109 protein-coding genes, 3 tRNA genes and 1 pseudogene (1 of these 113 running past the window's edge) are annotated in these 112181 nt (G+C 62.3%); 75 read left to right on the top strand and 38 right to left on the bottom strand.

From position 1 onward, the window contains the following. The 4 genes from ACIQUF_RS09035 to ACIQUF_RS09020 all read left to right on the top strand — a co-directional run. Positions 1 to 81: the 3' end of a hypothetical protein gene (locus ACIQUF_RS09035; RefSeq protein WP_403130718.1), read on the top strand. The gene continues 468 nt to the left of window position 1, outside the view; only the last 81 of its 549 coding nucleotides appear in the window; its start codon lies off the left edge, out of view; its stop codon occupies positions 79 to 81. Between the two features lie 117 nt (positions 82 to 198). Continuing rightward, positions 199 to 1476 carry a flavohemoglobin expression-modulating QEGLA motif protein gene (locus ACIQUF_RS09030; protein ID WP_400802968.1) on the top strand — a complete coding sequence of 426 codons (1278 nt, stop codon included), beginning with the start codon at positions 199 to 201 and terminating at the stop codon, positions 1474 to 1476. After that, positions 1448 to 2371: an alpha/beta hydrolase gene (locus ACIQUF_RS09025; RefSeq protein ID WP_403130715.1), complete on the top strand. Its 924-nt coding sequence runs from the start codon at positions 1448 to 1450 to the stop codon at positions 2369 to 2371. The genes ACIQUF_RS09030 and ACIQUF_RS09025 overlap by 29 nt, the downstream gene beginning before the upstream one ends. Continuing rightward, positions 2368 to 2694, top strand: a complete 327-nt coding sequence (locus ACIQUF_RS09020) for a hypothetical protein (protein WP_125857655.1) — start codon at positions 2368 to 2370, stop codon at positions 2692 to 2694. The genes ACIQUF_RS09025 and ACIQUF_RS09020 overlap by 4 nt, the downstream gene beginning before the upstream one ends. A 13-nt stretch (positions 2695 to 2707) precedes the next feature. Here ACIQUF_RS09020 and ACIQUF_RS09015 read toward each other — a convergent pair whose 3' ends face one another. The 5 genes from ACIQUF_RS09015 to ACIQUF_RS08995 all read right to left on the bottom strand — a co-directional run bounded on the left by ACIQUF_RS09015 (position 2708) and on the right by ACIQUF_RS08995 (position 5272). Further along, positions 2708 to 3025: a type II toxin-antitoxin system RelE/ParE family toxin gene (locus ACIQUF_RS09015; RefSeq protein ID WP_403130712.1), complete on the bottom strand. Its 318-nt coding sequence runs from the start codon at positions 3023 to 3025 to the stop codon at positions 2708 to 2710. Next, positions 2979 to 3263 (bottom strand): type II toxin-antitoxin system Phd/YefM family antitoxin, encoded by a 285-nt coding sequence (locus ACIQUF_RS09010; protein ID WP_403130709.1) that lies wholly within the window; start codon positions 3261 to 3263, stop codon positions 2979 to 2981. Before ACIQUF_RS09010 ends, ACIQUF_RS09015 begins: the two co-directional genes overlap by 47 nt. A gap of 141 nt (positions 3264 to 3404) precedes the next feature. Next, positions 3405 to 4196 (bottom strand): OmpA family protein, encoded by a 792-nt coding sequence (locus ACIQUF_RS09005; RefSeq protein WP_403130707.1) that lies wholly within the window; start codon positions 4194 to 4196, stop codon positions 3405 to 3407. Positions 4197 to 4246: 50 nt separating this feature from the next. Then, positions 4247 to 4660, bottom strand: a complete 414-nt coding sequence (locus ACIQUF_RS09000) for a DUF4398 domain-containing protein (RefSeq protein WP_400802979.1) — start codon at positions 4658 to 4660, stop codon at positions 4247 to 4249. 267 nt (positions 4661 to 4927) lie between these two features. Beyond that, positions 4928 to 5272 (bottom strand): pilin assembly protein, encoded by a 345-nt coding sequence (locus ACIQUF_RS08995; RefSeq protein ID WP_403130703.1) that lies wholly within the window; start codon positions 5270 to 5272, stop codon positions 4928 to 4930. A gap of 169 nt (positions 5273 to 5441) precedes the next feature. On the opposite strand from ACIQUF_RS08995, the gene ppc reads away from it, so the two are divergent. The 7 genes from ppc (at position 5442) to ACIQUF_RS08960 (ending at position 12583) form a co-directional block, all read left to right on the top strand. After that, entirely contained in the window at positions 5442 to 8069 is a 2628-nt protein-coding gene (ppc, locus tag ACIQUF_RS08990) for a phosphoenolpyruvate carboxylase (RefSeq protein ID WP_403130701.1), read from the top strand. Between the two features lie 257 nt (positions 8070 to 8326). Beyond that, positions 8327 to 8977 (top strand): adenylate kinase, encoded by a 651-nt coding sequence (gene adk / locus ACIQUF_RS08985; protein ID WP_403130698.1) that lies wholly within the window; start codon positions 8327 to 8329, stop codon positions 8975 to 8977. A gap of 87 nt (positions 8978 to 9064) precedes the next feature. Continuing rightward, positions 9065 to 9739 (top strand): tRNA (adenosine(37)-N6)-threonylcarbamoyltransferase complex dimerization subunit type 1 TsaB, encoded by a 675-nt coding sequence (tsaB, locus tag ACIQUF_RS08980; protein ID WP_403130696.1) that lies wholly within the window; start codon positions 9065 to 9067, stop codon positions 9737 to 9739. A 129-nt stretch (positions 9740 to 9868) separates the two neighbouring features. Beyond that, positions 9869 to 10156: a hypothetical protein gene (locus tag ACIQUF_RS08975; protein ID WP_403130693.1), complete on the top strand. Its 288-nt coding sequence runs from the start codon at positions 9869 to 9871 to the stop codon at positions 10154 to 10156. 3 nt (positions 10157 to 10159) lie between these two features. Continuing rightward, positions 10160 to 11029, top strand: coding sequence for a DUF72 domain-containing protein (locus ACIQUF_RS08970; protein ID WP_403130691.1), 870 nt, complete (start codon positions 10160 to 10162; stop codon positions 11027 to 11029). A 30-nt stretch (positions 11030 to 11059) separates the two neighbouring features. Continuing rightward, positions 11060 to 11890 (top strand): oxaloacetate decarboxylase, encoded by an 831-nt coding sequence (locus tag ACIQUF_RS08965; protein ID WP_403130689.1) that lies wholly within the window; start codon positions 11060 to 11062, stop codon positions 11888 to 11890. A 6-nt stretch (positions 11891 to 11896) separates the two neighbouring features. Further along, positions 11897 to 12583 carry an extensin family protein gene (locus ACIQUF_RS08960; RefSeq protein WP_403130686.1) on the top strand — a complete coding sequence of 229 codons (687 nt, stop codon included), beginning with the start codon at positions 11897 to 11899 and terminating at the stop codon, positions 12581 to 12583. A 2-nt stretch (positions 12584 to 12585) separates the two neighbouring features. On the opposite strand, the gene ACIQUF_RS08955 is transcribed toward ACIQUF_RS08960, so the two are convergent. Next, a complete protein-coding gene (locus ACIQUF_RS08955; protein ID WP_403130683.1) occupies positions 12586 to 13206 on the bottom strand; it encodes an energy transducer TonB in 621 nt (206 codons plus the stop codon). A 107-nt stretch (positions 13207 to 13313) separates the two neighbouring features. On the opposite strand from ACIQUF_RS08955, the gene ACIQUF_RS08950 reads away from it, so the two are divergent. Next, positions 13314 to 14096: a class I SAM-dependent methyltransferase gene (locus ACIQUF_RS08950; RefSeq protein WP_403131387.1), complete on the top strand. Its 783-nt coding sequence runs from the start codon at positions 13314 to 13316 to the stop codon at positions 14094 to 14096. A 106-nt stretch (positions 14097 to 14202) separates the two neighbouring features. Here the strand turns inward: ACIQUF_RS08950 and ACIQUF_RS08945 are convergent, their stop codons facing one another. Beyond that, positions 14203 to 14844 (bottom strand): TetR/AcrR family transcriptional regulator, encoded by a 642-nt coding sequence (locus ACIQUF_RS08945; RefSeq protein ID WP_403131386.1) that lies wholly within the window; start codon positions 14842 to 14844, stop codon positions 14203 to 14205. A gap of 169 nt (positions 14845 to 15013) precedes the next feature. Here ACIQUF_RS08945 and ACIQUF_RS08940 point away from each other — a divergent pair, with 169 nt between their 5' ends. Then, positions 15014 to 16114: an efflux RND transporter periplasmic adaptor subunit gene (locus tag ACIQUF_RS08940; RefSeq protein ID WP_400803007.1), complete on the top strand. Its 1101-nt coding sequence runs from the start codon at positions 15014 to 15016 to the stop codon at positions 16112 to 16114. A 6-nt stretch (positions 16115 to 16120) separates the two neighbouring features. Then, positions 16121 to 19186, top strand: coding sequence for an efflux RND transporter permease subunit (locus ACIQUF_RS08935; RefSeq protein ID WP_403130681.1), 3066 nt, complete (start codon positions 16121 to 16123; stop codon positions 19184 to 19186). Positions 19187 to 19325: 139 nt separating this feature from the next. Here ACIQUF_RS08935 and ACIQUF_RS08930 read toward each other — a convergent pair whose 3' ends face one another. The 4 genes from ACIQUF_RS08930 to plsB all read right to left on the bottom strand — a co-directional run bounded on the left by ACIQUF_RS08930 (position 19326) and on the right by plsB (position 23843). After that, positions 19326 to 20015: a DUF4197 domain-containing protein gene (locus ACIQUF_RS08930; RefSeq protein ID WP_403130679.1), complete on the bottom strand. Its 690-nt coding sequence runs from the start codon at positions 20013 to 20015 to the stop codon at positions 19326 to 19328. Positions 20016 to 20048: 33 nt separating this feature from the next. Further along, on the bottom strand, positions 20049 to 20447 hold the full coding sequence (locus ACIQUF_RS08925; RefSeq protein ID WP_403130677.1) for a YbaY family lipoprotein: 399 nt from the start codon (positions 20445 to 20447) through the stop codon (positions 20049 to 20051). A gap of 73 nt (positions 20448 to 20520) precedes the next feature. After that, positions 20521 to 21276, bottom strand: coding sequence for a hypothetical protein (locus ACIQUF_RS08920; RefSeq protein WP_403130675.1), 756 nt, complete (start codon positions 21274 to 21276; stop codon positions 20521 to 20523). Positions 21277 to 21356: 80 nt separating this feature from the next. Next, positions 21357 to 23843, bottom strand: coding sequence for a glycerol-3-phosphate 1-O-acyltransferase PlsB (gene plsB, locus ACIQUF_RS08915; RefSeq protein ID WP_403130673.1), 2487 nt, complete (start codon positions 23841 to 23843; stop codon positions 21357 to 21359). Between the two features lie 231 nt (positions 23844 to 24074). Between plsB and ACIQUF_RS08910 the strand changes: the two genes are divergently transcribed. Continuing rightward, positions 24075 to 24284, top strand: a complete 210-nt coding sequence (locus ACIQUF_RS08910) for a cold-shock protein (RefSeq protein WP_403130671.1) — start codon at positions 24075 to 24077, stop codon at positions 24282 to 24284. 65 nt (positions 24285 to 24349) lie between these two features. Here the strand turns inward: ACIQUF_RS08910 and ACIQUF_RS08905 are convergent, their stop codons facing one another. From ACIQUF_RS08905 to ACIQUF_RS08890, 4 genes are all read right to left on the bottom strand, one after another. Next, positions 24350 to 24727 (bottom strand): hypothetical protein, encoded by a 378-nt coding sequence (locus ACIQUF_RS08905; protein WP_403130669.1) that lies wholly within the window; start codon positions 24725 to 24727, stop codon positions 24350 to 24352. Positions 24728 to 24744: 17 nt separating this feature from the next. Further along, positions 24745 to 25557, bottom strand: a complete 813-nt coding sequence (locus tag ACIQUF_RS08900) for a putative RNA methyltransferase (protein WP_403130667.1) — start codon at positions 25555 to 25557, stop codon at positions 24745 to 24747. Continuing rightward, positions 25557 to 26708 (bottom strand): succinyl-diaminopimelate desuccinylase, encoded by a 1152-nt coding sequence (gene dapE, locus ACIQUF_RS08895; RefSeq protein ID WP_403130665.1) that lies wholly within the window; start codon positions 26706 to 26708, stop codon positions 25557 to 25559. The genes ACIQUF_RS08900 and dapE overlap by 1 nt, the downstream gene beginning before the upstream one ends. A gap of 85 nt (positions 26709 to 26793) precedes the next feature. Next, positions 26794 to 29385: a glycosyltransferase gene (locus ACIQUF_RS08890; protein WP_403130663.1), complete on the bottom strand. Its 2592-nt coding sequence runs from the start codon at positions 29383 to 29385 to the stop codon at positions 26794 to 26796. 118 nt (positions 29386 to 29503) lie between these two features. Between ACIQUF_RS08890 and tcdA the strand changes: the two genes are divergently transcribed. Continuing rightward, entirely contained in the window at positions 29504 to 30313 is an 810-nt protein-coding gene (tcdA, locus tag ACIQUF_RS08885; RefSeq protein WP_403130661.1) for a tRNA cyclic N6-threonylcarbamoyladenosine(37) synthase TcdA, read from the top strand. Positions 30314 to 30433: 120 nt separating this feature from the next. Here the strand turns inward: tcdA and ACIQUF_RS08880 are convergent, their stop codons facing one another. The 4 genes from ACIQUF_RS08880 to ACIQUF_RS08865 form a co-directional block, all read right to left on the bottom strand. Continuing rightward, on the bottom strand, positions 30434 to 30844 hold the full coding sequence (locus ACIQUF_RS08880) for a SufE family protein (protein WP_403130660.1): 411 nt from the start codon (positions 30842 to 30844) through the stop codon (positions 30434 to 30436). Next, positions 30841 to 32046: a cysteine desulfurase gene (locus ACIQUF_RS08875; protein WP_403130657.1), complete on the bottom strand. Its 1206-nt coding sequence runs from the start codon at positions 32044 to 32046 to the stop codon at positions 30841 to 30843. The genes ACIQUF_RS08880 and ACIQUF_RS08875 overlap by 4 nt, the downstream gene beginning before the upstream one ends. 82 nt (positions 32047 to 32128) lie before the next feature. Then, positions 32129 to 33163, bottom strand: coding sequence for a 2,3,4,5-tetrahydropyridine-2,6-dicarboxylate N-succinyltransferase (dapD, locus tag ACIQUF_RS08870; RefSeq protein ID WP_403130655.1), 1035 nt, complete (start codon positions 33161 to 33163; stop codon positions 32129 to 32131). A gap of 31 nt (positions 33164 to 33194) precedes the next feature. Continuing rightward, positions 33195 to 33542 (bottom strand): ArsC family reductase, encoded by a 348-nt coding sequence (locus ACIQUF_RS08865; protein WP_403131385.1) that lies wholly within the window; start codon positions 33540 to 33542, stop codon positions 33195 to 33197. 497 nt (positions 33543 to 34039) lie between these two features. Here ACIQUF_RS08865 and ACIQUF_RS08860 point away from each other — a divergent pair, with 497 nt between their 5' ends. After that, positions 34040 to 35686, top strand: a complete 1647-nt coding sequence (locus ACIQUF_RS08860) for a Na+/H+ antiporter (RefSeq protein WP_403130652.1) — start codon at positions 34040 to 34042, stop codon at positions 35684 to 35686. A gap of 63 nt (positions 35687 to 35749) precedes the next feature. Here ACIQUF_RS08860 and dapC read toward each other — a convergent pair whose 3' ends face one another. The 3 genes from dapC to map are packed head-to-tail and all read right to left on the bottom strand — an operon-like array spanning position 35750 to position 40498. Then, the gene (gene dapC, locus ACIQUF_RS08855; protein ID WP_403130649.1) at positions 35750 to 36946 is read right to left on the bottom strand and encodes a succinyldiaminopimelate transaminase; all 1197 of its coding nucleotides are present in this window, start codon (positions 36944 to 36946) and stop codon (positions 35750 to 35752) included. Positions 36947 to 36976: 30 nt separating this feature from the next. Then, the gene (locus ACIQUF_RS08850) at positions 36977 to 39679 is read right to left on the bottom strand and encodes a [protein-PII] uridylyltransferase (protein ID WP_403130648.1); all 2703 of its coding nucleotides are present in this window, start codon (positions 39677 to 39679) and stop codon (positions 36977 to 36979) included. Between the two features lie 36 nt (positions 39680 to 39715). Next, positions 39716 to 40498: a type I methionyl aminopeptidase gene (map, locus tag ACIQUF_RS08845; RefSeq protein ID WP_403130647.1), complete on the bottom strand. Its 783-nt coding sequence runs from the start codon at positions 40496 to 40498 to the stop codon at positions 39716 to 39718. Positions 40499 to 40842: 344 nt separating this feature from the next. Between map and rpsB the strand changes: the two genes are divergently transcribed. The 22 genes from rpsB to ispD all read left to right on the top strand — a co-directional run bounded on the left by rpsB (position 40843) and on the right by ispD (position 65950). Further along, on the top strand, positions 40843 to 41580 hold the full coding sequence (rpsB, locus tag ACIQUF_RS08840) for a 30S ribosomal protein S2 (RefSeq protein ID WP_027595792.1): 738 nt from the start codon (positions 40843 to 40845) through the stop codon (positions 41578 to 41580). Between the two features lie 185 nt (positions 41581 to 41765). Then, entirely contained in the window at positions 41766 to 42629 is an 864-nt protein-coding gene (gene tsf, locus ACIQUF_RS08835) for a translation elongation factor Ts (protein WP_403130643.1), read from the top strand. 178 nt (positions 42630 to 42807) lie between these two features. After that, positions 42808 to 43551, top strand: a complete 744-nt coding sequence (gene pyrH, locus ACIQUF_RS08830; RefSeq protein WP_274906957.1) for a UMP kinase — start codon at positions 42808 to 42810, stop codon at positions 43549 to 43551. Beyond that, complete coding sequence (gene frr, locus ACIQUF_RS08825) at positions 43548 to 44105, top strand: ribosome recycling factor (RefSeq protein ID WP_403130640.1); 558 nt, start codon at positions 43548 to 43550, stop codon at positions 44103 to 44105. Before pyrH ends, frr begins: the two co-directional genes overlap by 4 nt. 15 nt (positions 44106 to 44120) lie before the next feature. After that, positions 44121 to 44876 (top strand): polyprenyl diphosphate synthase, encoded by a 756-nt coding sequence (gene uppS, locus ACIQUF_RS08820; protein ID WP_403130638.1) that lies wholly within the window; start codon positions 44121 to 44123, stop codon positions 44874 to 44876. Continuing rightward, positions 44876 to 45691 (top strand): phosphatidate cytidylyltransferase, encoded by an 816-nt coding sequence (locus ACIQUF_RS08815; protein ID WP_400803062.1) that lies wholly within the window; start codon positions 44876 to 44878, stop codon positions 45689 to 45691. The genes uppS and ACIQUF_RS08815 overlap by 1 nt, the downstream gene beginning before the upstream one ends. Continuing rightward, complete coding sequence (ispC, locus tag ACIQUF_RS08810) at positions 45688 to 46878, top strand: 1-deoxy-D-xylulose-5-phosphate reductoisomerase (protein WP_403130632.1); 1191 nt, start codon at positions 45688 to 45690, stop codon at positions 46876 to 46878. Before ACIQUF_RS08815 ends, ispC begins: the two co-directional genes overlap by 4 nt. Positions 46879 to 46939: 61 nt before the next feature. Continuing rightward, positions 46940 to 48292 (top strand): RIP metalloprotease RseP, encoded by a 1353-nt coding sequence (gene rseP, locus ACIQUF_RS08805; protein ID WP_403130629.1) that lies wholly within the window; start codon positions 46940 to 46942, stop codon positions 48290 to 48292. Positions 48293 to 48363: 71 nt separating this feature from the next. Then, positions 48364 to 50727, top strand: coding sequence for an outer membrane protein assembly factor BamA (gene bamA / locus ACIQUF_RS08800; protein WP_403130627.1), 2364 nt, complete (start codon positions 48364 to 48366; stop codon positions 50725 to 50727). 44 nt (positions 50728 to 50771) lie between these two features. After that, positions 50772 to 51275, top strand: coding sequence for an OmpH family outer membrane protein (locus ACIQUF_RS08795; protein ID WP_403130624.1), 504 nt, complete (start codon positions 50772 to 50774; stop codon positions 51273 to 51275). 1 nt (position 51276) lies between these two features. Further along, positions 51277 to 52332 carry a UDP-3-O-(3-hydroxymyristoyl)glucosamine N-acyltransferase gene (lpxD, locus tag ACIQUF_RS08790; RefSeq protein ID WP_403130622.1) on the top strand — a complete coding sequence of 352 codons (1056 nt, stop codon included), beginning with the start codon at positions 51277 to 51279 and terminating at the stop codon, positions 52330 to 52332. 113 nt (positions 52333 to 52445) lie between these two features. Then, positions 52446 to 52886, top strand: coding sequence for a 3-hydroxyacyl-ACP dehydratase FabZ (gene fabZ / locus ACIQUF_RS08785; protein WP_346611787.1), 441 nt, complete (start codon positions 52446 to 52448; stop codon positions 52884 to 52886). Continuing rightward, positions 52883 to 53659: an acyl-ACP--UDP-N-acetylglucosamine O-acyltransferase gene (gene lpxA / locus ACIQUF_RS08780; protein WP_403130620.1), complete on the top strand. Its 777-nt coding sequence runs from the start codon at positions 52883 to 52885 to the stop codon at positions 53657 to 53659. Before fabZ ends, lpxA begins: the two co-directional genes overlap by 4 nt. 1 nt (position 53660) lies before the next feature. Further along, positions 53661 to 54788 (top strand): lipid-A-disaccharide synthase, encoded by a 1128-nt coding sequence (gene lpxB / locus ACIQUF_RS08775; protein ID WP_403130617.1) that lies wholly within the window; start codon positions 53661 to 53663, stop codon positions 54786 to 54788. A gap of 1 nt (position 54789) precedes the next feature. Beyond that, positions 54790 to 55413 carry a ribonuclease HII gene (gene rnhB / locus ACIQUF_RS08770; RefSeq protein WP_403130615.1) on the top strand — a complete coding sequence of 208 codons (624 nt, stop codon included), beginning with the start codon at positions 54790 to 54792 and terminating at the stop codon, positions 55411 to 55413. Between the two features lie 90 nt (positions 55414 to 55503). Then, positions 55504 to 59028: a DNA polymerase III subunit alpha gene (gene dnaE / locus ACIQUF_RS08765; RefSeq protein ID WP_403130613.1), complete on the top strand. Its 3525-nt coding sequence runs from the start codon at positions 55504 to 55506 to the stop codon at positions 59026 to 59028. A gap of 105 nt (positions 59029 to 59133) precedes the next feature. After that, a complete protein-coding gene (accA, locus tag ACIQUF_RS08760; RefSeq protein WP_186679193.1) occupies positions 59134 to 60081 on the top strand; it encodes an acetyl-CoA carboxylase carboxyl transferase subunit alpha in 948 nt (315 codons plus the stop codon). 56 nt (positions 60082 to 60137) lie between these two features. Next, a complete protein-coding gene (gene tilS, locus ACIQUF_RS08755; RefSeq protein WP_403130610.1) occupies positions 60138 to 61418 on the top strand; it encodes a tRNA lysidine(34) synthetase TilS in 1281 nt (426 codons plus the stop codon). 269 nt (positions 61419 to 61687) lie between these two features. Next, positions 61688 to 63316, top strand: a complete 1629-nt coding sequence (locus tag ACIQUF_RS08750; protein WP_403130608.1) for a CTP synthase — start codon at positions 61688 to 61690, stop codon at positions 63314 to 63316. Positions 63317 to 63512: 196 nt separating this feature from the next. Next, positions 63513 to 64802 (top strand): phosphopyruvate hydratase, encoded by a 1290-nt coding sequence (gene eno / locus ACIQUF_RS08745; protein ID WP_201203040.1) that lies wholly within the window; start codon positions 63513 to 63515, stop codon positions 64800 to 64802. A 162-nt stretch (positions 64803 to 64964) separates the two neighbouring features. Then, a complete protein-coding gene (ftsB, locus tag ACIQUF_RS08740; RefSeq protein ID WP_023534037.1) occupies positions 64965 to 65246 on the top strand; it encodes a cell division protein FtsB in 282 nt (93 codons plus the stop codon). Further along, the gene (ispD, locus tag ACIQUF_RS08735; RefSeq protein ID WP_403130605.1) at positions 65243 to 65950 is read left to right on the top strand and encodes a 2-C-methyl-D-erythritol 4-phosphate cytidylyltransferase; all 708 of its coding nucleotides are present in this window, start codon (positions 65243 to 65245) and stop codon (positions 65948 to 65950) included. Before ftsB ends, ispD begins: the two co-directional genes overlap by 4 nt. A 38-nt stretch (positions 65951 to 65988) precedes the next feature. Here ispD and ACIQUF_RS08730 read toward each other — a convergent pair whose 3' ends face one another. Next, the gene (locus ACIQUF_RS08730; RefSeq protein ID WP_403130603.1) at positions 65989 to 66885 is read right to left on the bottom strand and encodes a LysR substrate-binding domain-containing protein; all 897 of its coding nucleotides are present in this window, start codon (positions 66883 to 66885) and stop codon (positions 65989 to 65991) included. A gap of 106 nt (positions 66886 to 66991) precedes the next feature. Here ACIQUF_RS08730 and ACIQUF_RS08725 point away from each other — a divergent pair, with 106 nt between their 5' ends. From ACIQUF_RS08725 to rpoS, 8 genes are all read left to right on the top strand, one after another. After that, the gene (locus ACIQUF_RS08725) at positions 66992 to 68104 is read left to right on the top strand and encodes an S-(hydroxymethyl)glutathione dehydrogenase/class III alcohol dehydrogenase (RefSeq protein WP_403130600.1); all 1113 of its coding nucleotides are present in this window, start codon (positions 66992 to 66994) and stop codon (positions 68102 to 68104) included. Between the two features lie 8 nt (positions 68105 to 68112). After that, positions 68113 to 68967, top strand: coding sequence for an S-formylglutathione hydrolase (fghA, locus tag ACIQUF_RS08720; RefSeq protein ID WP_403130598.1), 855 nt, complete (start codon positions 68113 to 68115; stop codon positions 68965 to 68967). 76 nt (positions 68968 to 69043) lie between these two features. After that, complete coding sequence (gene ispF / locus ACIQUF_RS08715) at positions 69044 to 69517, top strand: 2-C-methyl-D-erythritol 2,4-cyclodiphosphate synthase (RefSeq protein WP_403130596.1); 474 nt, start codon at positions 69044 to 69046, stop codon at positions 69515 to 69517. After that, on the top strand, positions 69514 to 70572 hold the full coding sequence (gene truD / locus ACIQUF_RS08710) for a tRNA pseudouridine(13) synthase TruD (protein WP_403130593.1): 1059 nt from the start codon (positions 69514 to 69516) through the stop codon (positions 70570 to 70572). Before ispF ends, truD begins: the two co-directional genes overlap by 4 nt. Then, positions 70560 to 71309, top strand: coding sequence for a 5'/3'-nucleotidase SurE (gene surE, locus ACIQUF_RS08705; protein ID WP_317661507.1), 750 nt, complete (start codon positions 70560 to 70562; stop codon positions 71307 to 71309). The genes truD and surE overlap by 13 nt, the downstream gene beginning before the upstream one ends. Before the next feature lie 38 nt (positions 71310 to 71347). Further along, positions 71348 to 71986: a protein-L-isoaspartate(D-aspartate) O-methyltransferase gene (locus ACIQUF_RS08700; protein ID WP_403131384.1), complete on the top strand. Its 639-nt coding sequence runs from the start codon at positions 71348 to 71350 to the stop codon at positions 71984 to 71986. Between the two features lie 185 nt (positions 71987 to 72171). Next, positions 72172 to 73029 (top strand): peptidoglycan DD-metalloendopeptidase family protein, encoded by an 858-nt coding sequence (locus ACIQUF_RS08695; protein WP_403130590.1) that lies wholly within the window; start codon positions 72172 to 72174, stop codon positions 73027 to 73029. Positions 73030 to 73137: 108 nt separating this feature from the next. Next, complete coding sequence (rpoS, locus tag ACIQUF_RS08690) at positions 73138 to 74145, top strand: RNA polymerase sigma factor RpoS (protein WP_008099655.1); 1008 nt, start codon at positions 73138 to 73140, stop codon at positions 74143 to 74145. Between the two features lie 488 nt (positions 74146 to 74633). On the opposite strand, the gene fdxA is transcribed toward rpoS, so the two are convergent. Then, on the bottom strand, positions 74634 to 74957 hold the full coding sequence (gene fdxA, locus ACIQUF_RS08685) for a ferredoxin FdxA (protein WP_060510084.1): 324 nt from the start codon (positions 74955 to 74957) through the stop codon (positions 74634 to 74636). 140 nt (positions 74958 to 75097) lie between these two features. After that, positions 75098 to 77671, bottom strand: coding sequence for a DNA mismatch repair protein MutS (gene mutS / locus ACIQUF_RS08680; RefSeq protein ID WP_403130586.1), 2574 nt, complete (start codon positions 77669 to 77671; stop codon positions 75098 to 75100). A gap of 138 nt (positions 77672 to 77809) precedes the next feature. Between mutS and ACIQUF_RS08675 the strand changes: the two genes are divergently transcribed. The 22 genes and pseudogenes from ACIQUF_RS08675 to recX all read left to right on the top strand — a co-directional run bounded on the left by ACIQUF_RS08675 (position 77810) and on the right by recX (position 95428). Further along, a complete protein-coding gene (locus tag ACIQUF_RS08675) occupies positions 77810 to 78556 on the top strand; it encodes a helix-turn-helix transcriptional regulator (protein WP_403130584.1) in 747 nt (248 codons plus the stop codon). Positions 78557 to 79019: 463 nt separating this feature from the next. Continuing rightward, positions 79020 to 79358 carry a phage holin family protein gene (locus ACIQUF_RS08670; RefSeq protein WP_403130581.1) on the top strand — a complete coding sequence of 113 codons (339 nt, stop codon included), beginning with the start codon at positions 79020 to 79022 and terminating at the stop codon, positions 79356 to 79358. Positions 79359 to 79369: 11 nt separating this feature from the next. Then, positions 79370 to 79867, top strand: a complete 498-nt coding sequence (locus ACIQUF_RS08665; RefSeq protein ID WP_403130580.1) for a hypothetical protein — start codon at positions 79370 to 79372, stop codon at positions 79865 to 79867. Continuing rightward, on the top strand, positions 79864 to 80424 hold the full coding sequence (locus tag ACIQUF_RS08660; RefSeq protein WP_403130577.1) for a phage baseplate assembly protein V: 561 nt from the start codon (positions 79864 to 79866) through the stop codon (positions 80422 to 80424). Before ACIQUF_RS08665 ends, ACIQUF_RS08660 begins: the two co-directional genes overlap by 4 nt. 87 nt (positions 80425 to 80511) lie before the next feature. Further along, complete coding sequence (locus tag ACIQUF_RS08655) at positions 80512 to 80838, top strand: GPW/gp25 family protein (protein ID WP_403130574.1); 327 nt, start codon at positions 80512 to 80514, stop codon at positions 80836 to 80838. After that, entirely contained in the window at positions 80835 to 81716 is an 882-nt protein-coding gene (locus ACIQUF_RS08650; protein ID WP_403130571.1) for a baseplate J/gp47 family protein, read from the top strand. Before ACIQUF_RS08655 ends, ACIQUF_RS08650 begins: the two co-directional genes overlap by 4 nt. A 1-nt stretch (position 81717) precedes the next feature. After that, entirely contained in the window at positions 81718 to 82326 is a 609-nt protein-coding gene (locus ACIQUF_RS08645) for a phage tail protein I (RefSeq protein ID WP_403130569.1), read from the top strand. Beyond that, a pseudogene (locus ACIQUF_RS08640) lies at positions 82319 to 83116 on the top strand (phage tail protein); the annotation flags it as partial. The gene ACIQUF_RS08645 and the pseudogene ACIQUF_RS08640, both read left to right, overlap by 8 nt. Next, positions 83117 to 85246 carry a phage tail protein gene (locus ACIQUF_RS08635; RefSeq protein WP_403131382.1) on the top strand — a complete coding sequence of 710 codons (2130 nt, stop codon included), beginning with the start codon at positions 83117 to 83119 and terminating at the stop codon, positions 85244 to 85246. 10 nt (positions 85247 to 85256) lie between these two features. Continuing rightward, positions 85257 to 85967 (top strand): tail fiber assembly protein, encoded by a 711-nt coding sequence (locus ACIQUF_RS08630; RefSeq protein WP_403130566.1) that lies wholly within the window; start codon positions 85257 to 85259, stop codon positions 85965 to 85967. Between the two features lie 71 nt (positions 85968 to 86038). After that, positions 86039 to 87205, top strand: a complete 1167-nt coding sequence (locus ACIQUF_RS08625; protein ID WP_403130564.1) for a phage tail sheath subtilisin-like domain-containing protein — start codon at positions 86039 to 86041, stop codon at positions 87203 to 87205. A gap of 13 nt (positions 87206 to 87218) precedes the next feature. Beyond that, a complete protein-coding gene (locus ACIQUF_RS08620; RefSeq protein ID WP_403130561.1) occupies positions 87219 to 87728 on the top strand; it encodes a phage major tail tube protein in 510 nt (169 codons plus the stop codon). Positions 87729 to 87738: 10 nt separating this feature from the next. Continuing rightward, positions 87739 to 88041, top strand: coding sequence for a phage tail assembly protein (locus ACIQUF_RS08615; RefSeq protein ID WP_403130559.1), 303 nt, complete (start codon positions 87739 to 87741; stop codon positions 88039 to 88041). Positions 88042 to 88166: 125 nt separating this feature from the next. After that, on the top strand, positions 88167 to 90011 hold the full coding sequence (locus tag ACIQUF_RS08610) for a hypothetical protein (RefSeq protein WP_403130557.1): 1845 nt from the start codon (positions 88167 to 88169) through the stop codon (positions 90009 to 90011). Between the two features lie 10 nt (positions 90012 to 90021). After that, positions 90022 to 90867, top strand: a complete 846-nt coding sequence (locus ACIQUF_RS08605) for a phage tail protein (protein ID WP_403130555.1) — start codon at positions 90022 to 90024, stop codon at positions 90865 to 90867. Then, positions 90842 to 91048 carry a tail protein X gene (locus ACIQUF_RS08600; RefSeq protein WP_403130552.1) on the top strand — a complete coding sequence of 69 codons (207 nt, stop codon included), beginning with the start codon at positions 90842 to 90844 and terminating at the stop codon, positions 91046 to 91048. Before ACIQUF_RS08605 ends, ACIQUF_RS08600 begins: the two co-directional genes overlap by 26 nt. A gap of 4 nt (positions 91049 to 91052) precedes the next feature. Then, a complete protein-coding gene (locus tag ACIQUF_RS08595; RefSeq protein ID WP_403130550.1) occupies positions 91053 to 92087 on the top strand; it encodes a phage late control D family protein in 1035 nt (344 codons plus the stop codon). A 37-nt stretch (positions 92088 to 92124) separates the two neighbouring features. Then, positions 92125 to 92673 (top strand): glycoside hydrolase family 19 protein, encoded by a 549-nt coding sequence (locus ACIQUF_RS08590; protein ID WP_403130549.1) that lies wholly within the window; start codon positions 92125 to 92127, stop codon positions 92671 to 92673. Further along, the gene (locus tag ACIQUF_RS08585) at positions 92667 to 93149 is read left to right on the top strand and encodes a lysis system i-spanin subunit Rz (RefSeq protein ID WP_403130546.1); all 483 of its coding nucleotides are present in this window, start codon (positions 92667 to 92669) and stop codon (positions 93147 to 93149) included. The genes ACIQUF_RS08590 and ACIQUF_RS08585 overlap by 7 nt, the downstream gene beginning before the upstream one ends. Before the next feature lie 140 nt (positions 93150 to 93289). Next, positions 93290 to 93772 carry a CinA family protein gene (locus ACIQUF_RS08580; RefSeq protein ID WP_403130544.1) on the top strand — a complete coding sequence of 161 codons (483 nt, stop codon included), beginning with the start codon at positions 93290 to 93292 and terminating at the stop codon, positions 93770 to 93772. A gap of 103 nt (positions 93773 to 93875) precedes the next feature. Next, the gene (gene recA / locus ACIQUF_RS08575; protein WP_400795960.1) at positions 93876 to 94943 is read left to right on the top strand and encodes a recombinase RecA; all 1068 of its coding nucleotides are present in this window, start codon (positions 93876 to 93878) and stop codon (positions 94941 to 94943) included. A 17-nt stretch (positions 94944 to 94960) separates the two neighbouring features. After that, positions 94961 to 95428, top strand: a complete 468-nt coding sequence (recX, locus tag ACIQUF_RS08570; RefSeq protein ID WP_403130543.1) for a recombination regulator RecX — start codon at positions 94961 to 94963, stop codon at positions 95426 to 95428. Positions 95429 to 95434: 6 nt separating this feature from the next. On the opposite strand, the gene ACIQUF_RS08565 is transcribed toward recX, so the two are convergent. Then, positions 95435 to 96553 carry an LOG family protein gene (locus tag ACIQUF_RS08565; protein WP_403130541.1) on the bottom strand — a complete coding sequence of 373 codons (1119 nt, stop codon included), beginning with the start codon at positions 96551 to 96553 and terminating at the stop codon, positions 95435 to 95437. A gap of 289 nt (positions 96554 to 96842) precedes the next feature. Here ACIQUF_RS08565 and ACIQUF_RS08560 point away from each other — a divergent pair, with 289 nt between their 5' ends. After that, positions 96843 to 97046 (top strand): hypothetical protein, encoded by a 204-nt coding sequence (locus ACIQUF_RS08560; protein WP_403130538.1) that lies wholly within the window; start codon positions 96843 to 96845, stop codon positions 97044 to 97046. On the opposite strand, the gene ACIQUF_RS08555 is transcribed toward ACIQUF_RS08560, so the two are convergent. Further along, on the bottom strand, positions 97047 to 97466 hold the full coding sequence (locus tag ACIQUF_RS08555; RefSeq protein WP_403130535.1) for a quorum-sensing-regulated virulence factor family protein: 420 nt from the start codon (positions 97464 to 97466) through the stop codon (positions 97047 to 97049). 200 nt (positions 97467 to 97666) lie between these two features. Here ACIQUF_RS08555 and ACIQUF_RS08550 point away from each other — a divergent pair, with 200 nt between their 5' ends. The 3 genes from ACIQUF_RS08550 to ACIQUF_RS08540 all read left to right on the top strand — a co-directional run bounded on the left by ACIQUF_RS08550 (position 97667) and on the right by ACIQUF_RS08540 (position 99532). Then, a complete protein-coding gene (locus tag ACIQUF_RS08550; protein ID WP_403130533.1) occupies positions 97667 to 98377 on the top strand; it encodes a tRNA-uridine aminocarboxypropyltransferase in 711 nt (236 codons plus the stop codon). Between the two features lie 68 nt (positions 98378 to 98445). Next, a complete protein-coding gene (gene erdR / locus ACIQUF_RS08545; RefSeq protein WP_400795944.1) occupies positions 98446 to 99096 on the top strand; it encodes a response regulator transcription factor ErdR in 651 nt (216 codons plus the stop codon). Between the two features lie 73 nt (positions 99097 to 99169). Then, complete coding sequence (locus tag ACIQUF_RS08540) at positions 99170 to 99532, top strand: diacylglycerol kinase (RefSeq protein WP_008094698.1); 363 nt, start codon at positions 99170 to 99172, stop codon at positions 99530 to 99532. On the opposite strand, the gene finR is transcribed toward ACIQUF_RS08540, so the two are convergent. Next, complete coding sequence (finR, locus tag ACIQUF_RS08535; protein WP_400795941.1) at positions 99529 to 100455, bottom strand: LysR family transcriptional regulator FinR; 927 nt, start codon at positions 100453 to 100455, stop codon at positions 99529 to 99531. The two genes, ACIQUF_RS08540 and finR, sit on opposite strands and share 4 nt — an antisense overlap. 117 nt (positions 100456 to 100572) lie before the next feature. Between finR and fpr the strand changes: the two genes are divergently transcribed. Next, positions 100573 to 101352, top strand: a complete 780-nt coding sequence (gene fpr, locus ACIQUF_RS08530) for a ferredoxin-NADP reductase (protein ID WP_274906921.1) — start codon at positions 100573 to 100575, stop codon at positions 101350 to 101352. Positions 101353 to 101419: 67 nt separating this feature from the next. On the opposite strand, the gene tsaA is transcribed toward fpr, so the two are convergent. The 5 genes from tsaA to rimO all read right to left on the bottom strand — a co-directional run bounded on the left by tsaA (position 101420) and on the right by rimO (position 105316). Then, positions 101420 to 102112, bottom strand: coding sequence for a tRNA (N6-threonylcarbamoyladenosine(37)-N6)-methyltransferase TrmO (gene tsaA, locus ACIQUF_RS08525; RefSeq protein WP_403130530.1), 693 nt, complete (start codon positions 102110 to 102112; stop codon positions 101420 to 101422). A gap of 6 nt (positions 102113 to 102118) precedes the next feature. Beyond that, positions 102119 to 102580 carry a DUF1456 family protein gene (locus ACIQUF_RS08520; protein WP_403130529.1) on the bottom strand — a complete coding sequence of 154 codons (462 nt, stop codon included), beginning with the start codon at positions 102578 to 102580 and terminating at the stop codon, positions 102119 to 102121. A 47-nt stretch (positions 102581 to 102627) separates the two neighbouring features. Continuing rightward, a complete protein-coding gene (locus ACIQUF_RS08515; RefSeq protein WP_403130527.1) occupies positions 102628 to 103341 on the bottom strand; it encodes an rRNA pseudouridine synthase in 714 nt (237 codons plus the stop codon). 98 nt (positions 103342 to 103439) lie between these two features. Beyond that, a complete protein-coding gene (locus tag ACIQUF_RS08510) occupies positions 103440 to 103895 on the bottom strand; it encodes a GNAT family N-acetyltransferase (RefSeq protein WP_403130526.1) in 456 nt (151 codons plus the stop codon). Positions 103896 to 103984: 89 nt separating this feature from the next. After that, positions 103985 to 105316 carry a 30S ribosomal protein S12 methylthiotransferase RimO gene (gene rimO, locus ACIQUF_RS08505; protein ID WP_046787966.1) on the bottom strand — a complete coding sequence of 444 codons (1332 nt, stop codon included), beginning with the start codon at positions 105314 to 105316 and terminating at the stop codon, positions 103985 to 103987. 236 nt (positions 105317 to 105552) lie between these two features. Between rimO and ACIQUF_RS08500 the strand changes: the two genes are divergently transcribed. Then, positions 105553 to 107463, top strand: coding sequence for a potassium transporter Kup (locus ACIQUF_RS08500; protein WP_403130524.1), 1911 nt, complete (start codon positions 105553 to 105555; stop codon positions 107461 to 107463). A 37-nt stretch (positions 107464 to 107500) separates the two neighbouring features. Here ACIQUF_RS08500 and ACIQUF_RS08495 read toward each other — a convergent pair whose 3' ends face one another. The 5 genes from ACIQUF_RS08495 to ACIQUF_RS08475 form a co-directional block, all read right to left on the bottom strand. Continuing rightward, complete coding sequence (locus ACIQUF_RS08495) at positions 107501 to 108793, bottom strand: virulence factor family protein (RefSeq protein ID WP_403130523.1); 1293 nt, start codon at positions 108791 to 108793, stop codon at positions 107501 to 107503. Further along, positions 108793 to 111435, bottom strand: coding sequence for a bifunctional lysylphosphatidylglycerol flippase/synthetase MprF (mprF, locus tag ACIQUF_RS08490; protein WP_403130522.1), 2643 nt, complete (start codon positions 111433 to 111435; stop codon positions 108793 to 108795). Before mprF ends, ACIQUF_RS08495 begins: the two co-directional genes overlap by 1 nt. 247 nt (positions 111436 to 111682) lie before the next feature. Further along, positions 111683 to 111759: transfer RNA gene (locus ACIQUF_RS08485), tRNA-Met, on the bottom strand. Between the two features lie 136 nt (positions 111760 to 111895). Then, positions 111896 to 111972 (bottom strand) — tRNA-Met (locus tag ACIQUF_RS08480). Between the two features lie 135 nt (positions 111973 to 112107). Further along, positions 112108 to 112181 (bottom strand) — tRNA-Met (locus ACIQUF_RS08475).

The raw sequence follows: 112181 nt of genomic DNA, 5'->3' as shown, positions 1-112181 counted from the left end.
CGGGTGCTGGCCTACCTGGATGATCCGGCCAACTCTGATCTGTTCGTCGAGGTGGCGCGCTTCCAGCGTTCCGGCAAATGACCGTGTTGGCTTCTTCGCGGCTGAAGCCGCTCCTACAGGTACGGTGCAAAACCTGTAGGAGCGGCTTCAGCCGCGAAGGGGCCGGCACAGGCATCATGTTCTAGAAAGGAGTCCCCGGTGGACGAGTACCAGCAGACCATACGCACACTCTCCGACCGCATCGTCGCGGCGCAGACCCCGATCCGCGTGCTCGACGCGGTGAAGTGGGACGACAGCATCCGCCAGGGCTTTCTCAAGGCCAAGGGCAAGGAGCCACCCGCAGTCGACCGTGCGTATTACCAATCGCGCCCCTTGTCGTTCGACTCCAGCGCGGTCAAGGCCGAGTTCCAGAGCATCGAGCGCGACATCACCCGTCAACTGGGCCAGTTCAACCCGGTCGGGCAGATCATGCGGCGCATGTGCAAGGAATACCGCATGGTGGTGCGCATGCTCGAAGCGCGCGGCACCGAAGACTTCGGGCTGATTTCCCAGGAACTGTATGGCGCAGCGTCCGATGCCTTCCACGCCGGTGACCCGACCCTGGCCGACCTCGGCCTGATGCTGTCGGACTACCTCAACAACATCGATGGCCGTGGCGACCTCAAGGACGAGCCGAAGAACCTCACCGCCAAGGAGGCCGTGGACATCCTCCAGCGCCGCCTGAACAAGGTGTTCGGCGAGGCCGAGGAAACCATTCGCGTGTTCGAGTCCGACGGTATCGTCGCCGATGCGGCAGCGGGCGCCGACTACATCAAGGTGCGCGCCGACGCCATGTTCAACAGCCGCGACGTGCGCGCGCTGGAGGTGCATGAGGGGCTGGTGCACGTCGGCACCACGCTCAACGGCCTCAACCAGCCGATCTGCACCTTCCTGGCCAAAGGCCCGCCCTCTTCGACGGTGACCCAGGAAGGGCTGGCGATCCTCATGGAAGTGATTGCCTTCGCCTCCTACCCAAGCCGCCTGCGCAAGCTCACCAACCGTACCCGCGCCATCCACATGGTCGAAGAGGGTGCCGATTTCCTGCAGGTGTTCGAGTTCTTCCGCGCCCAGGGCTTCGAAATGGCGCAGAGCTACAGCAATGCCAGCCGGGTGTTCCGTGGCTCGGTGCCCAATGGCCTGCCCTTTACCAAGGACTTGTCCTACCTCAAGGGTTTCATCATGGTTTACAACTACATTCAGTTGGCCGTGAAGAAGGGCAAGCTCGAACAGATTCCGCTGCTGTTCTGCGGCAAGACCACCCTCGAAGACATGCGCACGTTGCGACAGTTGGTAGAAGAAGGGCTGGTTGAGCCACCCAAGTACCTGCCGGAGCAGTTCCGCGACCTTAACGCGTTGTCGGCCTGGATGTGCTTCTCCAACTTCCTCAACCACCTGAGCCTCGATCGCATTGAAGCCGATTACGCGAACATTCTCTGAGCGCTGCCGCTGGCTGGCACTGGGCTTGATGTTGTTGGGGCTGGGCGGTTGCAGCAACCTGCTGTTCTACCCGGAGCCGGGCCAACCGTTCACCCCGGAGCGGGCCAAACTGCAATACCGCGATGTCACCTTCACCACCACAGACGGCGTCCGCCTGCATGGCTGGTGGCTGCCGGCCAAGGCCGGCGTGGCGGTCAAGGGCACGGTGCTGCACTTGCATGGCAACGGCGGCAACCTGGCCGGGCACCTGGGTGGCAGCTACTGGTTGCCGGAGCAGGGCTATCAGGTGCTGATGATCGACTACCGGGGCTATGGCTTGTCCGAGGGCAAGCCCGGTTTACCAGAGGTCTACCAGGATATCGCGGCGGCCATGGACTGGCTTGACCAGGCCCCTGAGGTCAAGGGCAAACCCTTGGTGTTGCTGGGGCAGAGCCTCGGCGGGGCGATGGCCATCCACTATCTGGCGGACCATCCCGAGCAGCGCCAGCGCTTCAGTGCCCTGGTCTTCGATGGCGTGCCAGCCAGCTACCGCGATGTTGGGCGGTTCGCCTTGAGCACTTCATGGATGACCTGGCCGTTGCAGGTACCGCTGTCCTGGCTGGTACCCGACGGCGACAGCGCGATTCGTTCGGTCGAGCGCCTGAGCAGCCCGCCGAAGCTGTTCTTCCACAGTATCGACGACAACCTGGTGCCGATGAACAACGGCATCCGCCTGTACCAGCACGCACCGCCTCCGCGGGTGCTGCAGCTGACCCGAGGCGGCCATGTGCAGACCTTCGCCGACCCGGTGTGGCGCCAGGTGATGCTGCGTTTCCTCGATGACCCCAACCGTTTCAACGGCCTGCGCCGGCTGGCCGAAATTCCCAATTACCCTGACGAGAAGAACAAGCAATGAGTGAAGAACGCAACGCCATCCCGCTGATCCTGACCGGTGTCGGCAGCATCATCGTGACGGTGGGGGCTCTCTGGTATTACGGCTACCTGCATTTCGCCAAGCCGGAGGATGCGCTGCTGTTGCAGGACTTCACCATGCTCAAGACCATTCCAGGTGAAGATTACAAGGTTTCGCTGGACCCAGCACCGCAGGTGGCGCAGTGCCTGGATGGCGTGCTGGTGTTGTTCGATACCCAGCAGAAAGGGCTGACCGGGGTGCTGGTGGACAATCGCAAGCGTGCGGTGCGGTGTATGGGCGAGGAGACGCCTCAGCAGGTGCAATAAGCAGGCAAAAACATCACATCAAGCGAGACTGCGCAGCATCGTACACATCGCTGTGCTCTCGCTTGCCTACTGCGATAACGATAACCACCACACGCTCATCGATGACCTGATAGACCAGGCGATATCCCGAAGACTTCAGCTTGATCTTGTAGCAGTCGGGCATGCCGGACAGCTTGTCTTTCTCGACTCGGGGCTGCGCCAATCGCTCCTTGAGTTTCCTCGCAAACTGGATCTGCAACTGGCTATCCAGTTTTCTGTATTCCTTCTGTGCCCGAATATTGAATTCAAGGCTGTGTTTTTTTATGGCCTTCGGCGTCGGCGATGAGCTCATCGATATCTACACTCACTGTGGGCTCGCCACGTCGCTGGCGTACCAGCTCAGCCAACTGCATGTCGTCGATCAATTCCATCATCGCTTCGTAGCGCTCAGGCGGTACAGCATAAAACGCCGGCTCGTTGCGGTTAAGGATGACCACGGTTTCACCAGCAGCTTCGCGAATGGTGCCCATGGGGTCTCTTTTGAGGTCAGTGATGGATGCTGCCAGATCAGCCAGAACGGGGTAGGTCATAGTTGTATCAACCTGTGAGAGCAATGATCAATCACAGGAGTCTAGATCTTTTAAGAGTGCTTTTAAAGGTGCTTTTAAGTTTCTCGATAAAATGAAAAACCCCGCCAGTTTTGGCGGGGTTCTGGTTTCAGCCTGCCAGCCTTACTGACTAACCTGGCTCACCGAACGCGGCGCCACCGGCTGGTTGTCGTTGGAGATGGTCACCTCCACCCGGCGGTTCTGCGCACGCCCCGAGTTGCTGGAGTTTTCAGCCACCGGGTACTCCTTGCCGTAGCCCTGGGCGACGATGCGCGCAGGGTCCACGCCTGCGCGGACCAGCGCCATGCGCACGGCACCGGCGCGGCGCTCGGACAGGGTCTGGTTGTAGTTGGCCGAGCCGACGCTGTCGGTGTAACCCTCGACGATCACCTTGCGCTCAGGGTTTTCCTGAAGGAATTGCGCCAGCTTGGTGACGTTGGGCAGGGCGCTGCTCTTGAGCTCGGCCTTGTTGAAGTCGAACAGCACGTCGCCGAAGGTCACCAGCGTACCGCGGTCGGTCTGCTTGGCGTTGAGGCTGTCCTGCAGCTTGGCGATCTGCGCGTCGCGGGCGTCGAGCTTGGCTTGAGCGCGGTTGGCAGCCGCGTTTTTCAGCTCGGCTTCAGCGGTGCGCAGGGCGATGGTCTGCTTGGCCACTTCGACGCGCTGGTTGGTCAGGTAGGCCAGTTGGTCGACCTGCTTGCTGTCTTCACGCTCCATGTAGGCCTTGTCGGCCTTGTTCAGCCAGTCCTGGGCGTCCTTTGTTTCAAGGGCCGCGACCTTGCTTGCCTGCGGGTCGCTCTGCAGCGCGGAGAAGTTGGTGCGGGCCGACTCCAGGTTGGCATTCGGGTCGTGCGAGCAAGCAGCGAGACCGACGCTCAGGGCCAGCAGGGCGGGAATCATGACGTAATTGCGCATAGTGTTCATCCTTTGATCGAGTGCGAAGGCTAAGGCGGGCGGGGCAGTGCTCACTGAGCGCTGCGCAGGCCTTCCTCACGTACGTCCTGAACGCCCTGACGGGCATCCTGCACGGCCTTCTGGGCCTTGGCCGCCTGGGCCTTGCGTTCGGCGAGGCGAGCGTCCCATTCGGCCTGTTGGGCCAGGCGCTTGGCGTCGTCGTACTTTTTGTCGTGCATGGCGATTTCGGCCTGCTTGAACTTGTCCTGCGCCGCTTTCATTTCGACGGCGGCGAACTCGGTGCCGCCAGCGCTGACGGCGGAGTTCACGGCGGACTGGGTGACGGCGTACTGCTCGGTGGGCGGGTTGCCCGCACAGCCGGCCAGGACCAGGCTACTGCCCAGGGCCAGCGCGGCCAGCTTGAACCCGCGCAGGTGAGTGGATGTGAGTTTTGACGTGCGGGTCTTCATGGTGGTCAGTTCCATTGGATCACTCCTGATAACGACGATGTCCGTAGCAGTCCATCGCTCAATCCCTGGCATCGCCTCGCGTTACAGCTCAACGGTGCACCACGGCAGGTGTGCAGGGTTTTAGCGTGATGGCTATTGGCTCGGACTCTGGCGTTTTTTCAATAGTTCAGAAAAAAGTGACAAGAATTTCTGACTGATTGGTCAGCGATTTTTCGTTGAACTTCCGGGATTTGACGCGGTATTCCGGGCTGATGATCAGCCCGAAACCGGAGGAAAGGATTGTCAGTTGCCGGTGTCGTCGCCGGCGTGGCTCAGGGTCTGCAGGTGGCGCCGCGACAGGCTCAGAAAGCGCGGTGTAGAGCCAATGTCTTCGTACAGTGGGTCGCCTTCCTCATCGGTGGAAATGACCTTGTTACCCTGCACGTAAGGGAAGCTGGCCTCCAGCTCTTCGAGCGCCGCTGCGACCAGTTCACCGAGCAGTTCCTCGGCGGTGCGCTTGGGGTACATGTCGATAAGCGCCGCCAGGCGCGCCTCGGACTCCAGGTCCAGGTGCAAGGTGTGGCCGGTCGGGCTCAGGGTGCCGGCGGCGTTCTGTTCCCAGTGCTGGGCGAGTTCGCGGATTTTCATGATGACCTCTGTCAACGCCTCGAAAGGCTGCATTGCATCGGACTGCAGTGATCTAACTTTAGTTTGCTTTGACCTTCGCGGCTTGCCATCGCGTCCCGGCTGTGGGCACTCTTGGGCCAGTGCTGTTTCCTGAGCAGAGCGCGGGCGAGCCGCGCCGAAGAGAGGGCCAATGACCGATATCGATGTGCGCTTGCGTGAAGATGTCCATGTGTTGGGGGAGTTGCTCGGCGATACCATTCGCCAGCAGCACGGCGAGGCGTTCCTGCAAAAGATCGAGGACATCCGCCACAGCGCCAAGGCCGACCGTCGCAGTGCCGGCGAGCAGTTGAGTTCGACCCTGGCGGACCTCGCCGAGGACGACTTGCTACCGGTGGCGCGGGCTTTCAACCAATTCCTCAACCTGGCCAACATGGCAGAGCAGTACCAGCTGATCCGCCGTCGTGATGCCGAGCAGCCGGAACCTTTCGAGGCCCGGGTGCTGCCCGAGTTACTGGCGCGTCTGAAGCAGGCCGGGCACAAGGATGATGCATTGGCCCGGCAACTGGCCAGGCTCGATATCCAGCTGGTGCTCACGGCGCACCCGACCGAAGTGGCACGCCGCACGCTGATCCAGAAGTACGATGCGATTGCCGGCCAGCTGGCCGCCCAGGACCATCGCGACCTGACGCCTGCAGAACGCCAGGCCGTGCGCGAGCGCTTGCGCCGGCTGATTGCCGAGGCCTGGCACACCGAAGAAATCCGCCGCACTCGGCCCACGCCCGTAGACGAGGCCAAGTGGGGCTTCGCAGTGATCGAACACTCCCTCTGGCATGCCGTCCCCAGCCACTTGCGCAAGGTCGACAAGGCGCTGTTCGAGGCCACTGGCCTGCACCTGCCACTGGAAGCCGCGCCGATTCGCTTCGCTTCGTGGATGGGCGGTGACCGTGACGGCAACCCCAATGTCACGGCTGCGGTGACCCGTGAAGTGCTGTTGCTGGCGCGCTGGATGGCCGCCGACCTGTTCCTGCGTGATATCGATGCCTTGGCCGCCGAGCTGTCCATGCAGCAGGCCAGCAGCGCCGTGCGCGAGCGTGTGGGCGATAGCGCCGAGCCCTACCGTGCCGTGCTCAAGCAGTTGCGTGACCGCCTGCGGGCGACGCGCACCTGGGCCCAGGCATCGCTGGCCAGCACCCAGCCGGCCAGCGCCGAGGTGCTGGTGGACAACCGTGACCTGATCGCCCCGTTGGAGCTGTGCTATCAGTCCCTGCATGAATGCGGCATGGGGGTGATCGCCGATGGCCCACTGCTCGACACCTTGCGCCGTGCGGTGACCTTTGGCCTGTTCCTCGGACGCCTGGACGTGCGCCAGGATGCCGCCCGGCACCGCGACGCGCTGGCGGAGATCACCGACTACCTGGGCCTGGGCAGCTATGCCGAGTGGGACGAAGACAAACGCATCGACTTCCTCCAGGCCGAACTGAAAAACCGCAGGCCATTGCTGCCGGGGCACTTCAAGCCCCAGGCCGATACCGCCGAAGTGCTTGCCACCTGCCGTGAGATTGCCGCAGCGCCAGGGGCATCGCTGGGTTCCTACGTCATCTCCATGGCCGGTGCGGCGTCTGATGTGCTGGCGGTGCAATTGCTGCTCAAAGAGGCCGGCCTGACCCGGCCCATGCGGGTGGTGCCATTGTTCGAGACGCTGGCCGACCTGGACAACGCAGGGCCTGTGATGGAGCGGCTGCTGAGCCTGCCGGGCTATCGCGCCGGCTTGCGCGGGCCGCAGGAAGTGATGATCGGTTATTCCGACTCGGCCAAGGACGCCGGCACCACGGCGGCCGCCTGGGCCCAGTACCGCGCGCAGGAAAACCTGGTGCGCATCTGCCGTGAACACCAGGTCGAGCTGCTGCTGTTCCATGGGCGCGGCGGCACCGTCGGCCGTGGTGGTGGCCCCGCCCATGCGGCGATTCTGTCGCAGCCCCCGGGTTCGGTGGCGGGGCGTTTTCGGACCACCGAGCAGGGCGAGATGATTCGCTTCAAGTTCGGATTGCCGGGCATCGCCGAGCAAAATCTCAACCTTTATCTTGCAGCGGTGCTGGAAGCCACCTTGTTGCCACCGCCACCACCGGAGCCGGCCTGGCGTGCGTTGATGGACCAGCTGGCCGCCGATGGCGTCGAGGCCTACCGCAACGTGGTGCGGGAAAATCCCGATTTCGTCGAGTATTTCCGGCAGTCCACGCCCGAGCAGGAACTGGGTCGACTGCCGCTGGGCAGCCGCCCGGCCAAGCGTCGCGCGGGGGGGATTGAAAGCCTGCGGGCGATCCCGTGGATCTTCGGCTGGACCCAGACGCGCCTGATGCTGCCAGCCTGGCTGGGATGGGAAACCGCCCTTAGTAATGCCCTGGCGCGCGGCCAGGGCGAACTGCTGGCGCAGATGCGCGAGCAGTGGCCGTTCTTCCGCACGCGCATCGACATGCTGGAGATGGTCCTGGCCAAGGCCGACGCGCAAATTGCCGAGGCCTACGACGAACGTCTGGTGCAACCGCACCTGCTTCCTTTAGGTGCGCACCTGCGCGACCTATTGTCGCAGTCATGCCAAGTGGTACTGGGCCTGACCGGGCAGCCGGTGCTACTGGCGCACAGCCCGGAGACCCTGGAATTCATCAGTTTGCGCAACACCTACCTGGACCCGTTGCACCGGCTTCAGGCCGAGCTGCTGGCGCGTTCGCGCAGCCGCGAAGCCGCTCTGGACAGCCCGTTGGAGCAGGCCTTGCTGGTGACCGTGGCGGGCATAGCCGCAGGCCTGCGCAACACCGGCTGAAACCTGGGCATGCTGCCCGCGCCCAAGGGCAGCGAGCTGGCCAGGGCAGGGCAGGGAGGGTGGTTGCGCCGGGCGCAACCACCTGCGGCCGAGGTTACCAATGGCACATTCCTGTAACTTTGGGGCGCTTGTCTGGCTGACGGGCGCTGTGTATCTTGAGCAGCCTTCTGACCGATTTATGGTCATACCCGATATTCCGGACTTGGCCCAGGTTGCCGAATCCATTGAATTTCATAAAAAAATTTGAGGAGCACGAGATGCGCGTAATTCTGCTGGGAGCTCCCGGGGCCGGTAAAGGTACTCAGGCAAAGTTCATCACCGAGAAGTTCGGTATTCCACAGATCTCCACCGGTGACATGCTGCGTGCCGCCGTCAAAGCCGGCACCCCGCTGGGCCTGGAGCTCAAGAAAGTCATGGATGCCGGCCAGCTGGTGTCCGACGAGCTGATCATCAGCCTGGTCAAGGAACGCATCGCCCAACCAGACTGCGCCAACGGCTGCCTGTTCGACGGTTTCCCACGCACCATCCCGCAAGCTGAAGCCATGGTCGCCGCCGGTGTCGATATCGATGCCGTGGTCGAGATCGCCGTCGACGACGAAGAGATCGTTGGCCGCATGGCGGGCCGCCGCGTGCACCTGGCCTCGGGCCGCACCTACCACATTCAGTACAACCCGCCGAAAGTGGAAGGCAAGGACGACGTCACCGGCGAAGACCTGATCCAGCGCGAAGACGACAAGGAAGAAACCGTGCGTCATCGCCTGTCGGTCTACCACAGCCAGACCAAGCCGCTGGTGGACTTCTACCAGAAACTGTCGGCCGCCAACGCTGGCAAGCCGAAGTACAGCCACATCGAAGGTGTAGGCTCGGTCGAGTCGATCACCGCGAAGGTGCTGGCAGCCCTGAGCTGATCCGCCACCCTTTGTCACAACAGCCCGCTTGCGGGCTGTTGTCGTTTATACTGCCGCTCTTTTCATTCGCACCTGGATACCCGTTCGATGACCACCCTGCTGGCCCTGGATACCGCCACCGAAGCCTGTTCCGTCGCGCTGCTGCATGATGGCAAGGTAACCAGCCATTACGAGGTGATCCCGCGCCTGCACGCGCAGAAGCTGCTGCCAATGATCAAGCAGCTGCTGGGTGATTCGGGCGTTGCCCTAAATGCCCTCGATGCGATCGCCTTTGGCCGTGGCCCGGGTGCCTTCACCGGTGTGCGGATCGCCATTGGTGTGGTGCAGGGCCTGGGGTTTGCCCTGGAGCGCCCGGTGCTGCCGGTGTCCAACCTGGCCGCGCTGGCTCAGGGCGCGCTGCGCGAACATGGCGCCGAGCAGGTGGCTGCGGCCATCGATGCGCGCATGGACGAGGTCTACTGGGGTTGCTACAAGGCGGTGGCTGGCGAGATGCGTCTGCAAGGCCAGGAAGCCGTGCTGCCGCCAGAGCGCGTGGCGTTGCCCGACGGCAGCAGCGGCGACTGGTATGGCGCCGGTACCGGCTGGGGCTACGCCGAGCGTTTGGCGGTGCAGGCCACTGCCAGCAACCCGGCGGCGCTGCCCAACGCGCTCGACGTTCTCAGTTTGGCCAGCTTCGCCTGGGCGCGCGGTGAGGCGATCGCCGCCGAACAGGCGCAACCGGTTTACTTGCGCGATAATGTCGCTACGCCCAAAGCCCGCTGACGGCTGTTCGTCGGTTATCGCGGCTGTCGATAAAACCTTTGGTGCAAACTGTGGTCTGGTTATCACTTGCGCATTAGCGATGGAACTCTGATGCTGCTAAATTGCCATCATTGGTCCTGAGTACTCATCATGCGTATTGACGGTTTCTCATCGCAGTCCTACCCGGTCAAGCGCACACCGCGCAAAGCGGCGGTGCGCGATGAGAGTATCGATGATGCCGAGTTGATCGAAGAGGGCGAGGTCGCTCAAGAAGCGGCGCCCCGCCGTCGTCCTGGTGGTCTCCCGGCACGTCCGCAGGACATGGTTTTCCCCCGTGCTCGTGATCGGCGGACCGCAACCGCGCTGGCCAGCTACCTCAGCACTGCCGGGTTCACCGATTGGGACATGGAAGTACTGGGGCTCGACCTGTACATTTGATGGATGAGTCCATCACCCCTGCCTTATTTTCTCGGTTGCCCGTCGTGGAGTGAAAACGCCTGGCGCGACTACCTGTACCCCGCTGACGCCGTAACCCGCGAATACCTAAGGCTGTACAGCCAGGTATTCAACGCGGTCGAGGGCAACACCACCTTCTATGCGCGCCCCGCACCCAGCACCGTCGCGCGCTGGGCCCAGGTGATGCCTGCGCACTTTCGCTTCACCGCCAAATTCCCCCGTGACGTCAGCCACGAAGGCGATCTGCGCGAGCGCTTCGAAGCGGCGTGCGACTTCACGCGGTTGCTGGCGCCCCTGGGCCAGCGCGTTTCGCCCTACTGGCTGCAGCTACCAGCGCAGTTCGGCCCGTCACGCCTGGCGGAGCTGGGCCAGTTTCTGGATGAGATTGGCGTGCCGGTGGCCGTAGAAGTGCGTAACCAGGCCTTCTTCGCCAAGGGGGAGGCAGAGCGCCAGCTCAACCGGCTGCTGCGTGAACGCGGCGTGGAGCGCATTTGCCTGGACCCGCGTGCGCTGTTCAGTTGCACCTCGCGTGATGCCGCCGTGCTCGACGCTCAAGCCAAGAAACCCAAGGTGCCGCCACGCCCCGCCGCCTTCAGCCAGCATCCGCAGGTGCGGTTTATCGGCCATCCGGTGCTTGAAGCCAACGAACCCTTTGTTGCCCCCTGGGTTGAAAAAGTCGCCAGCTGGATCGAGGAAGGCCGTAGCCCCTACATCTTCTTGCACACCTCGGATAACCGCCTGGCCGCCGCCCTGGCCCAGCGCTTTCATCAGCGTCTGATGGCGCGCCTTCCAGGCCTGGCCGCTTTGCCGGAATTGCCGCGCGCCCCTGAGGTCGAACAACTGGGACTACTCTGACCCTTCCCCGACTAGCCGGAGGTTGTGACCATGGATGTACAAACCCTGCGTGCCGAAGCCTTCAAGGCGCTGCACGAGCGCGATGGCGCCTTCGTCATCCCCAACCCCTGGGATGCCGGCTCCGCCAAGCTCCTGGCCAGCCTGGGCTTCGAGGCGCTGGCCACCACCAGTGCGGGTCTGGCTTTCAGCCTCGGGCGGCCGGATGCCGAAGCGGCATTGAGCCTGGACGAGACGTTGGACAACGCCGGCGTGATCGTCGACGCCACGGCCTTGCCGGTGGCCGCCGATCTGGAAAATGGTTTCGGCGACCTGCCTGAGGACTGCGCGCAGACGATCTTGCGGGCCGCCGAGACGGGTTTGGTTGGCGGATCCATCGAAGATGCCAGTGGCCGCAGCGATGCACCCATCTACGATTTCGAGCTCGCCGTGGCGCGTGTGCGTGCTGCGGTGCAGGCTGCGCGCAGCCTGCCATTCCCCTTCATGCTCTGTGCCCGCGCGGAAAACCTGCTGCATGGACGCATGGACCTGGACGACACCATCTTGCGCCTGCAGGCCTACGCCGAGGCGGGTGCCGATGTGCTCTACGCACCGGGCTTGCGCAGTGTCGACGAGATCCGCGCGGTTGTTCAGGCAGTCGCGCCTAAACCGGTGAATGTGCTGATGGGGCTGGCCGGCGTGCCGTTGAGCGTCAACCAGTTGCAGGACCTGGGTGTGCGCCGCATCAGCGTGGGCTCGTCGCTCGCCCGTGCCGCGCTGGGGGCATTTCAGCGTGCGGCGCTGGAAATCCGCGATCAGGGCACGTTCAGCTATGGCGAGCAGGCTTTGCCGTTCGCTGAGCTCAACGACCTGTTCCGCCGCTGAGGCAGCGTGCGCGCACTGGCCCTGCTGTTCGGCCTGCTGGTCCTCGCAGGTTTGCTCTGGTATTCGGGCTGGCGTCTGCCGGATGCCTGGAATCCTTGGGCGGCGCTGGATGTGCGCCAGCCCCCAAACCTGCTGACCCCCTACAAGCTGTCGCGTCTACGTGATGACCCGCGTTTGTGCCGCGAGGCGCTGGAGGCCAGCCAATTACGTTTCAGGGCGCAAGCCGACAGCCCCGCATCGGCCAAGTGCCCATTGCAGAACGTCTGGCGCATAGAGCAGGGCGATGCGCGCTTGAGCAGCAGCTTTCTGGCCAGCTGCCCGTTGGCGGTCGCTTATGCGCTGTTCGAGAATCACGGCCTGCAACCGGTGGCGCGGCGCGTATTGGGTCAAGCCGTGGCGCAAGTCGATCACTTGGGCAGTTTCGCCTGCCGCAACGTCTATAACCGCAAGCAAGGTCGGCTCAGCCAGCACGCCACGGCCAATGCCCTGGATATCAGCGGCTTTCGTCTACAGGATGGCCAACGCATCGTGCTGGCGCGGGACTGGCAGGCCGGTGGGCAGAAGGCGCAATTCTTGCGCGAGGTGCAGCAGGCTGCGTGCGAAAGTTTCAGTACGGTGCTGGGCCCGGATTACAATGCGGCGCACCACAATCATTTTCATCTGGACATGGGGCGCTGGCAGATCTGCCGCTGACCTCAGGCGTGGACGCGGACGTTGTTCAGCACCACTGGGCGTGCCCAGTGCATGTCGAATTCCAGGTCGTTTTGCTGTTTGGCCAGGGTCGCTTCATCGAACGGCTCCGGCGCAGGGTCGAGCAGGTTCATCTCGAACTCGGCGATGGGCAGGTGCAGTGGGCGCGGAGAAGGCCCGGGGCCTGGTTCGCCGACAGGCTGGCCCTGGCTCATGACCACCGGGCGCAGCCAGGTGTTGCTGATATCGAGCTGGCGCTGTTGCTGGATCATCTCGGCGGCGCTGAAGGGCTCCGGAGCGGGCTCCAGCAGGTTGGCTTCTAGCTCGGCCTTGGGCAGGAACAATGGCTCGGGCGGTGCGACGATGGTGTCTTGCACGGGGCAGGCGCGCTGGGCGTCGATCAGCGCCAAGGCCCTGGCCCCGCCAATCGGTTCGCCGCTGTCCTGGTCGTACTGCTCCAGCGCCTGGCTGACACTGTCGGGCTCTACCGCTTGTTGCTCAGCCATGGCGCGGGCAAAGAAATCCTGCCACAGGTGGCTGACGCCCCCGAGTGCCTGGGTATTCTGCCGACCGTAGTTGCCGACGGGCGACAGGTAGGTCAAGCCGATGGGAAGAGTATCTGTCATGGCAGTCGCGCGCGTTGTGCTCTGGCAGAATAGCGGGATATTGCCTGTATCGGCCGTGGTCGATAATTCATTAAGGGCGTCATCAATATTTTCGAGTGCGGGACGTGATGGAAGAGCAAGAGCTGGGCACAGGGCTGAGAGTCGAGGCGCTGGCGCCGGAGTACGCGGAGCAGGCTGCCGCATGGGCTGAGCGGCTGAGCTTGCCGCTGAACGATGAGCGTGCCGGCTTTGCCGTGCAGATCGGCGCAGACGGCCTGCAGATCCAGCAGTTGGGGCCGCAGGCACCGGGGCCGGTGCGGGTTGATTTCGTCGAGGGCGAGGCGGCGCATCGGCGCCAGTTTGGCGGTGGCAACGGGCAGATGATAGCCAAGGCGGTCGGTATCGCTCAAGGCGTGCGCCCCCAGGTGCTGGATGCCACGGCGGGCTTGGGCAAGGACGCGTTCGTGTTGGCCAGCCTGGGTTGCCAGATGACCCTGATCGAGCGTCAGCCGCTGATTGCGGCGTTGCTGGAAGACGGCCTGGCGCGGGCCAGCGCCGATCACGAAGTGGGGCCAATCGTCGCTCGCATGCGCTTGCTCACTGGCAACGCTATCGAACGCATGCGCGCCTGGGAGGGCGAGCCGCCGCAGGTGATTTACCTTGACCCGATGTTCCCGCACCGTGACAAGAGCGCGCTGGTGAAGAAGGAGATGCGGGTGTTCCGGCCGTTGGTCGGTGATGACCTGGATGCTCCGGCGTTGCTGGAAGCAGCCCTGGCGCTGGCCAGCCACCGGGTGGTGGTGAAGCGGCCGCGCAAGGCGCCGATCATCGAGGGGCCGAAGCCCAGCCATAGCCTGGAAGGCAAGTCGAGTCGGTATGACATTTATCCGAAGAAAGCCCTGAAGGCTTGATGTTGCCAGTGCGGGCCTCATCGCGGATGAATCCGCTCCTACAGGCACACCCTCGCCGTAGGAGCGGATTCATCCGCGATGAGGCCCGCACAGTTAACCAAAAACTTCAGGCCTGGAACGCCCGAACAAACACCCCCACCACCTCACGCACATGCGCCTCTGCCTCGTCACCTTCAAGCGGCCCCGCACACCCTAGCAGCAACCGATAATCCGGCGCCCCTTTGACCAGGCAGAAGAAGTGCTCCGCCGCTCGCAGCGGATTGTCGATGCGCAGCAATCCCCTCTCAGCCACCCCGCGCAGCAGTGCTTCCATCCCCGCCAGCACGCGCTTCGGGCCAGCCTCATAGAAGAACTCGCCAAAGCCCGGATCCTGGCTCCCCAGCGCCATGATCAGACGGCTCAACTTGACCGCCTCATCACTGCTGATCAACGCCTGAAAGCCCCGGGCGATATTGAGCAGCACGTCTTCCACAGGCGCGCCCTCCGGGTACTCGAACATCAGGTCCGGCAACTGGTTCTGGCAGGTCGCCATGACCGCCGAGCCGAACAGCGTCTGCTTGTCGGTGAAGTGGCTGTACACCGTGAGTTTTGAAACACCTGCCGCCGCAGCGACCGCATCCATGCTGGTGTTGGCATAGCCAAGGCTGAGGAACAGCGTCTTGGCTGCTTCGAGGATCGCCTCGCGCTTGGCCAGGTCCTTGGGGCGACCTGGGCCGCTGGGTGCGTCGTTGGGCATGGGAGTCCGCATCTGGGTGAGGGGGCGCACATCTTACCGGGTCGGCGGCTTTCCGGCGTCAGAGAATGGCCCATGGCTAATGTTGATTTTCTTTCCGACGCTGGCTTCCCGGCTTCGGTTCCCTGACTTAATATACTCGCCAGTATAAATATTCGATGCGCTCGTCGCGAAAGGATTCATCATGTTGCGTCATGCCTTGTCCCTCGCCCTGCCTGCCGCTGCCGTGCTGTTCCTGGCAGCCTGCGGCCAGGAAGCCACCGCCCCGGCGGCGCCGCGTCCGGCGCTGGTGGTCCAGCCGCAGCCGGCCGCAGCGGCCGCCGACAGCTACCCGGGTGAGGTGCGTGCGCGCCTGGAGCCGGAGCTTGCGTTCCGCATTGCGGGCAAGGTCAGCAAGCGCCTGGTCGAGGAGGGGCAGCGGGTCAAGGCCGAGCAGCCCCTGGCCGAGCTCGACCCGCAGGACGTGCGCCTGCAATTGGAAGCCAACCGTGCTCAGCTGGCAGCCGCCGAGGCCAACCTGGCGCTGGTGCGCGCCGAGCGTGATCGCTACCAGAAGCTGCTCGACCGGCAGATGGTCAGCCACTCCCTCTACGACAATGCGGAAAACCTTTACCGCGCCGGCCTGGCGCGCCTGAAGCAGGCCAAGGCCGAATTCGACGTGGCCGGCAACCAGGCCGAATACGCCGTGCTGCGAGCACCCCAGGCCGGGGTCATCGCCAAGCGCCAGGTCGAGGTCGGCCAGGTGGTCGCCGCCGGGCAGACGGTGTTCACCCTGGCCGCCGACGGCGAGCGGGAAGTGGTCATCGGCCTGCCAGAGCAGCAGTTCGCCCGCTTCGCCGTGGGCCAGGAAGTCAGCGTCGAGCTGTGGTCGCACGGCAACGAGCGCTTCCCGGGGCGTATCCGTGAGCTGTCGCCGGCGGCCGACCCGCGCTCGCGCACGTTCGCCGCACGCATCGCCTTCACCTCGGCCAAGGTGCCAGCGGACATTGGTCAGAGCGCACGCGTGTTCATCGCCCACGATGGGCTGATCCCATTGGCCGTGCCGCTGTCGGCGGTCACTGCCGAGAACGGCCAGGCCTATGTCTGGCGAGTCAACCCGGAGCGTCGCCTTGAGCGTGTCACGGTGCGCCTGGGGGCTTATGGCACGGACAGTGTGCCGGTGCTGGAAGGGTTGAACCCTGGCGACTGGGTGGTCGCCGCTGGCGGCCATGTGCTGCGCGAAGGACAGGAGGTGCGACCTGTGGATCGCACCAACCGTGTGGTGAACCTGACGGCCAAGGAGTAAGTCCCGATGGGTTTCAACCTTTCCGCCTGGGCGCTGCGCAATCGCCAGATCGTGCTGTTCCTGATGATCCTGCTGGCTGCCATTGGCGCCATGTCTTACACCAAGCTCGGCCAGAGCGAGGACCCGCCGTTCACTTTCAAGGCCATGGTCATCCGTACCCTGTGGCCGGGCGCCACGGCCGAGGAAGTGTCGCGCCAGGTCACCGAACGCATCGAGAAGAAGCTGATGGAGACCGGCGAGTACGAGAAAATCGTCTCGTTCTCACGCCCCGGCGAATCGCAGGTGACCTTCATGGCCCGCGATTCGCTGCATTCCAAGGACATCCCCGAGTTGTGGTACCAGATCCGCAAGAAGGTCGCGGACATTCGCCACACCTTGCCCCCGGAAATCCAGGGGCCGTTCTTCAATGACGAGTTCGGTACCACCTTCGGCAATATCTATGCGCTGACCGGCGCCGGCTTCGACTACGCGGTGCTCAAGGATTACGCCGACCGCATCCAGATCCAGCTGCAGCGGGTCAAGGACGTAGGCAAGGTCGAGCTGGTCGGCCTGCAGGACGAAAAAATCTGGATCGAACTGTCCAACCTCAAGCTGGCCACCCTCGGCGTGCCGTTGCAGGCCGTGCAGCAAGCCCTGCGTGAGCAGAACGCGGTGAGCACCGCCGGGTTTTTCGAAACCCCCAGCGAGCGTTTGCAGTTGAGGGTCAGCGGGCAGTTCGACAGCGTCGAACAGATTCGCCAGTTCCCCATCCGCGTCGGTGATCGCACGTTCCGCATCGGTGACGTCGCCGACGTGCACCGTGGTTTCAACGACCCGCCCGCGCCGCGCATGCGCTTCATGGGCGAGGACGCGATTGGCCTGGCCGTGTCGATGAAGGACGGCGGTGACATCCTGGTGCTGGGCAAGGCCCTGGAGGGTGAGTTCGAGCGCCTGGCGCGCAACCTGCCGGCCGGCATGGAACTGCGCAAGGTGTCCGACCAGCCGGCGGCGGTCAAGGCGGGTGTCGGCGAGTTCGTCCAGGTGCTGGTCGAGGCGCTGATCATCGTGCTGCTGGTGAGTTTCTTCTCGCTGGGCCTGCGCACCGGCCTGGTGGTGGCCCTGGCCATTCCGCTGGTGCTGGCCATGACGTTTGCCGCCATGCATTACTTCGGCATCGGCCTGCACAAGATTTCGCTCGGTGCGCTGGTGTTGGCCTTGGGCCTGCTAGTGGACGACGCGATCATTGCCGTGGAGATGATGGCGATCAAGATGGAGCAGGGCTACGACCGGCTCAAGGCAGCCAGCTACGCCTGGACCAGCACGGCGTTCCCGATGCTCACGGGCACCTTGATCACCGCTGCCGGCTTTCTGCCGATTGCCACGGCGGCGTCGAGCACCGGCGAATACACCCGCTCGATCTTCCAGGTGGTGACCATCGCGCTGCTGACCTCGTGGGTCGCGGCAGTGGTGTTCGTTCCTTACCTGGGTGAACGGCTGCTGCCGGATCTGGCCAAATTGCCTGCCAAGCGCCACGGTAGCGACGGGCAGGCCCCAGACCCGTATGCCACACCTTTCTACCAGCGTGTGCGACGCGTGGTGGAGTGGTGCGTGCGGCGGCGCAAAACTGTCATCCTGCTGACCATCGCGGCCTTCGTCGGCAGCATCCTGTTGTTCCGCTTCGTGCCCCAGCAATTCTTCCCGGCCTCCGGGCGACCGGAGCTGATGGTCGACCTCAAGCTGGCCGAAGGGGCATCGCTGGCCAACACGGCCGAGCGGGTCAAGCAGCTGGAGGCACTGCTCAAGCAGCAGGAAGGCATCGACAACTATGTGGCCTACGTCGGCACTGGCTCGCCTCGCTTCTACCTGCCCCTCGACCAACAACTGCCCGCTGCCAGCTTCGCCCAGTTCGTCGTGCTGGCCAAGTCGATGGAGGACCGCGAGCGCTTGCGCAGCTGGCTGATTAACACGGTCGATCAGCAGTTCCCCGACCTGCGCGCACGCGTCACGCGCCTGGAGAACGGCCCGCCCGTGGGTTACCCGGTGCAGTTCAGGGTAACCGGCGAACATATCGAGAAAGCCCGCGCCCTGGCCCGTGAAGTGGCGGACAAGGTGCGTGAAAACCCGCATGTGGTGAACGTCCATCTGGACTGGGAAGAACCCAGCAAGGCAGTGTTCCTGACGATCGACCAGGACCGCGCCCGAGCGCTTGGCGTCAGCACCGCGCATTTGTCCAGCTTCCTGCAAAGCTCGCTGACCGGCACCACGGTCAGCCAATACCGCGAGGACAACGAGCTGATCGAAATCCTCCTGCGTGGCACGCAGAAAGAACGCGGCGAACTGGGCAGCCTCGGCAGCCTGGCGCTGCCCACCGACAATGGCCAGAGCGTGGCGCTGTCGCAGGTGGCGACTCTGGAATATGGCTTCGAGGAAGGCATCATCTGGCACCGCAACCGACTGCCGACGGTGACCGTGCGCGCCGACATTTACGACAAGCAGCAGCCAGCGACCCTGGTGCGGCAGATCGAGCCGACCTTGAGTGAAATCAAGGCCAGGCTGCCGGATGGCTACCTGCTGGAAGTGGGCGGCACCGTCGAGGATTCCGAGCGGGGGCAGAAGTCGGTGAATGCCGGCATGCCGCTGTTCATCGTGGTGGTGTTGAGCTTGCTGATGATCCAGTTGCGCAGTTTCTCGCGCACGGTGATGGTGTTCCTCACCGCGCCCCTGGGGCTGATCGGCGTAACGCTGTTCCTGCTGGTGTTCCGCCAGCCATTCGGCTTCGTCGCCATGCTCGGGACCATTGCTCTGGCGGGGATGATCATGCGCAACTCGGTGATCCTGGTGGACCAGATCGAACAGGACATCGCTTCGGGGCTGGACCGTTGGCAGGCCATTATTGAAGCCACGGTGCGGCGCTTCCGGCCGATCGTGCTGACCGCGCTGGCGGCGGTGCTGGCGATGATTCCGCTGTCGCGCAGCGTGTTCTACGGGCCGATGGCAGTGGCGATCATGGGCGGGTTGATCGTGGCCACGGTGTTGACGCTACTGTTCCTGCCGGCGTTGTATGCGGCGTGGTTCCGGGTCAAGAAAGGCTGAAAATTGCAGGGGAGGGCGTTGCCCTCCATTCGCGGGCGGTCCGACGTCTCGGCAAGCCCGCTCCCACAGGATTATCTGAGGCCTCTGTGGGAGCGGGCTTGCCCCGCGAATGGGGCGCAAAAGCGCCCCCCCCAGGCCATCAAAGGGTGCCGAACACCTTCTTGGCCAGGCTGGTAGCTGCCTGGGCCGGGTTCTGGCGAATGCCCTGTTCCTGCTTGGCGATCATTTCGAACAGGCCATCCAGGGCCTTTTCGGTCACATAGCTTTCGACGTTGGCGCTCTTCGCGTCACCCAACCCCAGGGCTGAGGCCTGGCCGGCAAAGTTGTTGTATTGCTGGACCACGCCCACCTTGTCGGTCGCGGCCTTGACGATCGGCAGGAATTTCGCGCGAATCTGCTCGCGGCTGCTCTTGTTCAGGTACTGCGTGGCCGAATCATCGCCCCCGCTGAGAATGCCTTTGGCGTCGGTCACGCTCATGTTCTTCACCGCATCCACCAGGATCGCCTGGGCTTGCGGTACCGCCGCCTCGGCGGCCTTGTTCATGCTGTCTTCCAGGGCCGTGACCTGGTCACCTTTGCCAAACATCTTCATGGCCTTGGCGGCCTTGCCGAGGTTACCTGGCAGTTCGATGCGCACGTCCGGGTTGTTGCTGAAACCACCTGGGGTGCTCAGTTGCTTGACGGCGACCTGGGCACCTTGGGTCAGAGCATCTTTCAGGCCGCCGGTGGCGTCCTTCTGGGTCAGGTCGCCCAGTGACAGGGCCAGGGCGCTGGCGGACAGCAGCAGGCCGGCGCACAGGGTGGTGAAGCGCAGGGAGGAGCGAATCATGAAATGTTCCCTTTCAACAGAAGTAGGCGGATGTCAGCGTACGGGATCGACTTTGATCCGTACCCGCTGTGCGTCGCTGCCATCGAGCTTGACGCCGTGGTGTTCGGTGTTGATGAACAGCAGCTTGCCGTCCAGTTCGATGCGCGCGCTGACCGCGTAGCGGTGGCCGGGCTTGACCTGGGCCGGGTCGTAGGTGAGGTGGAACGGCAGCGGCACGTTGCCTTTGACCGGGCCGGCCTGGCGCGCCAGGGTCACGGCGGGGGCGTCCATCAGCGACACGTCCTGCAGTTCCACGCTCAGGGTGGCGGCGGGCGGCAGGGCGATGCGCTGCAGGTAGAAGACTTCGCCATCCAGGCTGGCCTGGGTCGACGGGGTGTGGCTGGAGCAGGCTGCGAGCAGGGATGCGCAACACAGCATTACGAGCTTTTTCATGGAATCTCCGGTGTCCTTGGGGTTGGCTTGTGGCCAACCCCAGGGACTTTAGCGGATTTTTCCGGTCGGGTGGTTAGTGCGATTGATCGGTATCTGCGCGGAGCGTCAGTTCGATCGAGCTGAGATCCGGAGGGGACGCCAGGTCAGGGTAGTCAATGGAGCGACCGGCGCAGACCGATTCAGCGCGATGATCGTAGACAAACGCGCTGATACTCAGTATTTGTCCAGAAGGGAAAGTATTGCTGTCGAAAGCAAGCGCAAAGTTTACCGTAGGCTGGTTGGCGGCTGCTTGGTACTCGGCAATGTTGCTGGAGTATTGGTTGCTTTCGCCATCTTCCTGAACGAGATACAAGCCGACTTGCAATGTCGCATCAGCATGCTGACAGTTGGGCGGAATATTCACGCTACCGTGCAAGGTGTGCATGGACGTTGTCCCTGGCTCTTTCCCCGGGTCATTGTGGGGAAATGCGCTGGTGGGTTGCAGGATGAGTTCAAACGGGGCGTGGTCTTTGGTGTCGTTCAAATCGATGTTCGCCTGCACATTGGCGATGATCGTTTCGTCACCCGTGTAGGGCGTGCACTCTGCCATCAGCGCCAACGCCCGTGAAGCCTCCACCACTTTGCGGGGGACCGAGAGGTGAAAGGTAACAGGAGAGCCGCTGGCCTGCAGGCTAAGTGTCGAAAACACCTGCTTGTCGGACCTTGCAAACAATTTGACGTCGATGCGTGGCGCGCCGACTCCGTGGCTTTCCTGATAGTTCGGCAGCGCTGGGCTGACGACGGTGCCAACTATTTCGATGGTGTCATTTGTGCTTGGGGAATGTGCCATGTTGCGACTCCTTAAGAGGGATTCAGGGTGCAGCAGTGCTTATCCTGATCCCCCTCAAGGGCTCGCTGCAGAATGAAGGCCTACCCTTGCACGGTATCCATCGGCTCGTCGCGGTGCAGTGCGACCTGGCGGATCGACAGCCGCAACTCGGCAGACAGCACGCGCTTGGCCACGCCCTCGGCCAGTTCTCCCAGTTTGTCGTGGTAGCCCAGCCTGCCATTGCTGTCCGGGCGCAGCACGCCCTGCTCGATCAGGGTCTGGATGAAGTGGCGGAACAGGGTCTTGTCGAAGAACTCCGGGGCATTGAGACCGTGCAGGATCGAAAGTCGTTGAGCCATCATCACGCACAGGTCTTCCAGTTCTTCGGCGCTGAGGGTGTTCTGCCCACTGTTGAGCAGCAGCGAAGTGGCCATGTAGAAACGTTGCAACGTCTGGGTGATGGAGCGGGCCAGCAGGGTCAGCAGGACGAATTGGCGCGAACTCGGAGCCGGGCGTATATAGCTGTCTTGTTCCTGGCGTAGCAGCCCCTGTTCGACCAGCGCGGCCAGCCACTGGTCGATCACCTCGTCCAGCTGCTCGGGTGACCAGCGCAGGAATAGCTCGGCCTGCAGGTATGGGTAGAGTGCATGCACGTACTGGCCGAGCAGTTCACGGTTCATCCGCGAGCTGCTGTGGAAGAAGCTCGCCAACAGCGCCGGCAAGGCAAAGATGTGCAGCACATTGTTGCGGTAATAGGTCATCAATACCGCGTTTGCTTCATCCAGGTAGAGGATGCGGCCAAGTGCGTCCTTCTGCTCGGCGAGCAGGTCCATGCTCCTGACGTGTTCGATCAGCGCCTTGCCGTCACCGTCCGGCAAGGTCGTGTGTTCGGAATAGGGCACCTTGCGCAGCAACGCCAGGTACAGGTCGAGCACGCGGGTCAATGCACTTTCGTCCAGCGCCAGGCGGCTGGTGGACAGCAGCGCCAGCGCCACCAGGTTGACCGGGTTGACCGCCGCCGCTTCGTTGAGGTGGCGGGCCACGGTTTCGCCCAGGCGGGTAGTGGTTTCGTTGAGCCAGGCCGGGCGGAACTGCGGGCCCAGTTCCTGCTCGCGCCAACCGGGTTGCTGCTGATCGAGGAAGCCTGCCAGGCGGATGGGCTCGCCAAAGTTGACGTAGACCTGGCCGAAGCGCTGCTTCAGGGCACCGATGACCTTGAAGATGTCGAAGATCGACTCTTTTTTCTTGCTGGCCCCGCGCAGTTCACCCAGGTAGGTACGGCCTTCCAATACCCGCTCGTAGCCGATGTACACCGGCACGAAGACGATCGGCGTGCGCGATGAGCGAAGGAAGCTGCGCAGGGTGATCGCCAGCATCCCGGTGCGCGGCTGCAGCATGCGCCCTGTACGCGAGCGCCCGCCCTCGACGAAGTATTCGACCGGAAAGCCCTTGGTGAACAACGTGTGCAGGTATTCGTTGAACACCGCGGTGTACAGCGGGTTGCCCTTGAACGTGCGGCGCATGAAGAAAGCGCCGCCACGGCGCAGCAGGCCGCCGATCACCGGCATGTTGAGGTTGATGCCGGCGGCGATGTGCGGCGGCGTCAGGCCATTGCGGAACAGCAGGTAGGACAGCAGCAGATAGTCGATGTGGCTGCGGTGGCAGGGGACGTAGATCACTTCGTGACCCGGTGCGATGCCCTGCACTTGCTCGATGTGGTTGACCTTGATGCCGTCGTAGATCTTGTTCCAGAACCAGCTGAGCACCACTTCGAGGAAGCGGATGGCGGTGTAGGTGTAGTCCGAGGCGATCTCGTTGCCGTAGCGCAGGGCCTGAGCCTCGGCCTTGGCAAGCGGCATGTTTTCCCGCTGCGCTTCGTCACTGATGGCTTGGCGCACCATCGGCGCATGCACCAGGCCCTTGACCAGGTTGCGCCGGTGCGAAATATCAGGGCCGATCACTGCGGTCTTGAGGTTGCGGAAATGCACGCGCATCAGGCGCTGGGCCATGCGCACGGTACGTTCGTGGCCTTTGTTGTGCTGCACCAGCTCGCGTACGTGGATCGGTGCGGAAAACTGCACGCGGGTCTTGCGCCCGAGGATCAGGATGGTCAACAGCCGGCGCAGGCGCCCGGTGACTGCCCAGCTGTCGGCGAACAGCAGCTTCCACGGGCTGGATTCGCTGGCCGGGGTCTGGCCCCAGAACACGCTGACCGGGATGATCTGCGCGTCTTCTTCGGGGTGCTGGTTGACCGCGCCGATAACCCGCTCAAGGGTTGGCGGCGCGCCGCGCTTGTCGTGGCGGCCGAGCCAGTCGGGGTCGGGGGTGAGGTAGAAGAAGCCGGCAGGTTCGTGCAGCGAGCCGACCGCCACCGGCAATACCGGGCGCGGCAGCCCCGCTTTGGTGCATTCATGGTCGAGCACGGCCAGGTCGGTGAGCGACGGCGAAGGCAGGGCGTAGAACACCGGGCGGCTGCGGTCGAGCTGCAGGCGCATGGCGGACTGATTGATGGTCTCGGAGCGCACCCACAGGTACAACAGGCGACGCAAAGCGCCGAAGATCAAGCGGCGCAGGGGAGAACGGGTCATGGGGTGTGTGCCCTGAGGGTAATTATTAGTGAGTGTGCAATCAGTTAGTCTGCCGTATCTGCGTAAGTTCAGCAAAAACCTGCAAATGGCGCGGCGGTCATGAAAAATCTTTGTTCTGTGTCATATACTCGGCCTGCCCCTTGCAGGATATTTCGGCAAGCGGCGTCGGCGCAGGGAGGAAACCCTGTGTCTGCAAGGCGATCTTCACAATAAAAATCCGGAGTAGTTCAGATGTCGTCTCGTGAGACTGGGAATGTAAAGTGGTTCAACGATGCCAAAGGCTTTGGCTTCATTCAGCGCGAAGGTGGTGCGGATGTGTTCGTCCACTATCGGGCGATCCGCGGTGAGGGGCATCGTACCCTGGTCGAAGGGCAGCGGGTCGAGTACTCCTGCGTGCAGGGCCAGAAAGGCCTGCAAGCCGAGGATGTAATCGGGCTCTGAGCCTCATGTGATAAGCCTCAAGCTGCAAGTTGACCGTGTGACTTGCAGCCTGATGCATACCCGTTTCAGCTAGTGCGCCAGGTGATTTCCTCTTCACCGTCGGCGCTGATGCGGACCCAACGGTCGGCATCTTCTTCGCCATCTTCCTCGACCCAGCCACCCGGTGCGCAGCGTACCTCGACGCCCAATGCGGCGAACGCGGCGCGGGCACAGGCGATGTCATCGTCCCATGGAGTCTGGTCGCTTTCCAGGAACAGACTGTTCCATTTTCCTACAGCCTTGGGTAACCAAGTGACCGGAATGTTACCGGCCTTGCATTTGAAGGTCTGGCCTTTCTGCTGCCATTCGCTGCACGGGCCGATTGCTTCGCCCAGCCACTGGGCAATCTGCTTGTGGTCGACGTCGGCGTCCTTCAGGTAAATCTCGATATCAGGTTGGCGCATAAGGGCTCCGGGTGTGCTCAGTCTTGGCGCACGAAATAGTCATAACGCATGGATACCGTGACCTCGAACGGTTCGGGCTGGTCGATCACCTGGGCGCGCTTCTCGGCGCTGGCACGCCAGCCGTGCGGGGTCATCGCCAGCAGGTCGGCGCGGGCCTTGGGCTGGGCCAGGCTCAGGCGGAACTCGAGAATTTCGCCGTGGGCGTGGACCATGCCCTCCGGAACCAGTGCCAGGTGCTTGTCGTCGGCGTAGGGGCGTACTTCATCGTAGAGCACTTCGCGCAGTTCCATCAGGTGGCCGCTGGTCGGGCCGACCCGCATCAGGCCGCCGCCTGGGCTGAGCAGGCGCCTGGCCTCGGCCCAGTCCAGCGGGCTGAACACGCTGGCGATGAACTGGCAGCTGGCGTCGGCCAGCGGCACGCGGGCCATGCTGGCGACCATCCAGGTGACAGCAGGATCACGGCGGCAGGCACGCTTGACGGCTTCGCGCGAGATATCCAGGGCATAGCCGTCAGCCTGTGGCAGCGCCTGGGCCAGTTGCGCGGTGTAATAACCTTCGCCGCAGCCGATGTCGAGCCAGGCGCCGGGCTGGCGTTCGGCGGCCAGTTCCGCCAGGCGGCGGGCCACCGGGGCGTAGTGGCCGGCGTCGAGAAACTCGCGACGTGCTTCGACCATGGCCTGGTTGTCGCCCGGGTCGCGGCTGTTCTTGTGCTGCACCGGCAGCAGATTCAGGTAACCCTGGCGGGCACGGTCGAAGCGGTGGCCGGCCGGGCACACCACGCCGTTGTCGAGCCGCGTCAGGGCCGCCTGGCAGAGAGGGCAGGCGAGCATCAGGCGAGCAACCGGACCAGGGTCTGGTAGTAGATCTCGGTCAGCAGGTCGAGGTCGCTGGCCAGGATGCGTTCGTCGACCTGGTGAATGGTCGCATTGACCGGGCCCAGCTCGACCACCTGAGTACCCATGGTGGCGATGAAGCGGCCGTCCGAGGTGCCACCGCTGGTGGACGCTTGGGTATCGCGGCCGGTAACGCCCTTGATGCTCGCCGACACGGCATCGAGCAGTTCACCCGGTTCGGTCAGGAACGGCAGGCCCGACAGCGCCCAGTCGATCGACCAGTCCAGCTGGTGCTTGTCGAGGATGGCCGACACCCGTGCCTGCAGGCCTTCGACCGTCGACTCGGTGGAGAAGCGGAAGTTGAACAGCGCAGTCAGGTCGCCCGGCACCACGTTGGTGGCGCCGGTGCCGGAATTGAGGTTGGAGATCTGGAAGCTGGTCGGCGGGAAGAACGCGTTGCCTTCGTCCCAGTGCTCGGCGGCCAGCTCCGCCAGTGCGGGCGCGGCCAGGTGAATCGGGTTGCGCGCCAGGTGCGGGTAAGCCACGTGGCCCTGTTTGCCGCGTACGGTCAGCTTGGCGCCGAGCGAGCCACGGCGGCCGTTCTTGACCACGTCACCGAGCAAGGTGGTGCTCGACGGTTCGCCGACGATGCACCAGTCCAGGCGCTCATTGCGCGCGACCAGGCGCTCGACCACCGCCTTGGTGCCGTGATGGGCCGGGCCTTCTTCGTCGCTGGTGATCAGGAAGGCGACCTTGCCGCGGTGGTTCGGGTAGTCCTGCACGAAGCGCTCGCTGGCCACCACCATGCAGGCCAGGCTGCCTTTCATGTCGGCCGCGCCACGGCCACAGAGCATGCCGTCGGCATCGATCAGCGCCTCGAACGGCTCATGCTGCCACTGCTGCACCGGGCCGGTGGGGACCACGTCGGTGTGGCCGGCGAAACACAGCACCGGGCCTTCCTGGCTGCCATGGGTGGCCCAGAAGTTGTCGACGTCCTCGATGCGCATCGGTTCGAGCTGAAAGCCCACGGCGCCCAGGCGATTCATCATCTGCGCCTGGCAGTCGGCATCGACGGGGGTGACCGAGGGGCGACGAATCAGGTCGCAGGCCAGTTGAAGGGTAGGCGAGAGCTCGGCTGGGGCCGTCATGGGGAACTCCGGGGCAAGGCAAGGCGGAAAAACGAGGGGCGTTATCTTATATCAAAGCAAGGGGCCGCGCAGCGGCCCCTGTGTATCAGGTCGCCTGGGCTTCGACCTCGCGCTCACTTGGCTTGGGCAGTGAAGACAGAAACGCCATCACCAACGCGGCCAGGTACGGCAGCGACTGCACCAGCAGCATGACCACCCAGAAGCGCATGTCCGAGCTCGGCAGCCCTTGCACCAGATAGATGCCGGCCGCAGCGCCCCACAGCAGCAGCATGATGAACAACTCTTCCCGCGCTTCGGAAATCGCCACCAGCAAGCCGTGGCTGTCGGCATTCTTCGGTGTGCGGAAGAACGGCATGCTGCTGGTGAAGAACCCATACAGCACCGCCTTGGCGATGGTGTGCGACAGCGCCAGCCCCGCCAACGCAGCAGCGAAGGCGTCCTTGAGGTTGACCCCCACCGCCCGTCGGTAGAGGAAGATGATCTTGCCGACCTTGAAGAAGAACAGCGCCAGCGGCGGGATGGCGAAGATCATCAGCGGCGGGTCGACCCGGTGCGGCACGATGATCATCGCCGCCGACCACAGCAGTGCGCCGACGGTGAAGAAAATGTTCATGCCATCGGCGACCCACGGCAGCCAGCCGGCCAGGAAGTGATAGCGCTGGCCCCGGGTCAGCTCGCTGCCCTTGCCGCGCAGCAGAGCGGCGGCGTGGTGCTTGATGATCTGGATCGCGCCGTACGCCCAGCGGAAACGCTGCTTCTTGAAGTCGATGAAGGTGTCGGGCATCAGGCCCTTGCCATAGCTGTTGTGGGCGTAGGCGGCCGACAGGCCTTTTTCGAAGACGCGCAGGCCCAGCTCGGCATCTTCGCAGATGCACCATTCGGCCCAGCCCAGCTCTTCCAGGACCGTGCGTCGGGTCATGGTCATGGTGCCGTGCTGGATGATCGCGTCACGGTCGTTGCGGGTGACCATGCCGATATGGAAAAAGCCCTTGTACTCGCTGTAGCAGAGCTTCTTGAAAGCGCATTCGTGCTGGTCGCGGTAGTCCTGCGGCGATTGCACCACGGCGATTTTCGGGTCGGCGAAGTGCGGCACCATGTGCTTGAGCCAGTTGCGGTCGACGCAGTAGTCCGAGTCGATCACTGCGATCACTTCGGCATCCTTGGCGGTGTGCGGCAGCAGGTAGTTCAGCGCACCGCCCTTGAAGCCGGCCAGCGGCGCGACGTGGAAAAACTTGAAGCGCTCGCCGAGTTTCTCGCAGTGGGCCTTGAGCGGCTCCCACACGGCCGGGTCCTTGGTGTTGTTGTCGATCACCAGCACTTCATAATCGGGGTAGTCCAGCGCGGCGAGGGCGTCGAGGGTCTGTTTGACCATTTCTGGCGGCTCGTTGTAGCACGGCACATGCACCGAGACCTTGGGTCGGTAGGCGCTGTCGCCTTGCACCGGCAGGAACTCCCGGCGGCGCTTGTGAATCCACACCGCCTCGGCCAGTTCGTGGGCTTCGGTCAGCAGCACGATGAACACGCCCAGCGCGCCAAGCGCCAGCAATACGCCCACGGTCAGGCTGAACCAGGTGCTGTATTGCTGGCTGTAGTCGTAGGCGATCCATACCAGTACCGACCCGCACAGGAAGGTAATGAACGTCAGGAACGTACGGCCGCGCTGGCGCAGGGCCGAGCCGTCGATGAACAGCACCATCAGCGCGATCATCGCCAGTACCACCGAGGCCACTGCCAGGGCACGCCATTGCGGGATTGCCACCACGGGGCCTTCGAAGTTGAATTTCTGCTGGCGCTCGGCGTTGTAGACGCCCCAATAGGCGCCCACCGAGCCTTCGTCACTGGCCTTCCACGGCTGGTCATAGGCTTCGATGACGAAGTAGTTGTAACCGCGCCGGTTGAGGGTGTTGACCAGGGTGCGCAAGTAGATGGCCTGGTCCGCCTGGGTGGCATCGGCACCACCGCGCATGCGGCCATTGCTCGGCCAGCCGACTTCCGAAAGCAGCAGTGGTTTGCGTGGGAATTGCTGTTTCAGCTCCCGCGCGCGATCGAGCACGAACTCGACCGAATCCTTCATGGGCACGAATTCCCAGTAAGGCAGGATGTGCGCGGCAATCAGGTCGACATGCTTGGCAATTTCCGGATTTTCCTTCCAGATATGCCATTGCTCACTGGTGGTGACCGGCACCTTGACCGCTGCACGTACCCGGTCCAGGTACTTGATCAGATTTTCGGGCGTGACCTCTTCACGGAACAACGCCTCGTTGCCGACCACCACCCGTACCACGCTACGCGAGGTGTTGGCGAGCTGGATGGCCGTGGCGATTTCACGTTCGTTGCGCTCCAGGTCCGGACTGATCCAGATCCCCAGCGTCACCCGCAGGCCAAGCTCTTCTGCCAGGCGCGGGATGTCCGCTTGGGTGCCTTCCACGGTGTAGATACGGACGCTGTCGGTCAGTTTGCTCAGTTGCTCCAGGTCCTGGCGCATCTCGTCATCGCTGGGGTACTGGCCCTTTTGCGGGCTCTCGCCGAGGCGGAACGGCGAATACGAGAAGCCAGAGATCTGCTCGGGCCAGGCGGGGGCGGATACCGGGCGGTTGACCAGCGCCCAGAACCCAGTGAACAACGCGGCGATGGCCAGAACCACCACCAGGTTCAAGCCGAATTTTCGTGAAGACATGGTCGTCCAAATCTGAAAAGCGATAGGACATTAAAGCAGGGTTCGTAGTCTCTTTCCTAACGATGGAGGCCGTGCGCCCACTGGCCTATAATGCGTGCCGGTTTTTTGAGGTATGAACATGAGCACAGAAGATCCACGCTTCGCCGGCGTCGCCCGGCTCTATGGCGACCAGGGGCTGCAGCGCCTGAGCCAGGCCCATGTGGCGGTCGTCGGCATCGGTGGAGTCGGCTCGTGGGCGGCTGAGGCGTTGACGCGCAGTGGCGTGGGTGAGATCACCCTGTTCGATCTGGATGACGTCTGTGTCAGCAACACCAACCGCCAGGCCCATGCCTTGGAAGGCCAGGTAGGGCGGCCGAAGGTCGAGGTGATGGCCGAGCGCTTGCGGGCGATCAACCCTGCGTGCACGGTGCACGCGGTGGCCGATTTCGTCACTCGCGAGACTATGGCCGAGTACATCACCGAAGAGATGGATGCAGTGATCGACTGCATCGACAGCGTGATGGCCAAAGCCGCGCTGATCGCCTGGTGCCGGCGACGCAAGATCGCCGTGGTCACCACCGGCGGCGCTGGGGGGCAGATCGACCCGACGCAGATCCAGGTCGGCGACCTCAACAAGACCTTCAACGACCCGCTGGCGTCACGCGTGCGCTCGACCTTGCGCCGTGATTACAACTTCTCCCGTAATGTCAGCCGCAACTATGGCGTGCCGTGCGTGTTCTCCAGCGAACAGCTGCGCTACCCCAAGGGCGATGGCAGCGTGTGTTTGCAGAAGAGCTTCGTCGGTGAGGGCGTGCGCCTGGACTGCTCGGGGGGCTTTGGCGCGGTGATGATGGTTACCGCGACCTTTGGCATGGTGGCGGCCAGCAAGGCGATCGAAAAACTGGTGGCCGGCGCGCGGCGGCCGTCGGAGCGGGTCAAGCCTGAGTAAGGCATAACTCATTGATTCAGCAGGTTCCTGTAGGAGCGGCTTCAGCCGCGAGCACCGGCGCAGCCGGTGCCAGCCACCGCGTCGCCTGCTTCGCGGCTAAAGCCACTCCCACATACTGATTCAACTGACTGCAACCAGCTCCGCCATCCGCTGCAACACCGCATGCAACCCATTGCTGCGCGATGGCGACAATTGCCGCTCCAGTCCCAGACGGGTAAACCACTCACGCACATCCAGCTGCGCCAGTTGATTGCTGTCAAGCCCTTGCACCCGCACCAACAACAACGCCAGCAGCCCGCGCAACAACCGCGCATCGCTGCCGGCCTTGAACCGCCATTGCCCCTCCCGCTGCTCAGCCACCAGCCACACCAGGCTTTCACAGCCGTGGACGCGATTGTTCTCGGACTTTTCCGCATCGCTCAGCGGCTCCAGGCGATCACCCATCTGCATCAGCAGCCGCGCACGCTGTTCCCAGCCGCGGGCCTGTTCGAAATGCTCCAGGGCTTCCTGGGCGGAAATCGGCAGGCTCACCGCAGCAGCTCCAGACCTTGATCGAGTGCGTCGAAGAAGCGCTGCAGGTCGTCGCTGTCGTTGTACAGCCCCAGCGACACCCGAATAGCGCCCTCCAAACCAAGCCCTCTGAGCAACGGCATGGCGCAGTGATGGCCGGCACGCACGGCGATGCCTTGCTCGGTCAGCAGATGAGCGATGTCGGCGTTGTGCACACCCTCGATGACGAAACTGGCCAGGGCCGCTTGCGGCGTGCCCAGGATCCGCACGCCATCACGGTCAGCCAGCCCGCGCAGCAGATGCTGATGCAGGCTGGATTCGTGGTTTTCGACTGCGATGGCATCGAGACTGGCCAGATAATCGAGGGTCGCTCCCAGGCCGATCACCCCGGCGATCGGTGGTGTGCCCGCCTCGAAGCCCAGTGGGGCGGGGCGGAAGCTGGCGCTCTGGTAATCAGCCAATTGCACCATCTCACCGCCAAACTGCCAGTGGCGCAGCAGCGCCAGCGCCTGAGGTCGACCATAAAGCACGCCGACTCCTTCCGGGCCGTACAGCTTGTGGCTGGAGAACACGTAGAAGTCACAACCCAACTGCTGCACATCGTGGCGGCCATGCACCACCCCTTGAGCGCCATCGACCACGGTCAGTGCGCCCTGGGCGCGGGCATGGGCCAGCAAGGCCGGCAGGGGTTGCCAGGTACCGAGCACATTGGACAACTGGCTGACGGCCAGCACCCGTGTGCGCGGGCCAATCAGCTGCAGGGCTGCGTTGAGGTCGATGCTGCCAAGTGCGTTCACGGGGAGCACCACCAGGCGCAAATTGCGCCGCTGTGCCAGTTGCTGCCAGGGCAGCAGGTTGGCGTGATGCTCCAGCGCGCTGACTGCAATTTCGTCACCGGCCTCGAAGCGATGTTCCAGGCCATAGGCCAGCAGGTTCAGCGCCGAGGTAGCGCCGTGGGTGAAGATGATCTGCTGCGATTGCCCGGCATTGAGCCAAGCGGCAACCTTGTCGCGGCTGGTCTCGAACGCCTGGGTCGCCATCGCGCCGGGCAAGTGCTGGGCACGGTGCACATTGGCCGCGCCGTGGCCGTAATAGTGGCTCAGGGCATCGATCAGGGCCTGGGGTTTCTGGGTGGTGGCGGCGCTGTCCAGGTACGTCTGGTGCTGCCGTTGCAGAGCGGCGATGGCGGGGAAATCGGCACGCCAGGGGGAGGGCTGGAACATGATCACGGGGCCTGGAATGAAAATCGGGTCTGGCGTGAGTGCGCCAGACCCGATCTTAACACTTCGAACCCGCGGGGAGTTCTCAGTTGTGGGCGTGCAGCGCCTCGTTCAGCTCGATCGCCGATTTGTGCGTCTTGCACTCGACGGCGCCGTTCAGCGAGTTGCGGCGGAACAGCAGGTCGGTCTGGCCGGCCAGGTCACGGGCTTTTACCACCTTGACCAGTTCGTTGTTCTCGTCGAGCAGGTTCACCTTGGTGCCAGCGGTGATGTACAGGCCGGCTTCGACGGTGTTGCGGTCGCCCAGCGGAATGCCGATACCGGCGTTGGCGCCGATCAGGCAGCCTTCGCCAACCTTGATCACGATGTTGCCGCCGCCGGACAGGGTGCCCATGGTCGAGCAGCCGCCGCCCAGGTCCGAACCCTTGCCAACGAAGACGCCCGCCGAAACGCGGCCTTCGATCATGCCTGGGCCTTCGGTGCCGGCGTTAAAGTTGACGAAGCCTTCGTGCATGATGGTGGTGCCTTCGCCGATGTAGGCGCCCAGGCGCACACGGGCGGTGTCGGCGATACGCACGCCGGCAGGGACTACGTAGTCGGTCATCTTCGGGAACTTGTCCACCGAGAACACTTCAAGCAGCTCGCCCTTCAGGCGCGCTTCCAGTTGCAGCTCGGCCAGCTCGGCCAGGTCGACCGCGCCCTGGTTGGTCCAGGCGACGTTCGGCAGCAGCGGGAAGATACCGGCCAGGCTCAGGCCGTGCGGCTTGACCAGGCGGTGCGACAGCAGGTGCAGCTTGAGGTAGGCCTCTGGGGTCGAGCTCAGGGCCGCGTCTTCGGCCAGCAGGGTGGCGACCAGCGGCTTGTGGCTTTCGGCCAGACGGGTCAGCAGGGCCGCCTGGGCGCCATCGACGCCTTTCAGGGCTTCGGCCAGTTGCGCGGCTTGGCCGTTGCTGAAGCTGATGGCCTGGTTGCCGCCTTCATAGCCGAGGATCGGCGCAACGGCGGCGACCAGCTCGGCGCTCGGCTTGAGCAGTGGTTGTGCGTAGAACACTTCCAGCCAGGTGCCCTGGCGGTTCTGGGAGCCGACACCGAAGGCCAGGCTGAACAGGGTATTGGACATGTGATTACCTCGTGCGAAATAGGGTAGGGGCTCAGGCCAGCGCGGCGGCGTACTGGTCTGGCTTGAAGCCGACCAGGGTGCGCGTGCCAAGGTCGAGCACCGGGCGCTTGATCATCGACGGCTGGGCCAGCATCAATTCGACGGCTTTGGCCTGGTCGAGGTCGGCTTTGCTGGCGTCGTCGAGCTTGCGGAACGTGGTGCCGGCACGGTTGAGGATGACTTCCCAGCCGTGTTCGTCGCACCAGCGGTTCAGGCTGTCACGGTCGATGCCTTGGGTCTTGTAGTCGTGGAATTCGTAGGCGATGGCTTTGTCTTCGAGCCAGGTACGCGCCTTTTTCATGGTATCGCAGGCTTTGATGCCGTAGAGCGTGTAGGTCATTGTGTGCATTGAGGCCACAGGCTGCCCCAATCTCTCCATGTTCGAATGTCAGTCGCGGGATTATGCGGGAACGATGGGTCGAGCGCCACGGGTGTGCATGTGTTGAGGTTTGCGGCGCTTATGCGATCGAGCGCCGTCCGCGCGGCGCATCGCGGATGAATCCGCTCCTACAGGGCGGCGGCAGCGCCAGCCGAGAAATCGTGTCGTGCCAACAAGGCTGGCAACTATGGCCTATCAGGCCATGGCACGTTGCAACAAATGTAGGAGCGGATTCATCCGCGATGCGCCGCGCGGGCGGCGCTCGATCGCAAACGCGCCACAGGGCTCAAGACATGCACCTGCCAGCCCTTGCTATGTATCATCATGTTACATTTTCAGCCGCCGCCTGCGACTATCGTGCAGCGGTTTCAATTCATCCGTCCCAGCTAACATATTGTTTCAATGGCGATCATTCCGCCCATGCTGTCGTTTCAGGTTCACAAAGGAAGCCCTCCCGGATGCAGTCAGCCTATACCGTCCTCATCCTGCTGACGCTGGTAAGCGTGTCGAAACTGGTTGGGCGAGTGGTCCCGCTCCCCTTGCCATTGGTGCAAATCGCCGCTGGCGCCTTGCTGGCCTGGCCCACGCTTGGGCTGCACGTGGCCTTGGACCCTGAACTGTTCCTTTTCCTGTTCCTGCCGCCGCTGCTGTTTGCCGACGGCTGGCGTATCCCCAAGCGTGAGCTGTGGCGCATTCGCGGGCCGGTGGTGGCCCTGGCCGTAGGGTTGGTGCTGTTCACCGTGGTCGGTGCTGGCTATTTCATCCACTGGCTGCTGCCGAACATCCCACTACCGGTGGCTTTCGCCCTTGCCGCCGTGTTGTCGCCAACCGACGCCGTGGCGGTCTCGGCCATTGCTCAGGATCGCCTGCCCACCCCGCTGATGCACATGCTCCAGGGCGAGGCGCTGATGAACGACGCCTCGGGCCTGGTGACCTTCAAGTTCGCCCTGGCAGCGGCCATCACCGGCGTGTTTTCGCTGGCCGACGCCAGCTTCAGTTTTGTCCTGGTCGCCCTCGGCGGCCTGGCGGTGGGCGTCGCATTGAGTTGGCTGATCGGCCGGCTGCGCACTTGGATGATCGCCCGTGGTTGGGATGATCCGGCCACCCATGTGGTGTTCATGCTGCTGCTGCCGTTCGCCGCCTACGTATTGGCTGAACGCCTGGGCGTGTCGGGCATTCTTTCGGCGGTGGCGGCCGGCATGATGCAGAGTTGGCTCGATCTGCTGCCGCGCCAGACCAGTACCCGCTTGCTCAATCGCAGTGTCTGGTCGCTCCTGGAGTTCGCGTTCAACGGCCTGATCTTCCTGCTTCTGGGCTTGCAACTGCCCGACATCATCAAGGCCGTGGTCAGCCACGAGGCAACCGTGTGGCCAACCTTGGCCTGGCGCTGTCTGGATGTGCTGGCGATCTTCGCGGCATTGATCCTGCTGCGTTTCGTTTGGGTTCAGAGCATCTGGCGGGCGATCGGCGTGGTGCGTCGCTGGCGCGGCAAGCCGGCGCTGGTGCTGATGCCCACCGCGCGCTCCTGCTGGTTGCTGACCTTGGGCGGTGTACGCGGTGCTGTGACCCTGGCGGGGGTGATGTCGGTGCCCTTGCTGATCGGTGCGGGTCAGGCGTTCCCTGAGCGTGACTTGCTCATTTTCATCGCCGCTGGGGTGATTCTGTTGTCGTTGATCAGTGCCTGTATCGCGTTGCCCATACTGCTGCGCGGTGTCACCAGAAGCCCGGATGAACGGCTGCATCAGGAAGTGCAGGAAGCCTGGCGGCGTACGGTGGAGGCCGCAATCCACGCGCTTGAGGCAGAGGAGGTTGTCGATGCCAGTGCGCCGCAGGATGCAGCTCAAGCGACCATGGCTACCGAGCTCAAGGCCAGATTGATGGCGGAGTATCGGGATGAGCTGGACAGTTTCAACGACACTGCCGAAGCCAGAGCCCTGGCTGAACAGATGGATTTGCTCGAACGCCGCTTACGCCTGCGTGCGCTGCGGGCGCAGCGGCTGGAACTCTATAATCTTCATCGCCAGCATGAAGTGGGTGATGAGGTGGTGCGGCAGGTGCTGGGGGAGTTGGATATGAGTGAGGCCAACCTCGGGGCGGTCAAGTAGGTCGGCGATGTAGCCGAGACGTCAGACCGCCCGCAAATGGGCCGCAGGGCGGCCCCAGGTCAATCAGCGGTTTTGCAGAAACGCGCGAATCCGCTCAGCCGCTTCGATGCATTCCGCCAATGGCGCAACCAGTGCCATGCGCACCCGGCCTGCGCCAGGGTTCACGCCATTCACTTCGCGCGACAGGTACGACCCCGGCACCACGGTCACGTGCTGGGCTTCGAACAGGTCGCGGGTGAAGTCGGCGTCGCTGCCCGGCACCTTGGCCCACAGGTAGAAGCTGCCATCCGGCCGCTGTACATCCATCACTGGCTGCAGGATATCCAACACGGCATCGTACTTGGCGCGGTACTGATCACGGTTCTCGCGCACATGCGCTTCGTCCTGCCAGGCGGCGATGCTGGCCAGCTGGGTCTGCACCGGCATGGCGCAGCCGTGGTAGGTGCGGTACAGCAGGAACGGCTTGATGATCGCGGCGTCACCGGCGACGAAGCCGGAGCGCAGGCCCGGCAGGTTGGAGCGCTTGGACAGGCTGTGGAACACCACGCAACGCTTGAAGTCGTTACGGCCAAGCTCGGCGCAGGCGCTGAGCAGGCCGGGTGGCGGCGCGTCTTCGTCGAAGTACAGCTCGCTGTAGCACTCGTCGGCGGCGATCACGAAATCGTGCTCGTCGGCCAGTGCGATCAACTTTTTGAGGGTGTCCATCGGCACCAGTGCGCCGGTCGGGTTGCCCGGCGAGCACAGGAACAGGATCTGACAACGCTGCCAGACTTCGGCTGGCACGGCATCGAAGTCAGGGTTGAAGCCATTGTCTTCCAGGCACGGCAGGTAATGCGGCGTGGCACCGGCGAGCAGGGCAGCGCCTTCGTAGATCTGGTAGAACGGGTTGGGGCTGACCACCAGGCCGTCGTCGGCGCGGTTGACCACGGCCTGGGTGAAGGCGAACAACGCTTCCCGAGTGCCGTTGACCGGCAGGATATGGCGGTCGGCATCCAGCCAGCCGGCCGGCACGCCGAAGCGGCGTTCACACCACTGGCCGATGGCCTGGCGCAGGGCCGGCAGGCCGATAGTGCTCGGGTAGACCGCCAGCTTGTCGAGGTTGTCGGCCATGGCCTGGGCGACGAACGCCGGCGATTCGTGCTTCGGCTCGCCGATCGACAGGGCGATGGCGCGCTTGTCCGCCGCAGGCTTGACGCTGCCCAGCAGGGCGCGGAGTTTCTCGAACGGGTAGGGCTGCAGCTGGGTCAAGGCATGGTTCATCGGCGCAAGGTCTCGTCAATCGTCTAATCGTTAAAAGGTCACGCTGGTGGGGCTGGCGTCGCTGGCCTGGCCGGCCTGCAGCTGTTGCACGATGGCTTCCTGCAGGCGGCTGCACAGTTGCGGGTCGGACAGTGGCTGGTTGTCGGCATCGGTGATGAAGAACACGTCTTCCACACGCTCGCCGAGGGTGGCGATCTTGGCATTTTGCAGCGACAGGTCGAACTCCAGGAAAATCCGCCCGAGCCGAGCCAGCAGGCCGGGGCGGTCGGGGGCGGTGATTTCGAGGATGGTGACCGGGCGCTGGGCATCGTTGAGGATGGTCACCTGCGGCGGGAAGTCGAAGTGCTTGAGCTGGCGCGGGACCCGACGCTGGATGATGGTTGGATAGTCCTCGGGGTTGCGCAGTGCTTCGGTAAGGCCATCGCGAATCTGTTTGACCCGCTGCGGGTTGTCGCCGATAGAGCCGCCGTCGTTGTCGAGCACGATGTAGGTGTCGAGGGTGAACTGGCTGCTCGAGGTGATGATCCGTGCGTCATGAATGTTCAGGTTGAGCTGCGACATGGCCGCCACGGTCACAGCGAAGAAATCGTGTTGGTCGGGGGCATAGATGAAGATCTGCGTGCCGCCTTCGAACTCGCGCTGAGTGGTTTCCTTGATCAGCACCAACGGCCCGCCGTCGGCTGGCTGCTGAAGGATGGCGTCAGTGTGCCAAGCCACGTCGGCGGCGTTGTGCTTGAGGAAGTAGTCATCGCCCAGCTGCGACCAGAGTTGCTCGACATCGTCCGGGTCGGTGCCTTCGCGCACGAGAATATCCAGAGCGGCACTTTGCGTCTGACGGATCTGCTCTTCGCGGTCCAGCGGGTTTTCCAGGCCACGGCGCAAGGCGCGCTTGGTCTCGGTGTAGAGCTGGCGCAGCAGGCTGGCGCGCCAGGAGTTCCACAGGCTGGGATTGGTGGCGTTGATGTCGGCCACGGTCAGCACGTAGAGGTAGTCCAGGCGCGTCTCGTCGCCCACGTGCAGGGCGAAGTCGTTGATCACCTGCGGGTCGGACAGGTCCTTGCGCTGGGCGGTGGTCGACATCACCAGGTGGTTGAGCACCAGCCATACGATCAAGCGGCTGTCCCAGGCCGGCAACTGATGGCGTTCGCAGAACCGCTGCGCGTCCACCGCACCGAGCTCGGAATGGTCGCCCTGGCGGCCCTTGCCGATGTCGTGGTAAAGCCCGGCCAGGTAGATCAGCTCAGGTTTGGGCAGGCGGCCCATGAGCTTGCTGGCCAGCGGGAATTTTTCGGACACCGGCGTGTACTGCAGTTTGCGCAGGTGCTTGATCAGGTTGAGGGTGTGCGCATCGACCGTATAGATGTGGAACAGGTCGTGCTGCATTTGCCCGACGATCAGCCCAAACTCCGGCAGGTAACGGCCGAGGATGCCATAGCGGTTCATCCGCCGCAGGTTGCGGTGGATGCCGATCTCGCACTTGAACAGCTCGATGAACAGGCTGGTGTTGCGGATATCGTTACGGAAGGTGTCGTCGATCAGGTGCCGGTGTTCGCGCAACAGGCGCACGGTGTCGGCACGCACGCCCTTGATCTCCGGGTGCTGGGCCATCAGCACGAAAATCTCCAGCATGGCGAATGGCGTGCGCTTGAACACATTTGGGCTGACCGCCTCGATATAACCGTCGTGCAGGCGGAAGCGCGCGTTCAGCGGCTGGGTGGTGCCGCTGTCGTCGTCGGCGAGGATCACTTCTTCGAAGTGCTGGATGATCAGGTCGCACAGCTGACTGATGCTCATCACCACCCGGTAGTACTGCTGCATGAACTGTTCGATGGCGCGCTTGGGGTTTTCATCGCTGTAGCCCAGCAACGCGGCGATGCTGCGCTGGTGGTCGAACAGCAGGCGATCCTCGGCGCGGCCGGCGAGCATGTGCAGGGCGTAGCGTACCTTCCACAGGAAATCCTGGGAGGACGCCAACAGCTCGTTTTCGCTCTCCAGCAAAAAGCCTTCGCCGGCGAGGGCATGCAGATTCAGGGTGCCATACTGGCGGCGGGCCACCCAGAGCACCGTCTGGATGTCGCGCAGGCCGCCGGGCGAACCTTTGACATTGGGTTCGAGGTTGTATTCGGTGTCGTTGTACTTGTGGTGCCGGGCCTTGAGTTCTGCGCGCTTGGCCAGGAAGAACTCCTTGCTCGGCCACATGTGCGCGGTGCTGATCACCTCCAGCATGCGCTGGCGCAAGGCCTCGGGGCCGGCGATGGTGCGGCTTTCCATCATGTTGGTAATGACCGTCAGGTCGTCGCGCGCTTGTTCGGCGCATTCGTCGACCGTGCGCACGCTCTGGCCCACTTCCAGGCCAATGTCCCACAACAGGGTCAGAAAGCGTTCGATTGCATCGCGATACTGCTCGTGCTCGGCGGCGCCGAGCAGAATCAGCAGGTCGATATCCGAATGCGGGTGCAGTTCGCCGCGCCCATAACCACCGCATGCGACCAGGGCGATACCGCTGCTGTCACCCCAGTCGAACTGCTTCCACGCCTGCTGCAGGATGTTGTCGACCAACCAGGCGCGGTCCTCGATCAGGCGGCGGATTTCACGGCCGTCGCGAAACCGCTTGTCGAGCACCTCGCCGGCCTGGCGGATGGCTTTCTTGAAGGCAGGGATGGGGCTCGCCTTGAGGGCCAGTTCCGCCTGGAACTGACCGGGGTCGAACAGCTCGGGGTCCACCTGGGGCATGCATCGCGTTCCTGTCTGAGAGGCCTTGGCGTGAAGTCAGGCCGAGGTGCGCGGGATGGTGTCGTCCTTGCGCAGGGTGAAGATCTCGTAGCCGGTGGCGGTCACTACCAGGGTGTGTTCCCACTGGGCCGAGAGCTTGCGGTCCTTGGTGATGGCGGTCCAGCCGTCGCCCAGCACCTTGGTGTCGGCTTTACCCTGGTTGATCATCGGCTCGATGGTGAAGGTCATGCCTTCCTTGAGCTCCATGCCGGTGCCGGCACGGCCGTAGTGGAGGATCTGCGGCTCTTCGTGGAAGACTTTGCCGATGCCGTGGCCGCAGAACTCACGGACTACGGAGAAGCCGTTCTTTTCGGCGTGCTTCTGGATCACTTCACCGATGTCGCCCAGGCGGCAGCCCGGCTTGACCAGTTCAATGGCCTTGTACATGCATTCCTGGGTGATTTTCGACAGGCGTTCGGCCCATACCGGCACGCTGCCGACGTGGAACATGCGGCTGGTGTCGCCGTGGTAGCCGTCCTTGATCACGGTGACGTCGATGTTCAGCGTGTCACCGTCCTTGAGCGGCTTGTCGTTGGGAATGCCGTGGCAGACCACATGGTTGATCGAGGTGCAGATCGACTTCGGGTAGCCTTTGTAGTTGAGGGGTGCCGGAATGGCCTGCTGGACGTTGACGATGTAGTCGTGGCACAGGCGGTCGAGCTCTTCGGTGGTGACACCGGGCTTGACGTGCTCTTCGATCATTTCCAGCACTTCGGCGGCCAGGCGGCCGGCGACGCGCATCTTCTCGATGTCTTCTGCGGTCTTGATGGTAACGGTCATTACAGGCTCTCTACGGCGCCGCGGGCGGCGCGAACAAACGGGAAAGGCCGGATTCTAGCAGAGCAGGGCGGCATTCTGTCGGGATAAAGCCGGCCATGCTGCTGTCTATAGGAGGCATTCTGGCCTGTTTGGCAGGGTGCTGCAAAAGCCGCTGACGGACGTGTGCTCAACCGGGTTCCGTTCGTTCGCAGTCTGTGGTATAAAATGCGCCGCTTTCGGGGACGACCCCGTCAGCTTAAACCCACACACGTGTCGACACGATGACCTGGGTGCCGCGAATTTTCGGATTCGTGGTTGGTCATTGGGATACGTGGAGGCCCAACCCGACTTATCAAGGAACTATCATGTCCCAAGTCAACATGCGCGATATGCTGAAGGCCGGTGTGCACTTCGGCCACCAGACCCGTTACTGGAACCCGAAAATGGGCAAGTACATTTTCGGCGCGCGTAACAAGATCCACATCATCAACCTGGAAAAAACCCTGCCAATGTTCAACGAAGCTCTGGCTTTCGTAGAGCGTCTGGCCCAGGGCAAGAACAAGATCATGTTCGTCGGCACCAAGCGTTCCGCCGGCAAGATCGTCGCCGAGCAAGCTGCTCGTGCCGGTTCGCCATACGTTGACCACCGCTGGTTGGGCGGCATGCTGACCAACTACAAAACCATCCGTGCTTCGATCAAGCGTCTGCGCGACCTGGAAACCCAGGCCGAAGATGGCACCTTTGCCAAGCTGACCAAGAAAGAAGCCCTGATGCGTTCGCGCGATCTGGAAAAGCTGGACCGCAGCCTGGGTGGTATCAAGGACATGGGCGGCCTGCCTGATGCCCTGTTCGTGATCGACGTTGACCACGAGCGCATTGCTATCACCGAAGCCAACAAGCTGGGCATCCCGGTTATCGGCGTTGTCGATACCAACAGCAGCCCGGAAGGTGTTGATTACATCATCCCAGGCAACGACGACGCCATCCGCGCCATCGAGCTGTACATGACTTCGATGGCCGACGCCATCATCCGCGGCCGCAACAACGTTGCTGGCGGCACCGAAGTCTACGCTGAAGAAGCGGCTGCACCTGCTGCTGAGTAATAGGCGCTAGCGTCTACTTGGCACGCAAAAAGGGGGCTTTGCCCCCTTTTTGCCACCTTGAAATCCTGCTGTCAGCAATAGCCCCGCATCATGGCTCAGCTGAGATAACCACAGCGGATTCGCAGAATTGAACGCCCGTGATGAGCGGGTGGAATGGTTGAAAAACTTTCCAAGAGGATTTTGAAATGGCAGCAATTACTGCAGCGCTGGTCAAAGAACTGCGCGAGCGTACCGGCGAAGGCATGATGGATTGCAAGAAGGCCCTGGAAAAGGCCGGCGGCGACATCGAAAAAGCCATTGACGACATGCGTGCCTCGGGCGCCATCAAGGCCGCCAAAAAGGCTGGCAACGTCGCTGCTGAAGGCGCTATCGCGGTCAAGACCGACGGTAAATCCGCCGTTCTGCTGGAAGTGAACTCGCAGACCGACTTCCTGGCTCTGCAAGACGACTTCAAAAACTTCGTGGCCGAAAGCCTCGAAGAAGCCTTCGCCCAGAAGCTGACCGACGCTGCCCCGCTGATCGCCTCGCGTGAAGCTGCTCGTGAAGCCCTGGTCGCCAAGTGCGGCGAAAACGTCAACATCCGTCGCCTGTCGCGCGTTGAAGGTGACGTTGTCGGTGCTTACCTGCACGGTAACAAGATCGGTGCCGTTGTTGTCCTGAAAGGCGGTGACGTCGAGCTGGCCAAGAACATCGCCATGCACGTTGCGGCGTCGAACCCAGAGTTCCTGGATGCGTCGGAAATCTCCGCCGAAGCCATCGAGCGCGAGAAGAACGTCTTCCTGCAGCTCAATGCGGACAAGATTGCTGGCAAGCCAGAAAACATCGTTGAGAACATGATCAACGGCCGTATCACCAAGTTCAAAGCCGAAGCCTCGCTGAAAGAGCAAGCTTTCGTCATGAACCCAGAAGTCAAAGTCGGCGAGCTGGCCAAGAAAGCCGGTGCTGAAATCGTTTCCTTCACCTACTTCAAAGTAGGCGAAGGCATCGAGAAGCCGGTCGACGACTTCGCTGCTGAAGTTGCCGCTCAGGTAGCTGCCGCCAAGCAGTAAGACAGCTTCGTCTGTCGCCCCAAAGAGGCTGCCCGCTCACGCGCGCAGCCTCTTTGTCAAAGCGGGAGCGGTTTTCAAGGCCGTTGTTCGCTGACGCAGTCGCTGCGTCACGTTAGAGTTACACGCAGGCTCAAGAAGCCCGCCAGAATTTTTACAAACGCCGCAGGAGAGATTCGCAATGGCTCAGCAGGGCAGTGGTCATCAGGCTCGCTATAAACGCATTCTACTCAAACTAAGCGGCGAGGCCCTGATGGGCTCGGAAGAGTTCGGGATCGACCCCAAGGTCCTGGATCGCATGGCACTGGAAGTCGGCCAGTTGGTCGGCATCGGTGTTCAGGTAGGCTTGGTGATCGGCGGTGGCAACCTGTTCCGTGGTGCGGCGCTCAGTGCAGCCGGCATGGATCGCGTCACCGGCGACCACATGGGCATGCTGGCAACCGTAATGAACGGCTTGGCCATGCGCGACGCGCTTGAGCGCGCGAACATTACCGCCATCGTCATGTCGGCGATTTCCATGGTTGGCGTGACCGATCACTATGATCGCCGCAAAGCCATGCGTCACCTGAACGCCAAGGAAGTCGTAATCTTCGCTGCCGGTACCGGCAACCCGTTCTTCACCACCGACTCCGCCGCTTGCCTGCGCGCCATCGAAATCGATGCCGACGTAGTATTGAAAGCAACCAAGGTCGATGGTGTATACACTGCAGATCCATTCAAGGACCCGCATGCCGAGAAGTTCGATCATCTGTCCTACGATGAAGTGCTGGATCGCAAGCTGGGCGTGATGGACCTGACGGCAATTTGTCTGTGCCGCGACCACAAGATGCCGCTGCGCGTCTTCAACATGAACAAACCCGGCGCCCTGCTCAACATCGTGCATGGCGGCGCGGAAGGAACTCTGATCGAGGAAGTTCAGAAATGATCAACGACATCAAGAAAGACACCCAGGAACGCATGGGTAAATCCATCGAGGCCCTGGGCCGCCACCTGGCAGCCATTCGCACCGGTCGTGCTCACCCGAGCATCCTGGACAGCGTCAAGGTCTCGGCCTGGGGCAGCGACATGCCGCTGAACCAGGTCGCCGCCATCACCGTCGAAGATGCGCGTACCCTGAAAATTGTCGCCCACGACAAGAACCTGAGCGCAGCCATCGAGAAGGCGATCCTGACCTCCGATCTGGGGCTGAACCCATCCAGCGCCGGCACCACCATTCGCGTACCGATGCCAGCCCTGACCGAAGAAACCCGCAAGGGTTACACCAAGCAGGCCAGCGCCGTTGCCGAAGATGCCAAGGTTGCCGTGCGCAACGTGCGTCGTGACGCCCTGGCAGACCTGAAAAAGCTGACCAAGGACAAGGAAATCAGCGAAGACGAAGAGCGTCGCGCTGCTGACGAAATCCAGAAGCTGACCGACAAGTTCGTCGCCGAAATCGACGCTGCGTTCAAAGCCAAGGAAAAGGACCTGTTGGCCGTCTAAGGCCGAGGTTTTTTAATGGAAAAGACCAAGCTGGCGGCACCGTCTTCGGTGCCGCGTCACGTCGCGATCATCATGGATGGCAATAATCGCTGGGCGAAGAGGCGCCTGCTGCCCGGCGTTGCCGGGCACAAGGCCGGCGTCGATGCCGTGCGTGCGGTGATTGAAGTCTGCGCCAAGTCCGGGGTCGAGGTACTGACCCTGTTCGCGTTCTCCAGCGAGAACTGGCAGCGTCCGGCCGAAGAGGTCGGGGCGTTGATGGAACTGTTCTTCTCGGCGCTGCGCCGCGAGGCCAAGCGCCTCAACGAGAACAACATCAGCCTGCGCATCATTGGTGACCGTTCGCGTTTCCACCCAGAGCTGCAGGCTGCCATGCGCGAAGCCGAGGCGCTGACTGCCGGCAATAATCGCTTCATTCTGCAGATCGCCGCCAACTACGGCGGTCAGTGGGATATCGCCCAGGCCGCGCAACGCCTGGCGCGTGAAGTCCAGGCCGGCCATCTGCGCCCCGACGACATCACTCCGGGCCTGCTGCAGACCTGCCTGGCCACGGGCGAGCTGCCGTTGCCGGACCTGTGCATCCGCACGGGCGGCGAACACCGCATCAGTAACTTCCTGCTGTGGCAGTTGGCCTACGCCGAACTGTACTTCTCCGACCTGTATTGGCCGGACTTCAAACACGAGGCCATGCGCAATGCCCTGGCCGATTTCGCTTCGCGCCAGCGCCGCTTCGGTAAGACCAGCGAGCAGGTCGAGGCTGGAGCTCGTGCTTAATGCTTAAACAACGCATCATTACCGCGCTGATCCTGCTGCCGATCGCGCTGGGTGGCTTCTTTCTCCTCAATGGTGGAGATTTCGCCCTGTTCATCGGCTTCGTGGTCACCCTCGGTGCCTGGGAGTGGGCGCGTCTGGCCGGGCTGATGGCCCAGCCGCTGCGCATCGCCTACGCCGCTGTGGTCGCCGGGGCGCTGATGCTGCTCTACCTGATGCCCGATCTGGCGCCTTGGGTGCTCGGCGCTTCGGTGATCTGGTGGGGGCTGGCCACCTGGCTGGTGCTGACCTACCCGCGCAGCAGTGAGCTGTGGGCCAGCGCCGCCTGCCGCCTGCTGATCGGCCTGCTGATCCTGCTGCCGGCCTGGCAAGGCCTGGTGCTGCTCAAGCACTGGCCTTTGGGCAACTGGCTGATACTCTCGGTCATGGTGCTGGTGTGGGCTGCCGATATTGGCGCTTACTTCTCCGGCCGTGCATTTGGCAAGCGCAAGCTGGCGCCGCAGGTCAGTCCGGGCAAGAGCTGGGAAGGCGTGTATGGCGGCCTGGCGGTCAGCCTGGTGATCACCCTGGTGGTCGGCATCAGTCGCGACTGGGGTATCGGCCAGATTCTGCTGGGGCTGGTGGGCGCCGCGCTGGTGGTCATGTCGTCGGTGATCGGTGACCTGACCGAGAGCATGTTCAAGCGCCGTTCCGGTATCAAGGACAGCAGCAACCTGCTGCCGGGCCATGGCGGGGTGCTCGACCGCATCGACAGCCTTACCGCAGCCATCCCGATCTTCGCTGTGCTGTTGTGGGCTGCCGAATGGGGTGTGATGTGAGTGCGTTGCAGCGCATCACCGTATTGGGCGCCACCGGTTCGATCGGCCTCAGCACGCTGGATGTAATCGCTCGCCATCCCGAGCGCTATCAGGTGTTCGCGTTGAGTGGTTACTCACGTATCGATCAACTGCTGGCCCTGTGCGTGCAGCATCGTCCGGCCTACGCCGTTGTGCCCAATAGCGAGGCCGCCGCGCGTTTGCGGGCAGGCTTGGCCGGCGCCGGCTGCGCCACTGAAGTGCTGGAAGGGGAGGCGGGGCTCTGTGAGGTCGCGTCAGCCCCTGAAGTGGATGCGGTCATGGCCGCAATTGTTGGCGCCGCAGGCCTGCGCCCGACCTTGGCTGCTGTCGAGGCGGGCAAGAAGGTGCTGTTGGCCAACAAGGAAGCGCTGGTGATGTCTGGGGCGCTGTTCATGGAGGCCGTACGGCGCAGTGGTGCCGTGTTGCTACCGATCGACAGCGAGCATAATGCGATCTTCCAGTGCCTGCCTGGCGACTATGAACGAGGCCTGAGCCAGGTTGGTGTGCGCCGCATTCTGTTGACCGCCTCGGGTGGCCCGTTCCGCGAAACGCCTCAAGCAGCCCTTGCCGACGTCACGCCAGAGCAAGCCTGTGCCCATCCGAACTGGTCCATGGGCCGAAAGATTTCGGTGGACTCGGCGAGCATGATGAACAAGGGCCTGGAGTTGATCGAGGCCTGCTGGCTGTTCGATGCGGCGCCGGCCAAGGTCGAGGTGGTGGTGCATCCGCAGAGCGTGATCCACTCGCTGGTGGACTACGTCGACGGTTCGGTGCTGGCCCAGTTGGGCAACCCGGACATGCGCACGCCCATCGCCAATGCGCTGGCCTGGCCGGAGCGAATCGATTCCGGGGTCGCTCCGCTGGACCTGTTCGCCATCGCCCGTCTGGACTTTCAGGCCCCCGATGAAGTGCGCTTCCCATGCCTGCGCCTGGCGCGGCAGGTTGCCGAGGCTGGCAACAGTGCGCCGGCGGTGCTCAATGCGGCCAATGAGGTCGCGGTCGAGGCATTTCTCGAGCGGCGTATCCGCTTCCCCGAGATCGCGGGTATGATCGAACAGGTGCTTGAGCAGGAGGCTGTGGTCCCCGTGCCATCGCTGGATGCGGTGTTTGCCGCCGACCAGCGCGCCCGGGAGCTGTCCCGTGAGTGGCTGAGGCGCCACGGCCGTTGATTGCGGCTGGCCTTGAGTTTGTACGAAAAGTCGTTCCGCTGAACGTCATTCGGAGAAAGACATGACTGCGCTGTACATGATTATCGGCACCCTGGTGGCCCTGGGTGTACTGGTGACTTTCCACGAATTCGGCCACTTCTGGGTGGCCCGGCGTTGCGGCGTGAAGGTGCTGCGCTTCTCCGTGGGCTTCGGCCCGGGCCTGCTGCGTTGGCATGATCGCCACGGCACCGAATTCGTGGTGGCGGCCATACCCTTGGGCGGTTACGTCAAGATGCTCGATGAGCGCGAGGGCGAAGTGCCGCCTGCGCTGATCGAGCAGTCGTTCAATCGCAAGTCGGTGCGTCAGCGTATCGCCATTGTCGCCGCCGGGCCGATTGCCAACTTCCTGCTGGCCATTGTCTTCTTCTGGCTGCTGGCCATGCTGGGTACCCAACAGATTCGCCCGGTGATTGGCGCAGTCGAGTCGGGCAGCCTGGCGGCCTCGGCTGGCCTGGTTGCCGGCCAGGAAATTGTTTCCATCGATGGCAAAGCGACCAATGGTTGGTCGGCGGTCAATCTGCAACTGGTGCGTCGCCTGGGCGAGAGCGGAACCCTGCAGGTGGGCGTGCGCGATGAGGGGGCGACTGCCGAGCGTCAACTGCAGGTCAAGCTCGACAGTTGGTTAAAAGGCGCGGACGAACCCGATCCGATTCAGTCGCTTGGCTTGCGCCCATGGCGCCCGGCGGTCGAGCCGGTGCTGGCTGAAATCGATCCAAAGGGGCCGGCTGCCGCTGCGGGGCTGAAGTCTGGTGACAAGCTGCTGGCCCTCGATGGCGTTGCACTTAGCGACTGGCAACAGGTCGTCGACAGTGTGCGTGCCCGTCCTGAAGCCAAGGTCGTGGTTCGCGTCGAACGCGATGGTGCAGCCCTGGATGTGCCGGTCACCCTGGCCCGCAAGGGTGAGGGCAAGGCCGCCGGTGGCTACCTGGGGGCTGGTGTGAAAGGCGCCGAATGGCCCGCCAGCATGCTGCGCGAGGTCAGTTACGGGCCGCTCGAAGCGGTGGGAGAGGGGCTTTCGCGCACTTGGAACATGAGTGTGCTGACCCTCGAATCGCTGAAGAAAATGCTGTTCGGTGAGCTCTCGGTAAAAAACTTGAGCGGACCGATAACCATTGCTAAAGTGGCGGGCGCTTCGGCCCAGTCCGGCGTGGGGGACTTCCTGAACTTCCTCGCCTACCTGAGCATAAGCCTGGGGGTTCTTAACCTGCTGCCCATTCCAGTACTGGATGGGGGGCATTTGCTGTTTTACCTAGTCGAGTGGGCGCGCGGTCGTCCGCTGTCTGATCGGGTTCAAGGTTGGGGGGTCCAGATCGGTATCAGTTTGGTCGTAGGGGTGATGTTGCTCGCCCTGATCAACGATCTGGGTCGACTATAAAAGCTTCGCATTGCGAACCTGCCGCTTTTTCGCGGCAGGTTGTTTATTGCCAGTTGGAATAAAAGGACTTCATGAAACGTCTGCTGCTAACTGCGGTCCTCTCCGCACTGATGATCGCTGAAGTTCACGCCGAGTCCTTCACCATCTCCGATATTCGTGTCAACGGCCTGCAGCGGGTATCCGCCGGCAGCGTGTTCGGCGCCTTGCCCCTGAACGTGGGCGACCAGGCCGATGACCGGCGCCTGGTGGATTCGACCCGTTCGCTGTTCAAGACGGGCTTCTTCCAGGACATCCAGCTGAGCCGCGACGGCAATGTCCTGATCATCAACGTGGTCGAGCGCCCGTCGGTGTCGAGCATCGAGATCGAAGGCAACAAGGCGATCAGCACCGAAGACCTGATGAAGGGCCTGAAACAGTCCGGCCTGGCCGAAGGCGAGATCTTCCAGCGCGCCACCCTCGAAGGTGTGCGTAACGAGCTGCAGCGCCAGTACGTGGCCCAGGGCCGCTACTCGGCCGAGGTCGACGCCGAGGTAGTGCCGCAGCCGCGCAACCGCGTGGCGTTGAAGATCAAGATCAACGAAGGCACCGTTGCCGCCATCCAGCACATCAACATCGTCGGCAACACCGTGTTCGACGACGAAGAGCTGGCGCAGCTGTTCGAGCTGAAGACCACCAACTGGCTGTCGTTCTTCAAGAACGACGACAAGTATGCCCGCGAGAAACTCTCCGGTGACCTGGAGCGCCTGCGTTCCTACTACCTGGACCGCGGCTACATCAACATGGACATCGCCTCCACCCAGGTGTCGATCACCCCGGACAAGAAGCACGTTTACATCACCGTCAACGTCAACGAAGGCGAGAAGTACACCGTTCGCGACGTGAAGCTGTCCGGTGACCTCAAGGTACCGGAAGACCAGGTCAAGTCGTTGCTGCTGGTGCAGCCGGGCCAGGTGTTCTCGCGCAAGGTGATGACCACCACCTCCGAGCTGATCACCCGTCGCCTGGGCAACGAAGGCTACACCTTCGCCAACGTCAACGGCGTGCCACAGCCGAATGACCAGGATCACACCGTCGATATCATGTTCGTGGTGGACCCGGGCAAGCGTGCCTACGTCAACCGCATCAACTACCGCGGCAACACCAAGACCGAAGACGAAGTGCTGCGCCGCGAAATGCGCCAGATGGAAGGCGGCTGGGCCTCGACCTACCTGATCGACCAGTCCAAGACTCGTCTGGAGCGCCTGGGCTTCTTCAAGGAAGTCAACGTCGAAACCCCGCCGGTGCCAGGCACCGACGACCAGGTCGACGTCAACTACAGCGTCGAAGAGCAAGCGTCCGGCTCGATCACCGCCAGCGTCGGCTTCGCCCAGAGCGCCGGCCTGATCCTCGGCGGTTCGATCAGCCAGACCAACTTCCTCGGTACCGGTAACAAGGTGTCGATCGGCCTGACCCGGTCCGAATACCAGACCCGCTACAACTTCGGCTTCGTTGATCCCTACTTCACGGCTGACGGTGTCAGCCTGGGCTACAACGCCTTCTACCGCAGCACCGACTACGACGACCTCGACGTCGACGTTGCCAGCTATGCGGTCGACAGCCTGGGTGCAGGCGTCAGCCTGGGCTACCCGATCAGCGAAACTTCGCGTCTGACCTACGGCCTGAGCGTGCAGCAGGACAAGATCAAGACCGGCCGTTATACCGTTGACGAGATCTTCGACTTCCTTGATGAGGAAGGCGACAACTTCCTGAACTTCAAGGCCTCGGTCGGCTGGTCCGAATCGACCCTGAACAAAGGCGTGCTGGCAACCCGTGGTCACTCCCAGAGCCTGACCCTGGAAACCACCATTCCGGGCAGCGACCTGTCGTTCTACAAGCTCGACTACCGCGGTCAGCTGTTCAAGCCAATCAATAACGACTACACCCTGCGTCTGCACACCGAACTGGGCTATGGTGATGGTTTCGGTGGTACTTCCGGTCTGCCGTTTTACGAGAACTACTACGCGGGTGGTTTCAACTCCGTTCGTGGTTTCAAGGACAGCAGCCTAGGCCCGCGCAGTACGCCTAGCCGTGGTGAAGGTAATCCTGGTGGCAAGCCAGGCACCATTGCCGACCCGGATCAGGATCCGCTGCCGTTCGGTGGTAACGTGCTGGTGCAAGGTGGCGTCGAGCTGTTGTTCCCGCTGCCGTTCGTCAAGGACCAGCGTTCGCTGCGCACCTCTGTGTTCTGGGATGTGGGTAACGTGTTCGACACCAATTGCGGCAGCAAGCCGGATTGCGAGAAGGTCGGTTTCTCGGGCATGGCGAGTTCCGTCGGCCTGGGCGTCACCTGGATCACTGCCCTGGGCCCGTTGAGCTTCAGCCTGGCAATGCCGGTGAAGAAGCCGGACGATGCCGATACCCAGGTGTTCCAATTCTCTCTGGGCCAGACCTTCTAAGGTCGGCCCTAGCTTAACGACAACGGTTTATCCAGGAGTGCATCGTGCGTAAATTCGCTCAACTGGCCGTAGTGGCCGCGGCGCTGGTCGCCACCCCGGCTTTCGCCGAAATGAAGGTCGCCGTGCTGAACTATCAGATGGCCCTGCTTGAATCCGATGCCGCCAAGAAATACGCGGTGGATGCCGAGAAGAAATTCGGCCCGCAATTGACCAAGCTCAAGGGCCTGGAAAGCAGCGCCAAGGGCATCCAGGATCGCCTGATCAAGGGCGGTGACAAGATGGCTCAGCCAGAGCGTGAGCGCCTGGAACTTGAGTTCAAGCAAAAGGCCCGTGACTTCCAGTTCCAGTCCAAGGAGCTGAACGAAGCCAAGGCCGTCGCCGACCGTGACATGCTCAAGCAGCTCAAGCCGAAGCTCGATGGCGCAGTGGAAGAAGTCATCAAGAAAGGTGGTTACGACCTGGTTCTCGAGCGTGGCGCGGTCATCGATGTCAAACCTCAGTACGACATCACCCGCCAAGTCATCGAGCGCATGAACCAAGCCCGTTGATATGACCGTGACCATGACGCTTGGCCAGTTGGCCGAGGCCCTCGGGGCCACGCTGAAAGGCTCCGATGATCAGCAGATTACCGGGCTGGCCACCTTGCAGGAGGCCGACGCCGGTCAATTGAGCTTCCTCGCCAACCCGCAGTACCGCAAATACCTGGATAACTGCCAGGCAGCAGCGGTGCTGCTCAAGGCTACGGACGCCGAAGGCTTTGCCGGCAATGCCTTGATCGTGCCCGACCCTTACCTGGCGTACGCGCGCATTTCTCACCTGTTCGATCCGAAACCCAAGGCTGTGGCGGGAATTCATCCCAGCGCCGTGGTGGCTGAGGACGCACAGGTCGATGCCAGCGCCAGCATTGGACCGTTCGCAGTGATTGAGAGCGGCGCACGCATCGCGGCCAACGTCAGCATCGGCGCGCATTGCGTGGTGGGTGCGCGTTGCGTGATCGGTGAGGGCGGCTGGCTGGCACCGCGGGTTACGCTGTATCACGACGTGACCATCGGCAAGCGCGTGGTTATCCAGTCGGGCGCTGTGATCGGCGGCGAGGGCTTCGGCTTCGCCAATGAGAAGGGTGTCTGGCGCAAGATCGCGCAGATTGGCGGGGTCACCATTGGTGACGATGTCGAAATCGGCGTGAATACCGCCGTAGACCGTGGCGCGCTGTCCGACACGCGGATCGCCGACGGGGTCAAGCTCGACAACCAGATCCAGATCGCGCACAACGTGCAGATCGGCGAGCACACGGCTATGGCCGCCTGCGTCGGGATTTCCGGCAGCACGCGCATCGGCAAGCACTGCACCATCGCCGGCGGTGTCGGCATGGTGGGTCACATTGATGTCTGCGACAACGTATTCGTTTCCGGTATGACCATGGTCACCCGTTCGATCACTGAACCGGGTGCCTATTCTTCCGGTACTGCCATGCAGCCATTGGCTGACTGGCGCAAGAGCGCTGCGCGTATCCGCCAGCTGGATGACATGGCCAAGCGTCTCCAGCTGCTGGAAAAACGTGTCGATACCGTGACCTCAGGTGGCCAGCCGACATCAGAAGGCTGATACCATTTCCTGAGCGAGAGTGAACAGTCGCTAGCTGGCTCCTCTTTGGATTGCAAAAGGAGCGTGTGTTCAGCACCTGCGCTCCCTATTCTTATTACAGGCTTCCCCCCGAAATGATGGACATCAACGAGATTCGCGAATACCTGCCTCACCGCTACCCGTTCCTGCTGGTAGACCGTGTGACGGATCTGGACTTCGAAGCCCAGAGCATTCGTGCCTACAAGAATGTCAGCATCAACGAGCCATTCTTCAACGGGCATTTCCCGGAACACCCGGTAATGCCAGGCGTGCTGATCATCGAAGCCATGGCCCAGGCCGCAGGCATTCTCGGTTTCAAGATGCTCGACACCAAGCCGGCCGACGGCACGCTTTACTACTTCGTCGGCTCTGACAAGCTGCGTTTCCGTCAACCGGTATTGCCGGGCGACCAGCTGGTGCTGGAAGCCAAGTTCATCGGTCGCAAGAAGACCATCTGGAAATTCGAATGCCGAGCCCTGGTCGACGGTAAGCCTGTGTGCTCGGCCGAGATCACCTGCGCGGAACGTGAGCTATGAATTCGATTGATCCTCGGGCGATCATCGACCCGTCGGCCAAGCTGGCCGACGGCGTCGAGGTCGGCCCGTGGTCGATCGTTGGCCCCGATGTTGAAATCGGGGAGGGTACCGTCATCGGTCCCCACGTCGTGCTGAAGGGGCCTACCCGGATTGGCAAGCACAACCGCATCTACCAGTTTTCCTCGATCGGCGAAGACACCCCGGACCTTAAGTACAAGGGTGAGCCGACGCGCCTGGTGATCGGTGATCACAACGTGATCCGCGAAGGTGTGACCATTCACCGTGGCACCGTCCAGGACCGCGCTGAAACCACCCTGGGCGACCACAATCTGATCATGGCCTACGCCCATATTGGCCATGACAGCGTGATCGGCAACCATTGCATCCTGGTCAACAATACGGCGCTGGCCGGGCACGTGCATGTCGGTGACTGGGCGATCCTGTCCGGTTTTACCCTGGTGCACCAGTACTGCCATATCGGTGCTCACGCGTTCTCCGGCATGGGCACAGCGATCGGCAAAGACGTTCCGGCCTTCGTCACGGTGTTCGGCAGCCCTGCCGAAGCCCGCAGCATGAACTTCGAGGGCATGCGCCGCCGTGGCTTTAGCGACGATGCGATTCGTGAGCTGCGCCGTTCGTACAAGATCGTCTACCGCCAGGGCCTGACCGTGGAAGAGGCGATCAAGGAACTCGACGAGCTGGCTTGCAAGCACCCTGAGGTCGAACTGTTCCGCCAGTCGATCGTGAATTCCGCTCGCGGCATCACCCGCTGACATGGCGCAGCTTTGCGTAGCCCTGGTCGCGGGTGAGGCCAGCGGCGATATTCTCGGTTCCGGTTTGATGCGCGCCTTGAAGGCGCGCCAGCCCGATGTGCGCTTCATCGGTGTCGGCGGGCCACTGATGGAAGCCGAAGGCCTGCAGTCGTATTTCCCGATGGAACGCCTGGCGGTGATGGGCCTGGTCGAAGTGCTGGGGCGCCTGCGCGAGCTGCTCAAGCGGCGCAAAGCACTGATCCAGACCTTGATCACCGAAAAGCCTGATGTGTTCATCGGCATCGACGCCCCTGATTTCACCCTCAATATCGAATTGAAACTGCGTCAGGCCGGTATCAAGACCGTGCATTACGTCAGCCCGTCGGTCTGGGCCTGGCGACAGAAGCGCGTGCTGAAGATCCGCGAAGGTTGCGACCTGATGCTGACGCTGCTGCCCTTCGAAGCACGCTTCTATGAAGAGCAGGGCGTGCCGGTGCGATTCGTTGGCCATCCGTTGGCCGATACCATTCCGCTGGCCGCTGATCGCCAGGCTGCACGCGCTGTGCTGGGGCTGGGTGGCGGGCCGGTGGTCGCGCTGATGCCCGGTAGCCGAGGTGGCGAAGTGGGGCGTCTGGGCGCACTGTTCCTCGACGCCGCCCAGCGCCTGCAGCAAATGGTGCCTGGCGTGCGCTTCGTACTGCCCTGCGCCAATGCTGCGCGGCGTGCTCAGGTCGAACAGATGCTCGAAAGGCGCGACTTGCCTTTGACATTGCTCGACGGCCAGTCGCATCAGGCCCTGGCCGCCTGTGACGCAGTGCTTATCGCCTCGGGTACCGCCACCCTCGAGGCCATGCTGTACAAGCGCCCGATGGTCGTAGCCTATCGCCTTGCACCGCTGACCTACTGGATTCTCAAGCGCCTGGTAAAAAGCCCCTTCGTGTCGTTGCCGAACTTGCTGGCCCAACGTGAGCTGGTGCCCGAGCTGCTGCAAGACGCCGCCACCAGCGAAGCCCTGGCGCAGACCCTGGCGCCGCTGGTGGCCGATGGCAGCCAGCAGACTGAGCGTTTCGACGAGATTCACCGTACCTTGCGCCGCGACGCCTCCAACCAGGCGGCAGACGCGGTGCTCGCTTTGCTGAAGGACCGCTGACATGCAGATAGGACTGGACTTCAACCTGGTCGAAGACCTGGTCGCCGGCGTCGACGAAGTCGGTCGCGGCCCCCTGTGCGGTGCGGTGGTCACGGCGGCGGTGATTCTCGACCCGGCACGGCCGATCCTCGGCCTGAACGATTCGAAGAAACTCACCGAAGCCACGCGCGAAGCGCTGTTCGACGAGATCTGCGAAAAAGCCCTGAGTTTTTGCATCGCCCGCGCCGAGGTCGAGGAAATCGACCGGCTGAATATCCTCCAGGCGACCATGCTGGCCATGCAGCGTGCGGTCGAGGGCTTGAGCGTCACGCCCAAGCTTGCGCTGATCGACGGTAATCGCTGCCCTAAACTGGCGGTGCCGGCCGCGCCAGTCATCAAGGGTGATAGCCAGGTTCCGGCTATCGCGGCGGCGTCGATCCTGGCCAAGGTGACCCGTGACCGTGAGATGAGCGCGTTCGAGCTGATCTACCCGGGTTACGGGATTGGCGGGCACAAGGGCTACCCGACGCCGGTGCATCTTGAAGCCTTGGCGCGGTTGGGGCCGACGCCCATTCATCGGCGTTCCTTTGCGCCGGTGCGCGCCGCCTGGGAAGCCCGTGAGGGGCTTACCGATTCTCTGATCTAAAACATTTGGGGCCGCTCTGCGGCCCCAAATGTTTAGCGCATTTACGCTACAATCCCGCCTTTGTCGTTCAGCACTGCTACAGGATCTTCCATGTCGGTTCCCTTCGTTCACCTGCGCGTCCACTCCGAATTCTCGCTGGTCGACGGCCTGGTGCGGATCAAACCGCTGGCCAAGGCGCTGGCCGGGATGAACATGCCGGCGGTGGCGATCACCGACCAGAGCAACATGTGCTCGCTGGTGAAGTTCTACAAGACCGCCATGGGCGCGGGCATCAAGCCGATCTGCGGCGCCGACCTGTGGTTGGCCGGGGCAGACCCCGAGGCCCCGCTGTCGCGGATCTGCTTCCTGGCCATGGACCCCAAGGGTTATCGCAACCTCACTGAATTGATCTCGCGCGGCTGGACCGATGGCCAGCGCAACGGCCTGGTAATCCTTCAGCGAGAGTGGATCGCCCCGGCCAGCGAAGGGCTGATTGCCCTGTCCGCCGGCAAGCAGGGCGATATCGGCATGGCCCTGATGGCAGGCCGTGCGGATGAGGCCGAGTCGCTGTTGAACGACTGGCTGGGCATGTTCCCGGAGCGCTTCTATGTCGAGGTGCAGCGCACCAACCGTGCCGGCGACGAGGAGTACGTCCACGCCGCCGTGGCGCTGGCCGACAAGCTCGGCGCACCGCTGGTGGCGACCAACGATGTGCGCTTCATCAAACAGTCCGACTTCGACGCCCACGAAAGCCGCGTGTGCATCGGTGAGGGCTGGACCCTGGACGACCCGCGTCGCCCGCGAATGTACAGCGACCAGCAGTACCTCAAAAGCGCGGAGGAAATGGCCGAGCTGTTCAGCGACCTGCCCGACGCCATCGCCAACACCGTCGAAATCGCCAAGCGTTGCAACATCCAGGTGCAACTGGGCAAGTACTTCCTGCCCGACTTCCCGACGCCCAACGGCATGGGCATCGACGACTACCTGCGTCACGTTTCCCATGAAGGCTTGGAGGAGCGGCTGGCTGTGCTCTGGCCCAAGGAGACCACGCCCAACTACGAAGAGAAGCGCCAGGTCTACCTGGACCGACTGAAGTTCGAGCTGGATATCATCATCCAGATGGGCTTCCCCGGCTACTTCCTGATCGTGATGGACTTCATCAAGTGGGCCAAGAACAACGACGTCCCGGTTGGCCCTGGGCGGGGCTCGGGTGCTGGCTCGCTGGTGGCCTACGTGCTCAAGATCACCGACCTCGACCCGCTGGCCTACGACCTGCTGTTCGAACGTTTCCTCAACCCTGAACGTGTTTCCATGCCCGACTTCGACGTCGACTTCTGCATGGACGGCCGTGACCGGGTGATCGACTACGTGGCTGATGCCTACGGGCGCAACGCGGTCAGCCAGATCATCACCTTCGGCACCATGGCCGCCAAGGCGGTGGTGCGCGACGTGGCGCGGGTGCAGGGCAAGTCCTACGGCCTGGCCGACCGCCTGTCGAAGATGATTCCGTTCGAAGTGGGCATGACCCTGGAGAAAGCGTACGAGCAGGAAGAGATCCTGCGAGACTTCCTCAAGGGCGATGAAGATGCGCGCGAAATCTGGGACATGGCGCTCAAGCTCGAAGGCGTCACCCGGGGTACCGGCAAGCACGCCGGCGGCGTGGTCATCGCCCCGACCAAGCTCACCGATTTCGCGCCCATCGCCTGTGACGAAGAAGGTGGCGGCCTAGTGACCCAGTTCGACAAGGACGACGTCGAGGCCGCCGGCCTGGTCAAGTTCGACTTCCTTGGCCTGCGTACCCTGACCATCATCAAGTGGGCGATGGAGATCATCAACCGCGAGCAGGCCAAGAACAACCTGCCCGACCTCAACATCGACTTCATCCCGCTGGACGATCGCAAGACCTACGAGCTGCTGCAGAAGGCCGAGACCACGGCAGTGTTCCAGCTCGAATCGCGCGGCATGAAGGAGCTGATCAAGAAGCTCAAGCCCGACTGCCTGGAAGACCTCATCGCACTGGTGGCGCTGTTCCGCCCCGGCCCACTGCAGTCGGGCATGGTGGACGACTTCATCAACCGCAAGCACGGGCGTGCCGAGTTGGCCTACCCCCATGTGGACTATCAGTACGAAGGCCTCAAGCCGGTGCTGGCACCCACCTACGGCATCATCCTGTACCAGGAACAGGTGATGCAGATTGCCCAGGTCATGGCGGGCTATACCCTCGGCGGCGCCGACATGCTGCGCCGGGCTATGGGTAAGAAAAAGCCCGAGGAAATGGCCAAGCAGCGCGGTGGCTTCATCGAAGGTTGCGTGGCCAACAATATCGACGCGGATCTTGCGGGTAACATCTTCGACCTGGTAGAGAAGTTCGCCGGTTACGGCTTCAACAAGTCCCACTCCGCGGCCTATGGCCTGGTGTCGTACCAGACCGCCTGGCTGAAGACTCACTACCCAGCGCCGTTCATGGCTGCGGTCCTGTCGGCGGATATGCACAACACCGACAAGGTCGTGGTGCTGGTCGAGGAAGTGCGCAGCATGAAGCTGCGCCTCGATGCGCCGGACGTGAACTTCTCCGACTTCAAGTTCACCGTCAACAACGATGGTCGCATCGTCTACGGCCTTGGGGCGATCAAAGGTGTCGGTGAAGGGCCGGTAGAAGCCATCGTCGAAGCGCGTGCACAGGGTGGCCCGTTCAAGGACCTGTTCGATTTCTGCGAGCGCATCGACCTCAAGCGCGTCAACAAGCGTACCCTCGATGCGCTGATTCGCAGTGGCGCCCTGGATCGGCTGGGCCCGTACTTCCATGACGAGATCAAGGCGTATCACGCCAATATCGACATCAACCGTGCGACGCTGCTCTCTGCTTTGGGCGAGGCCATCAAGGCCGCCGAGCAGGCGGCACATACCGCTGACAGTGGTCACGTCGACCTGTTCGGTGGCATGTTCGACGCCCCGGACATCGACGTCTATGCCAACCACCGCAAGGTGCGCGAGCTGACGCTGAAGGAACGCCTGAAGGGCGAGAAGGACACCCTCGGCCTTTATCTCACTGGCCACCCGATCGATGAATACGAGGCCGAGATCCGCCGCTTCGCCCGCCAGCGCATCGTCGACCTGAAGCCGTCGCGCGAGACCCAGACCATCGCCGGGATGATCATTGCCCTGCGGGTGATGAAGAACAAAAAGGGCGACAAGATGGGCTTCGTCACCCTCGACGACCGTTCCGGGCGCATCGAAGCCTCGCTGTTCGCCGACGCGTTCATGGGCGCTCAAGCTTTGTTGCAGAATGATGCGATGGTCGTGGTCGAAGGCGAAATCAGCAATGACGACTTCTCCGGCGGCCTGCGCCTGCGGGTGAAGCAGGTAATGACCCTGGAAGATGCCCGCACCAAGCTGGCCGAGAGCCTGCGCCTGAAGATTACCCACGAGGCGCTCAAGGGCGACCGCCTGAACTGGCTGGGCGAGCTGATCACCCGCCATCGCGGCGGTTGCCCGATCACCCTCGAATACACCGGCAGCGACGCCAAGGCCATGCTCCAGTTCGGCGAGCAGTGGTCGATCGACCCGGCCGACGGCTTGATTCAGGCGCTGCGTGACCAGTTCGGGCGTGAGAACGTCTTCCTGCAATATCGTTGAACCGACGAAATTTAATCTCGACCTGAATGCGCCTGATCCCTTAAGGTAGGGCGCCAAACGGATCAACCGGCCGGCCGCCTGGCCGTAGACCCAAGACGGATGACTATGAACCCGAATTTTCTCGATTTCGAACAGCCGATTGCCGACCTGCAAGCCAAGATCGAAGGGCTGCGCCTGGTGGGTAACGACAACTCGCTGAACATCAGCGATGAAATTGCCCGTCTGCAAGACAAGAGCAACACCCTGACCGAAAGCATCTTCGGCAACCTGACCAGCTGGCAGATCGCCCGCCTGGCCCGCCACCCACGTCGTCCTTACACCCTGGACTACCTGGAGCACATCTTCACCGAGTTCGAAGAGCTGCACGGCGACCGCCACTTCTCCGACGACGCCGCCATCGTTGGTGGTACCGCCCGCCTGGATGGCAAGCCGGTCATGGTCATCGGCCACCAGAAGGGCCGTGAAGTGCGCGAAAAGGTTCGCCGCAACTTCGGCATGCCGCGCCCAGAAGGCTACCGCAAGGCGTGCCGCCTGATGGAAATGGCCGAGCGCTTCAAGATGCCGATCCTGACCTTCATCGACACCCCGGGCGCTTATCCAGGCATCGACGCCGAAGAGCGCAACCAGAGCGAAGCGATCGCCTGGAACCTGCGTGTCATGGCGCGCCTGAAGACGCCGATCATCGCCACTGTTATTGGTGAAGGTGGTTCCGGCGGTGCGCTGGCCATCGGTGTGTGCGACCAGCTGAACATGCTGCAGTACTCGACCTACTCAGTGATTTCGCCGGAAGGTTGCGCCTCGATCCTGTGGAAAACCGCCGACAAGGCCGCCGACGCTGCCGAGGCCATGGGCATCACCGCCGAGCGCCTGAAGAGCCTCAACATTGTTGACAAGGTCATCCAGGAGCCACTGGGCGGTGCCCACCGTGACCCGGCGAAGATGTCCGAAAGCATCCGCGCCGACCTCGTTCAGCAGTTGGACATGCTCGGCAAGCTCGACCATGACGCGCTGCTGGCCCGTCGTTACGAGCGCCTGATGAGCTACGGCCTCTGATAGAAATGCTGGGGCCGCTGTGCGGCCCCAGTGTTTTCGAGTGATGTGAGGCTTCCATGATCGACCTCACCCCCTGGCTCAGTGCCCCAGCCTGGCACATCGCCTTCTCTGGCGGCCTCGACTCCACCGTCCTCCTGCATCTGCTGGCCGACCATGCCCGCACCCACGCAACGCCTCCACTGCACGCAATCCACATCCACCACGGTCTGCAGCCTGCCGCCGACACTTGGCCAGAGCATTGCAAAGCGGTCTGCGAGCGCCTTGGTATCAAGCTGACGATCATCCGCGTTCAGATAGCCCCCGGCGCCAGCCTGGAGCAGGCTGCCCGTAATGCCCGCTATTCGGCATTTCAGGAGAGCCTCAGTTCAGGTGACGTGCTGTTCACAGGCCAACACCGCGATGATCAGGCCGAAACGTTGCTATTTCGCCTTTTGCGCGGTGCCGGCCTGCGAGGGCTGACTGCAATGCCGGTACAGCGGCCATTGGGGCAGGGCATCCTGGCCAGGCCGCTACTGAACGTTTCGCGCGCGCAATTGCACAATTATGCGCAAGCGCACGGACTGTCCTGGATCGAAGACCCGTCCAATACTGACACGGCCTTTGCCCGCAATTTCCTGCGTGGCGAAGTGTTTCCGTTGCTGCAGCAGCGTTGGCCGCAGGCGAGCCAGAACCTTGCCCGTAGCGCCGAGCATCTGGGCGAAGCGCTGGGTCTGCTCGATGAGTTGGCCCAGGCAGACCTGGCTGTGGCCGGAGAGGGTGCGCCTGCCATCTGGTCTAGCCTCGACTCCCTGGATCTGGCGACGCTCGCGGCGCTTTCGCCAGCGCGACAGCGCAATGCCTTGCAGTACTGGCTGAGTCTACGCACCCGCCTGCCAGATAGTCGGCACTGGGCGGGCTGGGCGGACTTGCGTGATGCGGCGATTGATGCCCAACCCGTCTGGCAACTGACCGACGGCAAGCTTGCGCGCAGCCACGGGCGCATCTGGTGGCTGAGTGGTGATTGGTTGCAGCCCGTCGCGGACGGGCTGCGCTGGGAGCAGCCGACCAGCCCGCTGCCATTGCCTGGCAACGGTAGTGTTAGCCTGCAGGGCAGCACACCGGGCGACTTACGCATTGCCTACCGTCGGGGCGGCGAAGTGCTGGATGTTCCGGGCCGTGGCAAGCGCGACTTGAAACGCTTGCTCAACGAGCTGCAAGTCCCGCACTTCATGCGTGGGCGCCTGCCGTTGCTGTACAGCGGCGAGCGCTTGCTGGCCGTGGCCAATCTGCCCGAATTGGGGTGGGCGGATTGCCAACTGCACTGGCAACCTCCGACGAACGCGCAAGGTTTGAGCTGAAGGGTACATTCCGGTAGACTACCCTCCCTTCTTGATACAACTTCTGTGCGTTCCTCGGAAACACGGCAGTTGCCGATTACCAAGCAGTTTTTTGCTGGGCTGATTCTGGAAATGACGAGCGAGCTCCATGCTGGGGATACCCCTGGTCTGTACAGACGCGGCAGTTTTTCGAGATGCACTGTGATTGACGCAGGTGATCGGGGGCTTCGGCCTTCCTTCGCTTTCTCCGGCGGCGCTGGCCGCCTTAACGCAGACTTCTAGGGTTTTTCATGACGCGCTACATATTCGTCACGGGCGGTGTTGTTTCTTCATTGGGGAAAGGCATTGCCTCGGCTTCCCTGGCGGCCATCCTGGAAGCGCGGGGCCTGAAGGTCACCATGCTGAAGCTGGATCCGTATATCAACGTCGATCCTGGCACCATGAGTCCGTTCCAGCACGGTGAAGTCTTCGTCACCCACGATGGTGCCGAGACCGACCTCGACCTGGGCCACTACGAGCGGTTCATCCGCACGACCATGACCCAGAACAACAACTTCACCACCGGACGTATCTACGAGCACGTGCTGCGCAAGGAACGCCGTGGTGATTACCTGGGCGCGACCATCCAGGTCATCCCGCACATCACCGACGAAATCAAGCGTCGCATCATCAAGGGTGCCGGCGATGCCGACGTGGCCCTGGTGGAAATCGGCGGTACCGTGGGTGACATCGAGTCGCAGCCGTTCCTCGAGGCAATTCGCCAGCTGCGCGTCGAAGTGGGCTCCAAGCGCGCCATGCTGATGCACCTGACCCTGGTCCCGTACATCGCCACCGCTGGCGAAACCAAGACCAAGCCGACTCAGCACTCGGTCAAGGAACTGCGTTCCATCGGCCTGCAGCCTGATGTGCTGATCTGCCGTTCCGACCACCCGGTCGATGCCTCGTCGCGCCGCAAGATCGCGTTGTTCACCAACGTCGAAGAGCGTGCGGTCATCTCCCTGGAAGACGTCGATACCATCTACAAGATCCCAGGTGTTCTGCACGCCCAGGGCCTGGACGACTTCGTCGTCGAGCGCTTCGGCCTGCAGTGCAATGGCGCCGACCTGTCCGAGTGGGACAAGGTTGTCGATGCCAAGCTCAACCCTGAGCAGGAAGTGACCATCGCCATGGTCGGCAAGTATATGGAGCTGCTGGACGCGTACAAGTCGCTGATCGAAGCGATGAGCCACGCCGGCATCACCAACCGCACCAAGGTCAACCTGCGCTACATCGATTCCGAAGACATCGAGAACCAGGGCACCAGCCTGCTCGAAGGCGCCGATGCCATCCTGGTGCCGGGCGGTTTCGGCCTGCGTGGCGTGGAAGGCAAGATCACCGCGGTGCAGTACGCCCGTGAGAACAAGGTGCCGTACCTGGGTATCTGCCTGGGTATGCAGGTGGCCGTGATCGAGTTCGCCCGTAACGTGGTGGGCTGGAAAGACGCCAACTCCACCGAGTTCGACCGCAACAGCGGCCACCCGGTAGTCGGCCTGATCACCGAGTGGGCCGATGCCACCGGTGCCGTCGAGACCCGTACCGAAGCCTCCGACCTGGGCGGCACCATGCGCCTGGGCGCACAGGACTGCCAGCTGTCTGCCGGTTCCAAGGTGCATGACTGCTACGGCAAGGACGTGATCACCGAGCGTCACCGTCACCGCTACGAAGTGAACAACAACCTGCTGCCGCAGCTGGTTGACGCGGGCCTGCTGGTTTCCGGTCGCTCCGAAGACGGCGCGCTGGTGGAAGTGGTCGAGTCCAAGGACCACCCATGGTTCGTCGCCTGCCAGTTCCACCCGGAGTTCACCTCCACCCCGCGTGACGGTCACCCGCTGTTCAGCGGCTTCGTCAAGGCGGCCCTGGCCCAGAAGAACAAGTCCTGAAGCTAGGCTTTGATGAGTTTTCCGACGGTTAAAACCGCGCAAGGCTCATTTCTCGGGTAAAGTACGCCCCGATCTGCCCCTGACCGCACGGTCAGGGGCTGCTTTCACCCGGCCTGCCTGCTGCATCCCCGCCGGCTGAAAGGCAAGAATTCCCTAAAGCTGCGTTGTTTTCGTCAATTCTGGAGTGCTTACAACAATGGCAAAAATCGTCGACATCAAAGGTCGTGAAGTTCTCGATTCGCGTGGCAACCCCACCGTGGAAGCCGATGTACTGCTCGACAACGGCATCATCGGCAGCGCCTGCGCGCCGTCCGGTGCTTCCACCGGCTCGCGCGAAGCGCTGGAGCTGCGTGATGGCGACAAGAGCCGTTACCTGGGCAAGGGCGTGCTGAAGGCCGTCGGCAACATCAACGGCCCGATCCGTGAGCTGCTGCTGGGCAAGGATCCGTCCGACCAGAAAGCCCTGGACCGCGCCATGATCGAGCTGGACGGTACCGAGAACAAGGCCAAGCTGGGCGCCAACGCCATCCTGGCTGTTTCCCTGGCTGCCGCCAAGGCCGCTGCCCAGGACCAGGACCTGCCGCTGTACGCGCACATCGCCAACCTCAACGGCACCCCGGGCCAGTACTCGATGCCGGTTCCGATGATGAACATCATCAACGGTGGCGAGCACGCCGACAACAACGTCGACATCCAGGAGTTCATGGTTCAGCCGGTTGGCGCCAAGACCTTCTCCGACGGCCTGCGCATGGGCACCGAGATCTTCCATCACCTCAAAGCTGTGCTCAAGGCCCGTGGCCTGAACACCGCCGTGGGTGACGAAGGTGGCTTCGCGCCGAACCTGGCTTCCAACGAAGACGCCCTGGGCGCCATCGCCGAAGCCGTTGAAAAAGCTGGCTACAAGCTGGGCACCGACGTGACCCTGGCCCTGGACTGCGCGGCTTCCGAATTCTACGAGGACGGCAAGTACAACCTGTCCGGCGAAGGCAAGTCGTTCGACGCCGAAGGCTTTGCCGACTATCTGAAAGGCCTGACCGAGCGCTTCCCGATCATCTCGATCGAAGATGGCCTGGACGAGTCCGACTGGGCTGGCTGGAAAATCCTCACCGACAAGATCGGTGAGAAGGTGCAGCTGGTCGGTGACGACCTGTTCGTGACCAACACCAAGATCCTCAAGGAAGGCATCGAGAAGGGTATCGGTAACTCGATCCTGATCAAGTTCAACCAGATCGGCTCGCTGACCGAGACCCTGGAAGCCATCCAGATGGCCAAGGCTGCCGGCTACACCGCCGTGATCTCGCACCGCTCCGGTGAAACCGAAGACTCGACCATCGCCGACCTGGCCGTGGGTACCGCTGCTGGCCAGATCAAGACCGGTTCGCTGTGCCGTTCCGACCGCGTCTCGAAGTACAACCAGCTGCTGCGCATCGAAGAGCAACTGGGCGCCAAAGCGGTTTACCGTGGTCGCGCCGAGTTTCGCGGCTAAGCAAGAGATGGTAAAAAGACAGCAGCCGAGGCTGTCGGAATTTTCGAACTGAAATTTCCGGCGCTTCATACGGGTTTCTGTCAACGAAGCCTGGCCTCGGCCAGGCTTCGTGCTATTTGAGGCCTGCCCGTTGCTGGCGGTCTTTTTAATCTGGATACCTTGATGCGCAGTCCCTATTGGTTGTTTCTTGTCCTGCTCTTGCTGCTCGGTGGCCTGCAGTACCGCCTTTGGGTCGGTAACGGCAGCTTGGCGCAAGTGGCCGAGCTCAAGCAGCAGATCGACGAGCAGCATGCCGAAAACGAGCGGCTGCTGGAGCGTAACCGCGTGCTCGACGCCGAGGTGCTGGAGTTGAAGAAAGGTATGGAGACCGTCGAAGAGCGGGCTCGTCATGAATTGGGAATGGTCAAAGAGGGCGAAACCCTCTTCCAGCTGCCGCAAAAATGATCGATACGCTACCGGCTTTCTGGGCCGTGATTCCCGCTGCGGGCGTGGGTGCCCGCATGGCTGCCGACCGACCCAAGCAGTACTTGCAACTGGGCGGGCAGACCCTTATCGAGCATAGCCTCGACTGTTTTCTTGGCCATCCTGCGCTCAAAGGCGTGGTGGTCAGCGTTGCCGAAGATGACCCGTACTGGCCAGGCCTGCGTTGCGCCAGCGATCCGCGCATCCAGCGTGCCCCGGGTGGGCGCGAGCGCGCCGACTCGGTGCTCAATGCCCTGCTGCTGTTGCATGCCCAAGGGGCGGCGGACAGCGACTGGGTGTTGGTGCACGATGCGGCGCGGCCGAACCTGGCGCGTAGCGACCTGGATAAGTTGTTGTCGGAACTGGCCGATGACCCGGTAGGTGGGCTGCTGGCGGTCCCGGCGCGCGATACGCTCAAGCGGGCCGATGTCAGCGGGCGCGTCAGTGCCACCGTGGATCGCAGCACCATCTGGCAGGCCTATACGCCGCAGATGTTCCGCCTGGGCGCTTTGCACCGGGCATTGGCCGAGTGCCTGGTGTCCGATGTGCTGGTTACCGATGAGGCGTCGGCCATCGAATGGTCCGGCCAGGCACCGCGACTGATCGAGGGGCGCAGCGACAACATCAAGGTGACTCGCCCGGAAGACCTGGAGTGGTTGCGTCAGCGTTGGGCAAACCGGCATTAAGTTGTCTGTCCCGCGAAGAGGCCGGTAAAGCCATCACATCAATCCTGTTTGTACTCCGGCAACCCTGCCAACCCTTCCTTCAGATAATCCACCAAACGCCGAACCTTGGGCGACAGATGCCGCTGCTGCGGATACAGCGCCCATACTGCCGTGTTCGGCGGCTGATGCGCCTCCAGTAACGACACCAGCGCCCCACTGTTGAAGTGCTCCCGCACGTAGTAGTCCGGCAACTGGCACAACCCCATCCCCAGCAAGGCCGCATCCAGCACTGCCTGCCCACTGTTGCAACGCCAGTTGCCCTGAACCCGCTGGCTGATCTCGCGCCCATCCTGCTGCAACGCCCACAGGTCCGAGCTGCCCACCAGGCAGTTGTGCCGGGCCAGTTCGGAAAGGCTGTGCGGCCTGCCATAACGTTCCAGATAGGCAGGCGAGGCGCACAGGTACATGCGCCGTGGCGCCAGGCGTGTGGCCACCAGCCGGGAATCGGCCAGCCGGCCCAGGCGAATCGCCAGGTCCATACCTTCGTGCAGGAGGTCCAGGGTACGGTTGCTCAGTTCCACCTCCACCCGTAACTGCGGATACAACCCCATGAAGCGCGTCACCAGCGGCACGATGAAGCGCTCGCCATAGGCCACGGCGCAGGTCATGCGCAGCAGCCCCTTGGGTTCGCTGGCCAGGTCGCCCATGGCGCGCAGGGCCTCCTCGCGGCCGTCCTGCAAGCGCTGGCAGTGTTGCAGGAAAGTCTGACCTGCTTCACTCAAGGTGACGCGACGGGTGCTGCGATACAGCAGTCGGGTCTGCAGGCGCTCTTCAAGGCGGGCGATCTGCCGGCTGATATGCGATGACGACACGCCCATGCGCTCAGCCGCCGCCGTGAATTGTCCCGACTCGGCAACGGCGACGAATTCGTCAATGCCTTCCCAGCGGCTGCTCATCGATTATCCCTGTGTGGCAATAATGTTTTGTCTTGGTCTAGATTATTCATCAAAAACAGCTGAATTACACTGTGGGACTGAATCGACACTCTTCTGGAGACCTTTGATGATCAAGTCCCGTGCCGCCGTAGCCTTCGAGGCCAAGAAACCCCTGGAAATCGTCGAAGTCGACGTGGCCATGCCCAAGGCCGGCGAAGTGCTGCTGCGCGTGGTCGCCAGCGGTGTCTGCCACACCGACGCCTACACACTGTCGGGCGCCGACCCGGAAGGCATCTTCCCGTCGATCCTCGGTCATGAAGGCGGGGCGATCGTCGAGGCGATTGGCGAGGGCGTAACCTCGGTAGCCGTCGGTGACCACGTGATCCCGCTGTACACCCCGGAGTGTGGCCAGTGCAAATTCTGCCGCTCGGGCAAGACCAACCTGTGTCAGGCCATCCGCGCTACCCAGGGCAAGGGCTTGATGCCGGACGGCACCACCCGCTTCTCGTACAAGGGACAGCAGCTGTTCCACTACATGGGGACTTCGACCTTCTCCGAGTACACCGTGCTGCCGGAAATTTCCGTGGCCAAGATCCAGAAGGAAGCACCGCTGGAGAAGGTCTGCCTGCTCGGTTGCGGCGTGACCACCGGCATCGGCGCGGTGCTCAACACTGCCAAGGTCAAGCCGGGCGACACCGTGGCCATCTTCGGCCTGGGCGGCATCGGCCTGTCGGCAGTGATCGGTGCGGTCAAGGCCAAGGCCTCGCGCATCATCGCCATCGATATCAACCCGGCCAAGTTCGAGATCGCCCGCCAGCTGGGTGCCACCGACTGCATCAACCCGAAAGACTACGAGCGTCCGATCCAGGAAGTGATCGTCGACCTCACCGATGGCGGCGTGGACTTCTCGTTCGAATGCATCGGCAATGTGCAGCTGATGCGTGCGGCCCTGGAGTGCTGCCACAAGGGTTGGGGTGAGTCGGTGATCATCGGCGTTGCCGGGGCCGGCCAGGAAATCGCCACTCGGCCGTTCCAGCTGGTGACCGGCCGCGTCTGGCGCGGTTCGGCCTTCGGTGGCGTACGGGGCCGCAGCGAGCTGCCAAGCTACGTGGAAATGTCCGAGAAGGGCGAGATTCCGCTGGATACCTTCATCACCCATACCATGGGCCTGGAGGACATCAACAAGGCCTTCGACCTGATGCATGAAGGCAAGAGCATCCGCAGCGTGATCCACTTCTGAGGTCAGCCATGAGCCTGGATAACATCTCCTGCCAGAAAAGCTTCGGCGGCTGGCACAAGCGTTACCGGCATCACTCCAAGGTGCTGGGCTGCGACATGGTGTTCGCCGTCTACCTGCCACCGCAGGCCGAGCAGGGCGAGAAGCTGCCGGTGCTGTACTGGCTGAGCGGGCTGACCTGCACCGACGAAAACTTCATGCAGAAGGCCGGCGCCCAGCGCCTGGCCGCCGAGCTTGGCCTGATCATCGTTGCGCCCGACACCAGCCCGCGTGGGGAACAGGTGCCGGGCGACCCGGACGGTGCCTGGGATTTCGGCCTGGGCGCGGGCTTCTACCTCAACGCCACCCAGCAGCCCTGGGCGCAGCACTACCGCATGCATGATTACGTGGTAGAAGAGCTCCCGGCATTGATCGAGGCGCATTTCCCGGCCTCCGATCAGCGCAGTATCAGCGGCCACTCCATGGGCGGGCACGGTGCGTTGGTCTGCGCCTTGCGCAATCCAGGGCGCTATCGCTCGATCTCGGCATTTTCGCCGATCAGCAATCCGATGGATTGCCCGTGGGGCGAAAAAGCCTTCAGCCGCTATCTGGGAGAAGACCGCGCGCGCTGGCGCGAATGGGATGCCAGCGTACTGCTGGCCGAGACGCCAAGCGGTGAGTGCCCGCCGTTGCTGGTGGACCAGGGCGACCGTGACGATTTCCTGGAAAAGCAGCTTAAACCCGAGGCCCTGGAGCAGGCGGCGCGCAAGGGGGGGCATGCACTGACCCTGCGCCTGCAGCCTGGCTATGACCACAGCTACTACTTCATCGCCAGCTTCATCGATGACCACCTGCGCCATCATGCAGCGGCACTCGGAAGGGTTTAACGACCTGGTCCAAAAGCCGCCCAACCACCTGCAAAGCAGGTAGAATCACGCCCTGACTCAATCAGGGCGTTTTTCTATGCGTATTGGCCACGGCTACGATGTGCACCGTTTCTGCGACGGTGATTTCATTACCCTGGGTGGGGTGCGTATCCCTCACAAATACGGCCTCCTGGCCCATTCCGACGGTGACGTGCTGCTGCATGCCTTGAGCGATGCCTTGCTCGGCGCCGCAGCGCTCGGTGACATCGGCAAGCACTTCCCCGATACCGACCCGCAGTTCAAGGGTGCCGACAGCCGCGTGCTGCTGCGCCATGTGCTCGGCATCGTCCAGGCAAAAGGCTGGAAGGTCGGCAACGTCGACGCCACCATCGTTGCCCAGGCGCCGAAGATGGCCCCGCACATCGAAACCATGCGCCAACTGATCGCCGAAGACCTGCAGGTCGAGCTCGACCAGGTCAACGTCAAGGCCACCACCACCGAGAAGCTGGGCTTCACCGGCCGTGAGGAGGGCATCGCCGTGCACGCGGTCGCCCTGCTGCTGCCAGCATGACCGAATTGGAACTGCTGGGCCCGCGCGCATCGGGCGAGCCACTGGGCACTGCGGTGCTCAAGGCCGTGGCGGAAGACTTCCAGGTCGACGAAGTGCTCGATATTCCGTTGTCTGGCCAAGGCGAACATTTGTGGTTGTGGGTCGAGAAACGCGACCTGAACACCGAAGAGGCGGCCCGCCGCCTGGCACGCGCAGCGGGCGTGCCGGTGCGTTCGATCAGCTATGCCGGACTCAAGGACCGTCAGGCGCTGACCCGTCAGTGGTTCAGCCTGCACCTGCCGGGCAAGGCCGACCCGGACCTGTCCCGTGCTGAAGATGACACCTTGCGTGTGCTCAAGCAGGTGCGTCACTCGCGCAAGCTGCAGCGCGGCGCCCACTCGGCCAACGGCTTCACCTTGCGCCTGACGGCACTGGCGGCGGATCACCAGGCACTGGATGTACGCCTGCAAGCGCTCAAGCAGCAGGGTGTTCCCAACTACTTTGGCAGCCAGCGTTTCGGGCATGGCGGCGGCAACGTTCAGGATGCCCTGCACTGGGCAGAGCGCAAGGCGCTGCCAGAGCAACGCAACGTACGTTCCCGGTTGCTCTCTGCCGCGCGCAGCTACGTCTTCAACCAGGTATTGGCCGCCCGCGTCGCCGACGGCAGTTGGCAGCGTGCGCAGGTCGGCGACCTGTTGGCGTTTACCGATAGCCGCAGTTTCTTTCCTGCAGGTGAGCAGGAATGTGCTGATCCACGCCTGGACATTCTCGACTTGCACCCCACCGGCCCGATGTGGGGCGAAGGCCCTTCGCCCACAGCCGGCGCGGCTTACGGGGTGGAGTCGGCGATTGGCGAACAGCATACCGCTCTGTGCCAATGGCTCGCCAATGCGGGCATGAGTCACGAACGGCGCATCCTGCGGCTCCCTATTGGCGGCCTGACGTGGCATTATCCCGAGCCTGATATCCTGCAACTGGAATTCGTCCTTCCGGCCGGATGCTTCGCCACCGTAGTGGTGCGCGAACTCGTCGATCTGGTGCCGGCAGGGCAGACGGACAGCCCATGCGTATTCTGATTTCGAATGATGACGGTGTTACCGCACCCGGCCTCGCCGCGCTCCACGGTGCGCTGGCGGATTATGCCGAGTGCGTGGTGATTGCGCCGGACCAAGACAAGAGCGGCGCCGGCAGTTCGCTGACGCTGGACCGGCCGCTGCACCCGCAGACCCTGGCCAACGGCTTCATCAGCCTCAATGGCACGCCCACAGACTGCGTGCACCTGGGGCTCAACGGCCTGTTGCCGGAGCCGCCGGACATGGTCGTTTCTGGGATCAACCTGGGGGCCAACCTGGGGGATGACGTTATCTATTCCGGCACGGTGGCCGCTGCGCTGGAAGGCCGCTTCCTGGGCGGCACCTCATTGGCGTTCTCGCTGCTCTCGCGATTGCCCGACAACTTGCCGACTGCGGCCTTTATCGCCCGTCGCCTGGTCGAGGCGCAGTCGCGCCTCGAGCTGCCGCCGCGTACCGTGCTCAACGTCAACATCCCCAACCTGCCGCTGGAACACATCCGCGGCATCCAGCTCACCCGCCTCGGTCATCGGGCGCGGGCAGCGGCGCCAACCAAGGTGGTCAACCCGCGCGGCAAGGAAGGCTACTGGATTGCCGTGGCCGGGGATGCCGAGGATGGCGGGCCGGGTACCGACTTCCACGCGGTGATGCAAGGCTACGTGTCGATCACCCCGCTGCAACTGGACCGCACGTTCAACGATGCCTTCGAGCAGCTCGACGGCTGGCTGGAGGGCCTGCTCTGATGCGCGAACAGGATGATTTGCAGCGTCGTGGCATCGGCATGACCTCCCAGCGTACCCGGGAGCGGCTGATTCAGCGCCTGAGCGAGGAGGGCGTGTCGAACCCCAAGGTACTCGACGCCATCCGCCGAACGCCACGCCATCTGTTCGTCGATGAGGCGCTTGCCCACCGCGCCTACGAAGACACCGCACTGCCCATTGGGCACAACCAGACCATCTCGCAGCCGTTCATGGTCGCCCACATGAGTGAGCTGCTGCTGGAGGCCGGGCCGCTGGATAAAGTGCTGGAGATCGGCACGGGCTCCGGATACCAGACCGCGATTCTTGCGCAGCTGGTGGAGCGGGTATTTTCGGTCGAGCGGATCAAGGTGCTGCAGGACCGGGCCAAGGAGCGTCTGGTAGAGCTGAACCTGCGCAACGTGGTGTTTCGCTGGGGCGACGGTTGCGATGGCTGGCAGGCGCTGGCGCCCTACAATGGCATTATCGTCACCGCCGTGGCACCGGAAGTGCCGCAGGCATTGCTCGACCAGCTGGCGCCGGGTGGCCGCATGGTGATACCCGTAGGGCCGGCCGGCGAGGTACAGCAACTGATGCTGATCGTCCGTGAGGAACAGGGCTTTTCTCGTCACGTGCTGGGGGCCGTGCGCTTCGTGCCGCTGCTCAATGGCCCGTTGGCCTGAGCGGCAGGGAATATTTGCGGCGGCAACGAATTCTTGCCGCTTCGCCGTGTCTATCTGGCGGGGTATCCCGGCTCTTCAGAGGGCCTTTTCACCGAGCCTGCCAATGCAGCGTCGCTCGGTTATAATTGCAACATTATTGCATTTGATAACGTTTTATCGTTTTCGGCACCATGAGGGGAGCGCGGGTGGGGCACACAGTCATTGGGCAGCGCAGGGATCGGTCGGTTTTCAAGCTTCTGGTGATTGCACTGGCCATGGGCACTCTGCTGACAGGTTGCTCCAGCACCAGCTCGAGCGGTGCGCGCGTGGTCGATCGCAACAACGCGGCGCCCAAGCGCCCGACCGTGACTTCTGGCCAGTACGTGGTCAAGCCCGGCGACACGCTGTTCTCCATCGCCTTCCGCTACGGCTGGGATTACAAAGAGCTCGCCGCACGTAACGGTATCGCCCCTCCGTACACCATTCGCCCAGGCCAGGCGATTCGCTTCAGCAGCGGCTCGACCGGGAGCACCACGGTGGTGTCCAGCCCGTCCTCTTCGAGCAAGACAACGGTCATTCGTCGCCCTGTTGGATCACCTATCACCTCACCTGCCAGCGGCGGAAAAACGACGCCAACTTCGCCAACCACGCCTGCGCCGGTAGTTACCACGGTGCCCGCCGCAGAGCGGGCCGTGGGTGGCTGGACATGGCCGGCCAACGGTGTGCTGATTGGTAAATTCGCTTCAAACGGTAGTTTGAATAAAGGCATTGATATCGCCGGTGATTTGGGACAGCCTGTTTTTGCTGCGTCTGATGGTGCGGTGGTCTACGCCGGGAGTGGCTTGAGGGGCTACGGCGAGCTAATCATCATCAAGCACAGCGACACCTATGTCAGTGCCTACGGCCACAACCGCAGGCTGTTGGTTCGGGAGGGGCAGCAGGTCAAGGCAGGGCAGTCGATTGCTGAAATGGGGTCCACGGGCACTGATCGGGTGAAGCTGCATTTCGAGATTCGCCGCCAGGGCAAGCCAGTCGATCCACTCCAGTTCCTGCCACGCCGTTGATTGTTGTTCCCGGCCTGTTCCTCTGATGTAGAGGGGACAGGCTCCAGCGATGCCAGGGATGCAGGCGCCGCTCGAGTCTGAGTTCGAACTCAGCAAAGGACTATAACAATGGCTCTCAATAAAGAAGCGCCGGAGTTTGACATCGACGATGACGTCCTCCTGATGGAGACGGGCATCGTTTTGGAAACGGATGTGGTGTCAGACGAACCTGCTGTACCGTCGGTTCGGACCAGGGCCAAATCAGGCTCTTCGCTCAAGCAGCACAAGTACATCGATTATAGCCGGGCGCTCGATGCCACCCAGCTGTATCTCAACGAGATCGGTTTCTCGCCTCTGCTTTCGCCGGAAGAGGAAGTGCACTTCGCGCGACTGTCGCAGAAGGGCGATCCCGCTGGCCGCAAGCGCATGATCGAAAGCAACCTGCGCCTGGTTGTGAAAATTGCCCGTCGTTACGTCAATCGCGGCCTGTCGTTGCTCGACCTGATCGAGGAAGGCAACCTGGGGCTGATTCGTGCAGTCGAGAAGTTCGACCCGGAGCGCGGTTTCCGTTTCTCGACCTATGCGACCTGGTGGATCCGCCAGACCATCGAACGGGCGATCATGAACCAGACCCGCACCATTCGCCTGCCGATCCATGTGGTCAAGGAACTCAACGTCTACCTGCGTGCCGCGCGGGAGCTGACCCAGAAGCTCGATCACGAACCCTCTCCTGAAGAAATCGCCACCCTGCTGGAGAAGCCCGTTGCCGAGGTCAAGCGCATGCTCGGCCTTAACGAGCGGGTGTCGTCGGTGGACGTATCGCTAGGCCCGGATTCGGATAAGACACTGCTCGACACGCTCACCGATGATCGGCCAACCGACCCGTGCGAGCTGCTGCAGGATGACGACCTGTCGCAGAGCATCGATCAGTGGCTCGGTGAGCTGACTGACAAGCAGCGTGAAGTGGTAGTCCGCCGTTTCGGCCTGCGTGGTCATGAGAGTAGCACCCTGGAAGACGTTGGCCTGGAGATCGGCCTGACCCGCGAGCGGGTACGGCAGATTCAGGTCGAAGGCCTCAAGCGCCTGCGTGAGATCCTGGAAAAGAACGGGTTGTCCAGCGAGTCGCTGTTCCAGTAAGCGTTGCCGCTGGTATCAAGAACGCCCCGATGACCTCGGGGCGTTTTCATTTGTGCGATCTGAATCCTGGAACCAGGGAATGTGTACGGCGCTACCCTGGATGCATCGCGTGTAAGCCTTTGCTTACTCGTTGTGTAAGCCTTCCGTGTAACCAGGGGTAAATCATTGTCGTTTCCAACTAGTACGCATTCATAAGTATATGAAATAAAAGGATTTTTTAGATGTGTGGAAGTGTGTCCCCGGTAATCTTTTGAGAGATTTCGCAGTTGTCTGCCTCTCAGAAATCGCTAGTATTCGAACTGTGCACACGGACATGCACAGGCTTTCAGGGAGAAGGCCAAGGACATCGCAAGAAGCGATTTCATTAAGGACGATGTTTGGGACAAGCAGGGACTACGGAAAAAATGTGGGCGGGTCAAACCGCCCCTTTTTTTTGCCCGCAGAAAATGAAAAAAGGCCCGTTGCGGGCCTTTTTCGTATCTGGACGCTTAGCGCTCCAGATCAGCGATCTTGCCGGGCTTGCCATCCCACTCTTCGGCGTCTGGCAGGGCATCCTTACGCTCGGTGATGTTTGGCCAGACTTCAGCCAGCTCGGCGTTGAGCTCGATGAAGTTCTCCATGCCCGCAGGTATTTCGTCTTCCGAGAAGATGGCCTGGGCCGGGCATTCAGGCTCGCACAGTGCACAGTCGATGCACTCGTCCGGGTGAATCACCAGGAAGTTCGGGCCTTCGTAGAAGCAGTCCACCGGGCAGACTTCCACGCAGTCGGTGTATTTGCATTTGATGCAGTTGTCGGTGACGACGAAGGTCATTTCTAGTTCTCTCCTCAGGCAACGGCGGCGGCCCTTCCTCTCAGGGCCGCGCGGTTTACGGGCATGTGGCTGCAGGCCAGGCTAATAACCTGCAGCACCAGCAAACCGCGGCGGATTCTACCAGCTTGTAGTGGGCGCCGTTATAACAGGTTCTTTAGTTGATATAGCATTTCGATAGCTTGACGGGGGGTCATGTCGTCAAGGTCCAGCTTGCCCAGCTTCTCGATGGCCGGATGTGGCAGGCTGGCGAACAGGTCGCTCTGGTGCGGTGCTTGTGGCTCGCCCTTGGCTTTTTTCGATGCGGGTAATTCATGCGGCAGGCTGCTGGTTTCCAGGCGGCCCAGGTGTTCACGGGCTCGCTGGATCACCGGCGACGGCACGCCGGCCAACTGTGCCACGGCCAGGCCATAGCTTTGGCTGGCCGGGCCAGGCAGCACGTGGTGCAGGAACACGATGCGCTCGTTGTGCTCGGTGGCGTTGAGGTGCACGTTGGCTACCAGCGGCTCGCTTTCCGGCAGCACGGTCAGCTCGAAGTAGTGCGTGGCGAACAACGTGTAGGCGCGCAGCTGTGCCAGGCGCTCGGCGGCCGCCCAGGCCAGGGAAAGGCCGTCGAAGGTACTGGTGCCGCGGCCCACTTCGTCCATCAGCACCAGGCTGCGGTCGGTGGCGTTGTGCAGGATATTGGCGGTCTCGCTCATCTCGACCATGAAGGTCGAGCGTCCACCGGCCAGGTCATCGCTGGAGCCGATACGGGTGAAGATGCGGTCGACCAGCGACAGCTCACAGCTGGCCGCCGGGACGAAACTGCCGATGTGGGCCATCAGCACGATCAGCGCGGTCTGGCGCATGTAGGTGGACTTACCACCCATGTTTGGGCCGGTGATGATCAGCATGCGAGTGCTGTTGTCCAGGCCCAGGTCGTTGGCCACGAACGGCGTGGTCAGCACCTGCTCGACCACCGGGTGACGGCCCTGCTCGATACGCAGGCACGGCTCGTCGACGAAGCGTGGGCAGTTCAGGTCGAGGTTCAGCGCACGTTCGCCGAGGTTGCTCAGCACGTCCAGTTCAGCCAGCGCGGCGGCGCTGTCCTGCAGCGGGGCGAGGTGGCTGATGAGGGTTTCCAGCAGCGCGTCGTAGAGCATCTTCTCGCGGGCCAGGGCGCGGCTCTTGGCCGACAACGCCTTGTCCTCGAATGCCTTGAGCTCCGGGGTGATGAAACGCTCGGCACCCTTGAGGGTCTGCCGCCGAATGTAGTCGCCCGGGGCTTGTTCGGCCTGCTTGGTCGGCAGCTCGATGAAGTAGCCGTGAACACGGTTGTAGCCGACCTTGAGGTTGGCAAGGCCGGTGCGGGCCTTCTCACGGGCTTCCAGGTCTATGAGGAACTGGCCGGCGTTTTCACTGATGGCCAGCAGCTCGTCCAGCTCGTTGTCGTAGCCGGCCTTGAGCACGCCGCCGTCGCGGATCACCGCTGGCGGGTTGTCGATGATCGCCCGCTCCAGCAGGCTGGCGAGCTCCGGATAGGTGCCGGTGATGGCCGCCAGGCGCGCCAGGTGCGGCGCCTCCAGCTCGGACATTGCGTTCTGCAGCTCGGGCAGGGCGCCGAGGGCATCGCGCAGGCGCGCCAGGTCCCGTGGGCGGGCGTTGCGCAGGCCGATACGGGCGAGAATCCGCTCGATATCGCCGATTTCCTTGAGCTGCGGCTGCAGTTTTTCGAAGCGGTAGCCGTCGAGCAGGCAACGGATCGAATCCTGGCGGGCTTGCAGGACCTTGAGGTCACGCAGCGGGCGATTCAGCCAGCGGCTCAGCAAGCGGCTGGCCATGGCGGTCTGGCAGCGGTCGATCACCGACTGCAGGGTATTGTCGCGCCCGCCGGCGAGGTTGATGTCCAGTTCCAGGTTGCGGCGGCTGGCACCGTCGAGGATCACCGTGTCGTCCAGACGCTCGTGGCGCAGGCTGCGCAGGTGCGGCAGGGCGGTGCGCTGGGTTTCCTTGGCGTAGGTCAGCAGGCAGCCGGCGGCACCGATGGCCAGAGTCAGCTTGTCGCAGCCAAAGCCCTTGAGGTCTTTGGTCGCGAACTGCTGGCAGAGCGCCTTGCGCGCCGAGTCGCGGTCGAAGTCCCAAGGGGCACGCCGATGCGCACCGCGACGTTTCTCGGCCGGAAGATCACGCGGCCAATCGTCGGGGATCAACAGCTCGACCGGGTTGAGGCGTTCGAGCTCGGCCAGCAAGTTCTCCCAGCCCTTGATCTCCTGCACGCTGAAGTTGCCGCTGGTGATGTCCAGTACCGCCAGGCCGAACAGGCGCTCGTCGCCCAGCAGCGCGGCGATCAGGTTGTCGCGGCGCTCATCGAGCAGCGCTTCGTCACTGATCGTGCCAGGGGTGATGATGCGCACCACCTGGCGTTCCACCGGGCCTTTGCTGGTGGCCGGGTCGCCAATCTGTTCGCAGATCACCACCGACTCGCCGAGCTTGACCAGTTTGGCCAGGTAGCCTTCCAGCGAATGGAACGGAATCCCGCACATGGGGATCGACTGGCCAGCCGACTGACCGCGCGCGGTCAGGGTGATATCCAGCAGTTTCGCGGCTTTTTTCGCGTCTTCGTAGAAGATCTCGTAAAAGTCGCCCATGCGGTAGAACATCAGCTGGTCCGGGTGCTGGTTTTTCAGCTTCCAGTACTGCTGCATCATCGGGGTGTGTGCGGAAAGATCAGACATTCAGGGCCTTACAGCGGGTGATCTGGTTGGCGATTGTGAAACCGGCAATGGTACAGGCTTTTTCACCCGGATGCAGGCAGCACCATCGGGCATGCACGCTTACCTGATGCATTGCATTTCGGCTGATCCCCCGTCATTATGCAGCTTATGCAAAAACGCAACGTAGCTACCGTACTTAGAGAACTGCTCGACCGCCACGGCTTGTCTCCGACAGAGCTGCACCGGCGCACGGGCGTGCCTCAATCCACCCTGTCGCGGATCCTCGGCGAGAAAATCGTCGACCCTTCGGATAAACACGTGTCGAAGATCGCCGACTATTTCGGCGTCAGCACCGAGCAACTGCGCGGCCGTGCCGAGCTCGGCGCATCGCGCGAGGCGGCATTGCCGGCGCACGGTCATGCGGACCTCAGCGACATCAGCCTGTGGGACGATGAAACGCCCGTCGAGGACGACGAGGTGTCGGTCCCCTTTCTTCGTGAGGTCGAATTGGCAGCAGGATCAGGAAGATTCGTCATCGAGGAAAGCGAGCGTGCGCGCCTGCGCTTTGGCAAGCGGAGCCTGCGCCACAATGGCGTGCAGTTCGACCAGGCCAAATGCGTGACGGTGCGCGGCAACAGCATGCTGCCGGTGCTGCGCGACGGTGCGACGGTCGGGGTCAACACCGGCAAGTGTTCGATCGGCGATATCATCGATGGCGACCTTTACGCCATCAATCACAACGGCCAGTTGCGGGTGAAGCAGGTCTACCGGCTACCTACCGGCATCCGCCTGCGCAGCTTCAACCGCGATGAGCACCCCGATGAGGACTACAGTTTCCAGCAGATGCAGGAGGAGCAGATCAGCTTGCTAGGCCATGTGTTCTGGTGGGGCATGTACGCCCGCTGACCGCTCCTTCGAATGGAAAACCCGCTCCGGCGGGTTTTTTTTCGTCTGGAGAAAAGCCCTACAACCCTTGGCGCTAAAGGATTTCATGCGTTTGCGCAAAATCAAGCGCATAGAAATTTGAAGAAATGCATTGACTGCATATGCACGAATGCATAGCCTGTGTCTCAAGCCGGACGGAAACCGGTTGTTACACAGGCAGCGATGAACAGGCCTCAACTGTTCAGAGGGTTGGCAACTGGCCCGGGTGTGCAGCGTAAAGCACCACGAACAGTTATCCGGCGGGCAGGTGGCCGCGGTCGGAATCACCAATTTGTAGCGGAACTGCATGGCGTCACCAGTCGTGGCCTGCAGTTCGACAACGCATTACTGAAAAGCCTGGCAACCGGGCTTTTTGGAATGTCGAGTTCAACAACAACCCAGCCTGCAGGCAACTGCCGACAGGCTTCACACAGGAGACAGGACAGTGACGAACGAGCAACAAGCGTTGCTGGAGATGCCGCTCTGGCTGGTAATCGTCCTGGCATTGCTGGGCGGCCTCAGTGGCGAAATGTGGCGGGCAGACAAGGCGGGCGCCACCGGCTGGTCACTGCTCAGGCGGCTGGCGTTGCGTTCCGGGGCCTGCATGGTCTGCGGGGTGTCGACGGTAATGCTGCTGTATGCCGGCGGCCTGTCGATCTGGGCGGCCAGCGCCTTTGGTTGCCTGACCGCAGTGGGCGGGGCCGATGTGGCTATGCGTCTCTACGAACGCTGGGCGATCAAGCGCTTGGGCTTGCGTGACGCCGCCCCAAGCGACGAGCGATAAGGAGGATATGCATGAGCGAATTAGCCACGTTGCATGCAGCAGTAACCGCAACCATCCGTGAGGCGATACCGGATCTGGCGTCTGTAGATGCTTATACAACTGTAGGAAATGCTCCTGAGCGCCCGGCATTGCGCCATGGCATCGTGCGCATGACCGCCGATGCCGCGCCGCGTGACGGCCGCTCGGTACTGGTCGCCACGTTCGAGGCGGACATCACCGCCGACAGCGCCAATCCAGAGGCCCGCCTGCAAGGCAGTCTGCTGGCCGCGCAACTGATGGACCTGTTGCGCCAGCAGCATTGGGCGCTGGATTACGTGGAAGCCAGCCGCAATGTGCAGGCGCAGTTCGAGGGCAGCGCCTGGACGGTGCGCTGGGACCAGCCGGTGTTGCTCGGTGAGCCGCGCTGGCCTTGGCCAGACCAGCCGCCAGGCAGCCTGGTGCTGGGTTTCGCGCCGGACATCGGTTTGGGCAACGAAGGCCATTACCAGGCACCTGAGGACTTTGCATGAGTTACGTCAGTGCTATGCATGACCGCATGCTGGCATGCCTGCTGATCCCCTGTCGGGTGGTGGCGGTCGACCTTGCCGCTGCCCGCGTGCGGGTTTCCGATGGCAGTGGCTGGACAAGTGCCTGGTTGCGCTGGCATGCGCTGGCTGCAGGCAAGGCTCGGCATTGGCGGGCACCCAGCCTGGGCGAGCAGGGCGTGTTGCTCAGCCCCAGTGGCGAGCCTGCCCAGGGCACCTTCATTCCCGGCCTTTATGGCGACGCCGGCAATCCGCCAGACCTGCGCGAGCATGCCGAAACCTGGCAGTTCGACGATGGCGGTTCGCTGACTTACGACTGGCAGGCGCGGCGTTACGACATCCACTTGCCCAGCGGCACTGCCAGCATCAAGGTCGGTGCCAGCACCGTGGAGGTCAGCGATGGCGCCATCAGCTTGCAGGCTAGCGCAATCAGCCTCACCGGCAACGTCACCCTCGACGGGCCGCTGCGTGTCAGCGGCGACATCAACGGCGGCGGGCGGATCATCGACACCGCTGGCAACACCGCCAACCACAAGCATTGAACCTAGCCCGCGACTGCGGGCTTTTTCATCTCAGGAGATTGCCATGCACATCCATCAACTGGACGCGGGCACAGCGGGAGGTGCGCCATGATCGGGATGGACCGCCGCACTGGACAGCCTTTGGCCGGCATCGCCCATCTACGCCAATCCATAGAAGACATTCTGACCACACCGCTGGGCAGCCGGCGCATGCGTCCTGAATACGGCAGCCAACTGCGCCGCTTTGTCGACCTGCCTGTCAATGAGGGCTGGAAAAGCGCCGTTCAGGCTGAAGTCGCCCGGGCCTTGGGCCGCTGGGAGCCACGGCTGGAGCTGCAGCGGGTCAAGGTGGTGGCCGTGCTCGACGGCCAGGTCAACCTGGCTTTGAGTGGTCGTTACCTGGGCGATGACGCTCTTCTGGAGGTCAGCGTATGAGTCAGGTCGACCTGTCTAAACTGCCAGCACCGCAGCTGCTGGAAGATCTCGATTTCGAAACCCTTTACCAGGCTGACCTCGACACTTTTCAGGCATACCTTGGGGAAGGCTGGACAGCCAACCTCGAGAGCGATCCGGTGACCAAGCTTCTGGAGGTCGGCGCCTACCGCAAGCTGCTCAACCGCGCCCGTATCAACGACGCCGCCAAGGCGCTGCTGCTGGCGTATGCCCAAGGCAGCGACCTGGATCAGTTGGCGGCGAATGTCAGTGTACAAAGGCTGGTGATTCAGGCCGAAGACCTTGCCAGCGTGCCGCCCACCGCAGCATTGCTGGAATCCGACGACGCCCTGCGTGAGCGCGTCCAGCTGGTCTACGAAGGCCTGACCACGGCGGGCCCACGCAACAGCTACATCCTGCATGCCCGCAACGCTTCGGGGCAGGTGGCTGACGCCACCGCCGAAAGCCCGTCGCCGGCCGTGGTGGATGTCACGGTGCTGAGCCTGGAGGGCAACGGCACGGCCAGTGCCGCGTTGCTCGCACAGGTTGGCGCTTATCTCAATGACGACGATATCCGCCCGGTGGCCGACCGGCTCAATGTCCGCAGCGCTGTAGTGCTGCCGTACCGCATCGATGCCGTGTTGTACCTGGCTGATAGCGGCCCTGAATACGAAGCGATCCTTGCCGAGTGCCAGCGCCGGTTGGAAGCCTGGATCAATCCCCGACGACGTCTGGGTGTGGAAGTATCCCGTTCAGGTATCGATGCCCAGTTGCACATCGACGGCGTCAGCCGGGTAGAGCTGAGCGACTGGGCCGACATTCGCCCGAGCAAGGCCCAGGCCGCCTGGTGCACTGGCTTCTCGCTCAAGCGTGGAGGCTGACATGCAGAGCCTGTTGCCGCTCAACCACACCCCGCTGGAGCGGGCCATCGAGGTGGCCGCCGACGAAGACCTCAAGGTCAGCCTGCGCCAGCTCTATAACCCTGACACGTGCCCGCCACATCTGCTTTATCAACTGGCCTGGGCCTGGTCGGTGGACCGCTGGGAGGACAGCTGGAGCGACGCGATCAAGCGCTCGGTGATCCGCTCGGCATTCTTCGTCCATGCCCACAAAGGCACCCTCGGTGCGCTGCGGCGGGTGGTGGAGCCGTTCGGTTACCTGATCGAAGTGGAGGAATGGTGGCAAGCCACGCCGCCTGCGACCGCCGGCACGTTCGCCTTGAAGATCGGCGTCTCCGATGCCGGCATCAGCGAAAGCACCTACCAGGAACTGTCGTCGCTGATCGACGACGCCCGCCCAGTCAGCCGCCATCTGAGCGGCCTGGTGATCAGCCTCGAAAGCCGTGGCGCCGTGCACATCGGCTGCGCGATCCAGGACGGCGACGAACTGGACATCTACCCGCTGGCGCCACGTGACATCGAGGTCATTGGCGCCATCGGTCGCGGTGGCCGCGAACATACAATCGATACCTTGGACATTGCACATGGTTGACCAGACTTCTCAGTTCTACGCCATCCTCACCAACGTGGGCGCGGCGAAACAAGCCAACGCGGATGCCTTGGGCATTGCGTGGAAAATCACCCAGATGGGCGTCGGCGATGCCAACGGCACCGACCCCACACCCAACGCCACCCAGAGCAGCCTGATCAACGAATGGCGCCGTGCGCCGCTGAATCAACTGAAGGTGGACGACAAGAACAGCGCCATCATCATCGCCGAGCAGGTCATCCCGGCAGATGTCGGCGGCAAGTGGATTCGCGAAATCGCGCTTTATGACGCCGACGGCGACATGGTCGCCGTGGCCAACTGCGCGCCCACCTACAAACCGCTGCTCAGCCAGGGCTCGGGGCGTACCCAGGTGGTGCGGATGAACCTGGTGGTCAGCAGCGCCAGCAATGTACAGCTGAAGATCGACCCGGCGGTGGTGCTGGCTACCCGCGAGTGGGTGACAGAGGAACTGGCCAAACAGGATTTCAAGCATTCGGTGCTGGCTGCTACCACGGGCAATATTGAGTTGAGTGGTATTCAGACGGTTGACGGCGTGGCGTTGACTGCAGGCGCACGGGTGTTGGTCAAAAATCAAACTTCCAGCAAGGATAATGGAATCTACACCGTTGTCCTTGGAGCGGCGTGGGCTCGTTGTGCCGATGCTGACACGAGCACAAAGGTAACACCAGGTCTGCTTATCTTGGTGGAAAAGGGCACTGCGAACAGTGATAGCGCCTGGCAACTGGTGACTGATTCAGTTGTTAATCTGGGTGTTACAGGCTTGACCTTTGAAATGGCGTTCGGTCGCACAGGAGTAGCTGCAGGGACGTACCGCAGTGTACAGGTAGACAAGTATGGACGGGTCGTGTCTGCAACCAATCCGAGCACAGTTGCAGGTTACGGTATCACCGATGTTTATACCAAAGCCGAAACTTTTACCAAGGCCGAAGTTACTCAAGCCATCGCAACTTCAGTAGCCAGTGCCGTGGCCGGCCTGGTGGATTCATCACCTGGCGCACTCGATACGCTGAAAGAACTGGCCACGGCTATCGGTAATGATCCGAACTTTGCCAATACTGTGCTCAACGAATTGGCAAAAAAAGCGCCACTTGTTTCGCCCAAGCTGTCGGGTACGCCAGAAGCACCCACCGCGGCTGTGGGTACCAACACAAATCAGATAGCCACGATGGCAGCGTTGTTGCAGGGCATGGCGTCATTTGGCCTTGGCAGCAGTGCAGTACCGACTATCAGTGATTTCAATGCTCCAGTGACGACTGGGTTTTTCAAGGCTGTAGGCTCTGCAGTTAATTCACCCTATCCAAGCGCGGCGAACACAATTCTGCTTTTGAATATCCAGTATTCGACCACTGCCAGTTTTCAGATTGCAGGTGTGGCGACGTCCACCCAGGCAAATATGAAACTGTTCTGGCGAGGCCGGAATTCTACTTTTGCAGAATGGCGGGATGTTGCTACTTCGGAGTCTCCCATCTTCACGGGAAACCCCACTGCACCGACTGCTGCAGTGGGTGATAACGACACCAGTATTGCCACCACAGCATTCGTACAGTCAGCCATCAAGGTATTCGGCATTGGCTCTATTTCCCCGACGTATGTCACCGATATCGACGACCCGACCTTGAGTAATGGCCTGTTTGGAATTGGGACTGCAACAGTTTCTGGAACGAAACCTGCGGGGATTAACTGGGCGCTGCTGTCTGTTACTGGTCGGAATAATTTATCAGGTGCTCAGGGGCGTATTGTTCAAACACTTTATGGTACGGATACAGTTAATGCCAGGGTGTTTGCCCGTTCATACTTCGGAGCTAGCAATTGGTCGGAATGGCGGGAAACGGCCTACCTTGATTCGCCGTCTTTTACCGGTGATCCAAAAGCGCCTACACCGTCTGCGGGTGATAACGATACCAGCATTGCGACGACCGCCTTCGTACAAACAGCGTTACAATCTTTGCGAAACGGACTGGTAGAGCCGCGAGGTTACATTGCGTCGGTCAATATCAGTGCAGACACCGTACTTAATGGTGGTTCCACTGGCACTCTCTATCGGGTAACTGCATCAAATCTGACGATCACGTTACCTGAAGGAAGCGGAATTATAAACGGGCGTACAATTGCCCTACGAAATGAAAGCACTGGCCAATTAACGTTAAAAGCCACTTCTGGGACGCTGCGCTGGGCTGCCGCGATGTCTGGAACATCCCTGCCATTAGCAGCAAATGAATCGGTCGAACTGGTGTCCGCTGGTAATGACTGGATTGTTAATAATCGCTCAAAATTGGTGGAGTCAGCGCCGTTAGACTCACCTTCCTTTGCCGGCTCTCCGCGGGCGATTTCACCACCCGCTTCAGATTCGTCAACCCGCCTTGCAACTACTAACTTTGTGTCAACCGCCATCAATGATTTTGGTGTCCCGCCAGGGATGGTGGGCTACTTTGCGATGGCTTCTCCACCCACTGGTTGGCTCAAGCGGAACGGAGCAGTTGTATCACGTACCACCTATGCCCGTCTGTTTGCCGCAATCGGAACTACGTTCGGGGCTGGTGACGGCTCGACGACATTCAGCCTGCCCGATGCGCGCGGTAGCTTCGACCGCGGTTGGGACGACGGCCGCAATCTAGATAAAGGACGTACCTTCGGTTCGCCTCAGCAAAGCGCAAACCTGAGTCATGGCCATGGTGCATCGATGTCGAGTGCTGGTGGTCATTCCCACACGATAAACGTGAAGCTTGATCGCGGGCCTGGCACCGATGGAAACGCGATCTTTGGTGATGAGCCGTATTACGGAGAGGGGGTGTTGGGGACGGATGTGGCCGGTGCACATACGCACACGATTACTGTAAGCGCTTCTGGTGAGAATGAGGCCCGACCCTACAACGTTGCCTATCTAGCTTGCATCAAATATTGAGGGTCAATAAATGTCTAATACTTTACTGGTCGAAGACGTGATAGCAGAGAGCGAAGAACCTGTAGAGGCGAGTTGGTGGTTGCAACCTGGCGTAGTTGTTCCAGTTTTGTGCTCAGTCAACCCTGATGGTGAATTTGTTGGCACTGTAACAGCTGATCCAAGTCCGCTTGAACCTGGGACTTGGTTGTTGCCCGCGCATAGTTATGCTATCGAATTACCTGAAATTCAAGACGGCTTTGCTCCCGTTATTGGCCTCAATGGTGCAATTTGGCAGCAGGTTGAAGATCATCGAGGGGCAACGGTCTACAGTACCCAAACGCGTGAAGCCCAGGTTTGGCAAACGTTGGGGGCACTTCCCATTGACTTGACTCTTCAGGAACCGAACACGCAGTTCGATGTTTGGGTCGACGGAGGTTGGAAGGTCGATCAGGCTGCTCAAAATGCCGTCCTTTACCAAAATATGTTGCACAAGCGAGACCTGCTTAGCCAGTTCGCTTCTTATCGCATCAATCCTTTACAGGATGCTGTTGACCTCAATCTTGCAACGGATGACGAGCAAACAGCTTTGAAAGCCTGGAAAGAATACCGTATTGATCTGGCACGTCTGCAGCTAGATGCCAAGTCTTCCCCGATAGATACGTGGCCGCTGAGTCCGGATGAGCCTGCTTTGCTTGACTGGTTATCTAAGCAACGTATTGAGCCTGCTGAGTTTTCTGAATAAAGATTCCCGCACAGCGGTTTTTTTTCAAAACGACCTCTAACTGAGGCGTACCCATCTTGGAGTTTAATTCTATGACTGGATTCTTCCACGGCGTCACCGTCACCAACGTCGACACCGGCGCCCGCAGCATCGCGCTGCCTTCCTCCTCGATCATCGGCCTGGTCGACACCTTCACCGAAGGCCCTGGCGCCACCGCCAAGGCCAACGACCTGGTGCTGATCACCAGCGAACGCGAAGCCGTCGCCGCCTTCGGCGAAAACGCGGCCATCACCAAGGCCTGCCGGGCCATCTACACCCGCGCCAAGGCAGTCATCGTCGCCTGTGGCGTGGCCAAGCTCGAAGACGCCGCCGAGCAGACCTCGGCGATCATCGGCACCGTGCAGGCCGACGGCAAGCGCACCGGCCTGCAAGCGCTGCTCGACGGCAAGAGCCGTTTCAACGCCCAGCCGCGTCTGCTGGCGGCACCGCGCCACAGCGCCACTCAGGCAGTTGGCACCGCATTGGTGGCGCTGGCCGACAAGCTGCGCGGTATCGCCATCATCGATGGCCCTAATACCACCGACGAAGCGGCCATCGCCTACGCCAAGAATTTTGGTGCCAAGCGCGCCTTCCTGGTCGACCCGGGTGTGCAGCACTGGGACAACGGCGAGGAAGCCACTGTCGACGCGCCGGGCTCGGCCTGGGTCGCCGGCCTGTTCGCCTGGACCGACAGCGAGTACGGCTTCTGGGCCTCGCCATCGAACAAGGAATTCGTCGGCATCACCGGCACCACCCGCCCGGTCGAGTTCCTCGATGGCGACGACAGCTGCCGCGCCAACCTGCTGAACAACGCCAACATCGCCACCATCATCCGCGACGATGGCTTCCGCCTGTGGGGCAACCGCACGTTGTCGAGCGACCCGAAATGGGCCTTCGTCACCCGTGTGCGGACCATGGACATCGTCATGGACGCGATCCTCTATGGGCACAAGTGGGCGGTCGACCGTTCGATCACCGCGACCTATGTGAAGGATGTCACCGAAGGCCTGCAGGCCTTCATGCGCGACCTGAAGAACCAGGGCGCGATCATCAACTTCGAGGTCTTCGCCGACCCGGAACTAAACACCGCCAGCCAGCTCGAGCAGGGCAAGGTCTATTGGAACATCCGCTTCACCGACGTGCCGCCTGCCGAAAACCCCAATTTCCGCGTTGAAGTCACTAACCAGTGGCTGACCGAAGTCCTCGATTCCGCCGCTTAAGGAGCGCATTTACATGGCAATGATTCCCGAAACCCTGGCCAACCTGAACCTGTTCGTCGATGGCGTCAGCTTCCAGGGCGATGTACCCAGCCTGACCTTGCCCAAACTCACCCTGAAGATGGAAGAACACCGCCCCGGCGGCATGGACATGCCGGTCGAAATGGACCTGGGCATGGAGAAGCAGGAAGCCGCTTTCACCACCACCGGCGTGCGCCGGGAGGCCCTGAAGTTCTTCGGCCTGGCCGATGGCAGTGGTTTCAACGGCACCTTCCGCGGTGCCTTCAAAGGCCTTAAGGGCAAGATCACCCCGGTGGTGGTCAGCCTGCGGGGCACGCTCAAGGAAATCGACATGGGCGACTGGAAGTCGGGCGACAAGGCCGAGATCAAGCACAGTGTCGGCCTGAGCTACTACAAGTTGGAGGTCGACGGGCGCCTGGTGTACGAGATCGACGCACTGGGCATGAAGCGCGTGATCGACGGCGTCGACCAACTGGCCGCCCAGCGCGCTGCGCTTGGCCTGTAAGGAGGCAACCATGGCTCAAGCGAAAAAGCAGCCGCAGTGGCTGACCCTGAGTGACGAGCGCGTCACCGTGCGCCTGTCCCGCGCCAGCGAGGCCAATGGCGTGCAGGTCGACAGCCTGACGCTGCGCGCGCCCACTGTTCGCGATATCCGCAATGCTCAGGCCGGCGGCAGCGCTGACGACGAGCAGCGCGAGCTGAATTTGTTCGCGTCGCTGGCCGAGGTCGGTATCAAGGACCTCGAAGGCCTCGCCCTGAAGGACTACAGCCGCCTGCAGGCCGGGTACTTTCGCCTGGTCCAGGACGACGAACTTTGACCCGGCCCGGCAGAAGGCCGCCGCTCGGCGGCTGGCCAAGGAGCTGAACTTTTCCGCGAGCGAAATCATGACCATGTCGTTCAGCGACATGGTCTGGTGGCTCACTGAGTGATAGGAAGGAAAGGATGGCGAACAGATCCGCAGCAACGGATGCGTCGCAACAGCCACGCTCCGACCCCGAACATGATCAGGTCAACCTCGCACAGGTGTTCAGTCATCAGAACCGAATTCTCGGGCGCGTTGTTCAATCGCTGAGGCAAAGAGCGCCTCAGCCGTCGCAAGCCGAATCGCCCATTGCCGAGCCTGTTGAAGATGGGGCCGATGAGGCCGTGGCGCAGAGCAGGAAGGTCCAGGCCAACGCTGTTGTCGAGCCGCTTTCGTCAAGGGCTGCGTCCAGAGCGCGAGCTTCACCTCTCGAGCCGGATGATTACCCTCTGGGCGCTGATGCTATGCCTTCGACGGAGCCGGGCCACGGTGCCCGGCGACGCGGCTCGCAGGCGCTCGGCGCGGGAACGGCGGCATTTCGAGAAGGTAGGCTGGATGCGCTACTGAAACTAGGTACCACCGCTGCGACCGCTTCGACTGCGCAAGATTGGGGTGAAGGGCTGGGCGGTGCGGTTGGAGGACTTGCAGGAAGTGCGCTTGGGGCGGCAGTAAGCAAATACGCGGGCAAGAATGTCGAGTACGGGAAGGTGGTTGGCGGTTTCTTCGGCGACAAGGCCGGGGCGGCACTGGGTAAACGTCTGGCACCTGAACCTGAATCGGATATTGCGAGTGAAGCTGGCGCGGCAACGACTACCACGCCTCACGCCGCCACTGAAGCCTTGCCGGGCTCCATTGAGAAAGATCTGCTGGCAGGGGTGGGCATCGGCTCCGTTGCGGGCATTCACGCAATCGGAAAAGACGTTTCAGTGCCGAGTTGGAGAAAGCTACAGGGTTGGTTGGGCAACAACAGTCCGGCGGCCAATGAACCTTCTCCCCTCGGCGCAGATGCAGGCCCTTCGCCTACGGATATCGGCAAGCGTCCACCGCCCTGGAAGACGGTCGGCGAGGTCCTCAAGGATGAGGGGAAAAATGTCTTGCTGGAGGCGGTACTGAAGGCGGGCCATACCTACGCGACCGCGACGACGGCAGAGCAGGCGTGGGCAGGCTATGGCGGTGCTGTAGGTGGCCTGATCGGCTCTGTTGGCGGTGCGGTAGTGGTCAAGAGATTCTTGCCCTTCATCAACCCGTCGATTGGCATGACCGTGGGTGGGACGCTGGGTGATGAGGCCGGTACCGCAGTGGGAGGATGGATCGGCCGGCAACTGGTCGGGGGCGATCGTCAGCCAGAGGTTCGTAAGCCATTGCCTGCCGTTTCGCTCCTCGACCCAGCCAAGCAGCGCGTCACGCCCGTTCCGAACCAGCCATTCGTTGACCTTCAGCTAGGGGCGCAAACCGGCAAGCGCCTGCTGTCATCACCCGAACTGGCGCGACAACAACCAGTGGAGCGTCGCCTGTTAACCCAGGTGTCACTGCTGGATCCGCTCAAGCATTCGCTCACCCCGTTGCCCAAGACGGAGTATGTCGATGAGCAGGTGAGTACCCGGATCACCCGGCACTTGCTGACACACGCAGCTGCGAGGCAGCAAAAAGCCGCCAAGCAGCCATCGCTGGCGCCTGTGTCGCTGCTCCGGCCTACCTCACGAGAAAGGTTGGATGAGGCGCCAGACGATCGACCGTTGCCCATGCGCGTGCCACCGCCCGCGACGGCGCTGCCAGAGCCTGCCAGCCTGCCCACCTCGCAAGCAAAAGAGCCTCAGCCGATAAACCACCATTACACCTTCAATACCAACATGCCGGTAACGGTTGATGGAAACCTGGATGATCCAGCGGTGATGCAGCGTTTGGAGGCGATGGTGCAACGCACGCTTCAAGAGCTGATCAGCCGTCAGGCGGCTACCCAGCTTTCCGATCCCATTTACGCCTGAGGATCTTTTCATGACTTATCTGGAACAGCTCCAAGGCGGGCTGCATGCCTTGGTCAGGGCGGGTGAGGAGGGGCGTCGGCGTGCCGACGCCATGCTCGACCCCATGAGCCAGGCGGTCGGCCATGCCAAGGAGGCAGCCGCCGAACTGGAAGCCTTGCCTTGGATCGGCCCGGACATTGGCAAGCGCCTGCAACGCACGATGCGCGCCATTGACTCGGCCAAGCAGCGCGTCGACAACGTCATTGGCAAATATGACCGTACCGTCGAGGTGGTGCGCAAGGTGCGCGATCAGGTCGACGCCTTCGATGAACACTTGGGCAAGGCTGGCGCGGCAATCCGCCGAGTGATCGGCGATGCACGTGCGGTGGCCAGCGGCGTGCTGTCGACCTTTGGTTTCGCGCCCGAGGCGACACCGGCGGCAGAGGCGATCAAACCGTTCCCGCATCTACTGGTACTGCAACCGCTCAAGGCGAATACGTCACCGTATTACTTCAATCTCGACACCGCTGCCTTCGACCAGCTACGCCGGCAAACCCGCTTTCGCTGGGCCGGCCAGGAGCGCCTGAGCCGCGACAGCGCGCAGCAGGCGGTAAGCCTGGGCGAAGAGAACATCAGTATCCGTGGTGCGATCTTTCCGGGCTTCAAAGGCGGCCTCGGCCAGTTGCAGGCGCTGCGCGGCATCGGCCGTCAACTGCTGCCGTTGTCGCTGACCACAGGCTACGGCGAAGTCCTCGGCACCTGGTGCCTGACCAGCATCGAGGAAGAGCAGGGCACCTTGCTGGCCGGCGGCATTCCTCGCAAACAAGGCTTCTCACTGGAGTTCGTCAGCTATGGGCAAGATCTGCAGAACATCTGAGGGCGACGTGCTCGACACCCTCTGCCACCACCACTACGGGCACCTCGACGGCAGTGTCGAAGCCGTGCTGCAAGCCAATCAAGGGCTGGCCGATGAACGCCAGCCGTTTCGCAGCGGGGTGATCATTCGCTTGCCTGACATGGCAGCGGCTGCGGCCAGCACCGTGCAGCTCTGGAGCTGATGCCATGCAACCGCAATTTCGCATCCAGGCCGATGGTCAGGACATCACGGCACTGATCAACGACCGCCTGCTGCTGCTGCGCACCACCGACGAACCCGGTATGGAATCCGACGATTTCGAGTTACACATCGATGCCCGTGACGGTGCCGTTGCGCTGCCTTCCCGGGGCGCGGTGATCGAGGTGCACCTGGGCTATTCCGGGCAACCGCTGACCCTGGTGGGCCGTTACACGGTGGATGAGGTCGAGCTGTCCGGCCCGCCCGATACCCTGGTAATACGCGGCAAGGCCAGTGACTTGCGTGGCAGCGGCAGGACCATTCGCAGCGGCAGCTGGGAGGCGGTAGCTTTGCAAAGCATCGTCGCCGAAATCGGCGCGCGCAACGGCTGGCAGGCGATCTGCCCAGTGACCAGCCAGGTGCCGCGGATCGATCAGTACAACGAGTCGGACTTCAATTTCATCACCCGCCTGGCCCGTCAGTACGACTGCACCGCCAAGCTCGCCAATGGCCAATTGCTGGTGCTGCCGCGCCAGGCGGGGCACAGCGCCAGCGGCCAGCCACTGGACGTGGCCAGCATTGCCCGCAGCGACGTTAGCGAATGGCATTTTCGCCTGGATGACAAGGCCGCGCGCAAGGCTGTGCGCACCCGCTATCAGGACAGTGCCAGCGGTGTGCTGAAAACGGTCGAGTTGGGCGGCTACGAAGCGCCTGAGGAGGGCCGGCCAGTGCATATCGATCGTCATCTCTATCCAAATCGCGCCGCCGCCGAACAGGCCGCCAGGGCGCGTTTGGCCAATTTCAACCGTGCGACCGCCAAGGTGCGCCTCGACTTGCCCGGACGCACCGACCTGTTCGCCGAACGTAGCATCGACCTGCACGGTTTTGTCGTCGGCCTCGATGGCCACTACCAGATCGATTCCGTGGAGCAGGTGTTCACCGGCTCCGGCTGGCGTACCACGGTGCAAGGCAATGGTGGCAAGGCGGGCAAGGTGCAGGCCAAGGGTGCTGCGTCACGACGGGGAGCTGCGATCAAGGCTTGAGCAGCTGATACCCAGGAAACAAGGAAGGAAAATCGACATGCTCACAGAACCACAACTGCTACAGATCCTGCCCAACGCCCGCCCTGTCGCGGGCGTTTTTCTTTCGGCACTGAATGTCACGCTGCCGCGTTGGGAAATCGACAGCCCCAGGCGTGTGGCGGCCTTTCTGGCCCAGGTGGGTCATGAGTCAGGCCAGTTTCGCTACGTGAAGGAGTTGGGCAATGAACGTTACTTGGCACGTTATGACACCGGCAGCCTTGCCCTGCGGCTGGGCAACACCCCGCAAGCCGACGGTGATGGTCAGTTGTATTGTGGCCGTGGCTTGATTCAGGTCACCGGTCGCAATAATTACCAAGCCTGCAGCCGCGCGCTGTTTGGTGACGAGCGCCTGCTGGCAACGCCGCAACTGCTCGAACAGCCGCGCTGGGCGTGCGAGTCGGCGGCGTGGTTCTGGCATTCGCGCGGGCTGAATGCGTTGGCCGATCGCGGCGAGTTCAACCGCATCACCCGTCATATCAATGGCGGCTTGAACGGGCTGGAGGATCGCTTGCAGCTTTGGGCCCGGGCGCGTGAGGTGCTGTGTTGAGCCGATGGCAGCTGGGGCTTGGTGCGTTCTTGTTGCTGCTGTCCGCAGCGTTGGCCTGGCAGGTCCAGGGCTGGCGCTATGAGCGGCAACTGGCGCAACAGGCGCAAGCCCAGGCCGATGCCACGACCGCGCGGCTACTGGCCGAGCGCGAGCAGCGGCAGGCCGTTGAGCAACGCCTGGAGGAAAGTGAAAGCCGACATTTCAAGGAGCTTACCGATGCGCAACAGGCTCAAGCTCGCCTGCGTGATCGCCTCGCTACTGCCGATCTGCGCCTGTCGGTCCTGGTCGAACGCGACAGCGCCTGCACCGCAGTGCCTGCCGCCGCCAGCGCCGGCGGCGTGGATCATGCAACCGTACGCGCCCGACTTGAGCCAGCGCTTGCTGGACGAATTATCGCCATCACCGATGCAGGGGACCGGGGGTTGATCGCGTTGCGGGCTTGTCAGGATTATGTGCGGGGGGTGCGGGGTTATTGAGGGGCGCTTGTCGATGGATTTGCAGCGCTCTTGAGATCGAGCGCCGCCCGCGCGGCGCATCGCGGATGAATCCGCTCCTACAGACATGCACTTCGTATAACCAAATGCTACGGTGTTCCCCTCACGCCAAGGAACCGACCATGGACCCGATCACCGTTCTTTCCACCCGCCTGGGCGAGCACCTGCGCCGTCTCAACGCCCAAGTCACCACCGCCGAATCCTGCACCGGCGGGGGCATTGCCGAGGCCATCACCCGTGTGCCCGGCAGTTCGGCCTGGTTCGAGGCCGGTTACGTGACCTATTCCAACGCCCAGAAAACCCGCCAGCTTGGGGTTTCTGCAACTTTGTTCAGCCAAGTCGGCGCCGTCAGCCAGGAAGTGGTCGAAGCCATGGCCCGTGGCGCCCAGGCTGCCAGCGGCGCGCGCTTTGCCGTTGCCGTGAGCGGTGTAGCCGGGCCAGATGGAGGTTCGCCGGCCAAACCGGTGGGCACCGTGTGGTTGGCCTGGGCTGATGGCACACACATTATCAGCGAGCGCCGCCACTTCGATGGCGACCGCGAAGCGGTGCGCCGACAGACGGTGATCGCCGCGTTAGACGGCTTGTTACAGCTTGGTGCCGAGTAATTCGACGACAGGGGTTTGCTCAAACGCTTCCCTGTGGAATAATACTGGCTACTTATACAGGTATTCCGGCCATCAGGGCCAAGTCGAACACGTGAGGATTTCAATGGACGACAACAAGAAGCGCGCCTTGGCTGCGGCCCTGGGTCAGATCGAACGCCAATTCGGCAAGGGCGCAGTCATGCGCATGGGCGATCATGAGCGTACCGGCATCCCGGCCATTTCTACCGGCTCCCTCGGCCTGGACATCGCCCTCGGCATCGGCGGCCTGCCCAAAGGCCGTATCGTCGAGATCTACGGCCCGGAGTCGTCGGGTAAAACCACGCTGACCCTGTCGGTCATCGCCGAAGCCCAGAAGGCCGGCGCTACCTGCGCCTTCGTCGACGCCGAGCACGCGCTTGACCCGGAGTATGCCGGCAAGCTGGGCGTCAACGTCGACGACCTGCTGGTTTCGCAGCCGGACACCGGCGAGCAGGCCCTGGAAATCACCGACATGCTGGTGCGTTCCAACGCGGTAGACGTGATCATCGTCGACTCCGTGGCAGCCCTGGTACCCAAGGCCGAAATCGAAGGCGAAATGGGTGACATGCACGTTGGCCTGCAGGCCCGTCTGATGTCCCAAGCGCTGCGCAAGATCACCGGTAACATCAAGAACGCCAACTGCCTGGTCATCTTCATCAACCAGATCCGTATGAAAATCGGCGTGATGTTCGGCAGCCCGGAAACCACCACCGGTGGTAACGCCTTGAAGTTTTACGCCTCGGTGCGCCTGGACATTCGCCGTACCGGCGCGGTCAAGGAAGGCGACGAAGTGGTGGGCAGCGAAACCCGCGTCAAGATCGTCAAGAACAAGGTTTCGCCGCCATTTCGTCAGGCCGAGTTCCAGATCCTCTATGGCAAGGGCATCTACCGCAACGGTGAAATCATCGACTTGGGCGTGTCTCAAGGCCTGGTCGAGAAGTCGGGTGCCTGGTATGCCTATCAGGGCAACAAGATCGGTCAGGGCAAGGCAAACGCTGCCAAGTATCTGCACGAGAACCCTGCGATCGGTGCCGAGATCGAGAAGCAGATTCGCGAGAAACTGCTCAAGGCGGGCGCTGTTGCCGAAGCCGGCAAGGCTGCTGCTGCCGACGCCAACGCCGACGACGTGGCTGACGCCGACGCCGGTTATTGATAGCTGCCTGATCGCTTATGTCCGTTGTACTCGACACCCCCGTCGCCGTTCGACGGACAGCCATGGACCTGCTCGCGCGACGCGAGCATGGCCGCGTGGAGCTCACGCGTAAACTGCGTCAGCGCGGCGCCCCGGATGAGCTGATTGAGCCTGCGCTCGATCGGCTCGCCGAAGAAGGGTTGCTTAGTGAAGCCCGCTATCTGGAAAGCTTTATTCGATACCGTTCCAACGCTGGTTACGGCCCTGCTCGCATTCGCGAAGAATTGGGGCTGCGTGGCTTGAATCGTGGCGATATCGACCAGGCATTGCGTGAAAGTGGTGTTGACTGGGCGGAGCGATTGCAGGAAGCCTGGCAGCGCAAATATGCAGGGGAGCGTCCACATGACCCCCGCAGCCGTGCCCAGCAGACCCGCTTTCTCGCTTACCGTGGCTTCCCCATGGACATGATCGGCCGCCTACTGAGCGGCCGAGACTTGTACGATTGAGCACAGCTAACTGACCTTCAATGCTTCGCGAGCTCTTTGCGTTGTATGCATCGGCTGTGGCTTGGCCCAATTTTCCGGAAGGTTGATAAAGTCCACCAGCTCCCGCAGGCGTCCTTGATCACGGCCATTGAAGGCAAAGGTCAAGCGGGTCAGGTGGCTGTAATTGCCTGTCTCATGTTCCACGCCACTGTCGGCATGCTGGTGATACTTGCCACTGAGGCGCAAATCGGCAAATACGTCCTCAATCTCTTGCACTGCGGCATCGCTGAGGCGATGGTGCATGCGTATCACGAACTGGTTCTTCAGCCAGCGGCTGGAGTGATAGTTACTGTAGAACTGATTGATCTCTTCCACGGCCTCGTCGGCGCTGTGTACCAGGCGCACCAGTTTGAGGTCAGTGGGCAAGATATAGCGATTCTCCTCCAGTTGCCTGCTGATAAATTTCAGGCAATCACTCCAGAAGGTACCACCGGGTGAGTCCAGCAGGACCACCGGTACCAGCGGGCTTTTACCTGTTTGGATCAGTGTCAGCACTTCCAGCGCCTCATCCAGCGTGCCGAAACCACCTGGGCAGAGCACCAGGCCGTCCGCTTCCTTGACGAAGAACAGCTTGCGAATGAAGAAGAAGTGGAAGGGTAGCAACTTGTCGGTGCCATCCACCGTAGGGTTGGCATGCTGTTCGAACGGCAGGGTGATGTTGAACCCCAGGCTGTGGTCGCTGCCGGCACCTTCATGCGCCGCGGCCATGATGCCGCCACCGGCGCCGGTAATGACCATGAGATCTGAGCGGGCCAGAGTAGCCCCCAGTTCGCGGGCCAGCGCATACATCGGGTGTTCAAGCGGTGTGCGCGCCGAGCCGAATACAGTGACTTTGCGACGGCCCTTGTAGCGTTGCAGGGTACGGAACGAGTGATCCAGTTCGCGAAGGGCTTGCAGGGTGATCTTGGCACTCCAACGGTCACTGTCGTCGTGAGCCATGCGCAAGACAGTCAACATCATGTCGCGGTATAGAGGTAAGTTGGGGCTGTTTGGTGCGACCAGTTGCAGCTGCTGGTCGATCTTGCTCAGGTCTATACCGCTGTCCCTGAAGTGATTGAACAACGCTTCATTCAGTTGGTAAGGCATTAAACGTCTCCTTCTGCAGCAAAACCTCTGACCGAACCGATGGCCTGGCTCGGCCGCGACACTACGTGCGTCGCTGGCTGCTCTGGCTCGAGTGTGCACCCCGAGCATTGCAGTAGGCCTTCAAGGCCATGATGCAGTTTGTTGTTTTGTCGGTACTCGCTATCAATCTAGACCCTCGCGCTCATTCATGCTGACGGAACCCGTTTGGCCACTCGTCGGCGCACGACCATTGACGGTGAGGGTTTGGTTAACTGGAGAAGCGAAACGTGTCGATGCAGGAGGTAGCGGTATGCATCGCTTGGTCATCGAGGTAGACCGGCAGCTGTATCAGCAGCTGGAAAATGCGGCCCAGGTTCATCATGTGAGCCTGGAGGAGGAGTGCCGACGGCGGTTGACGGCGCTCGAGTGCCAGTCACCCTACTTGAAGGCGCTACTGGCGGAGATGCGCGCTGACGAAGAGCCGCAGCGCGCACAGGATGAGCGGGTCAGCTGATCACTTTTTCTTGTTGCCGGCTGTGCAGCTGGCAGCGTCGAAGGCTTGGTCCATCACAGGCTCATTGGTTTTGTAAACGGTAAACCGGTAGACCATTACCGCGCCTTTGGACATCAGGTTACGGTAGCCGCTGTTCCGGCATACGCTATCACCCAACTGGCTGCGCACCTGCTCAGGGTTTGACTGCATGCGTGCCGCATGTTCCGGGCGCACGCTCAGGTGGTTGACCAAGGCCTTGCCTTCTGCGGTGTAGCCTTGGTCAAGGATGTCTTCGTTGATCGCACGTGGGGTACCGACGCTGCTTTCCTTTGCGACCTTCTGCAGCATCTTGTTCAGCTCGAACTCCTGCTTGGAGGCCGCCTGGGCTGCCAGGGGCAGGGTGAGCAACAGGCTCAGGGTCGGGACGATAAGACGCAGCATGAATCTCTCCTGGTTCGATGACTGGCGCTTTGACATGCGCTGACGGCTGGCGTTCCATGAAACCGGCCGCCAAAGCGCAGATTATAAGGGACCACCCCGTCCGCCTGCACGGCAAAAGATGTCAGCTCTGGTAGACTGGCGCTTTGCTTCCTCCGAGTTATCGCAGTGTCCAGTCACACCCAATCCCGAGGTTTGCCAGCATGAGCCATGCGGTAGCGCGCCTGCGCGCCGAACGCCTGGCTCGCAGCGTCAAGCCATTCATCGCCCGTGGTTCACGCGCCGAGCGTTGCGCCGACTGCAGGGTAATCGCCAGCCACTGCCTGTGCGCCTGGAAGCCCCGTGTGCAGGCAGATTCTGGCGTTTGCCTGTTGATGCACGATACCGAGCCACTGAAGCCGACCAATACAGGTTGGTTGATTGCCGATTTGATCGAAGACACCTCGGCCTTCGGCTGGTTGCGTACGTCGGTGGACGAACGCTTGCTGGCGTTGCTTGACGACCCGCAATGGCAGCCGTACATCGTCTTCCCCGGCGAATTCGTCGCCCAGGAGCGGGTAGTCAGCGAGGTCGTACGCGAGCCTGGCAAGCGCCCGTTATTCATCCTGCTGGATGCGACCTGGACCGAAGCCAGAAAGATGTTCCGCAAGAGCCCATACCTTGAGCGTTTCCCGGTGCTGAGCCTGCAGGCCGAGCAGATGTCGCGCTATCGCTTGCGCCGCTCCAAGCGCGACGATCATTTCTGTACCGCAGAGGTCGCCGCCATGTGCCTTGACCTTGCCGGCGACAGCCAGGCCTCGCAGGCGTTGGATGCCTACCTGGATGTGTTCAGCCTGCATTACCTCAGTGGCAAGCGTCGCCTGCCGCTGGACGAGCAGGACGATACCCACCGGCGTTTGCATACCTTCCTATAGTCCAAGGGGCACAAGCCCTGCTTTGGTTCATAATGAAGCGCTTGCCACTGAACAGGATCCACAGATCGATGGCCACTTACGAAATCCTGATTGCCGATGACCACCCGCTGTTCCGCAGCGCTTTGCGCCAGGCCGTGACCCTTGGCCTGGGCGCGGATGTGCGCCTGGTCGAGGTCGCCAGTATTGCCGAGCTGGAAACCCGACTGAGCGAAAAAGCCGATTGGGATCTGGTCCTGCTGGACCTGAACATGCCAGGTGCCTACGGCTTCTCCGGGCTGGTGCTGTTGCGCGGCCAGTACCCGCAGATCCCGGTGGTAATGGTTTCGGCCCAGGAAGAGGCGGCCGTGGTGGTCAAGTCCCGCGAATTTGGCGCCAGTGGTTTCATCCCCAAGTCCAGCGGCCTGGAAGTGATTCAGGATGCGGTGCGCAAGGTGCTCGACGGCGAGGTCTGGTGGCCACCGCAGGCGTTCGAAAAAGTCGATGTCTCGGCCGAAGCCAAAGCTGCCAGCGAGGGCCTGGCTAGCCTCACGCCCCAGCAGTTCCGCGTGCTGACCATGGTCTGTGAGGGCTTGCTGAACAAGCAGATTGCCTATGAGCTGAATGTGTCGGAAGCGACCATCAAGGCCCATGTGACCGCGATCTTCCGCAAGCTGGGCGTGCGCACGCGTACCCAGGCGGCGTTGCTGCTGCAACAACTTGAATCGGTTGCGAGCAGCTAACTGCCTGCGTCTTCACGCTTTTTTGATGCGTTTTCAACTAGTCTGCTGGCCTTTCATCGGTGAAGTGACACGCATGTCGCCATTCAAAGGCCAGACCGGCCTCAAACGTATCTTCAATGCCGCTGGCTATTCGCTGGACGGCCTGCGCGCCGCCTTCAAGGGCGAGGCTGCTTTCCGTCAACTGGTCCTGCTCAACGTACTGTTGATCCCGATCGCATTCTGGCTGCCGGTCAGCCGTGCGGAGCGGGCCATCATGATCGCTGTATGCCTGCTGGGCCTGATTGTCGAGCTGTTCAACTCGGCGGTGGAGGCGGCCATCGACCGCATTTCGCTGGAGCGCCACCCACTGTCGAAGAACGCCAAGGACATGGGCAGCGCCGCGCAGCTGGTGGCATTGACCATGGTGGCGCTGGTCTGGGGTGTGATTCTGCTTTAGGCAATCGGCGGCAGGACGATCTCATCGCTGCGGGTTACGCCCGCAGTAAAGTTGCGGCACAGCTCCAGAAATTCGCGCATGGCCGAGGTCTGGTATTTCTGTTTATGCCAGATGAAGTAGAACTGGCGCATCAGGTCCAGCTCCGGCGTCTCGACCGGCACCAGGCTGCCACGGCGGAATGCATCACGCAGTGCCAGGCGGGAGATGCAACCGATGCCCAGGCCGGACTCCACGGCACGCTTGATCGCTTCGGTGTGCTCCAGCTCCAGGCGAATGTTCAAATTCGCGCGATGGTGCCGCATGGCCTGGTCGAAAGTCAGGCGGGTGCCTGAGCCTTGCTCACGCAGAATCCAGGCTTCCTGCGACAGGCTTTCGATATCCGCACGGCCAAGCTTGGCCAATGGGTGCTGAGGCGCGCAGAACACCACCAGCTCGTCCTCGACCCAGGGCTGTACCTCAAGGTCCGGGTGATTGCAGTCGCCTTCGATTAGACCCAGATCAATTTCGTACTGCGCGACCTGATGCACGATATGTGCAGTGTTCTGCACGTGCAGCTTGACCTGGCTTTCCGGGTGCACCTGCATGAAACTGCCGATCAGCAGGGTGGCCAGATAATTGCCGATGGTCAGCGTGGCGCCGACGGCCAGCGAGCCAAAACCGGATTTGCCGTTGAGCAAGTCTTCGATTTCCTTGGCCTGGTCGAGCAGCGCCACGGCTTGCGGCAACAATTGATGGCCCAAGGCATTGAGGGCCAGGCGCTTGCCCGCACGGTCGAATAGCTGGCAGCTCGATTGCCGCTCCAGCTCGGTGATTGAGGTACTGGCAGCCGACTGCGACAGGGCCAGCAGGCTGGCGGCCCGCGAGACGCTCTGATGCTGGGCCACGGCGACGAAGACCTGTAGTTGACGAAGTGTGAATCGCATATCTATATAACCGATAACACATATCTTGATAATTCAGTTAACAGATATTGTCGCTGCCCCTAAACTATCGCGCAACTGTGCGCTGTGCGCGCTGCGTTTTCTTCAGGAGCCCCATCGATGAGCAACATGAACCACGAACGTGTCCTCAGTGTGCATCACTGGAATGACACTCTGTTCAGCTTCAAGTGCACCCGCGACCCGGGCCTGCGCTTCGAGAACGGTCAGTTCGTGATGATCGGCCTGCAGCAGGAGACCGGTCGCCCGCTCATGCGCGCCTACTCAATCGCCTCGCCGAACTGGGAAGAGCACCTGGAATTCTTCAGCATCAAGGTGCCGGACGGCCCGCTGACTTCCCAGTTGCAGCACTTGAAGGAAGGCGACGAGATCATCATTAGCAAGAAGCCTACCGGCACGCTGGTACTCGATGACCTGAACCCGGGCAAGCACTTGTACCTGCTGAGCACCGGCACTGGCCTGGCGCCGTTCATGAGCGTCATCCAGGACCCAGAAACCTACGAGCGTTTCGAAAAAGTGATCCTGGTGCACGGCGTGCGCTACGTGAACGAAGTGGCCTACCGCGAGTTCATCACCGAGCACCTGCCGCAGAACGAGTTCTTCGGTGAGGCGGTGCGTGACAAGCTGATCTACTACCCGACCGTGACCCGTGAGCCGTTCGAGAACCAAGGCCGCCTGACCGACCTGATGCGCAGCGGCAAGCTGTTCAGCGACATCGGCCTGCCACCGATCAACCCGCAGGACGACCGCGCGATGATTTGCGGCAGCCCGAGCATGCTCGACGAGACCAGCGAAGTGCTCGACAGCTTCGGCCTGAAGGTCTCCGCCCGCATGCGCGAGCCAGGTGACTACCTGATCGAGCGTGCCTTCGTCGAGAAATAAGGCGAACGCGCTAACGAAAAACGCAGACCCAGGTCTGCGTTTTTTTATGCCTGCAATATACCCGCTGTCAGTCGCCGACGACCTCAAGCACCCGAATCATGTCCGGTTGCGGGTAATGCCAGCGGACCTGCACATCCCAGAACTTCACCCCGTATACCCGCTCTGGCGGTGGCACCTGGTAGGCGGGTCGCGGGTCCTGCGCCAGGCACTGCTCGATCAGCTCCACCAGCGGTTCGTCCAGGCGCAACGCGTGCTCACGGGCCTGGGGCAGGGCGCTGTCGCCCCATTGCACGGCAATTGATTCGGGCGCATCACTGGCCATCAGGTTGCTAGCCCCGGTGATGCTGTCGGCGTAGGGCACGTAAGGCTTGATATCCAGCACTGGCGTGCCATCGAGCAGGTCGATTCCGGACAGCAGCAGCCGCCCCGGCTCCACGCCCTCCAGCCGTACCACTGACTGACCGATACCATTAGGCCTATGCGTCGCGCGCGTGGCGAACACGCCCATGCTCTTGTTGCCGCCCAGGCGCGGCGGGCGCACTTTCAAGCGGGGTTTGTCTTCCAGGGCCTGGTGGAACAGGAACAGCAGCCACACGTGGCTGACCTGCTCCAGCCCCGCCACGGCATCGCCTTGGTCGAACGGCGGCAGCAGCTCCAGTACCCCGCGCGCAGCCGGTGCCAGTTGGGGCTGGCGCGGAATCGCGAATTTTTCCTTGAAGCAGGAGCGCACGATGCCGACGGGGGAAACCGTATGCTGCATGGCCAATCAGCCGCGCACGCGCAGGGTCAGGCCCTTGAGGAAGTTGCGCAGAAGCTGGTCGCCGCAAGGGCGGTAGTTGTCGTGGCCGACTTTGCGGAACAGCGCGCTGAGCTCAGGCTTGGACACCGGGAAGTTGACCGACTTGAGAATCGCATGCAGGTCGTCTTCCTTGAGCTCGAAGGCCACGCGCAATTTTTTGAGCACAGTGTTGTTGGTCACTGGCAGCTCGACAGGCTGCGCCGGGCGGCTGTCATCCTTGCCACGGCGGTGGGTGACCAGGCCGTCGAGAAAGTGCGCCATGACCCGCTCCGGGCAACGCACGAAGCCGGGTTCTTCTTCTTTCTTGAGGTAAGTGGCGAGCACCACCGGGTTAACTTCCAGGCCCGACAGCGCGATGATCTCGGCCATCTTGGCGTCGTTCACCTTGAGCATGTAGCGCAGGCTGCGCAGGACATCATTGTGGTTCATTGCTGCAAAATCCTGTTCAGATGCCACGCTGTGGCGTGGCGTATTGCTTAAAAACGTTCGGTGCCGGCTAGGTAGCGCCACTGGCCGAGGGGCAGCTTGCCCATGGAAACGCCGCCCAGACGAATGCGGCGCATGCTGCGGATTTCCAGGCGCAGATAGGCGCATATCTCGGAAATCTGCCCAGGTTGCGGGTTTTTCAGGGCCAGGCGCAGGTGGGTTTCGTTCTGCCAGCTGGCCTTGGCCTTGGGCAGTTCCCGGTCATTGCGCGCCGCCGTACCACGCGCCAGGCGCTCCAGCGCCTGGGGCGTGGTCTCGCCGCGCACTTCGATGACGTATTCCTGCTCCATGCGGCGCAGGTCGGCGTCGATCTTGCGGGTCACCCGCCAGTCCTGGGTGAACACTTGCAGGCCGCTGGCGCCGCGCTCCAGCGGTGCAGCACAGGCCAGTCGGGCGAAATGCCCATGCAGCGGTCGCACACCTTCACGATGCGCCTCGCTGAGGTTGCCCATGTTCATGCTGTCGCGAGCACTGTCGATATGGACGCCGGCTGGCTGGTTGAGCAACAGGGTTACCGGCTCCAGCGCTTCGGCGCGGGCACCGGGCAACAGCGCGACCGTTTGGTTGTCGACCTTGAACTGTGGCTGCTCGACCACCACGCCATCGACCGTCACCCAGCCCCCTTCGATATACAGCTCGGCCTCACGGCGGGAGCAGCCGAGCTGCTCGATCAGGCGTTTGGACAGGCGGATGGGTTCGGACATGGCGGGTAATTCGCAAGGCAGGAAAAGTCTTACATTGTACCTGCCCATGCGCAGTTCATGAGGTAAATCTAAGTCAAATGCGCCATTTCGGAGGCTTCCTAAAGTGATGTAGGAATTAACTTCATATGCAGCAAGGGATAAGGCTGCCCCAAACCGTCGGTTTCCGAGCGGCCAATGACTTTGAAACCTTCGTGCAGGTAGAAGCCCAGAGCTTGCGGATTTTGTTCGTTCACATCCAGGTACTCGGCATTCAGCTCATCGATGGCATAGCGCAGCAAACGCTTGCCCACCCCTTTGCCACGGTACTCGGGGGCTACGAACAGCATGTCGACGCGGCCATTGGTGACCCCGGCAAAACCACAGATGCGCTGACGGTCCTTGCAGCAGACCAGCATGACCGCGTCGAGGTATTTGTGCAGTACGTGCTCTCGCAGCAGCGTGATGTAAGCGTCTGGCAGGAAGTCATGCGTGGCGCGCACCGAGTCTTCCCAGACCTGAACCAGCACTGGATAGTCGCTCACGTGTGGCGTTTGCAGCGTCAATGCCGTAGGCATGCCGGTGTTCCTCGATGGCTATTGAGGAAACCATAGATGCAAAAAGAAGCCCCGCCAGTGGGCGGGGCTCGATCATGTCATCCCAAGCCTCAGACAGGCTCGGCCCACATGTCGTACTCGTCGGCATCGACCACCCGGCAACGGACCTTGTCGCCTGGCTTGAAACCGTGGTCGCCATCGATGAACACGCTGCCGTCGATTTCCGGTGCGTCGAAGAAACTGCGGCCTACCGAGCCTTGTTCTTCGACTTCGTCGATCAGCACTTCGATTTCCTTGCCGATGCGCAGTTGCAGGCGGGCGCTGCTGATGGCCTGCTGGTGGGCCATGAAGCGGTCCCAACGTTCCTGCTTGACGTCATCCGGTACTTCTTCGAGGCCGAGGTCGTTGGCCGGAGCGCCTTCAACCGGCGAGTACTGGAAGCAGCCGACGCGGTCGAGCTGAGCTTCGGTCAGCCAGTCCAGCAGGTATTGGAAGTCTTCTTCGGTTTCGCCCGGGAAGCCGACGATGAAGGTCGAACGGATCACCAGTTCCGGGCATTGCTCGCGCCAGTTCTTGATGCGCGCCAGGGTGCGGTCTTCGAAGGCCGGGCGCTTCATCGACTTGAGCACTTTCGGGCTGGCGTGCTGGAACGGGATGTCCAGGTACGGCAGGATCTTGCCGGCGGCCATCAGCGGGATCACGTCGTCGACGTTCGGGTACGGGTAGACGTAGTGCAGACGCACCCAGGCCCCCAGGCTGCTCAGCGCCTCGCACAGTTCGAGCATGCGGGTCTTGACCGGGCGGCCGTTCCAGAAGTCGGTCTTGTATTTGACGTCGACGCCGTAGGCGCTGGTGTCCTGGGAAATCACCAGGATCTCCTTGACGCCGGCCTTGACCAGGCGCTCGGCCTCGCTCAGCACTTCACCGACCGGGCGGCTGACCAGCTTGCCGCGCATCGACGGGATGATGCAGAAGCTGCAGCTGTGGTTGCAGCCTTCGGAAATCTTCAGGTAGGCGTAGTGGCGCGGGGTCAGCTTGACGCCTTGCGGTGGCACCAGGTCGATCAGCGGGTTGTGGTCCTGGCGCGGCGGCACCACTTCGTGCACGGCGTTGACCACCTGCTCGTACTGCTGGGGGCCGGTGACCGACAGCACGCTTGGGTGCACGTCACGAATGCTGCCTTCCTCGACACCCATGCAGCCGGTGACGATGACCTTGCCGTTTTCCTTGATCGCTTCGCCGATCACTTCCAGCGACTCGGCCTTGGCGCTGTCGATGAAGCCGCAGGTGTTGACCACCACCACGTCGGCGTCCTCGTAGGTGGGCACGACTTCATAACCTTCCATGCGCAGCTGGGTCAGAATGCGCTCAGAATCGACCAGGGCTTTTGGGCAGCCCAGGCTGACGAATCCTACCTTGGGGGTGGCGGGAGTGGTGGACATGACTAACCTCGGTATTGAATGCAGGCCGCACGGCCGGAAACGGCGGCGGTCTTGACGGGCGCTTTTTGGCGCCTCTGATCAAAAAGTGCGCAATTCTAGCGAGCGCACGGTCGCTTGACCAGCACAAATGCGACGAACGCTACGCTATGCTTCGCGCCATTGCGTCAGTGGGTCAGTGATGCCCCGGCGCGCGTGTGAATTCTACCGGCCTCGATGGCCGTTTGCGGGAGTGTTCGATGGTTCAGGCAAGCAGTCACACCGAGGGCGGGCAGGCGGGTAAGCAAGGCGCAGCCAGGTCGCTGGGCCTGCTGGTGGCAGCTGTTGGGGTGGTCTATGGCGATATCGGGACCAGCCCGCTGTATACCCTCAAGGAAGTCTTTACCGGCGGTTACGGTGTACCGGTCAACCATGATGGGGTGCTGGGGATTCTTTCGCTGATCCTCTGGTCGCTGCTGTGGGTGGTGTCGTTCAAATACGTGATGTTCATCCTGCGCGCCGACAACCAGGGCGAAGGCGGCACCATGGCCCTGACCGCGCTGGCGCGGCGGGCCACGGCGGCCTATCCGCGCCTGCGCACGTTGATGGTCATCTGCGGGCTGATCGGCGCTTCGTTGTTCTACGGTGACAGCATGATCACCCCGGCGGTGTCGGTGTTGTCGGCGGTGGAGGGCATGGGCCTGGCGTTCGATGGCATCGACCACTGGGTGGTGCCGATTTCGCTGGTGGTGCTGGTGGCGCTGTTCCTGGTGCAGAAGCACGGCACCGAGAAAATCGGCAAGCTGTTCGGCCCGATCATGGTGACCTGGTTCGTGGTGCTCGGCGCCCTGGGCGTGCATGGCATCTCGCAGAGCCCGGAAGTGCTCAAGGCGTTCAACCCGGGCTGGGCGGTGAACTTCTTCATCGTTCACCCAGGCATGGGCGTGGCGATCCTGGGGGCGGTGGTGCTGGCCTTGACCGGGGCCGAGGCGCTTTATGCCGACATGGGCCACTTTGGGCGCAAGCCGATCGCCCGTGCCTGGTTCGCCCTGGTGCTGCCGGCGTTGGTGCTCAACTATTTCGGCCAGGGCGCGATCCTGCTGCAAAACCCGGATGCTGCGCGCAACCCGTTCTACCTGCTGGCGCCGGGTTGGGCGTTGCTGCCGTTGGTGGGGCTGGCGACCATGGCCACGGTGATTGCCTCGCAGGCGGTCATCTCGGGGGCCTTCTCCCTGACTCGCCAGGCCATCCAACTTGGTTACATCCCACGGATGCAGATCCAGCACACTTCCAGCGACGAGCAAGGGCAGATCTACATCGCGGCAGTCAACTGGACCCTGATGGTCGGTGTGGTCTTGCTGGTGATCGGCTTCGAGTCTTCCGGCGCGCTGGCGGCGGCATATGGCGTGGCGGTCACCGGCACCATGCTGATGACCACCATCCTGGTGTCGGCGGTAATGCTGCTGTTGTGGAAATGGCCACCGGTGCTGGCAGTGCCGATTCTGGTGGGTTTCCTCTTTGTAGACGGGCTGTTCTTCGCCGCCAACGTGCCGAAAATCGTCCAGGGTGGGGCGTTCCCGGTGCTGGCAGGTGGCGTGCTGTTCCTATTAATGAGCACCTGGAAGCGTGGCAAGCAGATCCTCGTCGAGCGCATCGATGAGGGCGGGCTGCCGCTAGACTTGTTCATCAGCAGTATCCACCTGCAGCCGCCGCACCGCGTCGAAGGTACTGCCGTGTTCCTTACCGCGCGACCGAACGCCGTGCCCCATGCGCTGTTGCACAACATGCTGCATAACCAGGTGCTGCACAGCCAGGTGGTGCTGTTGACCGTGGTCAGTGAGGACCAGCCGCGGGTGCCGGAGCAGGAGCGCTTCGAGGTGGAGGCCTTTGGTGATGGTTTTTTCCGCGTTTTGCTGCACTTCGGGTTCATGGATGAACCGGACGTGCCGGCGGCGCTGAAACTGTGCCATCTGGACGAGCTGGATTTCAGCCCGATGCGCACGACCTACTTCCTCAGCCGTGAAACGGTGATCGCGACGCGTCTAGAAGGCATGTCGCGCTGGCGGGGAAATTTGTTTGCCTTCTTGCTGAAGAATGCCAACGGTAATCTGCGCTTCTTCAACTTGCCGCTGAACCGGGTGATCGAGCTGGGGACGCAGGTCGAGATCTGAATGAACAGGGGGCGCAAAAAGCGGCCCCGGGTTCAACTCAATTCTGCTCGGCCACGCTGGACTTGCCCTGGCGGGTCTCGATCTCGCCAATCAAGCGTTTGGCCAACGCCGGGTAGTTTTCGTCGAAGTGGTGCCCACCGGGCAACTTCATCCGCTCGCCCACGGCAGTCTTGTCGGTACAGCCGCTTTCGTCGGCCTCTTCCAGGCCATACACGCAGACCACCTTGGACGCAGGCAGCTTGGCCATTTCCGGCCCGGTCGGCGCTTCCTGACCTTCCTTGCCCAGCCAGCCCTCGACTTCGATTTCGAAGCTGCCGCTGCGGGCGAAGGCAAGCAGCATCACGGCGTCGATACGCTGTTGGTCCTCGGCCGGCAGGCGGTTGTAAATCGCCGGCAGCACGTCGGCACCGAACGAATAGCCGGTCAGCACGAAGCGCTTGGTGCCCCATTTCTGACGGTAGTGCTGCATCAGCTCCGACAGGTCGGCGGCGCTTTGCTCGGGGGTCTTGTGCTGCCAGTAGTAGCGCAGGGTGTCGATGCCGACGACCGGATAACCGAGCTTGGCCATTTCACCCGCCACATCGCGGTCCAGGTCGCGCCAGCCGCCGTCACCGGAGAGGAACAGGGTCACGGTGTCAGTGGTTTGCCCGGCAGGCACTTCCACCACGGGGATGGCCAGTGCATTGCCGTCGCGGCCCACCAGGGCTTGGGTCAGCTGTGCCTTGAGCACTTGCGGCAGGTGGATGTCGTAGTCGCTGATGCTGGTTTCGGCATTGGCCTGGTCGCGCACGAAGGCGGCGCTGGCGTCATCCGGGTTATCGTTCCAGGCGACGTTCCAGTGGCCATGGGCGGCAGTTTTCGGCAGGGCGGCGGTGCAACCGGGCTGCTCGACGTTGAAGTCGACCGAGATGGCGCGGGCCTTGTCGTCCGTCTGCGCGGCCAGCCAGCGCCAGGCCTGGGCGGCGCCTGGGCCGATACCGGCGACCAGTGTCGGTTTTTCGGCCAGTTGGCTCAGCGCCAGGTCCATTGCCTGTTGCTGCTTGCTGCAGTCGCCTGTCGGCAGGATGACCTGCACCAGTTGCGCCTCGCCAGCCTGGCTCAGGTCCAACAGCTGCTTGTCGGTCAGGGCCTGGTCCTGGGGCACACCGATGGCGACCCGGGCCTTGGCGTGGACGCCAGGCGTGACACGGGTGACGCTGATGTCATTGAGGCTCAGTTGCTCCAGGCGAGCGTCGGGGGCCGGCCGTGTCCACAGCCAGAAGGCAGCGGCGCCGGCGAGGGCGGCCACCAGCAAGGGGATCAAGATGTACTGCCAATAGCGTCGGATCATCAACGTTTCACCAATCCAGTCAGGCCGCCTGCAATCAGGGCGGCGGTGTCGGCCAGTGCCACCAACGGGTCGAGCCCGGCTGGCACGGCCATGTAACGAGGTTCCCAGTCCGGCTGGAACTTGTCCTTGAAGCGCCGTAGGCCCTGGAAGTTGTAAAGCTGTTCGCCGCGGCGGAACACCATGGAACCCAAGCGTTGGGTCAACGGTGCGCCACGCCGTGGCTGCAGGCCGGAAAGGGGGACCATGCCCAGGCTGAAGCGCCCATAGTCATGGCTTTTGTAGTGCAGGATCAGGCCGATCATCATGAATTCCATGGTCAGCTTCGGCGCCTCGGGGTGGGCGCGCATCAGGTCGAGGCTGGCCAGCTCGTGGGCATGGGTTTCCAGCAAGTTGGCAAACGCCACCGGCCGGCCCTGGAAGCGGATCAGCGCAATGCGGAAGTGCTGCAGGTACTCGGGGCTGAAGCGTCCCAGCGAAAAGCCTTTTTCGCGCACGTTCTTGCCGCCCAGCCAGGCGTCGGATATTTCCTTGAGCTCGGCCAGCGGTGCCTGGCCGGGTTCGTGGATTTCCAGGCTCAGGCCATCGCGCCCGCCACGGTTCCAGGTGTAGCGCAGGTCTTTCATTTCCTTGCCCTTGGCTTCGAGGTCGAAGCGGCGCAGGTCGACCCGGGCCTCCTCGCCTAGCTTGAGGGCGGTCAGGCCGATGTCCATGTAGAACGGCAGGTTCTCCGCGCGTACCTGGTAGAACACCGGGCGGGCGTGGTGCAAGTCGCACAGGTCGCGGAACTGCCAGATCATCTCGGCGCGTTCCTGGGCCGGGCCGATGGGGTCGTACAGCGCCACCAGGCTGCGGCCACGGCGGGCATACATGAGGAAGGCGTTGTTGCTTGGGTGGAACAGCAGCGCCTTGTCACCGGTCAGCGCCAGGCCACCGTCGGGTTGCTCGGACGCCAGCAGGATGCGGTTGGCGCGCTGCAGCTCTTCCTCATCGGGCAGATGAATGACCGGGCGGGCGGTACGCAGCAGCCAGGTGAGGGCGACGATCACCAGCAGCACCGCGCTGCCCATGGCTGCGCGCAGGCCACGGGGGGCATCGGCGTCGAGGGTGAACTGCCACCATAGCTGATGGCTGTAGGGCACGTCCTGGTAGGCGAACAGCAGCAGCCAGACCGAAGCGCCGACCACACAGGCGCTGGCCACCAGGTACACCGGTGAGAACGGCAGCTCAAGAAGACGGCTTGGCCGGTAGAACGAACGGCGGAAGAGGGCAAGCAGGGCGGCGGTGCAAATCAGCAGGCTGGCTTCTTCCCAGTCGAAGCCTTTGAGCAACGACAACAGAGCGCCCACCAGCAACAACACGGTGGTCAGCAGCCAAGCGGCGGAAAGGCGGCGGCGCAGGCCCTGTGCGAGCAAGAGGCACAACACGCCAATCAGGCTGGCGCCGAAGTGCGAGGCGTCGATCAGGCGGTGTGGCACCAGGAAGCCCATGTGCTCCAGGCGGGTATCGATCTCGGGTGTAGCGCCCGAGAACAGCAGCACCACGCCGGAGAGAAACACCAGGATCGAAAGGATTGGCGCGGCCAGCCCGGAGGCGGCCTTGATTGCCTGCTGCGCGAACAGCAGGCGCTTCGCCTCGTTACCCAGCAACAGCGCACAAGCCAGCAGCAATGGCAGCACAACGTAGATCAAGCGGTACAGGAGCAAGGCAGCGGCCAGTGGCGCAGCGCCCAGTTGGTCGGCGAAGGCAGCCAGCAAGATCGCCTCGAAGACCCCGACCCCGCCTGGCACATGGCTGAGCACCCCAGCGGCCAGCGCCAGCAGATAGACCAGGATGAACGCGCCGAATGGCGGGGCCTCTGGCAGCAGCAGATAGAGCACGGTAGCGGCGGCGGCAACGTCCAGTGCGGTGATGACCAGTTGCAGTGCGGTCAGCCGCGCGCCGGGCAGTCGCAAGGTACGCCGACCGATTTGCACCAGCAGGCTGTCGGCCAATGGCTGCTCAGGCAACCGTCGGCGATACAGCCCGATCACCAGCACGGTCGACAGGGCCAGCACGGCAAGGGCGATCGCGGCCAGTACGCTTGCGGGCATACGCAGGGCCGCAGCGGCGGCGGGCAGGTTGCTCAAGGTGGCCAGGGCTGCCAGCGGGGGGAGGGCGCAACCCAGTGACAGGCTGGCAAACACTGTCATGCGCGCGACTTCGGCGGCACCTAGTCCCTGGCGAGCATACAGGCGATAACGCACCGAGCCACCAGAGAGCATCGACAGGCCGATGGCGTTACCGATGGCGAACGCGCTGAAGCCACCGAGCAATAGCGTGCGGGCAGGCAACTTCACCGCGGCATAGCGGCTGGCCGACCATTCGTAACCGAGCAGGATCACAAACCCGACGACCGTCGCCAGCAAGGCGCCGATCAGTGATTGGGCTGGCACGCTGAGCATGGCATCGTGCAGCGCATAGATGTCCAACTCGCTCAGTAAGTGACGGCAGGCAACCAGGGCCATGGCGAACAGCACCAGGGTCACGCCGAGGCCGATGGGTTGGCGATAGCGGCTCAGGCGCTCCAGCCAGGGCAGACGTTGCGCGGCCACAGGCAATGCCGTCGCGAGTGGCTCCTGGGGGGCTGGGTTCTGGGAAGTCATGAGTTACCCCGGGCTTTCAGCGCGAGGTCAGGGGAAGGTGCGGCCAAGTGAAAGTCCCTTTGGAAACGTATCCAGATATTACTCCGGGCAACATGACTTTCAGTCGTCCGGCACGGTTAAAGATAGTTCATCCAGAGGGCGACATCTCAAGCGCGGGGGTAGGCTGAATGCATCAAAGGTTTTCAGTCGACGAAATGCAACAAACCCCGCGCTGCTGTTACACAGGCGGGGTTTGTTCTGACGAATATGGTTGCGGGAGCCGGATTTGAACCGACGACCTTCGGGTTATGAGCCCGACGAGCTACCAGGCTGCTCCATCCCGCGTCAGAGGGGCGCATTCTACAGCTTCAGGCTGAGTGGTCAAGCACTAACTGTTGATCGTGCAAATATTTCTGCAGGGCCTGCTTTATTCAGGCCAAAGAAAAAAGCCACTGCGTGAACAGTGGCCTTTTCTCGAATCTGGTTGCGGGAGCCGGATTTGAACCGACGACCTTCGGGTTATGAGCCCGACGAGCTACCAGGCTGCTCCATCCCGCGCCTGTGGGATCGAATTCTACAGCGTAAGCCTTTGGTGTCAAGCATTACTTGTTGATTTAACTTGAGTTTTTAGCCGTCGCTTTTTTCAGGGCAAAGAAAAAGGCCACTGTGTTAACAGTGGCCTTTTCTCGAATCTGGTTGCGGGAGCCGGATTTGAACCGACGACCTTCGGGTTATGAGCCCGACGAGCTACCAGGCTGCTCCATCCC

This window comes from Pseudomonas sp. NPDC090233, from assembly GCF_044772285.1.
Classification (GTDB): Bacteria; Pseudomonadota; Gammaproteobacteria; order Pseudomonadales; family Pseudomonadaceae; genus Aquipseudomonas.
The sequence above is the reverse complement of the archived record's forward strand: the minus strand, read 5'-3'. Positions and strand labels throughout refer to the sequence as shown.

Excerpts from the sequence above, each read along its gene's own strand:
- ACIQUF_RS09020 (WP_125857655.1), top strand. The coding sequence starts at position 2,368 with ATGAGTGAAGAACGCAACGCCATCCCGCTGATCCTGACCGGTGTCGGC.
- ACIQUF_RS09015 (WP_403130712.1), bottom strand. The coding sequence starts at position 3,025 with ATGAGCTCATCGCCGACGCCGAAGGCCATAAAAAAACACAGCCTTGAA.
- ACIQUF_RS09010 (WP_403130709.1), bottom strand. The coding sequence starts at position 3,263 with ATGACCTACCCCGTTCTGGCTGATCTGGCAGCATCCATCACTGACCTC.
- ACIQUF_RS09005 (WP_403130707.1), bottom strand. The coding sequence starts at position 4,196 with ATGCGCAATTACGTCATGATTCCCGCCCTGCTGGCCCTGAGCGTCGGT.
- ACIQUF_RS09000 (WP_400802979.1), bottom strand. The coding sequence starts at position 4,660 with ATGGAACTGACCACCATGAAGACCCGCACGTCAAAACTCACATCCACT.
- ACIQUF_RS08995 (WP_403130703.1), bottom strand. The coding sequence starts at position 5,272 with ATGAAAATCCGCGAACTCGCCCAGCACTGGGAACAGAACGCCGCCGGC.
- ppc (WP_403130701.1), top strand. The coding sequence starts at position 5,442 with ATGACCGATATCGATGTGCGCTTGCGTGAAGATGTCCATGTGTTGGGG.
- adk (WP_403130698.1), top strand. The coding sequence starts at position 8,327 with ATGCGCGTAATTCTGCTGGGAGCTCCCGGGGCCGGTAAAGGTACTCAG.
- tsaB (WP_403130696.1), top strand. The coding sequence starts at position 9,065 with ATGACCACCCTGCTGGCCCTGGATACCGCCACCGAAGCCTGTTCCGTC.
- ACIQUF_RS08975 (WP_403130693.1), top strand. The coding sequence starts at position 9,869 with ATGCGTATTGACGGTTTCTCATCGCAGTCCTACCCGGTCAAGCGCACA.
- ACIQUF_RS08970 (WP_403130691.1), top strand. The coding sequence starts at position 10,160 with ATGAGTCCATCACCCCTGCCTTATTTTCTCGGTTGCCCGTCGTGGAGT.
- ACIQUF_RS08965 (WP_403130689.1), top strand. The coding sequence starts at position 11,060 with ATGGATGTACAAACCCTGCGTGCCGAAGCCTTCAAGGCGCTGCACGAG.
- ACIQUF_RS08955 (WP_403130683.1), bottom strand. The coding sequence starts at position 13,206 with ATGACAGATACTCTTCCCATCGGCTTGACCTACCTGTCGCCCGTCGGC.
- ACIQUF_RS08950 (WP_403131387.1), top strand. The coding sequence starts at position 13,314 with ATGGAAGAGCAAGAGCTGGGCACAGGGCTGAGAGTCGAGGCGCTGGCG.
- ACIQUF_RS08945 (WP_403131386.1), bottom strand. The coding sequence starts at position 14,844 with ATGCGGACTCCCATGCCCAACGACGCACCCAGCGGCCCAGGTCGCCCC.
- ACIQUF_RS08940 (WP_400803007.1), top strand. The coding sequence starts at position 15,014 with ATGTTGCGTCATGCCTTGTCCCTCGCCCTGCCTGCCGCTGCCGTGCTG.
- ACIQUF_RS08935 (WP_403130681.1), top strand. The coding sequence starts at position 16,121 with ATGGGTTTCAACCTTTCCGCCTGGGCGCTGCGCAATCGCCAGATCGTG.
- ACIQUF_RS08930 (WP_403130679.1), bottom strand. The coding sequence starts at position 20,015 with ATGATTCGCTCCTCCCTGCGCTTCACCACCCTGTGCGCCGGCCTGCTG.
- ACIQUF_RS08925 (WP_403130677.1), bottom strand. The coding sequence starts at position 20,447 with ATGAAAAAGCTCGTAATGCTGTGTTGCGCATCCCTGCTCGCAGCCTGC.
- ACIQUF_RS08920 (WP_403130675.1), bottom strand. The coding sequence starts at position 21,276 with ATGGCACATTCCCCAAGCACAAATGACACCATCGAAATAGTTGGCACC.
- plsB (WP_403130673.1), bottom strand. The coding sequence starts at position 23,843 with ATGACCCGTTCTCCCCTGCGCCGCTTGATCTTCGGCGCTTTGCGTCGC.
- ACIQUF_RS08910 (WP_403130671.1), top strand. The coding sequence starts at position 24,075 with ATGTCGTCTCGTGAGACTGGGAATGTAAAGTGGTTCAACGATGCCAAA.
- ACIQUF_RS08905 (WP_403130669.1), bottom strand. The coding sequence starts at position 24,727 with ATGCGCCAACCTGATATCGAGATTTACCTGAAGGACGCCGACGTCGAC.
- ACIQUF_RS08900 (WP_403130667.1), bottom strand. The coding sequence starts at position 25,557 with ATGCTCGCCTGCCCTCTCTGCCAGGCGGCCCTGACGCGGCTCGACAAC.
- dapE (WP_403130665.1), bottom strand. The coding sequence starts at position 26,708 with ATGACGGCCCCAGCCGAGCTCTCGCCTACCCTTCAACTGGCCTGCGAC.
- ACIQUF_RS08890 (WP_403130663.1), bottom strand. The coding sequence starts at position 29,385 with ATGTCTTCACGAAAATTCGGCTTGAACCTGGTGGTGGTTCTGGCCATC.
- tcdA (WP_403130661.1), top strand. The coding sequence starts at position 29,504 with ATGAGCACAGAAGATCCACGCTTCGCCGGCGTCGCCCGGCTCTATGGC.
- ACIQUF_RS08875 (WP_403130657.1), bottom strand. The coding sequence starts at position 32,046 with ATGTTCCAGCCCTCCCCCTGGCGTGCCGATTTCCCCGCCATCGCCGCT.
- dapD (WP_403130655.1), bottom strand. The coding sequence starts at position 33,163 with ATGTCCAATACCCTGTTCAGCCTGGCCTTCGGTGTCGGCTCCCAGAAC.
- ACIQUF_RS08865 (WP_403131385.1), bottom strand. The coding sequence starts at position 33,542 with ATGACCTACACGCTCTACGGCATCAAAGCCTGCGATACCATGAAAAAG.
- ACIQUF_RS08860 (WP_403130652.1), top strand. The coding sequence starts at position 34,040 with ATGCAGTCAGCCTATACCGTCCTCATCCTGCTGACGCTGGTAAGCGTG.
- dapC (WP_403130649.1), bottom strand. The coding sequence starts at position 36,946 with ATGAACCATGCCTTGACCCAGCTGCAGCCCTACCCGTTCGAGAAACTC.
- ACIQUF_RS08850 (WP_403130648.1), bottom strand. The coding sequence starts at position 39,679 with ATGCCCCAGGTGGACCCCGAGCTGTTCGACCCCGGTCAGTTCCAGGCG.
- map (WP_403130647.1), bottom strand. The coding sequence starts at position 40,498 with ATGACCGTTACCATCAAGACCGCAGAAGACATCGAGAAGATGCGCGTC.
- rpsB (WP_027595792.1), top strand. The coding sequence starts at position 40,843 with ATGTCCCAAGTCAACATGCGCGATATGCTGAAGGCCGGTGTGCACTTC.
- tsf (WP_403130643.1), top strand. The coding sequence starts at position 41,766 with ATGGCAGCAATTACTGCAGCGCTGGTCAAAGAACTGCGCGAGCGTACC.
- pyrH (WP_274906957.1), top strand. The coding sequence starts at position 42,808 with ATGGCTCAGCAGGGCAGTGGTCATCAGGCTCGCTATAAACGCATTCTA.
- frr (WP_403130640.1), top strand. The coding sequence starts at position 43,548 with ATGATCAACGACATCAAGAAAGACACCCAGGAACGCATGGGTAAATCC.
- uppS (WP_403130638.1), top strand. The coding sequence starts at position 44,121 with ATGGAAAAGACCAAGCTGGCGGCACCGTCTTCGGTGCCGCGTCACGTC.
- ACIQUF_RS08815 (WP_400803062.1), top strand. The coding sequence starts at position 44,876 with ATGCTTAAACAACGCATCATTACCGCGCTGATCCTGCTGCCGATCGCG.
- rseP (WP_403130629.1), top strand. The coding sequence starts at position 46,940 with ATGACTGCGCTGTACATGATTATCGGCACCCTGGTGGCCCTGGGTGTA.
- bamA (WP_403130627.1), top strand. The coding sequence starts at position 48,364 with ATGAAACGTCTGCTGCTAACTGCGGTCCTCTCCGCACTGATGATCGCT.
- lpxD (WP_403130622.1), top strand. The coding sequence starts at position 51,277 with ATGACCGTGACCATGACGCTTGGCCAGTTGGCCGAGGCCCTCGGGGCC.
- fabZ (WP_346611787.1), top strand. The coding sequence starts at position 52,446 with ATGATGGACATCAACGAGATTCGCGAATACCTGCCTCACCGCTACCCG.
- lpxA (WP_403130620.1), top strand. The coding sequence starts at position 52,883 with ATGAATTCGATTGATCCTCGGGCGATCATCGACCCGTCGGCCAAGCTG.
- lpxB (WP_403130617.1), top strand. The coding sequence starts at position 53,661 with ATGGCGCAGCTTTGCGTAGCCCTGGTCGCGGGTGAGGCCAGCGGCGAT.
- rnhB (WP_403130615.1), top strand. The coding sequence starts at position 54,790 with ATGCAGATAGGACTGGACTTCAACCTGGTCGAAGACCTGGTCGCCGGC.
- dnaE (WP_403130613.1), top strand. The coding sequence starts at position 55,504 with ATGTCGGTTCCCTTCGTTCACCTGCGCGTCCACTCCGAATTCTCGCTG.
- accA (WP_186679193.1), top strand. The coding sequence starts at position 59,134 with ATGAACCCGAATTTTCTCGATTTCGAACAGCCGATTGCCGACCTGCAA.
- tilS (WP_403130610.1), top strand. The coding sequence starts at position 60,138 with ATGATCGACCTCACCCCCTGGCTCAGTGCCCCAGCCTGGCACATCGCC.
- ACIQUF_RS08750 (WP_403130608.1), top strand. The coding sequence starts at position 61,688 with ATGACGCGCTACATATTCGTCACGGGCGGTGTTGTTTCTTCATTGGGG.
- eno (WP_201203040.1), top strand. The coding sequence starts at position 63,513 with ATGGCAAAAATCGTCGACATCAAAGGTCGTGAAGTTCTCGATTCGCGT.
- ftsB (WP_023534037.1), top strand. The coding sequence starts at position 64,965 with ATGCGCAGTCCCTATTGGTTGTTTCTTGTCCTGCTCTTGCTGCTCGGT.
- ispD (WP_403130605.1), top strand. The coding sequence starts at position 65,243 with ATGATCGATACGCTACCGGCTTTCTGGGCCGTGATTCCCGCTGCGGGC.
- ACIQUF_RS08730 (WP_403130603.1), bottom strand. The coding sequence starts at position 66,885 with ATGAGCAGCCGCTGGGAAGGCATTGACGAATTCGTCGCCGTTGCCGAG.
- ACIQUF_RS08725 (WP_403130600.1), top strand. The coding sequence starts at position 66,992 with ATGATCAAGTCCCGTGCCGCCGTAGCCTTCGAGGCCAAGAAACCCCTG.
- fghA (WP_403130598.1), top strand. The coding sequence starts at position 68,113 with ATGAGCCTGGATAACATCTCCTGCCAGAAAAGCTTCGGCGGCTGGCAC.
- ispF (WP_403130596.1), top strand. The coding sequence starts at position 69,044 with ATGCGTATTGGCCACGGCTACGATGTGCACCGTTTCTGCGACGGTGAT.
- truD (WP_403130593.1), top strand. The coding sequence starts at position 69,514 with ATGACCGAATTGGAACTGCTGGGCCCGCGCGCATCGGGCGAGCCACTG.
- surE (WP_317661507.1), top strand. The coding sequence starts at position 70,560 with ATGCGTATTCTGATTTCGAATGATGACGGTGTTACCGCACCCGGCCTC.
- ACIQUF_RS08700 (WP_403131384.1), top strand. The coding sequence starts at position 71,348 with ATGACCTCCCAGCGTACCCGGGAGCGGCTGATTCAGCGCCTGAGCGAG.
- rpoS (WP_008099655.1), top strand. The coding sequence starts at position 73,138 with ATGGCTCTCAATAAAGAAGCGCCGGAGTTTGACATCGACGATGACGTC.
- fdxA (WP_060510084.1), bottom strand. The coding sequence starts at position 74,957 with ATGACCTTCGTCGTCACCGACAACTGCATCAAATGCAAATACACCGAC.
- mutS (WP_403130586.1), bottom strand. The coding sequence starts at position 77,671 with ATGTCTGATCTTTCCGCACACACCCCGATGATGCAGCAGTACTGGAAG.
- ACIQUF_RS08675 (WP_403130584.1), top strand. The coding sequence starts at position 77,810 with ATGCAGCTTATGCAAAAACGCAACGTAGCTACCGTACTTAGAGAACTG.
- ACIQUF_RS08665 (WP_403130580.1), top strand. The coding sequence starts at position 79,370 with ATGAGCGAATTAGCCACGTTGCATGCAGCAGTAACCGCAACCATCCGT.
- ACIQUF_RS08660 (WP_403130577.1), top strand. The coding sequence starts at position 79,864 with ATGAGTTACGTCAGTGCTATGCATGACCGCATGCTGGCATGCCTGCTG.
- ACIQUF_RS08655 (WP_403130574.1), top strand. The coding sequence starts at position 80,512 with ATGATCGGGATGGACCGCCGCACTGGACAGCCTTTGGCCGGCATCGCC.
- ACIQUF_RS08650 (WP_403130571.1), top strand. The coding sequence starts at position 80,835 with ATGAGTCAGGTCGACCTGTCTAAACTGCCAGCACCGCAGCTGCTGGAA.
- ACIQUF_RS08645 (WP_403130569.1), top strand. The coding sequence starts at position 81,718 with ATGCAGAGCCTGTTGCCGCTCAACCACACCCCGCTGGAGCGGGCCATC.
- ACIQUF_RS08635 (WP_403131382.1), top strand. The coding sequence starts at position 83,117 with ATGGCGTTCGGTCGCACAGGAGTAGCTGCAGGGACGTACCGCAGTGTA.
- ACIQUF_RS08630 (WP_403130566.1), top strand. The coding sequence starts at position 85,257 with ATGTCTAATACTTTACTGGTCGAAGACGTGATAGCAGAGAGCGAAGAA.
- ACIQUF_RS08625 (WP_403130564.1), top strand. The coding sequence starts at position 86,039 with ATGACTGGATTCTTCCACGGCGTCACCGTCACCAACGTCGACACCGGC.
- ACIQUF_RS08620 (WP_403130561.1), top strand. The coding sequence starts at position 87,219 with ATGGCAATGATTCCCGAAACCCTGGCCAACCTGAACCTGTTCGTCGAT.
- ACIQUF_RS08615 (WP_403130559.1), top strand. The coding sequence starts at position 87,739 with ATGGCTCAAGCGAAAAAGCAGCCGCAGTGGCTGACCCTGAGTGACGAG.
- ACIQUF_RS08610 (WP_403130557.1), top strand. The coding sequence starts at position 88,167 with ATGGCGAACAGATCCGCAGCAACGGATGCGTCGCAACAGCCACGCTCC.
- ACIQUF_RS08605 (WP_403130555.1), top strand. The coding sequence starts at position 90,022 with ATGACTTATCTGGAACAGCTCCAAGGCGGGCTGCATGCCTTGGTCAGG.
- ACIQUF_RS08600 (WP_403130552.1), top strand. The coding sequence starts at position 90,842 with ATGGGCAAGATCTGCAGAACATCTGAGGGCGACGTGCTCGACACCCTC.
- ACIQUF_RS08595 (WP_403130550.1), top strand. The coding sequence starts at position 91,053 with ATGCAACCGCAATTTCGCATCCAGGCCGATGGTCAGGACATCACGGCA.
- ACIQUF_RS08590 (WP_403130549.1), top strand. The coding sequence starts at position 92,125 with ATGCTCACAGAACCACAACTGCTACAGATCCTGCCCAACGCCCGCCCT.
- ACIQUF_RS08580 (WP_403130544.1), top strand. The coding sequence starts at position 93,290 with ATGGACCCGATCACCGTTCTTTCCACCCGCCTGGGCGAGCACCTGCGC.
- recA (WP_400795960.1), top strand. The coding sequence starts at position 93,876 with ATGGACGACAACAAGAAGCGCGCCTTGGCTGCGGCCCTGGGTCAGATC.
- recX (WP_403130543.1), top strand. The coding sequence starts at position 94,961 with ATGTCCGTTGTACTCGACACCCCCGTCGCCGTTCGACGGACAGCCATG.
- ACIQUF_RS08565 (WP_403130541.1), bottom strand. The coding sequence starts at position 96,553 with ATGCCTTACCAACTGAATGAAGCGTTGTTCAATCACTTCAGGGACAGC.
- ACIQUF_RS08560 (WP_403130538.1), top strand. The coding sequence starts at position 96,843 with ATGCATCGCTTGGTCATCGAGGTAGACCGGCAGCTGTATCAGCAGCTG.
- ACIQUF_RS08555 (WP_403130535.1), bottom strand. The coding sequence starts at position 97,466 with ATGCTGCGTCTTATCGTCCCGACCCTGAGCCTGTTGCTCACCCTGCCC.
- ACIQUF_RS08550 (WP_403130533.1), top strand. The coding sequence starts at position 97,667 with ATGAGCCATGCGGTAGCGCGCCTGCGCGCCGAACGCCTGGCTCGCAGC.
- erdR (WP_400795944.1), top strand. The coding sequence starts at position 98,446 with ATGGCCACTTACGAAATCCTGATTGCCGATGACCACCCGCTGTTCCGC.
- ACIQUF_RS08540 (WP_008094698.1), top strand. The coding sequence starts at position 99,170 with ATGTCGCCATTCAAAGGCCAGACCGGCCTCAAACGTATCTTCAATGCC.
- finR (WP_400795941.1), bottom strand. The coding sequence starts at position 100,455 with ATGCGATTCACACTTCGTCAACTACAGGTCTTCGTCGCCGTGGCCCAG.
- fpr (WP_274906921.1), top strand. The coding sequence starts at position 100,573 with ATGAGCAACATGAACCACGAACGTGTCCTCAGTGTGCATCACTGGAAT.
- tsaA (WP_403130530.1), bottom strand. The coding sequence starts at position 102,112 with ATGCAGCATACGGTTTCCCCCGTCGGCATCGTGCGCTCCTGCTTCAAG.
- ACIQUF_RS08520 (WP_403130529.1), bottom strand. The coding sequence starts at position 102,580 with ATGAACCACAATGATGTCCTGCGCAGCCTGCGCTACATGCTCAAGGTG.
- ACIQUF_RS08515 (WP_403130527.1), bottom strand. The coding sequence starts at position 103,341 with ATGTCCGAACCCATCCGCCTGTCCAAACGCCTGATCGAGCAGCTCGGC.
- ACIQUF_RS08510 (WP_403130526.1), bottom strand. The coding sequence starts at position 103,895 with ATGCCTACGGCATTGACGCTGCAAACGCCACACGTGAGCGACTATCCA.
- rimO (WP_046787966.1), bottom strand. The coding sequence starts at position 105,316 with ATGTCCACCACTCCCGCCACCCCCAAGGTAGGATTCGTCAGCCTGGGC.
- ACIQUF_RS08500 (WP_403130524.1), top strand. The coding sequence starts at position 105,553 with ATGGTTCAGGCAAGCAGTCACACCGAGGGCGGGCAGGCGGGTAAGCAA.
- ACIQUF_RS08495 (WP_403130523.1), bottom strand. The coding sequence starts at position 108,793 with ATGATCCGACGCTATTGGCAGTACATCTTGATCCCCTTGCTGGTGGCC.
- mprF (WP_403130522.1), bottom strand. The coding sequence starts at position 111,435 with ATGACTTCCCAGAACCCAGCCCCCCAGGAGCCACTCGCGACGGCATTG.